General features: G+C 62.0%; 124 protein-coding genes and 1 tRNA gene (2 of these 125 running past the window's edge). 45 read left to right on the forward strand and 80 right to left on the reverse strand.

The window, feature by feature from the left end:
• Positions 1–406, forward strand: partial view of a phosphoglycerate dehydrogenase gene (gene serA / locus ABR989_RS00790; protein ID WP_428125104.1) — the end only. Its footprint begins 1,190 nt before the window's first position; 406 of the gene's 1,596 nt are visible here — the last part of the coding sequence; its start codon lies off the left edge, out of view; the stop codon is at positions 404–406.
• Between the two features lie 80 nt (positions 407–486).
• The gene (locus ABR989_RS00795; protein WP_428125105.1) at positions 487–1,782 is read left to right on the forward strand and encodes an adenylosuccinate synthase; all 1,296 of its coding nucleotides are present in this window, start codon (positions 487–489) and stop codon (positions 1,780–1,782) included.
• A gap of 59 nt (positions 1,783–1,841) precedes the next feature.
• Here the strand turns inward: ABR989_RS00795 and ABR989_RS00800 are convergent, their stop codons facing one another.
• The 5 genes from ABR989_RS00800 to ABR989_RS00820 form a co-directional block, all read right to left on the reverse strand.
• Positions 1,842–3,032 carry a serine hydrolase domain-containing protein gene (locus tag ABR989_RS00800; protein ID WP_428125106.1) on the reverse strand — a complete coding sequence of 397 codons (1,191 nt, stop codon included), beginning with the start codon at positions 3,030–3,032 and terminating at the stop codon, positions 1,842–1,844.
• Between the two features lie 61 nt (positions 3,033–3,093).
• On the reverse strand, positions 3,094–4,008 hold the full coding sequence (locus ABR989_RS00805; protein WP_428125108.1) for a polysaccharide deacetylase family protein: 915 nt from the start codon (positions 4,006–4,008) through the stop codon (positions 3,094–3,096).
• Between the two features lie 28 nt (positions 4,009–4,036).
• Complete coding sequence (locus ABR989_RS00810; protein WP_428125109.1) at positions 4,037–5,008, reverse strand: NAD-dependent epimerase/dehydratase family protein; 972 nt, start codon at positions 5,006–5,008, stop codon at positions 4,037–4,039.
• A 15-nt stretch (positions 5,009–5,023) separates the two neighbouring features.
• Positions 5,024–6,085: a formyltransferase gene (locus tag ABR989_RS00815; protein WP_428125111.1), complete on the reverse strand. Its 1,062-nt coding sequence runs from the start codon at positions 6,083–6,085 to the stop codon at positions 5,024–5,026.
• Complete coding sequence (locus ABR989_RS00820; RefSeq protein ID WP_428125112.1) at positions 6,027–6,995, reverse strand: glycosyltransferase; 969 nt, start codon at positions 6,993–6,995, stop codon at positions 6,027–6,029. Before ABR989_RS00820 ends, ABR989_RS00815 begins: the two co-directional genes overlap by 59 nt.
• 215 nt (positions 6,996–7,210) lie before the next feature.
• Here ABR989_RS00820 and ABR989_RS00825 point away from each other — a divergent pair, with 215 nt between their 5' ends.
• Positions 7,211–8,944 carry a glycosyltransferase family 39 protein gene (locus ABR989_RS00825; protein ID WP_428125113.1) on the forward strand — a complete coding sequence of 578 codons (1,734 nt, stop codon included), beginning with the start codon at positions 7,211–7,213 and terminating at the stop codon, positions 8,942–8,944.
• Between the two features lie 136 nt (positions 8,945–9,080).
• Positions 9,081–9,827, forward strand: coding sequence for a helix-turn-helix domain-containing protein (locus ABR989_RS00830; protein ID WP_428125114.1), 747 nt, complete (start codon positions 9,081–9,083; stop codon positions 9,825–9,827).
• A 6-nt stretch (positions 9,828–9,833) separates the two neighbouring features.
• Here the strand turns inward: ABR989_RS00830 and ABR989_RS00835 are convergent, their stop codons facing one another.
• Complete coding sequence (locus ABR989_RS00835; protein WP_428125115.1) at positions 9,834–10,502, reverse strand: hypothetical protein; 669 nt, start codon at positions 10,500–10,502, stop codon at positions 9,834–9,836.
• Entirely contained in the window at positions 10,503–10,997 is a 495-nt protein-coding gene (gene purE, locus ABR989_RS00840; RefSeq protein WP_428125116.1) for a 5-(carboxyamino)imidazole ribonucleotide mutase, read from the reverse strand.
• Positions 10,998–11,149: 152 nt separating this feature from the next.
• On the opposite strand from purE, the gene ABR989_RS00845 reads away from it, so the two are divergent.
• Positions 11,150–12,598, forward strand: coding sequence for a UDP-N-acetylmuramoyl-tripeptide--D-alanyl-D-alanine ligase (locus ABR989_RS00845; RefSeq protein ID WP_428125117.1), 1,449 nt, complete (start codon positions 11,150–11,152; stop codon positions 12,596–12,598).
• A 203-nt stretch (positions 12,599–12,801) separates the two neighbouring features.
• On the opposite strand, the gene ABR989_RS00850 is transcribed toward ABR989_RS00845, so the two are convergent.
• The 20 genes from ABR989_RS00850 to ABR989_RS00945 all read right to left on the reverse strand — a co-directional run bounded on the left by ABR989_RS00850 (position 12,802) and on the right by ABR989_RS00945 (position 29,478).
• Positions 12,802–15,165 carry a hypothetical protein gene (locus ABR989_RS00850; protein WP_428125118.1) on the reverse strand — a complete coding sequence of 788 codons (2,364 nt, stop codon included), beginning with the start codon at positions 15,163–15,165 and terminating at the stop codon, positions 12,802–12,804.
• Positions 15,166–15,201: 36 nt separating this feature from the next.
• On the reverse strand, positions 15,202–15,753 hold the full coding sequence (locus tag ABR989_RS00855; protein ID WP_428125119.1) for a gp53-like domain-containing protein: 552 nt from the start codon (positions 15,751–15,753) through the stop codon (positions 15,202–15,204).
• A gap of 8 nt (positions 15,754–15,761) precedes the next feature.
• Positions 15,762–16,226: a hypothetical protein gene (locus ABR989_RS00860; protein ID WP_428125120.1), complete on the reverse strand. Its 465-nt coding sequence runs from the start codon at positions 16,224–16,226 to the stop codon at positions 15,762–15,764.
• Position 16,227: 1 nt separating this feature from the next.
• Positions 16,228–17,091, reverse strand: coding sequence for a phage tail protein (locus ABR989_RS00865; protein WP_428125121.1), 864 nt, complete (start codon positions 17,089–17,091; stop codon positions 16,228–16,230).
• Entirely contained in the window at positions 17,091–18,260 is a 1,170-nt protein-coding gene (locus ABR989_RS00870; RefSeq protein ID WP_428125122.1) for a baseplate assembly protein, read from the reverse strand. The genes ABR989_RS00865 and ABR989_RS00870 overlap by 1 nt, the downstream gene beginning before the upstream one ends.
• Positions 18,261–18,296: 36 nt before the next feature.
• Positions 18,297–18,713, reverse strand: a complete 417-nt coding sequence (locus ABR989_RS00875; RefSeq protein ID WP_428125123.1) for a GPW/gp25 family protein — start codon at positions 18,711–18,713, stop codon at positions 18,297–18,299.
• A gap of 2 nt (positions 18,714–18,715) precedes the next feature.
• On the reverse strand, positions 18,716–19,408 hold the full coding sequence (locus tag ABR989_RS00880; protein WP_428125124.1) for a phage baseplate assembly protein V: 693 nt from the start codon (positions 19,406–19,408) through the stop codon (positions 18,716–18,718).
• Entirely contained in the window at positions 19,405–20,421 is a 1,017-nt protein-coding gene (locus ABR989_RS00885) for a phage late control D family protein (protein WP_428125125.1), read from the reverse strand. The genes ABR989_RS00880 and ABR989_RS00885 overlap by 4 nt, the downstream gene beginning before the upstream one ends.
• Entirely contained in the window at positions 20,421–20,663 is a 243-nt protein-coding gene (locus ABR989_RS00890) for a tail protein X (RefSeq protein ID WP_428125127.1), read from the reverse strand. Before ABR989_RS00890 ends, ABR989_RS00885 begins: the two co-directional genes overlap by 1 nt.
• Complete coding sequence (locus ABR989_RS00895; protein WP_428125128.1) at positions 20,660–21,247, reverse strand: phage tail protein; 588 nt, start codon at positions 21,245–21,247, stop codon at positions 20,660–20,662. The genes ABR989_RS00890 and ABR989_RS00895 overlap by 4 nt, the downstream gene beginning before the upstream one ends.
• A gap of 11 nt (positions 21,248–21,258) precedes the next feature.
• Positions 21,259–21,525 carry a hypothetical protein gene (locus tag ABR989_RS00900; RefSeq protein ID WP_428125129.1) on the reverse strand — a complete coding sequence of 89 codons (267 nt, stop codon included), beginning with the start codon at positions 21,523–21,525 and terminating at the stop codon, positions 21,259–21,261.
• Between the two features lie 878 nt (positions 21,526–22,403).
• Positions 22,404–22,685, reverse strand: coding sequence for an RNA recognition motif domain-containing protein (locus ABR989_RS00905; RefSeq protein ID WP_428125131.1), 282 nt, complete (start codon positions 22,683–22,685; stop codon positions 22,404–22,406).
• Positions 22,686–22,843: 158 nt separating this feature from the next.
• Positions 22,844–23,209: a hypothetical protein gene (locus ABR989_RS00910; RefSeq protein WP_428125133.1), complete on the reverse strand. Its 366-nt coding sequence runs from the start codon at positions 23,207–23,209 to the stop codon at positions 22,844–22,846.
• Positions 23,210–23,250: 41 nt separating this feature from the next.
• Positions 23,251–23,769: a phage major tail tube protein gene (locus ABR989_RS00915; protein ID WP_428125134.1), complete on the reverse strand. Its 519-nt coding sequence runs from the start codon at positions 23,767–23,769 to the stop codon at positions 23,251–23,253.
• A 25-nt stretch (positions 23,770–23,794) separates the two neighbouring features.
• On the reverse strand, positions 23,795–25,336 hold the full coding sequence (locus ABR989_RS00920; protein ID WP_428125135.1) for a phage tail sheath family protein: 1,542 nt from the start codon (positions 25,334–25,336) through the stop codon (positions 23,795–23,797).
• 45 nt (positions 25,337–25,381) lie between these two features.
• Positions 25,382–26,203, reverse strand: a complete 822-nt coding sequence (locus ABR989_RS00925; RefSeq protein WP_428125136.1) for a Gp37 family protein — start codon at positions 26,201–26,203, stop codon at positions 25,382–25,384.
• 1 nt (position 26,204) lies between these two features.
• Positions 26,205–26,708, reverse strand: a complete 504-nt coding sequence (locus ABR989_RS00930; protein ID WP_428125138.1) for a gp436 family protein — start codon at positions 26,706–26,708, stop codon at positions 26,205–26,207.
• A 102-nt stretch (positions 26,709–26,810) separates the two neighbouring features.
• Positions 26,811–27,755, reverse strand: coding sequence for a Mu-like prophage major head subunit gpT family protein (locus tag ABR989_RS00935; protein WP_428125139.1), 945 nt, complete (start codon positions 27,753–27,755; stop codon positions 26,811–26,813).
• Between the two features lie 41 nt (positions 27,756–27,796).
• Positions 27,797–28,279, reverse strand: a complete 483-nt coding sequence (locus tag ABR989_RS00940) for a hypothetical protein (RefSeq protein ID WP_428125140.1) — start codon at positions 28,277–28,279, stop codon at positions 27,797–27,799.
• 59 nt (positions 28,280–28,338) lie between these two features.
• Positions 28,339–29,478 carry a phage protease gene (locus ABR989_RS00945; RefSeq protein ID WP_428125142.1) on the reverse strand — a complete coding sequence of 380 codons (1,140 nt, stop codon included), beginning with the start codon at positions 29,476–29,478 and terminating at the stop codon, positions 28,339–28,341.
• Positions 29,479–29,648: 170 nt separating this feature from the next.
• Here ABR989_RS00945 and ABR989_RS00950 point away from each other — a divergent pair, with 170 nt between their 5' ends.
• Complete coding sequence (locus ABR989_RS00950; protein ID WP_428125143.1) at positions 29,649–30,461, forward strand: ABC transporter ATP-binding protein; 813 nt, start codon at positions 29,649–29,651, stop codon at positions 30,459–30,461.
• A 96-nt stretch (positions 30,462–30,557) separates the two neighbouring features.
• Here ABR989_RS00950 and ABR989_RS00955 read toward each other — a convergent pair whose 3' ends face one another.
• Together ABR989_RS00955 and ABR989_RS00960 are read right to left on the reverse strand one after the other, a co-directional pair.
• Positions 30,558–32,426 (reverse strand): choice-of-anchor D domain-containing protein, encoded by a 1,869-nt coding sequence (locus tag ABR989_RS00955; RefSeq protein WP_428125287.1) that lies wholly within the window; start codon positions 32,424–32,426, stop codon positions 30,558–30,560.
• Positions 32,427–32,586: 160 nt separating this feature from the next.
• The gene (locus tag ABR989_RS00960; protein ID WP_428125144.1) at positions 32,587–33,486 is read right to left on the reverse strand and encodes an NHL repeat-containing protein; all 900 of its coding nucleotides are present in this window, start codon (positions 33,484–33,486) and stop codon (positions 32,587–32,589) included.
• A gap of 285 nt (positions 33,487–33,771) precedes the next feature.
• On the opposite strand from ABR989_RS00960, the gene ABR989_RS00965 reads away from it, so the two are divergent.
• Together ABR989_RS00965 and ABR989_RS00970 are read left to right on the forward strand one after the other, a co-directional pair.
• Positions 33,772–33,900, forward strand: a complete 129-nt coding sequence (locus ABR989_RS00965; RefSeq protein ID WP_428125145.1) for a hypothetical protein — start codon at positions 33,772–33,774, stop codon at positions 33,898–33,900.
• 222 nt (positions 33,901–34,122) lie between these two features.
• Positions 34,123–34,326, forward strand: coding sequence for a hypothetical protein (locus ABR989_RS00970; RefSeq protein ID WP_428125146.1), 204 nt, complete (start codon positions 34,123–34,125; stop codon positions 34,324–34,326).
• A gap of 73 nt (positions 34,327–34,399) precedes the next feature.
• Here the strand turns inward: ABR989_RS00970 and ABR989_RS00975 are convergent, their stop codons facing one another.
• On the reverse strand, positions 34,400–35,011 hold the full coding sequence (locus ABR989_RS00975; protein ID WP_428125147.1) for a hypothetical protein: 612 nt from the start codon (positions 35,009–35,011) through the stop codon (positions 34,400–34,402).
• 153 nt (positions 35,012–35,164) lie between these two features.
• Between ABR989_RS00975 and ABR989_RS00980 the strand changes: the two genes are divergently transcribed.
• The 4 genes from ABR989_RS00980 (at position 35,165) to ABR989_RS00995 (ending at position 37,710) form a co-directional block, all read left to right on the forward strand.
• Positions 35,165–35,314: a hypothetical protein gene (locus tag ABR989_RS00980; protein WP_428125148.1), complete on the forward strand. Its 150-nt coding sequence runs from the start codon at positions 35,165–35,167 to the stop codon at positions 35,312–35,314.
• 267 nt (positions 35,315–35,581) lie between these two features.
• Positions 35,582–36,244: a hypothetical protein gene (locus ABR989_RS00985; protein ID WP_428125149.1), complete on the forward strand. Its 663-nt coding sequence runs from the start codon at positions 35,582–35,584 to the stop codon at positions 36,242–36,244.
• A gap of 27 nt (positions 36,245–36,271) precedes the next feature.
• The gene (locus tag ABR989_RS00990) at positions 36,272–36,793 is read left to right on the forward strand and encodes a hypothetical protein (RefSeq protein WP_428125151.1); all 522 of its coding nucleotides are present in this window, start codon (positions 36,272–36,274) and stop codon (positions 36,791–36,793) included.
• A 110-nt stretch (positions 36,794–36,903) separates the two neighbouring features.
• Complete coding sequence (locus ABR989_RS00995; RefSeq protein ID WP_428125152.1) at positions 36,904–37,710, forward strand: class I SAM-dependent methyltransferase; 807 nt, start codon at positions 36,904–36,906, stop codon at positions 37,708–37,710.
• A gap of 16 nt (positions 37,711–37,726) precedes the next feature.
• Here ABR989_RS00995 and ABR989_RS01000 read toward each other — a convergent pair whose 3' ends face one another.
• The 15 genes from ABR989_RS01000 to ABR989_RS01070 all read right to left on the reverse strand — a co-directional run bounded on the left by ABR989_RS01000 (position 37,727) and on the right by ABR989_RS01070 (position 46,384).
• Complete coding sequence (locus ABR989_RS01000) at positions 37,727–39,100, reverse strand: DUF935 domain-containing protein (RefSeq protein ID WP_428125153.1); 1,374 nt, start codon at positions 39,098–39,100, stop codon at positions 37,727–37,729.
• A gap of 174 nt (positions 39,101–39,274) precedes the next feature.
• Positions 39,275–40,798, reverse strand: coding sequence for a hypothetical protein (locus ABR989_RS01005; RefSeq protein ID WP_428125154.1), 1,524 nt, complete (start codon positions 40,796–40,798; stop codon positions 39,275–39,277).
• Between the two features lie 115 nt (positions 40,799–40,913).
• Positions 40,914–41,528 (reverse strand): phage protein Gp27 family protein, encoded by a 615-nt coding sequence (locus ABR989_RS01010; RefSeq protein WP_428125155.1) that lies wholly within the window; start codon positions 41,526–41,528, stop codon positions 40,914–40,916.
• A gap of 18 nt (positions 41,529–41,546) precedes the next feature.
• On the reverse strand, positions 41,547–41,858 hold the full coding sequence (locus tag ABR989_RS01015; protein ID WP_428125156.1) for a hypothetical protein: 312 nt from the start codon (positions 41,856–41,858) through the stop codon (positions 41,547–41,549).
• Positions 41,842–42,144, reverse strand: coding sequence for a hypothetical protein (locus ABR989_RS01020; RefSeq protein WP_428125158.1), 303 nt, complete (start codon positions 42,142–42,144; stop codon positions 41,842–41,844). Before ABR989_RS01020 ends, ABR989_RS01015 begins: the two co-directional genes overlap by 17 nt.
• Before the next feature lie 106 nt (positions 42,145–42,250).
• Positions 42,251–42,805: a hypothetical protein gene (locus tag ABR989_RS01025; RefSeq protein ID WP_428125159.1), complete on the reverse strand. Its 555-nt coding sequence runs from the start codon at positions 42,803–42,805 to the stop codon at positions 42,251–42,253.
• 12 nt (positions 42,806–42,817) lie between these two features.
• A complete protein-coding gene (locus tag ABR989_RS01030) occupies positions 42,818–43,069 on the reverse strand; it encodes a hypothetical protein (RefSeq protein WP_428125161.1) in 252 nt (83 codons plus the stop codon).
• 58 nt (positions 43,070–43,127) lie between these two features.
• Positions 43,128–43,574, reverse strand: a complete 447-nt coding sequence (locus ABR989_RS01035) for a hypothetical protein (protein WP_428125162.1) — start codon at positions 43,572–43,574, stop codon at positions 43,128–43,130.
• Between the two features lie 4 nt (positions 43,575–43,578).
• Positions 43,579–44,007: a hypothetical protein gene (locus ABR989_RS01040; RefSeq protein ID WP_428125163.1), complete on the reverse strand. Its 429-nt coding sequence runs from the start codon at positions 44,005–44,007 to the stop codon at positions 43,579–43,581.
• Between the two features lie 99 nt (positions 44,008–44,106).
• Positions 44,107–44,457, reverse strand: coding sequence for a hypothetical protein (locus ABR989_RS01045; protein ID WP_428125164.1), 351 nt, complete (start codon positions 44,455–44,457; stop codon positions 44,107–44,109).
• 16 nt (positions 44,458–44,473) lie between these two features.
• Positions 44,474–44,797 (reverse strand): hypothetical protein, encoded by a 324-nt coding sequence (locus ABR989_RS01050; protein WP_428125166.1) that lies wholly within the window; start codon positions 44,795–44,797, stop codon positions 44,474–44,476.
• A gap of 64 nt (positions 44,798–44,861) precedes the next feature.
• A complete protein-coding gene (locus ABR989_RS01055) occupies positions 44,862–45,128 on the reverse strand; it encodes a hypothetical protein (RefSeq protein WP_428125167.1) in 267 nt (88 codons plus the stop codon).
• 23 nt (positions 45,129–45,151) lie between these two features.
• On the reverse strand, positions 45,152–45,691 hold the full coding sequence (locus ABR989_RS01060) for a glycoside hydrolase family 108 protein (RefSeq protein WP_428125168.1): 540 nt from the start codon (positions 45,689–45,691) through the stop codon (positions 45,152–45,154).
• Positions 45,666–46,166 (reverse strand): helix-turn-helix domain-containing protein, encoded by a 501-nt coding sequence (locus ABR989_RS01065; RefSeq protein WP_428125169.1) that lies wholly within the window; start codon positions 46,164–46,166, stop codon positions 45,666–45,668. The genes ABR989_RS01060 and ABR989_RS01065 overlap by 26 nt, the downstream gene beginning before the upstream one ends.
• Positions 46,163–46,384 (reverse strand): hypothetical protein, encoded by a 222-nt coding sequence (locus ABR989_RS01070; protein WP_428125170.1) that lies wholly within the window; start codon positions 46,382–46,384, stop codon positions 46,163–46,165. Before ABR989_RS01070 ends, ABR989_RS01065 begins: the two co-directional genes overlap by 4 nt.
• Before the next feature lie 246 nt (positions 46,385–46,630).
• Between ABR989_RS01070 and ABR989_RS01075 the strand changes: the two genes are divergently transcribed.
• Positions 46,631–47,293 (forward strand): XRE family transcriptional regulator, encoded by a 663-nt coding sequence (locus tag ABR989_RS01075; protein ID WP_428125172.1) that lies wholly within the window; start codon positions 46,631–46,633, stop codon positions 47,291–47,293.
• Positions 47,294–47,416: 123 nt separating this feature from the next.
• Here ABR989_RS01075 and ABR989_RS01080 read toward each other — a convergent pair whose 3' ends face one another.
• The 3 genes from ABR989_RS01080 to ABR989_RS01090 all read right to left on the reverse strand — a co-directional run bounded on the left by ABR989_RS01080 (position 47,417) and on the right by ABR989_RS01090 (position 48,774).
• Entirely contained in the window at positions 47,417–47,845 is a 429-nt protein-coding gene (locus ABR989_RS01080; protein ID WP_428125173.1) for a helix-turn-helix domain-containing protein, read from the reverse strand.
• A 54-nt stretch (positions 47,846–47,899) separates the two neighbouring features.
• Positions 47,900–48,568 (reverse strand): YqgE/AlgH family protein, encoded by a 669-nt coding sequence (locus ABR989_RS01085; protein ID WP_428125175.1) that lies wholly within the window; start codon positions 48,566–48,568, stop codon positions 47,900–47,902.
• Positions 48,569–48,699: 131 nt separating this feature from the next.
• Positions 48,700–48,774: transfer RNA gene (locus ABR989_RS01090), tRNA-Gly, on the reverse strand.
• 168 nt (positions 48,775–48,942) lie between these two features.
• Here ABR989_RS01090 and ABR989_RS01095 point away from each other — a divergent pair.
• The 9 genes from ABR989_RS01095 (at position 48,943) to ABR989_RS01135 (ending at position 54,904) form a co-directional block, all read left to right on the forward strand.
• On the forward strand, positions 48,943–49,533 hold the full coding sequence (locus ABR989_RS01095; protein ID WP_428125177.1) for a hypothetical protein: 591 nt from the start codon (positions 48,943–48,945) through the stop codon (positions 49,531–49,533).
• An 8-nt stretch (positions 49,534–49,541) separates the two neighbouring features.
• Complete coding sequence (locus tag ABR989_RS01100; RefSeq protein WP_428125178.1) at positions 49,542–50,147, forward strand: DNA-3-methyladenine glycosylase; 606 nt, start codon at positions 49,542–49,544, stop codon at positions 50,145–50,147.
• 73 nt (positions 50,148–50,220) lie between these two features.
• Entirely contained in the window at positions 50,221–51,051 is an 831-nt protein-coding gene (locus ABR989_RS01105; RefSeq protein ID WP_428125179.1) for an SAM hydrolase/SAM-dependent halogenase family protein, read from the forward strand.
• Between the two features lie 2 nt (positions 51,052–51,053).
• Positions 51,054–52,136, forward strand: a complete 1,083-nt coding sequence (locus tag ABR989_RS01110) for a site-2 protease family protein (RefSeq protein WP_428125180.1) — start codon at positions 51,054–51,056, stop codon at positions 52,134–52,136.
• Between the two features lie 36 nt (positions 52,137–52,172).
• On the forward strand, positions 52,173–52,691 hold the full coding sequence (locus ABR989_RS01115; protein WP_428125182.1) for a deoxycytidylate deaminase: 519 nt from the start codon (positions 52,173–52,175) through the stop codon (positions 52,689–52,691).
• 50 nt (positions 52,692–52,741) lie between these two features.
• Complete coding sequence (locus ABR989_RS01120; protein WP_428125183.1) at positions 52,742–53,182, forward strand: HIT family protein; 441 nt, start codon at positions 52,742–52,744, stop codon at positions 53,180–53,182.
• A 28-nt stretch (positions 53,183–53,210) separates the two neighbouring features.
• Entirely contained in the window at positions 53,211–53,489 is a 279-nt protein-coding gene (locus ABR989_RS01125) for a hypothetical protein (protein ID WP_428125185.1), read from the forward strand.
• A 118-nt stretch (positions 53,490–53,607) separates the two neighbouring features.
• A complete protein-coding gene (locus ABR989_RS01130) occupies positions 53,608–54,003 on the forward strand; it encodes a thioesterase family protein (protein ID WP_428125187.1) in 396 nt (131 codons plus the stop codon).
• 19 nt (positions 54,004–54,022) lie between these two features.
• Positions 54,023–54,904, forward strand: coding sequence for an FAS1-like dehydratase domain-containing protein (locus ABR989_RS01135; RefSeq protein ID WP_428125189.1), 882 nt, complete (start codon positions 54,023–54,025; stop codon positions 54,902–54,904).
• Between the two features lie 262 nt (positions 54,905–55,166).
• On the opposite strand, the gene ABR989_RS01140 is transcribed toward ABR989_RS01135, so the two are convergent.
• The 10 genes from ABR989_RS01140 to ABR989_RS01185 all read right to left on the reverse strand — a co-directional run bounded on the left by ABR989_RS01140 (position 55,167) and on the right by ABR989_RS01185 (position 65,837).
• Positions 55,167–56,489, reverse strand: a complete 1,323-nt coding sequence (locus tag ABR989_RS01140; protein WP_428125190.1) for an aminopeptidase P N-terminal domain-containing protein — start codon at positions 56,487–56,489, stop codon at positions 55,167–55,169.
• Positions 56,490–56,620: 131 nt separating this feature from the next.
• Positions 56,621–57,463 (reverse strand): SMP-30/gluconolactonase/LRE family protein, encoded by an 843-nt coding sequence (locus ABR989_RS01145; protein WP_428125192.1) that lies wholly within the window; start codon positions 57,461–57,463, stop codon positions 56,621–56,623.
• Between the two features lie 15 nt (positions 57,464–57,478).
• Positions 57,479–58,723, reverse strand: coding sequence for a CaiB/BaiF CoA transferase family protein (locus tag ABR989_RS01150; RefSeq protein ID WP_428125193.1), 1,245 nt, complete (start codon positions 58,721–58,723; stop codon positions 57,479–57,481).
• A gap of 2 nt (positions 58,724–58,725) precedes the next feature.
• A complete protein-coding gene (locus tag ABR989_RS01155; RefSeq protein ID WP_428125194.1) occupies positions 58,726–59,931 on the reverse strand; it encodes a CaiB/BaiF CoA transferase family protein in 1,206 nt (401 codons plus the stop codon).
• 31 nt (positions 59,932–59,962) lie between these two features.
• The gene (locus ABR989_RS01160) at positions 59,963–60,235 is read right to left on the reverse strand and encodes a YciI family protein (RefSeq protein ID WP_428125196.1); all 273 of its coding nucleotides are present in this window, start codon (positions 60,233–60,235) and stop codon (positions 59,963–59,965) included.
• A gap of 330 nt (positions 60,236–60,565) precedes the next feature.
• Positions 60,566–61,105: a hypothetical protein gene (locus ABR989_RS01165; protein ID WP_428125197.1), complete on the reverse strand. Its 540-nt coding sequence runs from the start codon at positions 61,103–61,105 to the stop codon at positions 60,566–60,568.
• Positions 61,106–61,402: 297 nt separating this feature from the next.
• Positions 61,403–62,452, reverse strand: a complete 1,050-nt coding sequence (locus tag ABR989_RS01170; protein WP_428125198.1) for a 1,9-bis(guanidino)-5-aza-nonane synthase — start codon at positions 62,450–62,452, stop codon at positions 61,403–61,405.
• Positions 62,453–62,512: 60 nt separating this feature from the next.
• On the reverse strand, positions 62,513–63,301 hold the full coding sequence (locus ABR989_RS01175; RefSeq protein ID WP_428125200.1) for an energy-coupling factor transporter transmembrane component T family protein: 789 nt from the start codon (positions 63,299–63,301) through the stop codon (positions 62,513–62,515).
• The gene (locus ABR989_RS01180; RefSeq protein ID WP_428125201.1) at positions 63,301–65,019 is read right to left on the reverse strand and encodes an ABC transporter ATP-binding protein; all 1,719 of its coding nucleotides are present in this window, start codon (positions 65,017–65,019) and stop codon (positions 63,301–63,303) included. The genes ABR989_RS01175 and ABR989_RS01180 overlap by 1 nt, the downstream gene beginning before the upstream one ends.
• 32 nt (positions 65,020–65,051) lie before the next feature.
• A complete protein-coding gene (locus ABR989_RS01185) occupies positions 65,052–65,837 on the reverse strand; it encodes a QueT transporter family protein (protein WP_428125202.1) in 786 nt (261 codons plus the stop codon).
• Positions 65,838–65,890: 53 nt separating this feature from the next.
• On the opposite strand from ABR989_RS01185, the gene ABR989_RS01190 reads away from it, so the two are divergent.
• Positions 65,891–66,664, forward strand: coding sequence for a TatD family hydrolase (locus ABR989_RS01190; protein WP_428125204.1), 774 nt, complete (start codon positions 65,891–65,893; stop codon positions 66,662–66,664).
• Between the two features lie 82 nt (positions 66,665–66,746).
• Complete coding sequence (locus tag ABR989_RS01195) at positions 66,747–67,103, forward strand: FmdB family zinc ribbon protein (protein ID WP_428125205.1); 357 nt, start codon at positions 66,747–66,749, stop codon at positions 67,101–67,103.
• A gap of 76 nt (positions 67,104–67,179) precedes the next feature.
• Here the strand turns inward: ABR989_RS01195 and ispF are convergent, their stop codons facing one another.
• Positions 67,180–67,665, reverse strand: a complete 486-nt coding sequence (gene ispF / locus ABR989_RS01200) for a 2-C-methyl-D-erythritol 2,4-cyclodiphosphate synthase (protein WP_428125206.1) — start codon at positions 67,663–67,665, stop codon at positions 67,180–67,182.
• 125 nt (positions 67,666–67,790) lie between these two features.
• On the opposite strand from ispF, the gene ABR989_RS01205 reads away from it, so the two are divergent.
• Positions 67,791–68,081, forward strand: a complete 291-nt coding sequence (locus ABR989_RS01205) for a hypothetical protein (protein WP_428125208.1) — start codon at positions 67,791–67,793, stop codon at positions 68,079–68,081.
• Here ABR989_RS01205 and ABR989_RS01210 read toward each other — a convergent pair.
• Together ABR989_RS01210 and ABR989_RS01215 are read right to left on the reverse strand one after the other, a co-directional pair.
• On the reverse strand, positions 67,991–69,259 hold the full coding sequence (locus tag ABR989_RS01210) for a molybdopterin molybdotransferase MoeA (protein ID WP_428125209.1): 1,269 nt from the start codon (positions 69,257–69,259) through the stop codon (positions 67,991–67,993). The two genes, ABR989_RS01205 and ABR989_RS01210, sit on opposite strands and share 91 nt — an antisense overlap.
• A 126-nt stretch (positions 69,260–69,385) precedes the next feature.
• Positions 69,386–70,369: a lytic transglycosylase domain-containing protein gene (locus ABR989_RS01215; RefSeq protein WP_428125210.1), complete on the reverse strand. Its 984-nt coding sequence runs from the start codon at positions 70,367–70,369 to the stop codon at positions 69,386–69,388.
• Between the two features lie 248 nt (positions 70,370–70,617).
• On the opposite strand from ABR989_RS01215, the gene ABR989_RS01220 reads away from it, so the two are divergent.
• Positions 70,618–71,718 (forward strand): two-component system sensor histidine kinase NtrB, encoded by a 1,101-nt coding sequence (locus ABR989_RS01220; protein WP_428125212.1) that lies wholly within the window; start codon positions 70,618–70,620, stop codon positions 71,716–71,718.
• Positions 71,719–72,066: 348 nt separating this feature from the next.
• Entirely contained in the window at positions 72,067–72,552 is a 486-nt protein-coding gene (locus ABR989_RS01225; RefSeq protein WP_428125213.1) for a hypothetical protein, read from the forward strand.
• A gap of 388 nt (positions 72,553–72,940) precedes the next feature.
• Here ABR989_RS01225 and ABR989_RS01230 read toward each other — a convergent pair whose 3' ends face one another.
• Positions 72,941–73,156, reverse strand: coding sequence for a hypothetical protein (locus ABR989_RS01230; RefSeq protein ID WP_428125214.1), 216 nt, complete (start codon positions 73,154–73,156; stop codon positions 72,941–72,943).
• 22 nt (positions 73,157–73,178) lie between these two features.
• Between ABR989_RS01230 and ABR989_RS01235 the strand changes: the two genes are divergently transcribed.
• Together ABR989_RS01235 and thiE are read left to right on the forward strand one after the other, a co-directional pair.
• Entirely contained in the window at positions 73,179–74,702 is a 1,524-nt protein-coding gene (locus ABR989_RS01235) for a sigma-54-dependent transcriptional regulator (RefSeq protein WP_428125215.1), read from the forward strand.
• Positions 74,699–75,322, forward strand: coding sequence for a thiamine phosphate synthase (thiE, locus tag ABR989_RS01240; protein ID WP_428125216.1), 624 nt, complete (start codon positions 74,699–74,701; stop codon positions 75,320–75,322). Before ABR989_RS01235 ends, thiE begins: the two co-directional genes overlap by 4 nt.
• A 20-nt stretch (positions 75,323–75,342) precedes the next feature.
• On the opposite strand, the gene ABR989_RS01245 is transcribed toward thiE, so the two are convergent.
• The 4 genes from ABR989_RS01245 to thiD form a co-directional block, all read right to left on the reverse strand.
• A complete protein-coding gene (locus ABR989_RS01245) occupies positions 75,343–76,584 on the reverse strand; it encodes an MFS transporter (RefSeq protein ID WP_428125217.1) in 1,242 nt (413 codons plus the stop codon).
• Between the two features lie 94 nt (positions 76,585–76,678).
• Positions 76,679–77,365: an SH3 domain-containing protein gene (locus tag ABR989_RS01250; protein WP_428125218.1), complete on the reverse strand. Its 687-nt coding sequence runs from the start codon at positions 77,363–77,365 to the stop codon at positions 76,679–76,681.
• 37 nt (positions 77,366–77,402) lie between these two features.
• Positions 77,403–79,166, reverse strand: coding sequence for a radical SAM protein (locus tag ABR989_RS01255; RefSeq protein WP_428125219.1), 1,764 nt, complete (start codon positions 79,164–79,166; stop codon positions 77,403–77,405).
• Between the two features lie 80 nt (positions 79,167–79,246).
• Complete coding sequence (gene thiD / locus ABR989_RS01260; RefSeq protein ID WP_428125220.1) at positions 79,247–80,074, reverse strand: bifunctional hydroxymethylpyrimidine kinase/phosphomethylpyrimidine kinase; 828 nt, start codon at positions 80,072–80,074, stop codon at positions 79,247–79,249.
• A 129-nt stretch (positions 80,075–80,203) separates the two neighbouring features.
• Here thiD and ABR989_RS01265 point away from each other — a divergent pair, with 129 nt between their 5' ends.
• A complete protein-coding gene (locus ABR989_RS01265; protein ID WP_428125221.1) occupies positions 80,204–81,913 on the forward strand; it encodes a DUF6178 family protein in 1,710 nt (569 codons plus the stop codon).
• Here ABR989_RS01265 and ABR989_RS01270 read toward each other — a convergent pair.
• A complete protein-coding gene (locus tag ABR989_RS01270; RefSeq protein WP_428125222.1) occupies positions 81,910–82,752 on the reverse strand; it encodes a bifunctional nuclease family protein in 843 nt (280 codons plus the stop codon). The two genes, ABR989_RS01265 and ABR989_RS01270, sit on opposite strands and share 4 nt — an antisense overlap.
• Positions 82,753–82,815: 63 nt before the next feature.
• The gene (locus tag ABR989_RS01275) at positions 82,816–83,409 is read right to left on the reverse strand and encodes an SAM-dependent methyltransferase (RefSeq protein WP_428125223.1); all 594 of its coding nucleotides are present in this window, start codon (positions 83,407–83,409) and stop codon (positions 82,816–82,818) included.
• A gap of 59 nt (positions 83,410–83,468) precedes the next feature.
• Here ABR989_RS01275 and ABR989_RS01280 point away from each other — a divergent pair, with 59 nt between their 5' ends.
• Positions 83,469–85,700: an ATP-dependent helicase gene (locus tag ABR989_RS01280; protein WP_428125224.1), complete on the forward strand. Its 2,232-nt coding sequence runs from the start codon at positions 83,469–83,471 to the stop codon at positions 85,698–85,700.
• A gap of 64 nt (positions 85,701–85,764) precedes the next feature.
• The gene (locus ABR989_RS01285) at positions 85,765–86,850 is read left to right on the forward strand and encodes a L,D-transpeptidase family protein (protein WP_428125225.1); all 1,086 of its coding nucleotides are present in this window, start codon (positions 85,765–85,767) and stop codon (positions 86,848–86,850) included.
• Here the strand turns inward: ABR989_RS01285 and ABR989_RS01290 are convergent.
• Positions 86,847–88,517, reverse strand: a complete 1,671-nt coding sequence (locus tag ABR989_RS01290) for an ArnT family glycosyltransferase (RefSeq protein ID WP_428125226.1) — start codon at positions 88,515–88,517, stop codon at positions 86,847–86,849. The two genes, ABR989_RS01285 and ABR989_RS01290, sit on opposite strands and share 4 nt — an antisense overlap.
• Before the next feature lie 94 nt (positions 88,518–88,611).
• Between ABR989_RS01290 and ABR989_RS01295 the strand changes: the two genes are divergently transcribed.
• The 3 genes from ABR989_RS01295 (at position 88,612) to ABR989_RS01305 (ending at position 91,124) form a co-directional block, all read left to right on the forward strand.
• Positions 88,612–89,793: a DegT/DnrJ/EryC1/StrS family aminotransferase gene (locus ABR989_RS01295; protein ID WP_428125227.1), complete on the forward strand. Its 1,182-nt coding sequence runs from the start codon at positions 88,612–88,614 to the stop codon at positions 89,791–89,793.
• A gap of 15 nt (positions 89,794–89,808) precedes the next feature.
• Positions 89,809–90,750 carry a UDP-glucuronic acid decarboxylase family protein gene (locus ABR989_RS01300; RefSeq protein WP_428125229.1) on the forward strand — a complete coding sequence of 314 codons (942 nt, stop codon included), beginning with the start codon at positions 89,809–89,811 and terminating at the stop codon, positions 90,748–90,750.
• A 98-nt stretch (positions 90,751–90,848) separates the two neighbouring features.
• On the forward strand, positions 90,849–91,124 hold the full coding sequence (locus tag ABR989_RS01305; protein WP_428125230.1) for a hypothetical protein: 276 nt from the start codon (positions 90,849–90,851) through the stop codon (positions 91,122–91,124).
• 15 nt (positions 91,125–91,139) lie between these two features.
• Here ABR989_RS01305 and ABR989_RS01310 read toward each other — a convergent pair whose 3' ends face one another.
• Positions 91,140–92,282 carry an acyl-CoA dehydrogenase family protein gene (locus ABR989_RS01310; RefSeq protein WP_428125232.1) on the reverse strand — a complete coding sequence of 381 codons (1,143 nt, stop codon included), beginning with the start codon at positions 92,280–92,282 and terminating at the stop codon, positions 91,140–91,142.
• Positions 92,283–92,462: 180 nt separating this feature from the next.
• Between ABR989_RS01310 and ABR989_RS01315 the strand changes: the two genes are divergently transcribed.
• The 4 genes from ABR989_RS01315 to ABR989_RS01330 all read left to right on the forward strand — a co-directional run bounded on the left by ABR989_RS01315 (position 92,463) and on the right by ABR989_RS01330 (position 96,207).
• Positions 92,463–92,762: a putative quinol monooxygenase gene (locus ABR989_RS01315; protein WP_423947376.1), complete on the forward strand. Its 300-nt coding sequence runs from the start codon at positions 92,463–92,465 to the stop codon at positions 92,760–92,762.
• A gap of 74 nt (positions 92,763–92,836) precedes the next feature.
• Entirely contained in the window at positions 92,837–94,099 is a 1,263-nt protein-coding gene (locus ABR989_RS01320) for a DegT/DnrJ/EryC1/StrS family aminotransferase (RefSeq protein WP_428125233.1), read from the forward strand.
• A gap of 2 nt (positions 94,100–94,101) precedes the next feature.
• The gene (locus tag ABR989_RS01325; protein WP_428125234.1) at positions 94,102–95,481 is read left to right on the forward strand and encodes a neutral/alkaline non-lysosomal ceramidase N-terminal domain-containing protein; all 1,380 of its coding nucleotides are present in this window, start codon (positions 94,102–94,104) and stop codon (positions 95,479–95,481) included.
• 3 nt (positions 95,482–95,484) lie between these two features.
• Positions 95,485–96,207, forward strand: coding sequence for a rhodanese-like domain-containing protein (locus tag ABR989_RS01330; RefSeq protein ID WP_428125235.1), 723 nt, complete (start codon positions 95,485–95,487; stop codon positions 96,205–96,207).
• A gap of 45 nt (positions 96,208–96,252) precedes the next feature.
• Here the strand turns inward: ABR989_RS01330 and ABR989_RS01335 are convergent, their stop codons facing one another.
• Both ABR989_RS01335 and ABR989_RS01340 read right to left on the reverse strand, forming a co-directional pair.
• Positions 96,253–96,744 (reverse strand): GNAT family N-acetyltransferase, encoded by a 492-nt coding sequence (locus ABR989_RS01335; protein WP_428125237.1) that lies wholly within the window; start codon positions 96,742–96,744, stop codon positions 96,253–96,255.
• Between the two features lie 16 nt (positions 96,745–96,760).
• A complete protein-coding gene (locus tag ABR989_RS01340) occupies positions 96,761–96,997 on the reverse strand; it encodes a ferredoxin (protein WP_428125238.1) in 237 nt (78 codons plus the stop codon).
• Positions 96,998–97,128: 131 nt separating this feature from the next.
• Between ABR989_RS01340 and acpS the strand changes: the two genes are divergently transcribed.
• Positions 97,129–97,521 carry a holo-ACP synthase gene (gene acpS / locus ABR989_RS01345; RefSeq protein WP_428125239.1) on the forward strand — a complete coding sequence of 131 codons (393 nt, stop codon included), beginning with the start codon at positions 97,129–97,131 and terminating at the stop codon, positions 97,519–97,521.
• Positions 97,522–97,524: 3 nt separating this feature from the next.
• Here acpS and ABR989_RS01350 read toward each other — a convergent pair whose 3' ends face one another.
• The 5 genes from ABR989_RS01350 to ABR989_RS01370 are packed head-to-tail and all read right to left on the reverse strand — an operon-like array spanning position 97,525 to position 102,899.
• Positions 97,525–98,289, reverse strand: coding sequence for a hypothetical protein (locus ABR989_RS01350; RefSeq protein WP_428125240.1), 765 nt, complete (start codon positions 98,287–98,289; stop codon positions 97,525–97,527).
• A gap of 33 nt (positions 98,290–98,322) precedes the next feature.
• Positions 98,323–99,741, reverse strand: coding sequence for a DUF4340 domain-containing protein (locus ABR989_RS01355; RefSeq protein WP_428125241.1), 1,419 nt, complete (start codon positions 99,739–99,741; stop codon positions 98,323–98,325).
• Positions 99,742–99,769: 28 nt separating this feature from the next.
• Positions 99,770–101,329, reverse strand: a complete 1,560-nt coding sequence (locus ABR989_RS01360; RefSeq protein ID WP_428125243.1) for a GldG family protein — start codon at positions 101,327–101,329, stop codon at positions 99,770–99,772.
• A 13-nt stretch (positions 101,330–101,342) separates the two neighbouring features.
• Entirely contained in the window at positions 101,343–102,116 is a 774-nt protein-coding gene (locus tag ABR989_RS01365) for an ABC transporter permease subunit (protein WP_428125244.1), read from the reverse strand.
• Between the two features lie 15 nt (positions 102,117–102,131).
• The gene (locus ABR989_RS01370) at positions 102,132–102,899 is read right to left on the reverse strand and encodes an ABC transporter ATP-binding protein (protein ID WP_428125245.1); all 768 of its coding nucleotides are present in this window, start codon (positions 102,897–102,899) and stop codon (positions 102,132–102,134) included.
• A gap of 215 nt (positions 102,900–103,114) precedes the next feature.
• Here ABR989_RS01370 and polA point away from each other — a divergent pair, with 215 nt between their 5' ends.
• From polA to ABR989_RS01390, 4 genes are read left to right on the forward strand one after another with little or no spacing between them, the layout of a single operon-like run.
• Positions 103,115–105,715, forward strand: coding sequence for a DNA polymerase I (gene polA, locus ABR989_RS01375; protein WP_428125246.1), 2,601 nt, complete (start codon positions 103,115–103,117; stop codon positions 105,713–105,715).
• Positions 105,716–105,758: 43 nt separating this feature from the next.
• Positions 105,759–106,337, forward strand: a complete 579-nt coding sequence (locus tag ABR989_RS01380; RefSeq protein ID WP_428125247.1) for a sigma-70 family RNA polymerase sigma factor — start codon at positions 105,759–105,761, stop codon at positions 106,335–106,337.
• Positions 106,338–106,344: 7 nt separating this feature from the next.
• Positions 106,345–106,923 (forward strand): anti-sigma factor family protein, encoded by a 579-nt coding sequence (locus ABR989_RS01385; RefSeq protein ID WP_428125248.1) that lies wholly within the window; start codon positions 106,345–106,347, stop codon positions 106,921–106,923.
• 6 nt (positions 106,924–106,929) lie between these two features.
• Positions 106,930–107,448: a hypothetical protein gene (locus ABR989_RS01390; RefSeq protein WP_428125249.1), complete on the forward strand. Its 519-nt coding sequence runs from the start codon at positions 106,930–106,932 to the stop codon at positions 107,446–107,448.
• Between the two features lie 82 nt (positions 107,449–107,530).
• Here ABR989_RS01390 and ABR989_RS01395 read toward each other — a convergent pair whose 3' ends face one another.
• Both ABR989_RS01395 and ABR989_RS01400 read right to left on the reverse strand, forming a co-directional pair.
• Entirely contained in the window at positions 107,531–108,193 is a 663-nt protein-coding gene (locus ABR989_RS01395; protein WP_428125251.1) for an NUDIX hydrolase N-terminal domain-containing protein, read from the reverse strand.
• 2 nt (positions 108,194–108,195) lie between these two features.
• Positions 108,196–109,257, reverse strand: coding sequence for a phosphotransferase family protein (locus ABR989_RS01400; protein ID WP_428125252.1), 1,062 nt, complete (start codon positions 109,255–109,257; stop codon positions 108,196–108,198).
• Positions 109,258–109,388: 131 nt separating this feature from the next.
• Here ABR989_RS01400 and ABR989_RS01405 point away from each other — a divergent pair, with 131 nt between their 5' ends.
• Positions 109,389–110,300, forward strand: a complete 912-nt coding sequence (locus ABR989_RS01405; RefSeq protein WP_428125253.1) for a decaprenyl-phosphate phosphoribosyltransferase — start codon at positions 109,389–109,391, stop codon at positions 110,298–110,300.
• 21 nt (positions 110,301–110,321) lie between these two features.
• On the opposite strand, the gene ABR989_RS01410 is transcribed toward ABR989_RS01405, so the two are convergent.
• Positions 110,322–111,720 carry the 3' portion of an LPS-assembly protein LptD gene (locus ABR989_RS01410; RefSeq protein ID WP_428125255.1) on the reverse strand. It continues 1,202 nt past the right edge of the window, so 1,399 of the gene's 2,601 nt are visible here — the last part of the coding sequence; the start codon falls outside the window, past its right edge — the gene reads right to left on this strand; the stop codon is at positions 110,322–110,324.

Consider the following 111,720-nt stretch of genomic DNA (forward strand, 5'->3'; position numbering starts at 1 on the left):
CGAACGGGGAATCAGCATTATCGAAACGCGCTCCCGCGAAGTCACTGACTACATCAACACCTTGACGCTCACGGTTCGTACCGGCGCCGGCGAGCACGAAGTCTCTGGCGCCGTGCTCGGAAATCGCGTGCTGCGCCTGACCCGGATCGACGGCTACCGCGTCGAGGCGGTGCCCGAGGGTTACTTCCTCATGCTGCATAATCGGGACGTTCCCGGAGTGGTCGGCGCGGTGGGCACGATGCTCGGGCAGGCCGGAATAAATATCGGCGGACTGGAACTCGGCCGCGATCGCGTGGGAGGAACCGCGCTCAGCATTTTCGAGGTGGATGAACCCGTGCCGGGCGCCGTCCTCGACAGGCTCAAGACCCTGCCTGCAATTACAGCGGCGTCGCTGCTCAAGCTCTGAATTTATTTTGCGCGCGGGACATTTCAACCCGACAGGTGCGCGCGCAGGCCGGCGAAGTTGACGCCGGTCGGGGAAAAGACATGAAGACAGTTGCCGTGGTCGGCACGCAGTGGGGGGACGAGGGCAAGGGCAAAATCGTCGACATGCTCGCGGCGGACGCCGATGTGGTCGTCCGCTTCCAGGGCGGAAATAACGCAGCTCACACGCTGGTGGTCGGCGGGAAGAAATTTGTGCTGCGGCTGGTGCCCGCCGGCGCGCTCCATCCCGGCAAGGCTTGCGTAATCGGCAACGGCCTGGTCGTCAATCCGCTGGCATTGCTCGGCGAAATCGCAAACCTCAAGCGCAGCGGCCATCTCGCCGACGATAGTCTGCTCAAGCTCAGTTACGAAGCACACATGGTGATGCCGTATCATCTCGCGATCGATCGCGCTCGCGAGGCGCGCCTGGGCCAGCGCGCGATCGGTACGACCGGATTCGGAATCGGCCCGGCCTACGAAGACAAGATGGCTCGGGTGGGATTGCGCTTCGAAGATCTGCTCGATCTCAAATTTTTCACGGAGAAACTCCGCCGCAACATCATCGAGAAAAACGCCTACCTGAAAGCATTGCTCAAGACCGCCCCGATCAAGACCGACGAAACCATCGACGCGATGAAAAAGGCGCGCCGCCGGCTGCTTCCATATCTGTGCGACACCGGCGCGTTCGTGAGCGAGGCGATCGCTTCCGGCAAGCGCGTCCTGTTCGAGGGCGCCCACGGCACGATGCTCGACATCGATCATGGCACCTATCCGTACGTGAGCTCGTCGAATTGCGTCGCGAGCGCAGTCTTCAGCGGCACCGGCATCGGGCCGGGCAATCTCGAAGCAGTGCTCGGCATCAGCAAGGGATATACGACACGAGTCGGGGCGGGACCCTTTCCGAGCGAGTTCACCGGCTATCTCGCGGATTCGCTGCGCGAAGAAGGCGACGAGTTCGGCAGCGCCACCGGGCGTCCCAGGCGGATCGGGTGGTTCGACGCAGTGCTGGCCCGTTACACCGCTCGCGTCAACGGGCTATGGGCGCTCGCGCTTACCAAGCTCGACGTTTTGACCGGGATCGATCCAGTCAAAATCTGCGTCGGCTACATCGTCAAGGGGAAACGATACGACGACATGCCGCCGTCGCATCGGATGCTCATCGACGCCAAGCCGATCTTCGAAGAGATGCCGGGATGGAGCGAAAGCCCGGCGGGCACGCGCACGCTGGCCGAATTGCCCTCGAGCGTGCGCCGCTACGTCGAACGAATCAGCGCGCTGGTTGGTGTGCCAATTGCGATGATCGGCGTCGGCAAGGAGCGCGAAGCGACTATCGTGGTCCGCAACCCCTTCGCCGACTAGCTCGCCTTATTCATTCGCGTCAGACAAGGGCGCGCGTATCGAAGCTGTCTGCGTGCCCCCTACCTTGCGCAAACCGCCGCGAGGCTCGAGATCGCGACGCCGCGGCGTGCCAGCCGCAGATCATTGCGATCGAACCCGTTGGTTGTGTACCCGATCGAAATCCCCGTCGCCGGATCGGCCCATCCGATCTGCCCGCCCGCGCCTCCGTGTCCGAATGCCAGCGCCGAGTTGGTCTTGCCGAAGCCGCGATAGTTCGCGAGCCCGTCGCCTCCGGCTACGACAACTCCCAGCGCGCGGTTGCACTTGACGCCGAAAATCGGATCCTTGTAATCGCCCGAGCGCACGCGCAACGCGTCCTTGAGCGCTTCAGGCTTGATGATCGGCGCACCGTTGACGCCGCGATTATGCAGCAAGCCCTGGTAGAACAGCGCCAGGTCGCCCGCCGTCATAATTCCCCCACCGCCCGGCGTGCCAGCCTCCATCACATTGGGCCGGTTGAAGCCGAGGATCGCGTCTTCGGTAACTTCGGTTTCCGGCATCGCGGGCAGGCCGAGCTTCTTTCGCTCCTCGTCGGATAGCGCCTCTCCGACGTAGCAAAGCTGCGTAACCCGCTGATGATACTCGCGCGGCAATCCAACCCGCAGTTCCGGCAGTCCGAGCGGCGTTGCAATCCGCTCATGCACGAACTGACGGAAGTCCTTGCCCGTGCGGCGCTCGATTATCTCCGCAATTACCCAGAAGCCCGAGGTCGGATGGTATTCGAATTTGCTGCCCACCGGCCATTCCAGCCGCCACTTCGCGAATCGCTCGAGCCGCTTGCTCTTGTCCAGCCACTCGTTCTGCGGATACGGCGCGTTGGGAAATCCTCCCACGTGGAGCAGAACCTGCTCGACGGTCATCGTGTCCTTACCCTTGGCGCCAAACTCGGGGATGATCTCCGCCACGCGCTCGCCCGGATTCAGTTTGCCTTCGCCGATCAGAATCCACGACGCCGCCGACATGATCGCCTTGGTGCACGAGAAGATCGTGTAGAGCGTGTCGTTGGTGGCCGGCTTTTCACTTCCACCCTGGACTGCGCGTCCGACCGTGCGCATCGCGCCGATTTTCCCATTGCGGGCGATCGCGATTTGAGTCGATGGCAGTAACCCATCCTTGACTTCGCGTTCGGCACGATTGAAAAGGACTTCGACTTTTTCAGGATCGAGGCCGACTTCGCGTGGACTGTCAGCAAAATGACTTTGCGCCGGCATTGCGGGCACCCCTTCCGTTTGAATTCCAGTCTTCGGGATATAACACGCCAGCGCCGATTCGTCATTCGGAAGCGATCCGCGCCGGACCTTGCGACGATATCCACCCCGCCCTGCCGGGCAGCGTCGTCCGAATGACTTCGCATACCGGCAAATTCTTCCGATCCAGCCGCGCCGCGACCTCGCGCAGTTGCACGAACTCCGCGCCCCGCTCCTTCAGCGCGCGGACCAGGGCCGTGAAGCCCTCAAGCTGTCCCATCCCCTCGGTCTCGGCGTGAATCGTGTGCACGTTGAGCGCATCGGGCTTGCACAAGCTGAGATAGAAATCGCGCACCGCGCCGTCATCGGGCAGTTCTCGCCGTCCCATTACCTCGTCGAGGGTCGGCAAGGTGGTCGGGATCTCCGGTGTCGCGAGAACTCGCGCCTCGACGATGCAACGGTACGGCGCGCTGCCTCGCGTGTCGCTGCGATAGTCGAGCGCCATCGCGTCCAGCGCGACTAGCGCCGCATCATTAGTGCGCCATCCGGGCGCGGCGAAACTCCGCGGCGCTTCACCAAGAATCGCGCGGTATGCCTCAAACGCGTCGCCGAGTTCGTTGCGTACTCCGGGCTCGCCGATTTCATCGAGGTGATCCTGCCATCGCACGTGATCGTAGCCATGCACGCCGACCTCGAAGCCATGCGCCTTCAGGTCGCGGATAATTCCAGGGAACGACAGCGCGATCGGCCGCGACGGCAGCAGCGTCCCCGAGAGAATCGTACGCGCGCCGTACATAGAGACGGCTTTGGTGCGGAACATCTTCGACAGAAACCCGCGATTTCGAAACACCCGCAGGATTGCGCGCCCCGAATTGTCCGGGCCCATCGCGATATAAAAGGTCGCGGCGACGCCCTCGCTCTCGAGCATCGAGGCCAGTCGCGGTACTCCCAGTTCGAGGCCCTGATGGGTATCGACGTCGATCTTTAGTGCGACTTCCAAGTGTGGTGACTGCGTGGACGCGGCGCGCCTAAGAAGTCATCTCTTTGCGGAACCAGTCCATCGAGATTTTCACGCCATCGCGCAGGTTCACTTTCGGAGTGACCCGCAGCAACGTGCGCATTTTCGTATTGTCCGGCACGCGGCGAGGGATGTCCTCGTAGCTGCTGCCGTACACTTGCTCCTGCGTCACGAACTTGATCTTCGATTTCGTTTTCGTTGGCCCAAACAACTCGAGCATCAACCTGGCGAACTCGAGCACAGTCGTCTCGACATCGACGCCGATGTTAATCGCCTGTCCATTCGCGGCGGGATTCACCCCCGCCTGCACGGTTGCCTCGATCGCATCAGTTACGTACGTGAAGCATCGCGTCTGCAAGCCGTCGCCAACCACAGTCAAGTCCGCGCCGCGCAGCAGTTGGCCCATGAAGATCGTAAACAGCCGGCCCACGTCAAGCTTGTCCAGCCGCGGACCGTATACGTTGAAATAGCGCACTATCGTAACCGGCAGGCCGAGCTTGTGATACGCAAAACAGAAATGCTCGCCGACGGCCTTCGACGTCGAGTAGCACCAGCGATCGATACTGGTCGCCCCGAGCACGCGATCGTCGTCCTCGCGCCACGGCACCTTGGGGTTGCGGCCATACACCTCGGAGGTCGAGCTGAATACGAGCCGTTTGTTATGCTTGTAGGCGGCCTTCAGCACGTTCTGCGTGCCGTTTACGTTTACGTTGAGCGTTTCGTAGGGATCGGCGACGTAGTGTTCGACGCCGACGACGGCCGCGAGATGGTAAATAAGATCGACCTTCGAGACCAGGCTGTCGATCAACTCGAGGTTGAAGACTGAATCGTGCACGTAATGAAAGCTCGGATTGTCCAGTAGGTGACGTACCTTGGCGATCGAGCCGGTGTCGAGCACAAAGACCTCGTCGCCTCGCGCAATGAACGCATCCGAAAGATGCGATCCGAGAAATCCGGCGCCGCCGGTGATCAGAACCCGCATGTGACCTCCGCGAAACTAATCGAATAGAATAGTATCTTTGACGTGCCCGGCCTCGGAAAGAGCCTCGCGGGCAATGCCTTCGTCGCCACCCTCGAACTGCGCAATTTTCAGGATTACGCTGCCCTCGCCGGCCGCAATTTCAAGAGCGCCGTCCGCGGTTTCGCGCACGACCCGCCCCGGCTCCCCGAGGGATCCGTTTTCTGCGCCAATTTTCGCTTCCCATACCAGCAGCTTTCGCCCGCCGGCGAAACAGAACGCGCCGGGGTACGGATGCGTCACGGCCCGCACGAGATTGAAGATCCTTCGCGCCGGCCATCGCCAGTCTATCCGTCCGTCCTCCGGCTTTCTGCGCCCGAAGTAACTTCCCTTCGAGATCTCCATTTTTCGCCGCGGCGCGGCGCCCGCGACGATCTTTGGGTGCATCTCGGTTATCAGCTCGACGCCCAGCGGCACCAGCTTGCGGTATAACGTCAGCGCGGTGTCGCTGTCGTCGATCGCAACCGCACGCTGCCCGACGATATCTCCGGCGTCTGCCCGCGCAACCATTTGATGTAACGTGACGCCCGCCTCGCGTTCTCCGTTCACCAGCACCCAGTTCACCGGCGCACGACCCCGATATGCCGGCAGCAACGACCCATGCAGATTGAAGGCGCCCAGCGGCGCAACCCTGAGCACGCTCATGGGAATCAGATGGCGGTAGAAGAAAGAATAAATTACCGCCGGCTTCAATGCGCCGATCTTCATGGCCGACCCTGCCTCGACGCCGTCATCAGTGTGCACCGGGACGCCGTGCTGTGCGGCCAGTTCCGCACACGATCGCCACCAAATCTCTTCATGCGAATCGTCGCGATGAGTGAACAGTGCGGCAATCGGCGCGCCCATTTTCAGCAACGCCTCCATGCACGCGTAACCCATCTCATGGTACGCGAACAGCACGCAGACGGCGGATTTCACAGTCGCGCCAGATGCGACGCTCGAGACGTTGGACTCCACGGTTGATCGCTGGTCGGCTTCGCCGTTAGTTGCGGTCCGGCCCCGGCCCGACTTGGGAATCGACCGGCTTGCCTTCCCCTCCATGCACCGCTTGCACAATGTAAGTGGGGCGGTGGCGCACTTCTATATAGATACGCCCGGCGTATTCGCCGATAAGTCCGAGCGCCAGGAACATCATGCCGACGAAGAAGAACAGGATCGCGAACAGCGTCCACAGCGCGCCCTCTTCTTGCGGGCCGTAGATCAGCCGATGCGCAACAAGCACCATCGCCATCATTACGGCCAGCACCGAAATTCCTATCCCGGTCATGCTCAGCATCTGGATCGGAACCAGAGAAAATCCGGTGATCAGGTTGAGACTGAGTTTCGCCAGTCCAAAGAGATTGTACTTCGACTTGCCACCGGCGCGATCGTCGTGGCCGACCGGGATCTCCGCGACTCGCTTGGCGAACGTGTTGGCGAGGGCGGGAACGAACGCTGCCTTCTCGTCGCAATCGACCACGGTATCGACGATGTGCCGCCGGTACGCACGCAACATACATCCGTAATCATGCATCGGTACGCCGACAATCATCGACGTCAACCGGTTGTGCAGACGTGACGCGTACCGCCGATACGCCCGATCGTGACGTTCCTCGCGCCATCCGCCCACCACGTCGTTGCCTTCATCGATCGCCGCGATCAAGCGCGGAATTTCCTCCGGCGGATTTTGCAGGTCCGCGTCGAGCGTGACGACTATCTCGCCGCGCGATTGCCTGAAGCCCGCGAGGATCGCCGAATGCTGTCCGAAATTGCGCGCCAACTCCACGACCCGTACGCGGCCCTCTTCGGCCGCCGCAATTTCGCGAAGGATGCCGAGAGAATCGTCGCGCGATCCGTCATCGATAAAAACCGTCTCCCATGGACGGCCCAGACCCTCGAGAACCGGTTTGAGGCGCGACCAAAGCGACTCCAGGTTCGCGGATTCGTTGAACACCGGCACAACGACCGACACCAATCCGCTCGGTGCTCGCGATACGGCCGAAGTGCCTCGAATCGGTGATATTTTGCCCGGGGAGCTCAAGGAACGTGCGCGACCTGACCGCCGATCAATCCATGCGAAACCACCGTCGCGTAAAGTGATTGTTGCAGACAGCCTCGGGGAATTAAAGATAGCGCCGGCCCGGCCCGGTTGACCGCGCGCGATCGCCTCGCGAAACTGCATCGACGATGCTCGCCGCTCACCGATCTCTCCGTCTCGCCATCTACGCCCTGCTCGCGGCGATTCTCTATCTTCCCGGTCTCGGCAGGCCTGCGCTTTGGGAGCCCGACGAGGGCCGCTACGCCGAAATCGCGCGCGAGATGGTTATCTCGGGCGACTACGTCACGCCGCGTGACGACTTCGAGCTGTATTTCGAAAAACCTCCACTGGTCTATTGGGCCGAGGCGGCCGCAATTCAAATCTTCGGGGTCAATGAATTCGCGGTGCGATTGCCCGCTGCCATCTTCAGTATCGGCCAGGTCGTTGTCACAGCCGCATTGGCCGAGGTGATGCTCGGTGCTCCGGCGGGACTCTTCGCCGCACTCGTGCTCGCGCTGAGTCCGCTATTTTTCGGCTTTGCGCGATTCGCGACGCTCGATCCCGCGCTGGCGTTTTTTCTTGCCGCGGCGCTGGGCGCCTTTTACGCCGCGTCGCGTGACGATTCGTTCTCGCGGCCGTCGGCTCGCAGGTGGCTATTGATTTCCGCCGCGATGCTCGCGTTGGGCACCCTGGCCAAAGGCCCGATCGCATTGCTGCTGGGCGGCGCGATCACTCTGGCATGGATGGCAATTGAGCGGCGGCTGCGCCAGGTCGCGCAGATGCCGCTCGTCTGGTGCATCGTCATCTACGCGGCGATCGTCCTGCCGTGGTTCATCTTGATGGAGGTGCGAAATCCCGGGTTCCTGCGTTTCTTCTTCATCCACGAGCATCTCGAGCGCTACGTCGCGTCGAGCGAACACGGATGGGGTCCGTGGTTTTTCATTCCGATCGTTATAGGAGGAACGTGGCCCTGGATTTTCTTCGTCCCGCTTGGATGGTCCGAAATGCGCGCCGACGACGGCTTGCCCGAGAGCGCCAAGGAGACATCCGGCCGACGTGCGGCCGCGCGCTTCCTGGCCGTCTGGTTCGTCGTGATCTTCGTGTTTTTCTCGATCCCCCGCTCCAAGCTCGGCAGCTATATCCTGCCCGCGCTTGCGCCGCTGGCGATCGTTGCGGGATACGGCCTCGCGCGCATGCCCGCTCTCAACGCCGTGAGTCGCCGCCGTCTTCTCGCCGTCATTGCGATCGCGAACCTGGCGATCGCGGCGGTTCTTTTCGTATTTTTCGAACTCGTACTGGCGCCGATAAATCCCGAGCTTGGCGTCGACGGATTGCTGATTGGCGCCGTTCTGGCCGCCGGCGCGATTGCGATGTACTCGCTCGGGCGCGCAGCGTCGCGCGTTCCGTACGCGATCGGTGCGATCGCGCTGGCGATGCTCGCGGCGGTGCCGCTTGCCGCACGCGTGCGCGAAGACGCGTCGTCGATTTCCACCTATCGCGATTTGGCAAAAACTGTCCAGCCCTACCTTTCGGGAGACTGTACGCTTGCCTCATACCGCCATTACGTCCAATCGCTCCCGTTCTACACGCGCCGGCGCGAGGCCCGGGTCGAGTACCGGGGTGAGCTTTCGGAAGTTTCTCCCCCATCGCCCGGCGGGTCGCCGTTTCTTATCGGCTCCGACGCGCGCCTGCGCCAGGTCTGGTCGTCGGGCGCGTGCATGATTCTGATCGTGAACGATCGCGACCGCAATGCGCTTGCAGACTCGCTGAAGCCCGCGCCGGTCGTCATCGGATGCGAGGGAAAAAAGCTAGCGCTCTACAACGGCGCCGTCGCACCGCCGCCGGGCGCAGCCAATTGTCTCAAATCCGAAACGAAAAATTAGTAAATGCCAGGATCGAGGTACTTGGATTCGGACTCATTCGACTGTAGCTTTCTCGCTGTAGCTTTCTTGCGACCGTTTCCAGTGAAGGGTCACAATTTTAGCCGTAAACGATTTGCCCGGGAGAGACTGATCGCAGGTGGCTGACAAAAAATCCAAATCCAAACTTCAGGCTGCGGATTTCGGAGCCGACGGCGGCGAGCCGGAACCTTCGCTCGGCCACTTGATCACGGAAACCCGCGAACGCAAAGGCATGACTCGCGAGCAAGTCGCCGGCGAGACTCATTTGCCGGCGCATTACATCAAAATGATCGAGACCGACAGCTACGATCTGATTTCGGATCGGCTCTACCTCGTGCCATTTCTTCGCCGATACGCAACGTTCCTGGGTCTCGACGCCGAGGAAATTGCCTCGCGTTTCGTCACCGACGTTCAGCATACCGAGGCTAACGTGGTGCGAATCTCGCAAGAGATCACGATGGTTGCGAAGCGGCCGGCCGCCGCCAGCCGAATCGCCTTCGTCGTGCTGATCGCCGCGGTGCTCGTCTTGGTGGCAGACTTCGCGTGGCGCCGGTTTGTGGAGCATGAAGTTCCCACTCCGGCTCCAGTCGCCTCGCCGGCTGCGATGGCGCCCGCGCCGGTGACGACAGCGGCGGAGCCCAATGCCGAAGCGCCGAACGAAACTCCGCCGCCCGCGACAATCGTGAAGAATCCCGAAGGCGCCGCGCCACCTTCTTCAGCGGCCGCCGCCTCCTCTATCGCCGCGCCCGCGGCGCCACCGATTCGTACCGGCATCTCGAATCTTCCGCGCCCTGCGAGTCTGCCGCCTCCAGCTCACCGTCCTGCCCCGTCGCGGCCGCTCCCGCCTGCGGCGACCGATGAGTAACGGCCGCTAGTGCAGCACGGCGTTGGCGATCTCTTCCGCGACAAGCTCCTTGGCGCGTCGCGCGTCGTCGCCCGAGTGCACGACCGCGACCACCTTCAGCTCATCGGCTGCGCCCTCCAGCGACGCGCGTGCGACGATCACCGTGTCGTAAATCTGATTCTTCGGGATACGGTCATATGGCGTCGGCGCGTTGACGCCGTGCAACGCCTGCTGACTCGCCTGGTAGGCTTTGAACTGTTCGGTAGCCGTATCGTCGGGATACAACGACCGGCGGCGAGCCTCCTGTGCGAACGGATCGATCGGTTGATCGCCGCTGTCGCCCAGCGGCGGCGGATTCGCGCCGGCCGCCTTCAGCAATTCAACCATCGAGGGATCCCCCGGGAACATCTGATTCAATGACACTCCCGGTGCAAGCAGTTGCTGATTCACCGTCACGGTGAGCGTCACCGAATTTTCCGGATTGGACGCAAGACCATGGCGCGCCGCTCTCAGATCTTCGTTCAGCACGTTCTGCACAACGGGATCGGTGCAAACCGCAACCACGCCGGCGTTTGGGGGCGCCACCAGCTTGCCCGCCATCTTGATGTCGGCTGCCTGCGCAAATCCGCAAATAGCTACTACAATGGCTATCGTGGCGATCGCGCGTTGCCCTGCCTCACGCACTGGATTACTCACCTAGGGAATCTTCTGCTGCAACAATTCCTGCGCCCGCGCAGCCCGCCATTTTACCAGCCGTTCGCCGAGCTTCGCGTCGCCCAGCGCGATTATCTGCGCCGCAAGCAGACCCGCATTCGCCGCACCAGCTTTGCCAATCGCCATCGTCGCCACCGGCACCCCCTTGGGCATTTGCACGATCGACAGCAGCGAATCGATTCCATTGAGCGGCGTCGTCGGCATTGGCACACCAATGACCGGCAATATCGTCTTCGATGCGACCATTCCGGCAAGATGCGCCGCGCCGCCGGCGCCGGCGATTATCGCGCGCAGTCCGCGGCCGGCAGCATTGGCGGCATATTCCAAAGTAATGTCGGGCGTCCGATGCGCCGACATAATCCGAACTTCATGCGCCACTTTAAGTTCTTCCATAACCTCGGCCGCTGCCGACATATATTCCCAGTCGCTCTTGCTGCCCATGATCACGCCGACCATCGGTGCCTTGCTATCCGCCATCGTAGCTCCTCGTGCGTTCCTTTAATTGTGATTATCTCATGCTGGGGTGAGGGACGCAGCATTATTCGAATCTGAGGCTGATTCCAGCCCGCCGGCATGTCAAGTCGCAGCCGGTATGAGCGCCCTGGATAATTCGGCACAATATATTCGCGATGGCGACGCCGATTCCCAGCAATCAGTGCGCGTTCACGCTCGCCGAAGTTGTCGAGGCTACCGGTGGTACTCTCGTCCGCGCCACTTCGACCGTCCCGGTCGGCGACGGCGTTCGCGGCGTCAGCATAGATACACGCTCGATCGGGGCGGGAGCGATATTCGTCGCACTGCGTGGCGCGGCGTCCGACGGCCATGACTACCTGCCACAAGCCGCCGCGCGGGGCGCTGTAGCCGCGATCGTCGCGACCGGCCGCGGTTATCCTGCTCTCGATTGCATCGAGGTCGCCGATACCCTCGCGGCGCTGGGCCGGCTCGCGCGCCGCCATCTTGTGCGCACGCGCACGGCCCGCCCGCTTCCCCTGATCGCAATCGGCGGAGCAGTCGGTAAGACCACCACCAAAGAACTCACCGCCGCCGTCGTTCGCGCGCTGTTCGGATCCACGCTTTCAACCCCTGGTAATCTGAACAATCTGATCGGCGTGCCTATGACGATTTTCACGCTCACCGGCGAGCATCGAGCGGTCGTCCTCGAATGCGGCACCAACACACGCGGCGAGATTCCAAAACTGGCGCAAATCGTCGAGCCAGACGTCGCAATGGTACTCAACGTCGATCTCGAGCACAGCGAGGGTCTCGGCACGCTCGACGATATCGCCAACGAGGAAGCCGCGCTGTTCTCGACTGCCAAGCGCTATGCGGTCGCATCTGCCGACGAACCGATGGTCCTGGCGCGGATTCCGAAACATCTGAGGCGAATCACGTTTGGCAAGTCGCGCGACGCCCACGTGCGGCTCGTCAGTCGAAGCGCGGGCGTCCGCTCGCGCATCCGCGTCGAAATCGCTCGCGTCATGCTCGCGGCGGGAGTCGAACCTTTCGTCGAAACCGAAATCGCGCTCCTGGGCGAAGCCGCTGCTCTCAACTGCACCGCCGCGATCGCCGGTGTCGCCGCGATGCGCCCGCGGCCGCTTGAATCGCGCGAGCTTGCCGCGCTCGCCGATGCGCTCGCGCTCGTCAAGCCGGTCGCCGGTCGGCTCGCCAACACCTCGATTCACGGCATCTTTGTGATCGACGACACTTACAACTCGAACCCTCGCTCGATTCGGGCCGCGCTCGCGGCCGCGCGCGAGGTAGCCGATGGTCTCGGCGCCCGTCTCGTGATCGCGCTGGGCGATATGCTTGAGCTGGGCGAGATGTCGGCCGCCGCGCATCAGGAGGCGATTCGCGACGTGATGCTCTCGCATCCAGCCGCATTCGTCGCCGTCGGCCCTGAGATGAACTCCGCCTGCGCAGTCGTATCCCGCGATGCGGATTCCACCAAAGTACTCGCCGCGCCCGACAGTATCGCCGCGGCAGGAATAATTGCCGGATTGATCCGGCCCGGCGACGTGTTGCTGGTCAAGGGTTCGCGCGGGATCGCAATGGAACGTGTTCTCGAGAGGCTCGGTTGACGCTAAACAGTGCGTGGGCGGGAGCCTGGTTATTGCCCTATTGCCGTGATGTCGCAAGTTTTTGCTGTCATCGAGGCGTTTGCCGGGAGTGTAGCGCGGCGGATGGTTTGATCCGAATACGGCGAGTGATCTGATCCGAGCGGGGCGCCGTGTCAGCTCCCAGAAGCCTCAACGTATGAGGCTACCTAATGGATAACCGCTTGCTACGTCGGCGTGGCCGTGGGCGTCGCGGTATGCGTCGCGGTTGCCGTGCCCGTCGCAGTGGCTGTCGCGGTAGGGCTGGCGCTGGCAGTCGGCGTCGCAGTTATGGTCGGCGTCGGGCTGGCGGACGCGGTCGGCGTCGGGCATGGATAGCTCGGCCATGAGAACAGCGCGCCGCCCGCGCCGAAGCATCCATTCCCCGGCGATTGAGCCGCGATAGTCACGTTGCCGCTTGCCACGGTCACGTCGCCGGTCGAGTTGCGCGCCGGTGGGCCGTAGCTCGCAAAGGTCAGGCTGCCATCGTCGTTGGCGGTCCAGACGCCGCCGGCGTAACTGAAAAAACCGAGGTCCGCAGTCGTATCGTTCTTGACCAGGTACCAGAACTGCACGCCGTCATAGCCGCTGCCCCACGTGCACTGGACATAGTTGGTGCCATTCAGCGTGTTCGGCGCATTCGAGACGGTCGTGTCGCTGCTGACGAGGGTATTTCCGTCGCCGGTCACAATCCCGAAAACCGGGCCGCTGGCATCCACCGCCTGAACGGCGTATTTGATCGTCGCCGTGCCGGGCGTTCCGACAACCGTGCAGGTCGGCGGATACGGATTGGCGAGCGGCCCCACGTTGACCGCGCCCGTCGCGTTGATTCCGCCCTTGTTGAGAATGCCGCCGAGGCCGATACGCGCGTGCCCGTGCCGGCCCTGAGCCTCCTGCCCACCGCCCGGTCCGTATTTCCACTCCCCGCTCTGACCGCTGTTATTGAAAAGCGCGATGTCCGGCTCGCCCTGCGCCCCGGAGAAGCCGATGATGTTGGCCGCGGCCAATTCCAGCGGCCAGTAACCACTTCCGAGCGTCTGATACCAATTGGTCACGTTCCCGGAGCTGTCGGAAATGTCGCCTTGCGTGCCGATGATCTGGTTGAAGTACGCGCCCGATTGAAGCGCGATCACGTTGCTGCCGTAGCCCGGATAGACCACGTTGTAACTGCCTGAAATCGAGATGGGATTCGGAGTGCCTTCGATATCCACGTCGTCGAGTTCATCGACCTGCCCTGCCATCAGCACTCCAGTCCCGTCGGAGAACACCGTGCCGCCGACGATACTGTCCTGGTTGGCGCTGGCCGTGAAGTTGACCGCGTAGGTGATTCCTTTGAGCTGGCTGCTGAAGATGTGGTCGTAGTAAGCCGCCTTCACGTCCACGTCGCCGTTGCCAAAGATGCATCCGGTGTCGAATCCCGCGACCAGAATGTTGTACGCCTGCGACTGGTACATCTGACTCCAGTCGATCCCGACGCTGCCGGAAGTGTTGCTCCCGTTAATCGAGAAATTTTCAAAGGTGAGGTCGTAATTGCCGGCCGGGTTGCCCGCGGCGATGCACGTTCCCGATCCCGTGCAAGTGATATTCGTGGCAACCCAGCTCACGCCTGAAAGCGTTGCGCCCTGATAGGCCTGAATCTGATTCGTGCCAAGCGAATAGGTGCAGGGACCGAGCAGCAACTTGACCGTCTTGCTGGCGCTGCCGAGCGCGACGTTTTCATCGGCGGTCGTGAGCGTGCTGCCGGTGCATAGCCCTTGCGCGTCAACCGTGCCACCGTACGCAGGAAGGGCCGCGATTGCTGCCATTACCTGCTCAGCCCAGGTCGCACCTGAATAGTTCGCCGCGTAAAGAACGGCGTTGCTGACGCCGCTGGCCACGCCGGTAGCGCCGCCGGCCGGCATCCAGTTTGCTCCGTTCCAGGTGATCTGGCATTTCGTTGTGTATCCGCCGCCGGTGATAGCGGTTCCAACTACGCATGACTGCGCGTCCGTAATCGTGCAGGTCGTTCCCGTTGCTGGCGACCCGGGCAATGCTGAGAACACGATTGGCCCCCCGGGGCAGCCGCTGCCGCCACGCGACACAGGGAGATTCCCGGTCCATCCGATGGTCAGATGCGTGCCGCCGCTGCTCAGAGTGCCGGTCACGTTAGAATCATTAGTGACCGAGGACAGGCCGCCGCTATTTGCGACATTGCAGTTCCAGTCGCCGCCCATTCCTAATGCGACGGCGCCGCTCCCGCCCGATGAGCAGCTCGCATTCCCTTGACAGTTGGTGCAATAGAGCAAGCCTCCATTGATCGCTGGCGTCGCTGCAAGTTGTGCCGCGTTGACCGGAACAAGCGTCGGCGCGATCGGCTGGGCACCCGAAAATCGATCATTGATCGCTTCGCGGAACTGCAATCCCGCTCCCACGCCGGTGAAGTTAGGGATCGGCTGATAAGCTCCGGGCGGTGGCAGATTCTGCGCCAGCGCCTCCACACTCGCGACGAGCAGGATCATCGCGGCGAACGTCACACCTCGAAGCGTTCGTGAAATCTTCCGTTTCAAATCCATCACCATTCCACCAATCGGCGGCTTTCCTCGATAACCTCAGAATCCGATCGCGATCCAGTAGAAGCCATCGTTGAGGTCGTATGTCGTGTCGACACCGTCGTAATCGGACTTGAAGATCCCGCTCGCTTTTGCAAAGCTCACCGTCTCCATCACCAGTACCCCGCAAGCGTTGTCGTCTGCTCCATTCGAGAGTGAGGCCAAAGCCCAGACGCACTTATTCGGGAATGCGATCGGCCATGTAACTGTCCAGTCGGAATCCTTGCCGGTGCCGCTGTTCCATCCCCACTGGATGATGTACTGAATCAGCCCCTTATTGATGTCATTCACGGGGATTTTGATGTAGCCGTTCGGCGCCATCTTGCCCGTGAACAGCACCTGGAAGGCCTGCAACACGCCGATATTCGAGATATTTACGTCCTGGCGCTGTTTCAGAAACGCGGTGCGATTAGCCAGTTGCTGATGTGGCTGATTGGAGATACCTGTCCCGCTGAAACTCGCGCCGCTGGCAGCGCCTTCGACCGGATCGGTTGCTTGAATTTGATACACCTCATTGGAGGTGAATTCGGGGGCGTCGATTAGTGTAGCCATTGACTACCTCAGAAGGTAAGCGTCCACGTACCGCTGATACTCATTCCCGCGCCGAAGACTATTGGTGCTATCGTCTTGCGCGCGAGCATCGGAGTCGGCGCGGTCGTTCCGGGCAGTCCCGCGCTGGCATGATTGGCGAATATCGCCAGCTCCTGAATGGTTATCCCCTGCGCGCCGGTGTCCGCCGTCGTCAGCGACCAGTTGAAGGTCACGCTGCCGTTGCCGTCCTCGCTGTGACTGTCGAGCGCTTTGTAATATGCGGGGGCGGTCAGCGCGCTGTCGGTCACCGTCGGTGCGTTCGATCCCGAGCCGAATCCCACCGCCACCGCGAATTCGCCGGTTGTATCGCCTCCGAGCAGCGCTGCAAGGGCAGGTAGCCCGGCGTTCACGAAAAGATTGCGACCCTCGTATTTCCACACAATACGCCCTTGCTGGACAAGACGGATTCGCACGATTCCAATCGGTCTTCTCATTTTAACCTCCGTACAAAACGGCTGTGCCGTCGACGATCAGCGCCGAATCTGCAACCGCAGGTTCGTTGACGTCGTAAGTAATCCCGCTGTGCAGATAGTGAGCGTCGTAAACGGGGACAATCGGACCGTACGCATCAGTCAGCGGCGCGGTCCCGATCGCGAGCTTCAGCGCGTCGTCATTGGGCGCTGGCGCCGCGTCGATCTGGTACTGGGCAATTCCGCCGAGCGTCAAATTGTCTGACGGCGCCGGCCCCGCGTCGGAAATCGCCGGCGCCACAAACCATATCGAGTCCATCCACGCGCGCGCCGGTTTGAAGAAATTAACCGCTGCTGCTGCCGTGGATACCGCGCCACTTGAGACGCCCTGCCCGGCCACAAGGTTGATCATGACACGGAACACCGCCCATCCCTGACTCGACGGATACGCATCGCCGCCCCAGCTCGACTGTCCTTCGAGCAGAGTGACCTCCGTCCAGCCCAACGACGTCAGCGCCTGCTTGATCGCCCACGGCGTACCGCAGAATCGATGCAACGGGATAGCGCTCATGAGCAGTTCGCGTTCTGCCACCTCCGTCAGCATCTGCACCGAAACCAGGCCGCCGGATTCGATCAGATTGTCCACGTCGATCAGCAAATCAATGTTCGTAAGCGCATCGACCCCGAGCGACACCGGCGCGATTAATTGCCACAGCGGCGACAGGATGTCGAATTGCCACGCCAGAAACGGCAACGCGCTTTCCACCACCGAGTCGATTCGGTAGATCAGCAGCGTCGTGAGATCGAGCGCCGCGAGCCGCGCGATCAGCACCAGCAACGCCTGCGTGCGCGTATCGTTGATCGACGGCGCGGCCGAAAGCTCGGGCATCAGCTGTGCTCCGTGCTGAAGGCCGTCGTCAGCGAGATCATCGTACAGTTCGCCCACTGCCCGGCCGTAAGCGTGGTCAGCACCGGCGTCGTGAGCGTCACGCCATAGACCCCCGCGACAGACAGCGCCGCAATTATCTGGCTCGGCACGATGTCGCGCTGAATCTTGGCTGCCAGCTCAAGCGCCAGCTCCTGCACGGCGGCGGTCGCCGCGGCGATCGTCGCGGTCGGATCCGCATCCGAGTACAGCGTCACGGTCGCGTTGATCTGATAGTCCACCTCAGTCACCGCGAGCACGCTGACGGTGTCGGTCAGCGGACGCACAGTGTCGGCGTTCAGCACCGCGGCCACTTTCGCAAGCAGCGCGGAGTTCGCGACTCCCGCACTGTTTGGCGCCGCCGCCGGCTGTACTGTAATCGGTCCGGTCAGCACGTACGCGTTCACCGATCCGGGCGCCGGACTGACAATTTGCGCGTCGATGATCGACGGATCGGCGCCGATCGCAAAAAACCGGTACGCTCCGATCGGCCCCGCGACGCTGAACTGATTTGGCGCAGCCTGAATGCGCGTGCGCAGATGATCGTCCGTTTCAGGGGCGGATCCACCCGTGGTCGTGCTCGTATTGGTCACGCTCGCGATCAAGGCATTCGGATTGAGCTGGACGTTGACCTGCCCCGCCAGGTATCCATTCGCAGCCGCTCCTGGAGTTGTCGCCGTGGCAGCGACACTACCGGTAGTTGCGCTGGCCGCAATGGTGATCGTCGCGCTGGTCGCGAAAGCAAACTGCCCGTCGTTCGTGCCGGCCAGCGTTCCCGCGGCAATCGTGAACGGCACCGTCAGCGCGTTGGCCAACGTGAATTGGAGCGTCGTCACCGCGGGCTGCGATGCCAGTCGCGTGACGCTTAGCAGTTGACCGAGATAATCGAGCATCGGGAACGACGCGAAGGCGAGCAGATTCTGCTGGGCCGCATACTGGATCGCGTTGCGTACCAGCGATTCGCGGTACGCATACAGATTGATCAACAGCCGCTCGACCTGCGCCGGATAAAGCGTTCGGCCTGCGGCTGCCTCGAACTCGGCAATCATGTCGGCAAGGATTAGGTTTGGATCGAGCCCGTCGGCATCGTTGACAAACACCGGCGGCGGAAGCGATGGAATTCCCGCACTCATCAACTCATCCTTTCATCGCCGTCGGCGCGGCCCGGATTAGACCGTCGCTCCCGGGATTGTCACGGTCGTGGTCTGAACCGGCGCCGCAGTGACGCCCAGCCTGAGCTGCCAGTTGAGCGTCACGCCGAGATGCGCGCCCGACTGCGCGCTCCCGTCATTGACGGGTTGCGCCGTCACGGAAACAAGATTTACCCGCGGCTCCCACGTCGTGATCGCCGATGTCAGTTCGCTCACAATTGCGGGCAATGCCAGGTTGATCGGAAAATCGATGTACCGCCAGATATCCGCACCAAAAGTCGGCCGCAGCGGATCGCTTCCCTGTGGCGTCGTTACGATTATCCCCAGGCATTGCTCGACGTCGGCGATTCCCTGCACCACTTCGCCGATGGCTCCCAGAGCCAAAGACCAGTCGGCCGACGTGATATCCGCCAGTGTGATTGCGCCCGCCGGCATCGTCATCCCGCCAACACGTCGGTGCTTGCCGTCACGATCGTTCCCGTCGCCTCGCCCACTTGAACTCTATCGCCGAGCCGCGCGACACCAGCCAACTGGCCGGTTCCGAGCTGCACCTGTCCCGCCGCCCTGATGATGACGTTGCCGGTCGAGTCAATCTGCATCTGTGCACCGTTCGCCGTAACATTGAACGCCGCACCTTGGGGGAGGCTCACGGTCAGAATGTGCTCGGTGCCGTCGTATTTGATCTCGCCCTGGTCCTGAAACTTCAGATCGAGCAGATGCACCTGGGCGTTGTAGGTGATTTGCGTGGTATCCTGGAAAAGAAGATCGAGGAGGTGCGCGACGCGATCGTAATCGATGCTCGTGCCATCCCGGAACGCGAGATGAAACTTGTCGGCGCTATTCACCGGCGGCACGTCTGCGTCTGAATAAATCGCGCCCAGCACCGCGCCAGCCTCATCGCGCAGGTCCATCAGGCATACGACCTGTTCGCCGATGTCCGGAATCCAATACGCCTTGTCGTTCTGCGTCTTGGGAAAAACAACTGGCAGCCACCAGCTGATCACCTCGTCGTAATCCGGAAACACCACGCGCACCTTTGCGCGCGCCGTGTCCTGCTGCTGCACGATTCCGACCCGGAAAGTGGGATTCAGCGAGGCAAATCGCTCACGGTATTCGACTATGTCATTCATGCGCTGACCCGCCGCGCTGCAATCGACGTTGAGTATCCTGTCGCGCGCGCCAAATGATGCTGCGCCGTCTCGATTAGGTATGTTCCATCCAGCGCGCCCCATCCGCTGAGCTGTACATTGTTTCCGGCCACCAGCACCGTGGTTCCCGGTCCCTCCAGCGTTGCGTCCACGAACACCATGTTGTGCAGATGAAGTGCGGCTTCGGCCTTCACTAGCGCTTGCTGCGCGTTTTCACAGCGCGCGACGATCTTGAGCGTGTCTCCCGTCGGAGAAGACGGGTCCGCGGACACCGACTGAGTAATCAGTTGTTTCGTGTCGGGATCGAAGTATGAGAATTCCGCACCATCGTAGATTCGGCGTGTTCTGTTCCGAAATGAGAATCGAACCACATCTGATCGTGTAATCGCGACCACCGCAGGTACGGACTCGAGCACCGGTCGCGCGTAAAAGACCAACTGCCCTCCACGCACTGTAAAACCGAAGTTGTGCTCTCTCGCCAGCCGTTTCAGAAATTCCAGATCCGTCTGGCGGCGTTGAGTGACGCGGGCAAACACGACATCGCTCTCGGACTCGGATGACGCCGTCACCATTACCAGCCCGTACTTCCCTGCGATTAGCCCCGCTATTTCCACGATGCCCATGTTCTCGTACGCCACAGTATTCGCTGTGCGCATCGCCGGCGTGATGTATGCGGCAAGGCAGCGGAGTCTCATCACGTCGGGCGGTCCATCCAATTCCAGCTCGTCGATCTGAAATTCACCGCAATCCAGCAAAGCCTCGCCGCTATAGCCAATTTGCAGACTGACTATGTCGCCGAGAGCCGGATACCAGGGCCCTTGCCATAGCTTCGCGGAATCTTCGAGATCCACTTCAAGCTCGCCTGAAGCGCCATCGAGCCGATCGACATATCTGATCGCAAGAACCATTTGCGATACATCGGCGGTAATATTCACGCCCAAATAATTGAGTATCCATTGCGGCGAACGAACTGGATACGATGCCGTCGGAGCCATTACGCACTCGCCGTCCGAGACAATTTCCAGGGCGGCAAATCGGCCGTGACCACCACGCTCTTCTGCAGGATCGGCACGCCGATCGATATTCCGGCATCGAACACCGGCTCTATCGGTACATTCGGATTAGCCATTATGATCGGAGAATAGTCAGTTGGATCGCCATAGTATTGCCAGGCTAACAGATCCCAGCGTTCACCGGCCGTCGTAATGTGAAGTATGAACTGTCCGGACGGCGTCATCGCGCGGCGCTCCTCACGATAACCGCGGCGGGCACGTCGTCCGCTTCAAGATTGGGACCGCTTGTGCCTGTCGCAGACGGGATACTGAGCAACGCCGACACGCCTGGCGTGGATCCGTCCGAGCCACTGCCGGCGGTTCCGGTCGACGCCGTCGTGATTCCTAACGGAGAAAATGTCGCAACCGGCAGCGCGCTGGAAACAAGTTGCGGGTCAGCTATCCATTCCTTGAGTGCGAGTGCGACCCTGATTGTCAGCAATCCGCCGAGATCCGACATCTGCATCGATTTCACTTTAATCGATTCGATCACAAAGAGACCCAGGTACGTTCCGACGCCAAAGACCAGCGGCAGCGCCAGATGCTGCGCAGCCGTCGCGCGCAATAGCGCCAGCTGCACGGCAGGGTTCGTGAACGACGAGTGCCACATCAGGTCGAAATTCAGCCGCTCGAGATCGTCGCCGACCCATTGCAGCCGTGGCTTGCTTTCAATCACCCGCTGCTCGGCAAAATCGTACGCCCCTGCCGATTCGTAGCCTTCCGGAGAGCCAACCACCCCGAATTGAATGTCGCCCAATGCTGCGAACAACTAATCGCTCCTCAGAACTGCGCGCGCTCGCGCCGCGCCGATTCTCGTTTCAATTGATTGAACAGTTCCTCGCGATGCGCCCGCAGTGCGCCAATCGCATCACGCTCTACATTGCCGCCCGCTGCCGGCGCGTTGATCACGACCGTCGGCGACGAGTTGATAGTGATCCCCGTGCGCACGCTGCTGTTATTCGGACCACGAGAGTTGCCCGATGGTTCCGCGAACTCGCGCTGGGAGAGATTTGCGGGCGGCATCACCGCGCGGATCGATGAAGCCATGCGAGCGCTCGCGAGGAAGCCTGTCCCGGCGAACGCCTCTCGTTCTGCTTCGAGACTCTCTCGTGATCGACTCGAAACTCGCCCTGCATCTGATCTCGGCGATGATTCCGTATTCGCGACAACCATCGTCTGGGCAATTTCGCTCGCGCGGTGCGCCCGCTCGGCGAAATCGCTCGAGCTCTTCAATCCGGACCGTGTCGCGCGTCGGCCCGCAGTGGAAGTCGCCCAGGCTGCGCTTCCCCATTCAATTGAGCGTTCAACTCGCGACAGAGCATCCGCCGCGAGCGACAATTCCCGAATTTCCCGCGACAAGCGGCCGCCGGCATCGACCCTTGCAGTCGTGCGATGCCATGCATTCGCGTGACCGCCAGGCCTTCCTCGTGACTCTCCATCGATCGCGCCATCCGAGTCTTTCAGCCGCGCCATTGAAGCTGCCGCTTCGTTGCCCCTGATGCCGTCACGTACTCGCGCAGTCGCATTCAGCGCTCTGGCGCCCACGGCGAACGGCCGAATCAATTGCGCGGCGCTCGCAGTCTTTCTCCAACTGTCTCCTCCATTTCGACCTGGATTGTCGTCCAACCGGCTCTGAGAGCCGTCGCTACGAGTATCTCTGTTCGCGAAGGATTCTGCCTCCGGACGATGGTCGTATTTCAGAAGGGCAGCATGCGCGGGAAGTTGCCAGCGATGACCTGCGGCCATCGCGATGCCAGCAGTCGCCCGCGCGATCCGGATGCTCTCTCCTACGAAGCCGGCCATCCGGTCGAGATGGCTGAGCGCGCGCGCCGACTTCGCTCCGCTAATCTCCGCCGGCGTGTCGATTGTCCTGGATTGCCTTGCCATCTAATGATTCGCTCTGATGCCGCGATTGAAAGGTTCAACTAGGCTCGCGCGACGTTACGGTCGAATGGCCGGCGTTGAGAGGTCGCGGCCTCGACTCGCAACGGACGTCCTGCGAGTTCCTTGCCGTTCATCGCGCGCAGCGCGACCGCGGCGTCGTCCTCATTGGTCATCTCGACAAATCCGAACCCGCGCGAGCGCCCGTCGAAACGGTCGCGCACAATCTCGGCTCGTTCCACTCCGCCGATCCCGGCAAATGCCTCACGCAAATCGCCATCGCCTAACGAAAAACTCAGGTTCCCTACGAATAGTCTCACTCCCATCGTCTCACCGTCTCGCGTGATTAGTTACTCCACGCATTGCGCTATAGTCACTGTAATTACTACTCACGATTCGTCCCCTCCGCCGCGTTCGACGCGCATCCGCTCATAATCCGTCACCGCGTCGAGCCAATACGACAGCTCCGCAAAGTCCATCCCGCTCAGCTCCTGGACTGAGAATCCGGATTGAACGAGGCCTGCGAAGCTCGCTGCGGAGGGCAGTCGAAATTTTCGCCAATCACCTCGTCCTGCAGCGCCATCACGTCGCCAAGATCCATCTCGAGCACGTCCTCGTACACGATCTTGCGCCCGTCCACGCGCGTCAGCTCCGCGATTAGTGCAAATATCACCGCGCTCGCGTCGCTACCCGCCGCTGCCCGTTGGGCCCGCATCAGGTCCCGTCCATGACCTTTGCGCACCGCAGCGCGCGAGCCAGAAGGTAAATCGATGGCCCGAATATCTTCTTCCTCTCCCGTTTCCGCGCCACCGATACGTACTCCATTCACCGTAATTTCATCGCTCTTCATTAATCATCGCCCCTGTCTTCCAATTTCAATGCAATCCCGGGTCAGCCGCCGAGATTTGAACGGAAAGTACTCAGTTGATCGACGCCGCCGACTACGTAGATATTGGCGAATACGTCGTACAAGTATATTTGGACTCCCGCCACGTATAGCTCGCAGTGATAGATGCTTATCACCGACGTGGTTTCGACCATTTTATGCTGACGGAAAATGGGACTTCCGCCGTCCTTGAAAATTCCCGTCATCAGGTACACCACCGGGAGTTGCGCAGTTCGTCCCTGGCTGGTGTACTGCTCCAGATTTCCCCGTGCCTGGAAGGAATGTGTTTGGAACGGACTGGTTGACATCGTAAGCGTACTCGCGTCGAACGAGGTCCACTTGATTATCGATTCGAGTTTTTCCACGCCCGCCCACAGCTCAGCCGTTCCGGCCATCCCCAGGCCCTTGTAGTCAATCATCTTGTGCTTGGGATTGGCGATCTCGATCTCTTCGGCGCGGCCCAGCAGTCCGACGCCGTCGATATATATATTTGCGTTAGTCAGTGAGTTGATCTGGATGTTCATCCTGTTCCCCTGGGATCCGCGCGAGTTACGAGGTCGCTCCCGCCGCTGCAGTTATCGGGCTCGTCTGTCCGAGTTGCTGCAGCAACGTCACATCTATGAATGCCTCAAAGGTGATTCTTTCCGCGGGTGGCGGGGGCATTACGTCGATGTCAAAGACCAGTTGGCCGGCGGCGATCTGCGTGTATGGATTTTCCGCCGGGTCGAAGCTTGCCGCGCCGGCTACCAGCGCGCCGCGCTGGATGAGCGATCTGATGAACGCGTTCGCGCTGGCGAGGATCGCCGTGATCAGCGCGTTGGAAATCGGCTGGTCGATAAACTGGAGCATCGCGAGTTCCAGCGATTCCTCGATTACGTCCATGGTGCGCCGTACCGAGATAAAATTGTCCGGCGCGGTGGATGCCGGGTACTCGGCGCTCCGGTTGCCCCACACCCGAAGTCCGGTACCGAATGCGTTGAACACCGTCACGATTCCCGCCGCATTCAGATTGTTGGTGTCGGACGACGCGTCGAGAATAGACGCGTAGAGCTGAACGTCCGGCCCGAGCATTCCATCGACCGGCGTGTTGGATGGCGACCACCAGTAACCTTGCGCCAGGTCCTTGGCCGCGATCGCTCCAGCCACCCACTGTGAATATGGCCCTACCGAGTTCGCGTTGAATTGCGCCGTTACCGGCGTCCCTGAAGTGCTGAGCGTGACTCCCGTCGGCACGATTCCCGTGTCGTAGAACGTCTCTTGCGGATAGCAGAGGACTGTCCGGCTGCTCGACGTTGCAAAGGCATTGCCCACGACTCCGCGATTGGCGATCGCGGTCGCCACCGCAGTCGAAGGCGGCGAATCGACGAGCGCCATCGCGCGAATCTTGTTGGCCATGGCGTCGATTGCAGTCGCAACCGCGGCGTCCTGCGAGTAGCCCGGCGCAATCAATATCTTGGGAAAGAATCCCATCGTTCCGTAGGTCGTCTGAAATGCCTGCATCCCCGTATAAACGCCGCCCGTGAATTCCCCAATCACGTCAGCGTCCGCCACCTTCGACGGATCGGCGTAGTTGAATGCGATCAACACGCTGGCGCCCGCGGTAATATGTCCTCCCGATCCCGTTGGCACGATCGTAATCGCACCATTCACCGCATCGAGCGTATAGTCAGTGCCCGCGACATAGGTAGTACCGGCAGGATTACTAGTCACTACCACGCTCGATACGCCCATGTGGCCGAGGTTGATGGCTCCCTGCGCGTTGAAGGTGAATGCGGTCGCAGCTATCGCCGTGAAATGTCTGCCGGGATCGAACACGTTGACGACGATCGCCTGTCCCGCTCCTTGCTCCTGGATCGACACGAGCGCATACGGAATCGAGTACCCTTGAACTGTCGGTCCGAAGTTTGCAGCGTCGAGCGCTGACGAGACCAGCGCCGGCGTGTTGGGCGCTACCGCGACCGACGGCGATTCCACCGCCCACGATGGCGCCGTCCCGACCAGTCCAATCACCGCCGACTTGACGACCGTGACCGGGACCGGCCCGTTAGTCACTTCGATTACTTCAACTCCGTGCAAGAAACTCGCTGGCATGTGTCACCTGTTACTCAGTTGAATCGAATTACTATTTGTTCCGGCCTAATTAGTCGGCTCGCTCTGGCCCGTTGTCGCAATAACCTCTTCGCCGTATGTGTATGCGATCTGCACCGTGTCGCCGGCGGATATTGCGCCGCCCGGGATCGCCGTGACGATTCCGCTGGCGCGATCGACCGAGAAATCCGTGCCCTGGATCAGCGATCCGCCGCCGGGACCCGTGATGCTCACGGCAAACACGTTGACCTGGGGAAGCTGAACCTGTTGGTTCGAATTGAACGTGTACGCCGCCGCGCCGACCGTGATGGAAGTCTGTCCGCCTTCTTCCAGCGCGATGCCCTTGACGAAGAGCGGGAACCCGTCCGGCTGCGAGGCTTCGACTGCCACGGTGCTCAGTGCGAACGTCGATGCGTACGTCCACACGCCGCCCTGCTTGTCGCGCTTTACGAATTTTTCACGCACCGGGTACATTTGGCGGCAGCCCGGAATCCGATATCCGGTCAACGCTGTGCGGATGCCCTCGATGATCGCGTACGCGCCGGGACTCGGCCCCGACGGGTCTCCACCGACCGCCCATCCGAGGTCGCGCATCATTATCGCGATCTCGAACTCGAGTTTGCGTTCCTGAATTATCGCCGCGGTTTCGAGCAACTCGCCGTACTGCGCGCCCTTGTACATCACCAATGCCGCGCCCACGCGATGCGTCAGGCGCCAGGTCTCGGGCCGATCCGGATAGTGCGCGATTTCGATCGAGTTGATTTGCGAACGCAGTTGATTGACGATTGCGTCTTCGATCGTCGCGATATCGATCGCCGTCGGCGGCGTGAAGACCACGCCGTTCCACGGAGCGTCGAGCATGGCGCCCATCTCAGTAGCCCTTCAGATTGCCGCGCTTGAAAACGCGATCCGGCCCCTGCACGGTTTCCACCGCCCCTGCCGCCACCGGCGGTTCCTGGTTGTCGGCGGACAGACCGAGCGTGAGCTCGCCGGCCGCGACTTTCGTGAGCATCGCGACCGCGTCTTCATAACGCTTGCGCGCGTCTTCGAGGTCGTGCAGCGGTCGCAGTGATTGCAGCCGGTACATCGCGATGTCGGTTGTGAGACGGTTGAGAACGGCCGGGGGATCTGTCAGCGGCAGCGCGAAACGCCCTTCGATATATCCGTCGATTTCCGCGGAAGCGTCGGCAAGAGCTTGCGTGATCGGTGCTTCATTTACCGTGGTCGCCGTAGGATCTTCATTAGTCAGTTGAACAAGGTCTCGATTAGGGTATCGATTGATCACGTCTTGCGCGGTCGCGTAACTCACTGTCGTAACCTCATCGCATCGGAAGTCGTGATGCTCCTTGCGGGCCTCTCCGCGGGCGTCAGGCAACTGGCCTGCGCCCGCGGAGAGTGGGCACGCACTCCGGCGCCGCGGGCGGGAGGGGGACCCGCGGTACGCCGGCTCAGGGAAACTGGTTTCATCTCCGCGTCCTTACGCCAGGAACTCACTGACTATAAGGCTCGCGCTCTTGAGCCAGATGTTCGAGGTCGCGACGTTCGCACTCGCGCCGGCGCCGACCATGAACTCGGAGTTCAGCAACTGACGCGCGACTTCTTCGAGCGACGGCGGCACCAGCAGGTAGACGCCCTCGCGGCTCGACAGCGCGCCAAATGGCTGTCCCGCATCGGTTTTGAACGCTCTCATCGCGGCGCGCACCGCTCCGTAGTTGGTCGGATTGCTCAGGTCCGTGTTGCTGGCGTATGCCAACTGCCACAGCCCGACGCCGGTGTTGGCGCGCCCGTCCACGCCGTAGCGAAACTCGCGCCGGTTGAACACCGCCTCATCGGTGACGGTATTCATTCGCGTCACTGCGTATTCGCGCCGGAGCTGAAAGATGAATGGGCGGATCACCCGCGACGCATCGATCAGGTACCAGTACGCACCCGACCCGCTCGAGTTGATATTCGCCGCGGTGGTTCCGGTCTGTCCCATCAGGCCGACCGGATGGCTCGCCGAGAAAAACGGCACCCCGTCGAAGCCGACGACATCGCCTGGGTTCGCCACCGCGTCTTTGATCATCGCGAACAGCAGCATGTCCGGATGCACCTTGGTGTCCCATCCAAGCTGCTCGATGATCGGCTCGTACGCACCGTAGGTATCGTCCTCGATATCATTGCGATCGATCGCGACAGTATCTTCGAAGTTCCTATTGACTATTGTGTATTCATGCGTCTCGAGCGCCTGTATAACGCGATCGCCCAGCCACTCGCGGAACTTGGTAGTGCGGCCGAGCCATGGATAGGTAGTCTGGCGCGACGCCGAACGCACCACGCTCGTGACCTGTTCGTAGTATGACGGCGGCTTCTCGAATCCGCGCTGGAAGACGACGTCGAAGCCGGTGAACAATGCGGTCAGATTCGCTGCACTGATTTCCATCTAATTCTTCCTCGTCTTCGTTTTTCGGGTGAAGGTAGTCATCACGCCGCTCCGGTCGCCTGATGCCAGAAATCCACCCAGACCTGGCCGCTCGGATCGATCGCAACCACGGTCCCGGCCGCCGCGTATTGCTGCACGGCCGCGCCACTTGCGCGATCGGTCGCGGTGACGTTGTTGTCGTCGAGCGCAAAGCAGATGAGTCCGACCTGCGCCGCGCCAACCGATCCATCCGTCGCGTACAGGAACACTCCCTTGCGCGCCGTGATCGAAAGCGCGCCGGCGGCGCCTGGATTGTTAATCGCGTTCTGCCCCGGGATTCCGTTGCTCACGTATTCGGCGCGCCCAATGATCTTGAGCGGGTTCGCGACGGTCGTGGTCGCGGACGCCGGCACCGCATTGCCCGCCGCGTCCAGCGCGACGATCCCGCCCAGGTAGATGTTGGTATTCGCTTCGACCGGGTAAACGCGCATCCTGCCGCCGTCGGCCATCTCGGGCGTGTTTCGCGCATTGGTTAGAGCCGCCATCTTTTCACCCTTGTTGATGCGCGCCGGCGCGGCCGCTTCAGAGCCGCGCGAGGCGCAAGTTAGTCTTGGTTGCTTCGAAAATCGGCGCTGCGGATTTCCGCATTGCGGAGATCGGCGTCGGCGCGTTCGAGGCTCAGGAAGTCCGCGCGCCCGCGCTTGCGCCGGATAAACTCCGAATGCTTGAGGCCGAGTTGCGAGCAGATGGCAAGTTCCGTCGCGTTAAGCCCGCCCGCTCGCCTCTCCGCCGGCGGCTCTCCCGCCAGTCCCAGATTCTCGCCGACGATAGACGGCTGCTTGGCGGCGAACGCCTGAAATCCGCGCGTGTCCGCGGCGCAGTACGCAATCGCCCACTCGCGCTGCGCCGGCACGATTTTGCCCGCGCGAATCGCTTCTTCCACCGTATGCGCCGCGCGCTCGCGCGCGCGCTCGGCCTTGAGCGCGTTGAGCTCGGTAAGCGCCCGCTCGAACTCGGCGATCGCCACATAATGCGCCGGGTCCTGCGCGTGCGCGCCGGTGGTTGGCGACGCCGCATCTCTGGCCGCGCGCAGCTCGCGCACCTTTGCGACGACGTCCGCGACCGTCGCATCGCCATCGAGGTTCAGCAGCTCGCGTAACTCTTGAGTTGGAAATTCCATGCGTTCGTCCTTCGCGTCTGCGGCCGCCGTGCGCGACGCCGCGATCGCGGTCAGGTGAAGGTTTGGATTGTTGGTGAGACCGGCTCGCAACAGCCGGCTCACGCTGCCGTCTTTCGGATCGAACTGGAACACGGGCGAGACGTACCGGTACTCGCGCGCCACGATCGAATTCGCCGCCCGCGCCGTCCATTCCACACGCCCCCACACCGCGCCGCCACGCACCTCGAGTTCGCGGATCCATCCGGCCGCCGGAGCGGGCCGTCCTTCGGGCGCGCCGAAATCCGTGGCATGGTCGTAGTCAATCGGCAGGCCCGCATTCATCTGCAACGCGATTGTCGACTCGATTACCGCGGTCGGATCGTCAAGCCGAAATGGCCCGCGTCCGTCGCGCCCGTAAAACACCCCGGCCGGCAGCAGCTCGATCCATTCGGGCGCCGCCGCGACTTCTTCTCCCGGCGCTGGCGCAGAGGCGGGCGCACCGGCGGTATCGATCACGAACGAAGGAATCAGTTTGCCCGCCCGCGTCTCGCTCTCACCGCCGGTGCGTGTAATGAGGTCTTCCATCGAGGCGCATTGTGCATCGCGTTTCGAAATTGGATAAGGCTGAACTGTTCAGCCCTGAACTTTCGTGGCGATCGTGTAAATTATCTCTACTAATGGTAGATGCCCGCGCGTGTCGCCGATCCTGCTCGGCTCGCGTTCACCCGCGCCGGCCTGTTAAAAATTGCCCCACCATGAAGTCCGCTCCGGCCGTGATCGAGGTGACCGCGCTGCGCGTCGAGCGCGAGGCCGTCATCCTGGAATCCATCGATTGGCGCGTCGAACGCGGCGAGCATTGGGCGATTCTCGGCGCCAACGGCTCGGGCAAAACTTCCCTGCTCCGCGCGCTCACCGGATATCTGCCGCCGACCGCCGGGGAAATTCGCGTGCTCGGCGAGACTTACGGGCGCTTTGACTGGCGCGATCTGAGAACCCGGATCGGACTGGTCAGTTCAAGCGTGCATCAGATGATGGAAGACAACGACGGCGAAACGGCTCTCAAAGCCGTCGTCAGCGGACGCTACGCACAAATCGGCTACTGGGGCGCGATCCGCCCTGACGACCGCCGCGCCGCCACTGCAATCCTGCGCCGCATCGAGGCCCGCCAGCTCCGCGATCGCCCGTGGCGATTTCTATCCCAGGGCGAACGCCAGCGCGTCCTCATTGGCCGAGCCCTGATGGCCTCGCCGAGGCTCATGATCCTCGACGAGCCGTGCGCCGGACTCGACCCCGTCGCCCGCGAGCATTTCCTGCAGTTCATCCGCCGCCTCGCCCGCACCCGCGGCGCGCCCACGATGGTCCTCGTCACCCATCACGTCGAGGAGATCGTCCCGATGTTCTCGCACGTACTGGTGCTCAAGTCCGGTCGCGTGCTCGCCGCCGGACCTCGTGGGCGCGTGCTCACTTCCTCGACGCTGTCCAGCGCGTTCCAGGCGCCGGTGCGCCTCACTCGCGAGCGCGGCAGATACTCACTTTCGGTGCGCCCCCATCGCGGCATAGTAATCTGAAGACAGCCATCGCCAACTCGCCGATCGTCAAATCTAAAGCGGCGTGCCATTTGGCCCGCCGCTTCGTTGCGCGCGTTGTTAAATCCGGCCCGGCCTCTATTTCTTTACCTTCCGCGCTTTGCCGGTCCCGGACAAAGGGATTTTCTGTGGTTCTCCCGTTTCGTCGTCGTTGATGATCAACTCTCCGCTTTGCGCCGTGGTATCCGTTGGACTGAAGGTCACCGAAACTTTACAGCTCTTTCCCGGCGCCAACGATGTAATGCATTGGCTGGTGACCGCGAATGGCGCGGCGGCCGACTCACGGGTGATTATTACGGTAATCTTGGATTTCTTGGAGCTGTCGTTCTTGATCGTCACCGTCTTGGGTTTGCTGACCGAATTGACGATGGTGGATTTGCCAAACTTCACGGACTTGGGTGAAAACGCCAGCTCGGGGTCCACAGGCGTCGGCGTCGCGGATGGCGTCGGCGTCGCGGAAGGCGTGGGCGTCGCAGTTGCCGTCGCTGACACGGTTATCGTGGCCGTCGCCGTCGGCGAAGGGGTGCCGGTAGCGCTTGCAGTCGGCGTCGGTGTCGCTGTGGGCGTCGCGATTATCCCGTCATAGACCAACGACCGGTTGTTGCTCGTGTCCGCCACGTAAAGATCGATATTCGAATCGACCGCCACCGCGGCCGGCGAGCACAAGCTGTCCGCGCCAAGTCCGTTCAAATCGCCCGGAGCAATTCCCCGATTGCATCCCGAGGTCGTGAAATTGCCGCCGTCGCCCTGTCCGATCACCATCGCCGCCGCGGTATCCGAGCCGAATGGCGCATCGTACTCGAGTACGCGATCGTTGCTCACGTCGGCCACCCACAGGTTGCCGAGCACGTCGAGCATCAATCCTGCCGGCGCGCATAATGTCGATGCGCCCGGCGCCGACGACGCGCCTTGATTGCATCTCGACGCCGTGAAGTTGCCCGCCTGACCGAACACCCGCGTCGCATCTTGCGTGCCCGCCAGCGGCGCGTCGATTTCCATCACCCGGTTGTTGCTCGAGTCCGCAATAAACAGATTCCCCGACTGATCCAGCGCCACGCCGCCCGGATTGCACATCCCGTGATTGCTTGGCGGCGGATCCTGCCCCACGCCGTCCGCGCATAGCGTGTCGGAGAAATCAGACACCGCGCCCTGTCCGTAGGACCGATTCGCAAGCGCATCCGACGCGACCGGCGGATTGCCCGCTTTCGCGAACTCGAGCACGCGATTGTTCCCCGCGTCCGCTATATAGATGTTGCCCGCGCCATCGAGCGCCACTGCCGCCGGATTGCACAACGTCGTCGCACTCGCGCCGTCGAGATTGCAGTTCCTGGTCGTGAACGCCCCGCCCTGTCCGTAAACGAAATCCGCCACCCCGTCGCCCGCGCCCGGCTCGCCGCTGGCCGCGTTGAACGGCGTGTTGTACACCAGCACGCGATTGTTGCCCGAATCCGCCACGTACAGGTTTCCCTTTTGATCGACCGCCATGCGCGCCGGACCGCACAGACTGTCCGGGCCGAGTCCGGCCACGTCGCCTCCCGCCACGCCGTTATTGCACTTGTACGAGAAAAGGTCGGGCTGTCCAAAGGCTATGCCCGCCGGCTGCGCACTGACGTACGACGACACGTCATTCCATCCGAGCACGCGATTGTTCGTGCTGTCGGCGACATATAGATGCCGATGCGGCGGGTCCGACGACGCGTCCACTGCGATTCCGCCCGGCGCGTCCTCGCCTATCGCATCGACGTAGTTTGGCGCGTTGTGCGACCGATCGATCTGCCCGCCTGCGCCGTTGGCTACTTTGTTGCCCGGCGAACTGCCCTCATTGAACTCCAGCACCCGATTGTTCGCCTGGTCGGCAACGTAGAGATCGTTGACCGCATCGATCGCCAGCCCCATCGGGGATTGCAGCGACGCGGCGTTTGGATTCTGCGCCCCGGGTCCTATCATCAGGTTGAGCAGGTCCGCCGTGTCCAGCGGGACCGGCTGCGTGTACTCGTAAACCTGGTTATGAGTCTCCGATGAAACGTAAAAATTCCCGTTCGAATCGGCCGCGACCCCCGACGGATGCGCCAGGTTGTTTCCCTCGAAAACCAGGTCGGCAGTAGGATTATTGGTCTGCTTGTAGCCGAACGGGCCGTTGTATTCCAGCGCCCGATCGTTCTGCGTGTCGGCGACGTAGAGATTGTCGCCGCCATCGACCGCAATCCCAACCCCGAAAAACGGCGCCATGCACAGCGTCGTGAGAGTCGCGCCGCCGCCCTGGTTGCAGGCTCCGCTGACCAGGTTGGGCTGTCCAATCGCCACGTCCGCCGTCGCGTCGCCGAAATTCCCCGGCGGCCCGCTCACCTTGGTCATCGGAATCGGCGCGAAAAAACACCAGCGCGCGATTATTACTCACGTCGGCAACGAACAGATTGCCGTTCGCATCGACCGCCACGCCCTGCGGACTGCTTAGACTGTTGGCGCTCAGGCCGTTTTCATTCACCGCATTCGTGACAAAGCTCCCGGCCTGCCCGAATACCGCGAAAGCTGCGAAATCGTTCGTTTGATTTGTACTGGAAAGCGCCGCAAACGGATCTTCAAATACTAACACTCGGTTGTTCTGCGTATCGCCGACGTACACATTATGCGATACGTCAACCGCGACTCCGATCGGCTGGCACAAGCTCGTCGCACCCGGCGCTGGCGCATTCTGATTGCATCCCGATGAATTGAAATCAGGCTGCCCAATCACCAGGTCCGCCGCGCCACCGGATGCAAACGCCGGGATGCTCTTCCATCCCATCACGCGATTGTTCTGCGTGTCCGCCACCAGCACGTGGCCGGCAGAATGGTCGATCGCCACTCCCGCCGGCGCGTCCATTCCGATCGGATCGACAAAGTTCACCGCGGTCTTGATGAAATCGATTTGCCCCAGCACGCGGTCCGCGCTCACCGCGCCAACTCCCGCGCGCAAAACTCCGCGCATTGTCGCCAGCACGAGTGCGGCCGCAATAGCCGCCGTCAATACGATCCCGCCAGTCCGCAAACCAGGGCGCACGCGCTCTCCTTCCGACAGCCCTGACCTCCTCCTTCCGGCTATGCTTGCTGATAAGGATGCTAGACGGACGGCGGGGTTAGACTGCGCGTTAACTGCGCGTTAACCGCGTGTTGGAGCCGAGCATAGCGCCACTGCGTGCTTTGTCGAACACTATCAAAGTTCTCCAAAGCACCTATTTTTCACTCTTCCCGCCCGATCCCTCCCTCAACCGCGCCCCCACCGCAGCTGAGGGTGCAGATTTCAGGGGATCTAATGGGGCGAACACAGGTCAGGCATCACATCCCGACCTGGATCGACGGCAAGCATCCGATCGTGCACGACAAGGTGATAATCGTCGATGAGCGCAGGATAAACTATCGGGCGCGCCGACCCGTGAGCTGAACGTTCAGGGAAAGTGATTTAGCCGCCGCAGTGGTCGCTGAATCGCCCGTCGCTGCACCTCCTCACGGGGGGCCCGGGCGCCGGTCCATCGTAAATCCGCACCTCGGGATCGGCGGCAGCGGCGGCCTCAAGCCGCGCCTGGACCCCCGAACGGCATTGGGGCGGAACCATCTTGGCGTATCGCCCCTCGGCCTCTGTGAGCGCTTTAATCTTCGCTTCGTCTTGGATCACGCGGTTCAGTACGGTGAAGGCTTCTTCTGGCGTAGCGATGCTAAGAGCAGCGCGGTCACCATTGTGTATTCTAATGAGCATCTGCCGCGTGTGCCGCGCCTCGACGGCACGAGTGGCAATCTGACTGCACACAGAATCCCCTGCGCGCGCAACGCCCGCGAGCGCGCCAAGCACGACGATCAAGAACGCGATTAGGTATCGTCTCATTTCCCGGTTCTCCAAGGCTCGCCGGATGCCGGCGACCACGGCACAGCCCCTCGCGCATCACCTACTGAATCATAGCCAATACATCGTGCTCAAATTTCCCGTTTGGCCGACAAGCCCCGTGCTCCAAGGTCGCTTCGCCCCCACTGTTAAACATAATTGTTTCGTGAGGTGACGTGGGCGGAACCTGGCCGACGCGCGTTGTTGTGGAAATATTCAAAACATAGCGTGCGTTGACCGTCACCTTGGTCGAAGTCTCAGATAGATGCTCGAAGACGATATTCATCCTTCCGGCGAGTGTAACGGTTCGAGAATAGTTGGCGGGTAAAATTCCGCCCGATGGCCCGAGCCAATCTTGATGAGCCTTAGCTGCGGGGAAATCGATCTTCTCCGCACCATATTCCGAATGAATCGTTCCGCAGTCCACGTACTGCTCAGGATCTCCGTCATAACTGATGTTCAAGATTCCGGAATTCTTGTCGATATTGTTGATTGCGAAGAAACTCTTGCCGACCTGCGGAATGGCATGAGACCACACCTGCTCGAATGGCTGATTGATTACGACGGTATTCGCGTCCTTCGCAAGGGGCGGAGCGCTGGATGGTATGTTTTGCATCTGGCCGCACGCGCCTACCAGGACCAGCGCAAAAGCGATCAAGATCAGTTTCAAGGTCAAGCCCCTTTTATGAAAATAGTGTTTTCTCAAAGCTAGTTTAGGGATGGCAGGTACAACCTCTTACCGCATAGCTCGCGAGCAACAGTGCCGCGCAGACCGACAAGATCGACTTCATGATCCCCCGTTTTGAAATGGCCGAAATTTCCGTTTCGAGTGCCGATTCAGACTCGCACCGGCACCAGGCGGTTTGCAAACGCGAAGTTCGAGGCTCGGGGCTTTCCGCCCGAGGAAATAAACGTGGCCCGAACCGAGGCGGAAGAAGCGGCGCTCAGGAAGGAACCGGGATTCTTCGCTTCGCTCTAGAATGACACAAAGACGGAGCGGAAAAAATTCACGCGGAAAAGAGCGGACACCTCTGCCCTGACTCGTTCTAACAGGGACGAAGTCCCGCATCTTTTCTTCTAATACCGGGTGCAGGGGTCACCCCCTGCCGAAGGAAGTGTGAAACCCACCGCGGGTTTCACTACAATAAAGTTCTCTCCCCTCACGTTTTGTAACCGCCCCTTCAAGCCTGCTAATGTTCTCGTCGAAAACCGCCTAACCATCGGTACCGGAAAGGAGACCGCGACCATGACCATCAAAGAGCGAATCGGGTTTGTGACGCTGACTCTCTCCGCCGCGCTCGTCGGAGGAGCAGTGTCTGGCCATATCTTTGCCGCTCGCGCCGTTGACGCCGCCGCAGCCCCCAAGATGATGACCGCGCAGAAGTTCATGCTCGTCGACGCCAAGGGCAACACTCGCGGCGAGTTCAACGTCACCAGCAGAGGCGTCGCACAACTCGGCGTCTTCGATGGCACCGGTACCTTGCGCGCCGGGCTCGGCGTCGGCTCCGATGGGGCCCCGGCTCTCGGCATCTTCGGCCACGACGGCAAGCCGCGCATCGAAGTCGGACTCGCCAACAGCGTTGCCCGCATCGTGCTCTACAATCCGAACGCGCTGCCCCAAGCCACCCTCGCCGTTTCTGCCGACGGCCAGTCCGGTCTGGACCTCTTGGACTACACCGGCATTCCGCGCGCCTCGATCGTCGTGGCGACCAATGGCGCTCCCACGTTGCGCCTGGCCGATCAGCACCGCGCGCGCGTCGGCCTCGACGTGACGCCCGACGGGTTGCCCGGCCTCGCACTGCTTGGCGCCAACGGCAAGACACGCGCCTCGGTCACCCTTAACGCCGACGGCGCCGGCGCTTTTACGTTGTTCGACGCCAATGGAAACGCGAGCGGCTCCGTCCCCTGATTGACTCTTGACAGGGGGTGGCCCGCGATGGCCACCCCGCTTTTTCTCTCTATGCCCAAGGAACCAATGCGCCAACGCCCTTCTACTTTCGTCGCCGTCGTCTTCTTGATCGCCGCGTTTTCCGCCGCGCTCTTCGGATGCGGCTCGATCCAGCCCCAACCGCCGGCTCCCGAGCAACAGGCCGAGCAGATAGAACCGATGCTCTCGGCGGCCGGCTTCACGATGCTCCCCGCCGACACTCCCGAGCGCCAACAGCAGCTCGGATCGCTGCTTCCGCTCCAGGTTCAGTACTACATCGGCAAGACCGGCAACCTGCACTATTGGATGGCCGATCCCTACTATTGCAAATGTATGTACATCGGCACCGAGGAGGCTTATCAGAAGTACGAGAAGTTGAAACTTGACGAACAGTTCCAGGCAAAGGAGGGCGAGATTTCCCGCCAAAACCTCGAAGCCCAGCAGATGGAGGAAATGGACATGCAGGAAGAGATGTTCAATCCATACGGCATGGGCCTCGTCGGTCCGATGGGCCCTGCGATGTACTGGTGACGACCGCGAGCAGCGGCCCAACTGCCGCGCATCGTCAAATTAGTCGCGCGCCTTCGATCCGCGTCGGTGAAAAGTGAAAAAGTGAAAAGTGAAAAGTGAAAAAGTGAAAAATGCGCTTTGACGCTTTTCTCGAGCGATGCCGTGCGCAATGGCCCGAGTTCGACGACGCCGGCCGCCTCGCCCGCTCGACGCATCCCGCCGATCGCTCTCTCTCGCACATCCTCGGCGAGATTCCCGGCATGGCCACCGAGAACAAGCTGAGGCTCCTCAATTGCGCCGTCGCCTCTCTCGATCAGGGCGAAGTTTACGTCGAAGTGGGATGCTACAAAGGCGCCAGCCTCGTTGGCGCCGCGGCCTCCAACCCGCGCGCGCGCATCTTCGCATGCGACAATTTCTCGCAGTTCGACGGCGCCGCCGACGCTCTCCGCCGCACGCTGGACGCGCACACCGCGCCCGGCCAGGTCACCTTCCACGACATCGACTTCCGCGATTTCCTTGCCGCCGCGCCATGGCGTCCCGCGCGCATTGGCGCCTATTTCTACGACGGCGGCCATTCCTTTCGCGATCAATATGACGGCGTCGCACTCGCACTCGCCCAGCTCGCCGACGACGCCCTCGTCATCATCGACGACACCAACAAACGCGCCGCTCGCTCCGCCAACGGCCTCGTCGCGCGTGCCCTTCCCTCTTTCGAACTCGTCCTCGATTTGCGCACGCCCCGCAATCATTCTCCAACCTGGTGGAACGGCGTGCAGGTCTTTCGCTATCGCCGCCGGCCCGGCGACGACGCGATTCGATTCCCCGGCTCCGGCTTCGCCGTCCGCAAATTCATTTACGACGACATCCTGCTCGAGATGAAACATCGCCGCCGCGCGCTGCGCAAAACCATCAAGGACCGACTCCATCGCCGACAATAGCGGGGGCTGGCCCCTGCTACTGCTCCCCCCTCCCGCACGCCAACGCCCCCAGCACCGCCTCGCCATCGCTCGCCTCCGCGATCCCCAGTTTGTCCAGAATCGTCTTCTGTCCGACACGCAGCCCCCGATCCGCCAGCATCGCGACGATCTCCGCGAACACTTTGGCATCGCTGTCGTCGGGCAGCCCCAACTCGATCTTCGGATAGCGCACCTGCGGCCCCATGTTCAGCTCGACGATCGGCCGAACCAAATCGCGCGCGAGCGTCGCCGCCAATCGCCTCGCATCCGCATTCAGGATGTCGCGTCTGACGCCCTCGTGGACTTCAGCCGCCGCTCGCGATCCTCCTGAATCAGGCATCTCAGTAGTCAATGTCTGGCCGAGAACTGCTTTACTCACTTGCGCGTCCAGATACTCACAAAATTTCTGATACAACTCCGCGCTGCCGTTCTGATGCGCCTCGGTAAACTCTATTACCATCGACTCCGGCATTATCGCCGCCGCATCGGTGCCTATTCTCGACACGGCCCGCAGTAGTGCCTGCTTGTCCTGTTCCGACGCGCCCGGATGGTATTTGCCTACTCGAAGAGGCTGCCCGAATACCTCAGTGAACGTTACCCAGTCCTTTAGTACGTAGTTTTTGAACAGGTACGCCCACCCGGCGGCGCGCGCCAAGCCGCCTCGTATCGGCAGGCCGGCTTTCGCCTTTGCAAAATGAGTCACGAACTTGTAGGGCGCCAGCGGCGCCGTCATCGGCTGTATTCCGATTCCGGGACGCATCGACGCGTATATTCCGTCACCGCCAAAATGCGTCGGTAGTCGGGTCTGCGTTTCGCTATCGACCGGGATTACCTGGCCCTTTAGCGTACGCACCAGCATCTCTTCGCCCGAGATCCAGTCAAACGCGAACCAGCGCGGGTCGCGCCATTTCAACTGCGCTGGAAACCATTCTCGCCCAGAGGTATCCCAGATTATTTCAGTCGCTGAGAACCCCTTGCCCACCGCATCGAGCACGTCGAACAGCACGCTGTCGAGTTGGAGCGGTCCGTCGGCGATCATCTCGCGCACCATCGCCGCCGCGCGTTGATCCTCGGACCCGCTCGACGCCGCCCGCACCACCAGGTCCAGCTGCGCGACCGCATTCTTGCGCGTGCCGAGCACGGCCAGGTAATGCAGGTCCTTTTCCTCCATCTCCTCCGCCAGTTCGAGATACAGAAACGGATCTCCGAACTCGGCCTGCTGGAAAATTCCGACCAATCGTTCAGGGGTCAGTCCGATCGACGGATGCATCACGGAATATATATTTCGCACTCCCGCCATCGTCGGCGCCGCCTGCTCTTCGCGCAGCATCCCTGTATCAACTTCGCGTCCGTAAGCATCATAAAGTGTCATTGCTGCTCTCCTATCGCCTCAGTCAGATGTATGCTCTTTCGATGCGGCCTCGCCTATTTTCAAAAACCATTCGCCGCCGCATCGACGGCACGGTTCGGGAAGACGAATCAGCGCGAGTATAAACTCGTAACCGCATTCTTCGCATTTCCATCTCCAGTAGCTACTCATAGGTCTTCAGAACCCACGCACACGAGCGCCGGGGGGATCGTCTTCCGCCGGCGGTGCGCCGAATGGATCGATCCGGCGGTCGAAGTTGTCCCGCTTGCCGGGCACGGGCGCCGAAATGTACGCGAACTGCCCGGTGTCCGCGCGCGACGCGAAGAACGCCAGCGCCGCCGCCATCGCCGAGTCGCCATGCCGTCCCTTGCCGTCGGCCCCGGCGCGCCGCTCGGCGACCTTGGCCACGCCTTGCTCGAGGACGATCGCGCGATGGTCCGCGAGCACGTCCGCATCCTTGGGAATCTCGATCGTGCCGTCCTCGAACGCCGCCTTGTAGCGCGGCATATTTTCGCGGTACCACGACTCCGACAGCATCACCTGCACGATTCGCGCGCCGTAGCGCTGCGCCGCGGTCTCCGCCAGGTACTGTCCGTTGCCGCGCGCGTCCATCGCGCCCGTGGTGAATCGCGGCAGCCGGTCGGCGATATAGAAAAGCACCTGCTCCTGGTTTCGAAACGGGATATTGCGCAGCTCGACCACAAACGGCGTCCGCCGCGTCAGGTCATGTGCGATCTGCAGCGGCCAGATCACCGTCAAGTCGCCCGAACGCCCGAAGTCCTCGCCGAAAAAACTCGCCAGCGTCGGATCCAGCGCCGCGATTGCCGGCGCCAGGTTGTCCTCGCACCACGCCTGCGTCTCCGAGCAGCGCTCCGCCTCCGGGCGGCCCGAAAATTCCGCCGGCATTTCCCAGCGCAGTATCGGGATACCGGCCTTCATCCGCGCCTCGATCAACACCGAGCTCAGGTACGCGCCCGACGACGCGCGCGGGATGCAGAACAGTTCTTCGCCGACGTTATCGCCGTAGTAATCGACAATCTGCTGCCGCCACTCGCGCTGCTTTTCCTCGCTCCACTCGATTTCGCTCTGTTCGCAGATTTTTCTGTATAGTCCGTCGGCTAGTGCGTCGTCGAAAGTCGTGCGATGAAGTGAGTATGGACGCCGGCCCGCGCGAATCTCACTGATTAGTTCGTTGAAGGGATTGTCGGCGCCGTTGTGAGTTGAAATTATCCGCACCAGTCCGCCCCACATCGTAAACGCGAGCGCCGCCTTCAGGAGTCCCGGCAGGTCTTCATGGAACGCGGCCTCGTCTATAACCGCGCAGCCGTCCTTGCCGCGCAGATTCGACGGCCGCGACGATAGCGCCACGATTTTGTGCCCCGACGCGAAGCGGATTCGGTAGGCCAGGATGTCCGCACGCTCATCCGCGAGCACAACTTCCTCGACCGCCTCCGCCGCCCGATTGAAGCGCCGCGCCCATCGCGCGGCCGCCTCGACGAACTCGAGCGCCATGTCCTTGTTGTAGCCGATATACCATCCGTCGATTCCGGCGCGCCCGCCGGTGGCCGCAGCGAGTGCGCGATCGGCAGCCTCGGTCCAGGTAATACCTATTCGCCGCGACTTCTCGCTGACCTTGACTTGCGATTGATCGGCCAGCCATCGGCGCTGATATGGAAGTAGTATTGAGAGTGGTTCATTCATTAGCTAATCCGCAGGAGTGAGAGGCAGAAGGGCAACTTGCAAAATGGACCCTCACCCGCGCCGGAGGCGCGGCCTCTCGCGATATAGGGAAAGGCAATTCCTTCCCGGCTCACTGCTATATCTCCATCAAGACCGCTTTGATCTGATCCGCCGCATCCTTGCTCAGTCCCTTGGCGCGCGCCTCCTCGACCTTCTCGCCCACCGCCGCCACGCCCGCGCGCATCCGTTCGGCCCATCTCTGATGCTCGGATTCCGCCTTCACCAGCCCCGACACGCTGCGCGCCAGCGCCGTGATATTCACCGGCGCGATCGTTGCACCGGCACGCTTCCCATGCCCCGGTTTCTCGTTGGCGACCGACAGAACTTCGAAAAGCTGGGTCTGCACCAGCCTCAGCAGCGCGGTCTGCATCTGGGTGTCATCGTCCTTGAATTGCTCGCAAACGATTCGCGCCTGCTCCGTCGCCATCCGGACCGCATCGAGGCGGCGCTCGAAGCCCTGCCGATATTTGCGGATCGCGCAGTGAGAGATCTCGAACCCATTGTCGGCCAGCCATTTCTGCAATTGCAGCGAGCTGTGAACGCTGCCATCGCTGAGGATCGCGTCGAGCTGCTCCTTCAGATCGCTCGGCATCCGCATGATCTTCCACGACTTCGCTGGAACTTCCCCAAGCGGCACTCGTTTCGGCTTGCCGCCGGGCTCGCTTTTCTTGGCGGCCTTTTTTTTCTTCATCGCGGTGCTCAATCCTCCTCAGTACTTGCGCGGGCGCGCCACGCCCGCGGGAGCCGGGAAGTTGTACTCGACGACGTCGACGCCGCTGGCGGTGAGTTTCGCGAACCAGGTTTCCGCGCCCTCGCCTTCGAGTTCGAGCAAGCCCAAGTCGCGCAGATAGGCGAGCTCGCGGCGCACCGCGTTGAGCGACAGCGAGAGCTTGATGTCGGCGAGCACCCGCCAGATTATCTGCTCCGAAACCGCGATCGGACGTCCCGCGTCGATGACGCGCAGCACCCGCCATCGAGCTTCCTCGCGCCGCTTTTGTTCGAGATCAATTGCGTCCGGCATACAGCCTTTCCTTTACCTCTGCGATATCTTCGCGCATCTCTTCGCGCATCGCGTCCAGCTTCGCGTCCAGCGTACCGCTGAACCTGATCCAGTCCTCGCGCCGCACGTATTCCACCGGCAGAGACACCCGCAAATCAGTAAGCTGCTTTTCAAGCTCGTCAACGCGGCCGGAGTCGCGCTGATGCTGTTCGTCGCGCCGCTTCAGCAGCCATTGAATCGTGCTCGCATTCACCGCAACAAACGCGACGAAAGCAGCGGCCCATCCCGCGACGTTTCCCAACTCCAATCAGGCCGCTCCTTTTTTCAGTATCAAGCGGCAGGGGCCGACCCCTGCACCCAATGTCAAGAGCCGGCTCCGTTGTCGCCGAAGGAGGGTCTGAAACGTCCGAACCCTACTGATGCGCCACGCATTCATAGTCGGCGTTGCCAGCCACGAACTCCGCGATCCCGATGTAAGGCGCGGCGCGGCTCGGCGCGATCGACCGCGCGCCTTCGGGCCCGAGCCGCAGCCCGATCTCGTTGTAAGACAGGCACGCGAGCATCGAGCAGATCGGGCATCCCCTCACCTGCGGCATCTTTTCGGTGAACAGCGCCGTGTCGAAAACACAGTCGAGGCCCTGCTCGAGGATTTTGCCGTAGCCGTAATCCTCGGCGCTGTACAAACACGCCGCAGCCACGATTGCCCATCGCTGATAATCGACGAGCGTTTTGTTCGACCAGATTTCCCAGTAGTCAACCCCAAGGATCGAGTCGTGGAACGGGCGCGTCACGACGCGCGGCATCACAGCCTCGATCACGATGCCGTCGTTTTCGTTGGGGTCGGACAACGAAAGCGGTATCGGGCAGACTGCGATCGCGACGTGCGAGAACCGGCCGCCCGTCGCCTTCATTATATCCAGCGACAGTTGGTCGGTTCCGCGGACCAGTATGAGATCCCCCGGCTTCACGTCATCGCGCGGTTACGAGCTCGACGAAGCAGGCGCGGACGCCGGCGTCACTTCCGTATTCAGTGAGGACGCCGCTCCGCTCAACGTCGCCGCCTGATTGTTCAACTGCGTAACGACCGCTTCGACCGCAGGGTCATCCGCGTTGACACTGCCGTTTTGAAGATTCCCGATAAGAGTCGCCGCCGCATTCATCGCCGCCGTGGCGCCTGTCACCGCCGCCGCGATAGCCGCTTCTGCCGCTTGAAGGTCCTGAATTGCACTCATGATTTTTTTCACCACCTGTTTCTTTTGCCGAGCCGTTATTTTTGCGCGCTTCACTTCGCTACTTTCCGATGGATAGCGCGCTGGTGCCGGCGCCGGCGCGATGAAGCTCTATCCCCGACGCAACCATCTGGCGGATCGTGCTGACCGGGAGTTTCGTCGTGTCGAGACCCTCCTCTCCGATAGCCGCCATGGCCATCGACTGAATATCCATCCATGCGATGTCGGATTGCAGATTGTCGCCGGGATGGTCGGTCGCGTAGATCGCAACCGCCACGCCGATTTTCGCGCAGATGGTTTTGTAGATCCCGGCGCTGAAAGCCGGGATCGCTTTGGCGAGGTTGGACGCGACCGCGACCTCGACGCCGATCGCCGGCGGCACGACTTTGACCGTGCCGGCCGGCAACTTCGCCAGCAGCGCCTGAATCTCGGGCGTCAACGCGCTGATGATGATCGGCGCGGCTTTTTCGATGGCGTCCAGCGCCAATGTTCCTATTGCTGCTCCCATAGGACTAGCTAGCTCTCGCTGCTGCGGGCGCTCCTGATGGCGCAGTCACGGGCGGCGGCGCAACGCCGGTCGGGCAATTACCGAGAGTCACGGTCTGAGGCACGATGAGCTGATTGCTCGAATTGGTGTAGCCGTACACCTGGCACGAGAACTGATTGGTCTCGGTCTGGTAAGTGGTGCTGATGGACAGCGGCAGCGTGGGAGTCTTGCCATCGCAATACAGCACGAGGCCCGCGTAATCGACCTGCGCCTGCGCGTTGCAGAAATTGGTGGCTTCCATGCTGAGAGCGGCAGCACTCGGCACGATCGTATTCTTGCCGCTGATGATTTGTTTCGGTGTCGGCTGCAGCAGACCGCCGCCCTGCTGCGCGCATCCAGCGAGTATGAGCAGGCACGCGCACAAAATCAGTCTGGTGAATCTTTCAAAACGCATCTTAGTCTCTCCTCATTTTCGGCCGCGTGATTGCGGCGTGTTTCAGTGACTGTTTGCTTGGGTTGCCCCATTTTGCTGGCGCTGTCCTTTTCGCAACGGCTACGGCACATAGGTCACATGACTCGCCGCGGTGCTGAGCGGCGTCGAAAGCTGGCTCACTCCGGTATCGACCGGCGTCTCGATATTCATCGTCACGACGCCCGCACTGTCGCATCGTGCGACGATGCGATGCGGCGGCGAGATCAGCGGGATCGGGCTGGTCGAAACGTCAATCGCCATCGCGGTGCCCGGCGCGAGTTCGCCCGCCATCGGCTCGCGGCCGATCGCGCATTCGAGCGTGAACATCTTCTCGTTCACCTGCGAGCATCCTGTCGTTGCGGCAGCCGCGATCGCGAGCATGACGAGGCCGAGCGGTATACTCGCGGCGCCGATCGCTTTGCTTGCCATCATCAGAAGCTTCACTGACTCACTCACCAGCCGCGCGTTCGCGCGCCCGGTCATACGCGTCGCGGCAGTAGTCGCGATCGTCGTGAAGAATCTTGAACCGCTTCTGGCGAATCATGTCCTGGTCGAGCGTGAAGCACGCCGCCAATCCCGAGCGGAGCGGACAGGGCGATTGTTCCGCGTCGGGCAGTTGCGGCGGCGCGTCCAGCGGGGCGATTTTTTCAGTATTAAGAGCAGTGGAGCAGTCGCTCGCGGATTGCGGTGGCGACAATGCAGGCAGGTTGGGCGCGTCCATGTGGATCGTCGGCGCGCACGCCGCGAACAGGCAGGCAGAAATCAACGCCAACGCAGCACGACAACGTCGTGCGAGCGGGCGCACAACCAAAATGCCGCGCCGCCGCCGCAGCGGCCTAATTGCCGTGGTCGGCGTCAACGGCTTTGTCGCTTTTCCGTACATCTGCCTTTGCATCCTCGACGTCGGCCTCGGATCGATCGCTGACTGCGAGCGGCGCCGTCGCGGCGACTCGGCCGTAAACCGCCAGCGCGCCGGTCCCAATCGCGAGCATCGCCTCGGTGGAAACGTGGCCGGTCGTGAAAATTATCGAGAGCCCGGTCAGGATCGAGCCGAGCCCGCCCCAGAAACCTTTGCTTTTCCAGAATGCTTTTGTGACCGTCATTGTTCTAATACCGTTGACCCGCATCAGCGGGCGTACGCGCGATTCAGCCATCCCTTGATGAACTTGTTTTTTTCGTTGTTGTCGCGATGTGCCTGATCGGCTTTCGCCGCGACCAGCCGGTAATACGCCGCCAGCTCCGAGCGCAACGCCGCCATCAGCGCGGCCGGGTCGGCGCGCGCGGCTTCGGCCGCGGTGGCGGCCCCTATCACGCCGTCTTCGGTCACGGGCCGGCCGCACGCGCGCAGCGCACGCTGAAGGCATTCGATCGCATGGCCGGCACCCATGTTGACGGCGAGATCGAACGTCTTGGCCGCGGCCGCGGCGGGCAGCCGCGCAAATCCGAATCGCAACCACCATTCACGCCAGTAGATTTCCACCGCCGCGTCGCGGGTGAGGGTCGCGATGTTGAGTCCGGGATGCGATCGCGCTGAAATTCCGAACCTGGTGGCGCCGCCGGGGTCGGCCGGATTCGACGAATAGCCACCCTCGTTGGCGAGCACGCGTTTGACGGCTGTCAGAAATTCAGGGCTGTAGGTGTCAGGAACGCTGCTGGATGGGTCCACGTTTCAATCGCACGGCGATCGGCGCGGACGTTGGCGCGGGGGCGGCAGCCGGGGTTTCGGGAGCGCGATTGAGCGCGAGCACCTTGTACACGTATCGTTCCGTGCATCGGAGTTCGTGGGCGATGCGCGAGATGCTGACGTGGTCGGCACGCATCGCGACGATTCGCACGCGCCGGCGCGCATGAGTGCTGGTGACCGGAATCAACAGGCGATCGCCACCAAACACGCGCGCCATCGCCAGCGCCGCGGGCAGCCCAATCGAGCGCGTGACCAGGTCGCCGGGTGCGGGGGCTACCGGGATGTACAAGCGGCGGCCGCCAAAATCCGCGATCAGCTTGTCGGCGGCGTCGTCACCGATCGAATGACCGATCTGATCGTAGAGCGAGGTCCGCACGGCGGGCGCGAAAGGATTGAAACGCAGCGGCGGCGATGGGGCGCGGTTGAGCGCGGGCATCCGGCTGGGGACGGTGTTCATAAGCGGTACGCGAGGCGAAGATTGGAAGGAATCGAGCCGATTTTACGATCGCGGTCGTAAACCAGGCGCCAAGCGATCTCGCCGTCGTCCTGGGCACAGCTTTGGCACAGGCCGTGGTTGCGAATTGCGTCGGCGTGGGTGGTGGTCGCGTGACACCACAGGCAGGCAACGACGCGATTAGAAACGGCGGGACGAACGAGAGTGGTCGCGGGTTCCATAAATCCTCCGCGCGAGTTGGGGGGTATCGGACAGTGTGACGATGAATCCCGAACTAGGCTAAAAGTGTGTAGTCGGTAAAATCGATCAGTGGCTAGCCATGGGAAGTGAGGGGGCGAAGGCATGGCGCGGCGATAGCGGGAGCGCGAACGCGCTTTTGGGGGCGGAGGATTGGGCTTGAGTTGAGGGTGGTTTGCTTGTGGCAAGATCATGCGCTTTTATGAACTTTATTCCACATTAGGAGATTTATGTCAACAACAGTAGTTGACGCAGCATTCCGCTCGCGGCTGACGCAGGTGATCCATTCTTTCGGCTCGGTGGTCGCGCTGGCGACGGCGATCGGAGTTTCGGACAACGCGATCTACAAATGGTTACGGGGCCTGGGACACCCGAGCGTGGCAAACCTGGTGGCGCTGGCGCGAGCGGGGCGGGTGTCGGTCGAATGGCTGGCGACGGGAGCCGAGGCGGCGCAGAGTGCGCAGGCAATCACGCGCGCAGTTGAACACGGTGACTTCGTCTTCATGCCGCGCAACCGGATTCGATTTTCGAGCGGGCGCGACGGGATACTTCGCAGCGACCAGGTGGTGGATTCGATCGCGTTCCGCGCGGGCTGGGTCAAGCGGCGGCTCAACACGGAGTCGCGCGACTTGATCCTGATCGAGGTAGTCGGCGATTCGATGGCGCCGACGGTCGAGGATTCGGACTTGATACTCGCCGACCTCGCGGAACCGCGCTTCAGACAGGACGGGATCTATCTGTTGCGCCATGACGGCGGGCTTACGGTAAAGCGAATCCAGCGGCGTCCGGACGGAAAGTTTCTGGTGCGGAGCGACAATCCGAAATACGAAGCGATGGTAGTGCCTAATGTGAAAATCATCGGCCGGGTGATTTGGATTGGCGGCTGCGTGTGATCGGCGCGGGGGCGGGAGAAATTCCGGTCGCCGACAGGGACCTCTGCTGAGCGCCGCAATTGCCGTGTCGGGTGCGATGCGCGTGAGGCCGGCCGACGGCTTGCGAAAGACGATCTGAACTTCCTATCTGCCGACCGCGTGACGAACCGTATTGAGTATATAGATGAAGTCGCGCGGCGATCGCACGTCGCCGAGAAGCGCCACGCGCGACAGCATTTCCATCTCGTCGCCCGAGATGTTGTGGATGCGCCTGAGCTGCTCGTTCTTGTGAAAATCTTCCCAAGCCGACTTCGCGTTCGTCTCGGGCTCAGGGCTGAGGATAGCCTGCGCGCGCGGATTGGCGAGGAAAAATAGGTCCCGCCGATCGAGCCCGAGCACTTCGGCAAGCCGTGTCACGATTTTGTCCGACGGGTGGCGTTTGGCCGATTCGAGGTGGCCGATGTACGGAGTTGAAGTCTTGATGCGACGCGCGACCTCTTCCTGGGTCAGGTCGAGCTGTCGGCGGCGCTCACGAAGTACTTGACCGAAACTACGTTCCTTGGTCCGTGTCATCGATGGCGTCCCCTTGAGAAGTACTGCGCGGCGTGGGATCGACCGCGTTCCGAATCAATTGGGTGAGATTTGACGCTGCCAGTTTGTAGCATCGAAACGCCAATGAGGCAAATTCAGCGCTGGAGCCTGCCCTGCTTCGACTTCCTGAAGATCGCCGCCCTGCACCAAGGTGGACCATAAATCCTTTGGATCGCAGAAAACCAGGTCGGACTTGGCCGGGACCACGTACCACGCGCCCCGCATAACTTCGCTGTAGAGCTGATCGCGCAACCACTGAGCCTTTCCTAAAATGACGCGGAGATCGGCGATCCGCGGGTCCTTCAGGATCCCGACGATGGCGTCGTGGCCGGTCGCGACGTAAGTGTCGTCGAAAATTCGCGTCGCGGAGCCGGGCGCCGACGACGCGCGAAAGATCACCGACGCCTCGTCAGGTTCCACCGGTCCGCCCAGGTACATCGTTTCCTGCGTGCCCTTGAGCTGGCGCACTTGCGGGAACATATCCCGAACCCGCACTTTGGCCGGACTGTTTATTATGACGCCGGCAAGCAGCGGCGGCTCCGTGGACGGGAACATCAGGATTACGGCGTGCTGAAATGGCGCCTCGCGCAGATCGCGGGTGGCAACCAGAAAGGAAGGCGTCGTCAGGTCCGTGCTTTGTGCCTTTTGCGCCGTCGCCAAGATCGCAATCACCGCCGTGGATACGACCAGGAGGCCCGCTGCCACCTGTCCATGGAGCTTGCTGCTGAGTCCCCGCATACAGCAACTACATAGCCGCAACTCGAATCGATGTTCAACGGCGGTTGTCGCGACTTTCGCGGCTCGTTGCTAACTGCTCGGATTTACAAGAGAATGAATGGAGCGGGCGACCGGGGTCGAACCGGCGACGTCCAGCTTGGGAAGCTGGCATTCTACCACTGAATTACACCCGCTCTGATGCGAGTCTAGGTAGTGCCCTGCAGAGTGTCAATTGAATCCGCAGTGAACTCGTCGCGAACATCGCCCGCGAATACAAGCGCACTTCGCCATTGACTTCGATCCGCCCCATCGAGCAAAAACCCTCACGTATGGCTCCCCGCCTTCCAGCCAGCGCAGCGCGCGTGTCTCAACGTCCCCTGCATGGAGCCGTTCTTTCGCTCATCGCGGGATGCCTGACTTTCGCGTCTGCCGGATGCTTCCATTTCGCGGCCAAACCCGCTCCCCCGAATCCCGCGGCTGAGCAACAGATCGCGGCCTACGCCGAACAGCAGACTGCGCTTCGAAGAGACGCGAGCCTTCCCAAAGAAGAACTGGATGAGCATTGCGATCAACTTGCCATGGCCACCCCCGGTGTCGAAGAGCTTCGAAATAACCACGGCTCCATCGAGAGCCGCCAATGGACGCTCGTCGCAAATGGCTCTGCGTCGCGATGGGCTTTCGTAAGACCCAAGGATGCCCCCCCTGACGGCTGGGCGCCCAAGCCGGGGATCGGCAGGCTCGATTTCCAACCGCCCCTCGAGCCCGCTCTCACGGCGGGATCCAGTCACTTCCTCGCATACGCTCCGGTCGAGTCCCACAGCCCCGAGGACAGCCAGAAATCTGCCGCCGTGAGGGAATTTTTCGGCGCCGCGCAAGGCGACTTTACGTGGCGCGGACGAAAGTACAGCTACACTCTGACGTCCGGATTGCCTTGCTTTCCAATTCCACAGTAAAAGCCGCGATGACTGAATCGCGAAGGCTGCCGCGCGAATTTTACGCCCGCCCCGTCCTCCTCGTGGCGCGCGAATGCATCGGCAAAGTCCTCGTGCATCGCACTGCCGAGGGCGTGGCGGCCGGCCGAATCGTGGAGGCCGAGGCGTATCGCGGCCCGCTCGATCTTGCAGCGCATAGCGCGCGCGGTCTGACCAGGCGAACCGCCGCCATGTACGGGCCGCCGGGCTACGCATACGTATTTCTGCTCTACGGAATCAGTTGGGCGATGAACCTGGTGACTACCGCCGATGGCGAACCGCACGCAGTACTGATTAGGGCGATCGAGCCGATACGAGGCATCGATTTGATGGCGCGGCGGCGGCGCAAACCGCCGGATTCTCGTGAACTGACTAATGGCCCCGGCAAATTGACTAATGCACTGGCTATTACCGGCGCCGACTATGGGCGGGATTTGTGCGGCGGACGGCTCTATCTGGAACACTCCGAACTTCCGGCCGGGCGAATCGGCCGGTCGCCAAGGATCAACGTCGATTACGCCGGCCATTGGGCATCAAGGCGATGGCGATTTTATGAACGCGGCAACCGCTACGTCTCGGTCGCGCCACGCGACTAGCCGGCCGGAGCATTCTGGAACTCGACTCCGGGAAATTGCACAACGCCGCTGTTTCGCGGTCTACTATCCCGTGATGCCGACGCTCGCGCGAAGCCCTTTCCCGCTCGCAATCATAACCGACTTCGGCTATCGCGACCATTATGCCGGTGCGATGAAGGGCGTCATCGCGTCGATCGCTCCCGGTGCATCCGTGATCGACATCACTCACGGCATCCCCGCACAATCCATCGTGGCCGGAGCGATCGCTTTGCGCGAGAGCTGGCGCTACTTCCCTGCGCGTACGGTTTTCCTTGCGGTCGTCGATCCGGGGGTTGGCACCGCGCGCGCGCCGATTGCGATCGAGACTCGCGCCGGCGCACGCTTCGTCGGACCCGACAACGGCCTGCTTTGGCTCGCCGCGAACCAGGCCGGAATCAAGCGCATCGTGAAACTGACTTCGCCCCGCCATCGTCTTACCAACGTGAGCGCCACCTTCCATGGCCGCGACATCTTCGCGCCTGCCGCGGCGTATCTCTGGCGTGGCGCCTCGATTTCCGCGCTTGGGCCCGCAATCCGCTCGATCGTGCAGCTCGAACTGCCGCGTCCCGTGGATTGGGCGCGCGAGGTGCGCGGTGAAGTGATCTACGTGGACGGCTTCGGCAATCTGGTGAGCAATATCGATCGCCAGGCGGCCGAACAGTTCGGCTCTCGCTTTCGCCACAAATCCCTTTCGGTTAGGATCAAACGCGGCGCGGCAATGCGACTGCTTGATGCTTATGGCGACGCGCCCAAAGGTGTTCCTCTCGCAATATTCGGAAGCTTCGGCCTGCTCGAAGTCGCGGTTCGCGATGGCAACGCTGCCGCGCACTTCGCCGCGGGACCTGGCTCATCGGTGTCGCTGGTCGCGATCGCGGGACGCACTTAATCATGGATGAAATAGTCGCACACAAGGACGCTCCCACGGTCCTTACCGATATTCCGCGCTACACCGCTGCGGTGGAACCGGCCGCTCGCGCGCTCGAGGCTGCGCGAATCCCGCCGCTCAACGTCGCTCTGTTCTTGCTGACCCTGCTGACCACCACCACCGCCGGCGCTTACATGAATGGCGAGGAGGTCCCCTTCGCGCATCCGTTTCTCGCCGTTGCGGCGCTGCGCTCGGGACTCTCGTTCTCGATTCCCCTGATGATGATTCTGTTCGCGCATGAGATGGGACACTACCTGACCTCGCGCTACCACGGCGTCGATGCCTCTCTGCCCTACTTCATCCCGGCTCCGCCGTCGTTCTTCATCATCGGGACCTTCGGTGCATTCATCCGGATGCGAGCGCCTGCGCGCACTCGCCGCGTGATGTTCGACATCGGCGCCGCCGGCCCATGGGCGGGCGTAATGCTCGCGATACCCGCTGTCATCATCGGCCTGTATCTTTCCGACGTGACACCTTTGGACAAATCGGCTGGCGGTCTCGAGCTTGGCAATTCGCTCCTGTTCCTGGGTCTCTCGCGCCTGGTGCTGGGCGTCGATCCTTCGACAGTCAACGTGAATCTCAATCCGATCGCATTCGCAGGATGGCTCGGGCTGTTCGTCACCACGCTGAACCTGCTGCCGGTCGGACAGCTCGACGGCGGTCATGTGATCTACGCGTTGTTCCCGCGCCGTCATCGCACGATCTCGGTGCTGTTCGTTATCTCGTGCGTGCTGATGGTACTGGTGCCGCTCGCGCTCGGGCTGAGTTTCTGGGGCGGCTGGCTGCTGTGGGCGGTGCTGTCGGTCGCGCTCGGATTGGGACATCCGTCCACCATCGATCGCGACACCCCGCTGAACCCGCGCCGCGCTCTCGCGGCATGGCTTACCGTCGCGCTGTTCATCGTCACGTTCAGCCCGGTGCCTCTCGCCTTCGTGCAACCCGAGGCGCCTTTGCAGCCGCAGCAGGATGAACACTCTCAGGAAATAATCCATCACGCGCCGCACTACGACGAGATGCTTCGGCATCTCGGCCGCGTCCGAATCTGAGCGGCATTTGATCGATCTGGATCGAGGGGAACCGCATTGGGATTGACCGACGGCCCGAACAAACCGAATCCCGAGACCAGCTCCCGGCGTCCGAGCTGGGACAATTACTTCATGACGATCACGCGCGAGGTCGCCGAGCGTTCGACCTGCCTGCGCGCCAAGGTCGGCGCCGTAATCGTGCGCGACCGCAGCATCCTGGCGACCGGCTACAACGGCTCGCCGGCAGGATTGCCGCATTGCACCGAGGCCGGATGCCTCATCTACGAATCGCGCACGCCCGACGGAGAAATCGAGCAGAACTGCTATCGGACCATCCACGCCGAGATCAACGCGATCTCGCAAGCGGCTCGCAACGGCGCCGCGATTCGCGACGCCGACATCTACGTCACTCACACGCCCTGCATCCATTGTCTCAAGGTGCTGATCAACACCGGCGTGCGCACCGTGTATTACGCGCGCCCGTACAAGCTCCACACCATCGCCGAGATGCTTAAGCACGCCAGCATCAAGCTCGTCGAGGTCCCTGCCGAGAATCCCGCCCCAGGTGCCGCGTGACCTCGAGCAGCCTTGCCTCAACAACGAAACCCGGTTGCGGAATCTGCGCGATGATCGATCGGATCAAGGCCGGCAGCTTCCGCGATTTTATTGCGGAGCTGAAGAGCTGCTACGTGATCCTCGGCGATCAGCAGCTCTATCGCGGCTATTGCGTGCTGCTCGCAAAGATCCACGCGACCGAACTTTACCTCATGCCCGCCGACGCCTCCCGCCTGCTGTGCGACGAGATGCGCCTGGTCGCGGACGCCATCGCCGCGGTCGTCAAGCCGTGGAAGATGAACTACGAATGCCTGGGCAATTCGGAGCCGCACGTGCATTGGCATCTGTTGCCACGCTACGAAACCGACGAAATGCGGCGCGGACCAATCTGGCTGCGCCCCGAATCCGAACGAAAGGTAATCCTTGACGAAAATGACCGCCGCGCGCTTATCGGATCGATCCGCAGCCAGCTTGCCGCCCGCTTCCACGACGCGCGCATCCCGCCCGGCTAGGAATCCAGCGTCGCCGACGAAAACGAAATTGCCGCGCTCCGCTCTCGCACTCTCGTTCTTCGCGATCCTCATTTCAGGATGCAGGGCTCCGCTCCCCGACCCGACCAGTCCCGCCGCTCTGCTCTACGCCCGTCGATGCGACAATTGCCACAGGCCGTACAATCCCCATGGATTGACGGCGGCGATGTGGGACCTGAAGGTCAAGCTGATGGAACCGAAGATGCAAGCCGCCGGGATGCCGCCGCTGACTTCCGACGAGCGCGCGTCGATACTCGAATACCTCGAAGGCCACGCCGGCACCGAATAACCATACCGCGCGATTGTTCCCCTTCCCCCCGTGGTGCTAAATCCTCATCCACGTCGTCAAGAAACTCGACGCGATGGGCCTGCGACGCTAAATCGCTGGCGGCGAGGTGAGCAAGTCGGTGAAACCAATTCCAATCGGAACCAGCGGAAGTTACGCCAAGACCGTTGCGCCCACCGACCTCGCCAGTCATCTCGACGCGTCGCTCGCCGCCGTCATGTCCACGCCGGCGATGGCCGGGATGATGGAGCTTGCCGCGATGGATGCCATCCGGCCGTTTCTCGACGCGGGCGAAAGTTCGGTCGGCATGTCGATCGAAGTCAATCACAGCGCCGCGACTCCGCCCGGGCATCTGGCTCGCGCCGAAGCTGAAGTCACCAAAGTCGAAGGGCGCCGCCTCGAGTTTTCCGTGCGCGCCTTCGATGAAGTCGAACAAGTCGGCTCGGGGACGCATCGGCGCGCCGTAATCGACGCCGCCAAGTTCAACGATCGGATCAAAGCCAAGCAGAAAAATTAGCTGCGCGCAGGACACGACAATGACTACCGAACTTTTCGACCGCAACGAGGTTTACGTGGGCCGTGATTTCGGCGGCGTGACCATCGACATCACGCCCGATCTGGTCGCGACCTACATCGCCGGCACCGGCGACGACAATCCATGGTACCGCGGCAATTCTCCGCTCGGCGGCTCCATCGCTCCTGCGCTGATTCTCCACAGCGCGGTTTACTACACTCTGGGATGGTATCTGCCGAATATTTACGGCAATCTGCACGCGCGCCAGGAATGGGACGTGTTCGCGCCCGTGATGGTTGGCGAGCGGCTCACGACTCGCTCCGTCATCATCGACCGCTACATCAAGCGCGATCGCGAATACGTGGTGAACGAAGTGCTCGTCGGCAACGCATCGGGACAAATCGTATCGCGCAGCCGTACCCATCAGAGCTTCCTGCTCCCCGACCAGGCCAAACAGGGTTTCGTCGTCGATCGCGCGCGCGAAAAAGATTCGTCACGTTCATTCAAAATCGGCGAGCGCGGCGGCGATCCAATCGGCTCTCCGATGCGCGCAATCGCCGAAGACATGTGCATGGCCTTCTCGGGACCGGCGCGCAACTATCACAACGACAAGCAAAAGGCCGTCGAACTGGGATTCCCGGAAATTGTCGTGCAGGGCATGCTCTCGGTCTGCCTGGTGGCCGAAATGATGACGCGGCGTTTCGGCCTTGGCTTCCTGTACGGCGGCAAGATGGATCTGCGGCTCGTCAATGTGCTGTGGGGCAACGACGTCACCGGGCCGAAAGGATTGATCGTGGAACGACGGCCCGAGGGCCAACGCTCACGCGCCGAAGTCGAAGTGTGGTGCGACAAGGCCGACGGAACCAAAACCGTCGTCGGCAGCGCCAGCGCGATCGAACTGTAATGCCCGCCCGCTCGCGCGCTTGTTCAATCGTGAGCGCGAAGATATTTCTCGCCGCCGCCGTGGCGTCTCTGTTCGCCGCGGGATGCGCGAATCGGTGTGACTACGCGCAGACCAAATGCCGGTACCAATGCAATCGCAACTACCAGGTATGCGAACTACATGGTAACGACGAGTTCTATTGCCGGAATGAAATAGGCAATTGTTGGTCGGCTTGCGAGGCTGACCGCAGCAGTTGTCATTCGTGGCTGTGAGTATTGAATGACTACTGCGCCGCAGTGAGCGCTTCGACGTCCGCTATCGACTTCGGCGTCGCCGCGGTCATCACTTCGTGACCGGCTTGCGTCACCAGCACGTCGTCCTCGATTCGAATCCCCAGGCCGCGGAAACTTTCCGGAACCTCTTCGTCGTCGGGATAGATGTACAATCCCGGCTCGACCGTAAGCACCATCCCGGGCTCGAGCACTCGCGACGCGCCGTCCACCCGGTACAGCCCCACATCATGCACGTCCATGCCGAGCCAATGACCCGTGCGATGCATGTAATAGCGCCGATACGCGCCCGTCTCGATTATCTCCTCGGCCGATCCATGCAGGATTCCGAGCTGACGCATGCCGTCAACCAGCACGCGCAGAGCAACTTCGTGCGGATCGTCGAAATGCGCGCCCGGTTTGATTGCGTCGATCGCCTTGAGCTGCGCGTCGAGCACGATCTCGTACAGACTGCGCTGCAAGCCCGTGAAGCGCGCCCCAATCGGCGATGTGCGCGTGATATCCGCGGCATAAAAGTCGTACTCCGCACCCGCGTCGATCAGCAGCAACTCGCCCGTGTGCATCTCGCGATCGTTGTTGATGTAGTGCAACGTCGCCGCGTTGGGTCCCGACGCGACGATCGACGGATAGCTCGGACCCGTCGCTCCCTCCGAGCGAAACGCGTAATCGATCTCCGCCTCTATCTGCCATTCGCGCATCCCGCCGCGCGCCTTCACCATCGCGCGCTTGTGCGCGTCGGCCGAAATCGCCATCGCGCGCCGCATCGCCTCGAGCTCCGCCGGCTCCTTCTTCACCCGCGCCTCGTGAATAATGTCGCGCGGATCGATTATCGACGACGGCCCCACCCCGGTCCGCGGGCGCATCGTGTGCGCCCACCGAACCAGCTTCAGCACCCGCTCATCCATCTTCTCGTTCAGTCCGAGCGGGTAATGCACGCGTTCACTCTTTTCGAGGTAGCGCGGCAAAATCTTTTCAAGTTCGTCGATGACGTAGGCCTTGTCCGCCCCGTACTCAACGATCGCGCCCTCGACCCCCACGCGCCTGCCGGTCCACGTCTCGCGCTCCTTGTCGCGCGGACGCACGAACATCACGAACTCGCCGTCCGGATGCCCCGGCGAAAGCACCGCCACCGATTCCGGCTCCGCGAATCCTGTCAGGTAGTAGAAGTCGCTGTCTTGCCGATAAACGAACTCGACGTCGCCGGATCGAACCGCCACCGGCATGCTCGGCATGATCGCGGTTGCACCCGGCGAGATCGCCTCCATCATGCGCTTGCGCCGCGCGCGAAAATTGTCGCCGTTCCCGCTAAGCGCCATCGCAATTCATTACGCCACGCAGCCTCCCCTCACGCCAGCCCTCTATGCATCCTAGTACCTTGTTACCCTCGCCCGCTCAGTTGCGGGAGAGGGCACGGCGTCCGCGCCTGGGGTGAGGGTTCTGTGTGCGCTCACGGCAATCCCGCTCGCGGCACTTCCACTTGCGTAATTTCGATTCTTCCATTTCGGCTCGCGCGGCATTTGTCCGGATCGGAATTCGGCGCCGTCGCGACAAACAGCGTCCGCCCGTCGGCGCCGCCGAGCATGCATGCGAACGCGTCCGTCTCCACCTTGATCCGCTCGGCTACCTCGCCGCCCTGCTTCACCCGAATCACTTCCGACATCGTCGGACACGCCACCCAGATTGCATTCTCGGCGTCCAGGCAAATTCCGTCGGGCGGGCTGTTTCCCAGCTCGGCCCACACGCGCCGATTCGTCAGCGAGCCATCCGAGCCGATATCGAACGCCGTCAAGCGGGCGCCGAATGTCTCGCCGGCGATCAGCGTCTTTCCGTCCGGCGTGATCACCATCCCGTTGGGGAACATCAATTCCTCGGCCACGATGCGCGCGATGCCATCCGGCGCGACCATCACCAGCGTCGTCGAGCGCGGCTGCGCGTTGCCGTGCAGATCGAATCCAAAGTTGCCGACGTAGGCGCGCCCGCGCGCATCGACCACCATGTCGTTGCAATCAAACGGCGCCAGCTTGCTCAAATCGGCAACTGTCTTCAGCCCGTCGGGATCGAGGCGCATCAGCTTCCGATCCGTCATCGACACGACGAGCATCCGTCCCTCCGGCGACCATCCAAGTCCCGACGGCCGCGCCGGCACCTCGCAGATGACTTCGCGCTTGCCCGCCATATCGACCGCGAGCACCTGATGCGCGTGCATGTCCGAGAAAAACAATTTCCCGTCGCGCCATCGCGGCCCTTCGGGAAACGCAAGCCCACCTGTCAAAACTTTCAGCGTCCGCATTATGATTCTGAACCTCTAATCCAGCGCGCCCTTCGCCCGCATCGCTTCGACCTCTGCCGCGCTGTAGCCGAGCAATCCCGTCATCACCTCATTAGTATGCTGCCCCAGCACCGGCGCCGCCGTCTTCACTTCGCACGGCGTCCCGCTCATCCGCCACGGGATTCCGCAATGCTGCCGTACCCCGACTTTGGGATGTTCGCGATAGACGAAGTAGCCGCGCTGGTTGAGCTGCGGGTCCTCGGAAAGGTACTTGGCATCGGCGCAGGCTCCCGCCGCGACCCCGGCCGCTTGGATAGCCGTTACGACATCGGCGAGCTTGCGCTTCGCGGTCCACTCACTGACTATTGCTTCGAGCGCGTCTTCATTGCGCTTGCGCGCCGCAAGCGTGGCGAACCTGGAATCGTTGGCCAGTTCGGGTTTGCCTATCGCACGCGCCAGCCGCGCCCATTCGGCGTCGTCCGCGCATATGATCGACACCCATTGATCGACCGTTTGGTCGAGGATTTTCTCAGGCAGATCGAGGCACTTGAAATTCCCGTGCGGCGCCATCTGCGGATCGCGATTGCCAACTCGCTCCGGCTCGCGCCCGTTCATCGTGTACTCGAGAATCCCCTCCGCCAGCAGGTCGATCGCGCATTCCCACTGGCTCATGTCGATATATTGTCCCTCGCCGGTTTTCGCGCGATGGAACAGCGCACTTATGATCGCAAACGCGCCATGCACTCCAGCGTTGGGATCGGCGTAGCTGAAGCCGGCGTGCATCGGCGGAAATCCCTTATAGCCGGTCAGAGCAGACAGCCCCGACAACGGCACCTGCGCCGGCCCGTACGACACGTAATGGCTCTCCGGTCCGGTGTCGCCGTAACCCGACAGAGTAATCATGACGACATTCGGATTGACCTTCTTCACCGCCTCGTAGCCAAATCCCATATTGTCGAGCACGCCCGCCGCGAAGTTGTTGATCACCACGTCGCTCTGCTTGATGAGACGCCACGCCGCTTCCTTCGCCTCGGGATGCTTGAAATTCAACGACAGCGATTTCTTGCCCTGGTTGTATTGATTGAAGTAACCGGACTTGTCGATGCTGTCGAACACGGCGTCGGGCCACGGCGGCAGCATCCGCGTCACGCACGGCCGCGTTTTGGTCTCGATCCTGATCACTTCGGCGCCAAGATGAGCCAGTTGCAGGGTGCAGTATGGTCCCGCCCACACCCAGGTAAAATCGCAAACTCGAATTCCCGACAGAGGAGGCTTGGCCATCGCTAAATCACACCCTTGCGCTTGAGTTCGTCGAGCCGAGCTTGCGAAAGCCCGAGCTGTTTGCCGAATACTTCCGCATTATGCTGTCCCAGCGTCGGCGCTGGCCGCCGAATTGCCCATGGGGTGCGCGCGTACTTCAGCGGCGCGCCCGGATACTTGTGCGTACCGGCAACCGGCTGCGCGATTTCGACGAAAAATCCGCGCGCCTTGAGATGCTCCGAGTTGAGCAGATCGCCCATCGTCGACACCGGCGCAAACGGCACCCGTTTGGCCTGCGCCTTACGATACAAATCCTGCACGGTCTGCTGGCTGACCCATGGTTCAAGCAACACTTTGAGCGCGTCCCAGTTGACCGCGCGCACCAGCCGGTCCTTGAAGATCTCCTCTTCGGCCCATTCGGGATTGCCCATGATCTCCACGAAATTGCGCCACTGATGCTCCTCGATGCAGCACAGAAAGATATAGCCGTCCTTGCACTGCATCGCTGCGACGGGGGCCAGCGGCTTTTGCCCCCACCGCGTCGAGAGCATTTTCATATACGGCCAGTACTCAAACGTCATCTCGAGGATCGAGGCGATCGATTCCTGGATCGAGATCTCGACATGCTGCCCGGCGCCGTCGCGAAGCTGCGCGAACGCCGCCGCCACGGTGGCGGTCGCAGCATGCGCTCCGCCCTGGTATCCCGCCTGCTGTCCCGCGGTTTTCAGCGGTGGCAACGCCGGAAACTGCGGGGCGCCGTTGAGCACGCAGACACCGCCCGCGCACCAGATGGTCAAATCCTCGGCGCGGTAGTTGCGATACGGACCCGTCAGTCCGAACGGCAGGATCGACGTCATGATCAACTTCGGATTCGTGCGACGCATCCGCTCGTAGGTGAGCCCGACGCGATCCATCTCGGGCGGCGTGACGTTGTGAACCAGGATGTCGGCATCCGCCGCCAGCTTCTCCAGAATCTCGAAGCCGTCGGGCTGCGTGATGTCGAGTGTGACGCCGCGTTTGTTGGTGTTGAGATAGAGGAACAGTCCGCTCTTCTCGGGATTTGGGACATCGCCGGGAAACGGCCCGCGCGTGCGCGCGCGATCCCCGGCGCCGGGCCGCTCGATCTTGACGACCTCGGCGCCCATGTCCGCCAGCATCTTGCTGCAATACGGCGCCGACACCATCTCGCCCACTTCAACAATCTTTAAACTGCTTAACGCTCCCGCCATCGATACTCCATCTATACGAGATTGCTAAATTCTACTCCGGAAAAACCTGCCGGAACGGCTTCACCTCGACGCGTTCGAACACGCCGCCGGTCGTGTACGGATCGCTATTGGCAAACGCAATCGCTTCGGCCTCACTCTCCATATCCACGATGATAAGACTGCCGCTGCCGTCGGTGAATGGCCCCGCGATCTTCACCTTGCCGGCTCGATCCAGCGGCCGGAGATTGTCGAGATGAGCCGGCCTTACTCGCGGCCGGATGGCAGCGCCGCCGGGTCCGTCATGGCCGATAATCACGAACAGCATCGCATCGTCCTTCTGAAGAAATACGCCGGAATAAGCCCGTGATAATTAGCACGGCGCGGCTGCGCGGGCAAAATCAGCAGGGGTGACCCCTGCACCCAACATCAAAACAAAGATGGGGGCGGAGGCAGGAAAACAAAAGGGAGAACTTAATTGTATGCGAAACCCACCATGGGTTTCGCGCATCCTTGGGCAGGGGTAACCCCTGCCCCTTAGTATTAAGAAAATTGCGGTCTCAGTCTCATTCGAGGCCAAAACGGAGGGACCCAGCCACCTCACGAGCACCGCATTCCAGCGACATAGACATAATAGATATAATTTACAATCACCGTTTCAATTGTGCTCTGTCGTGGTAAAACTGACACTGGCGCACGCCAGGACTGGACCACTTGCCCACCCAGGTGTCTGCGGCGTTACGGTCAGGTAGAAATATCCCACCAATGCGGTCGGCAAATTGGCCGTAATTCCGTTGAATGGAAACACAGAGGAGCCACCATTGGGAACCAGAAGCCACTGCGTTTCGGTATGGTAGTCAGATTGCATCCAAAGGTCCATCTGCAAATACACCGGCTCAACGGTTAGATTGGCTATCACAAGGTCGCCGGTCACCGAGTAATTCCAAAGGTCCCCTTCGTACTCCTCAATGATGGACTCCACTCCGTTGTCATAGAAGGCGTCATCCCAGACGACCACCTGCGACTCGTTATTCGGGAGCGGGTAATTCGGACCCAAATCGTTCTCGTCTGCGTCATAGCAATCCCCGCTGTAGCCGCCTTGATTGGTAATCCAAGTGGGGGGAGTTTGCGCGCGCACGGGTGCGAAAGAGGCGCAAACTAAAAGCAGTGCGAGCAAGAATCTGGCTACCAATTTCATATTTCCTGATCCTTGTTTTATCGTAGCGTGCGTGCTTGATCAAACCTCCGGCGGAGTTCCCCAGGTTGTAAGCGACCACGCTGACACGTGCCGGCTTGCGGATGTGTGACTCAGCATGAAAACAACGCTCATGCTCGAATCTAAGCTCATCAGAGAAACTAATGGAGACCACATCGTGAATAACTCATTGAAAACCACCCCCTTCCTTCTTAGCATTGGGTAAAGGGGTCACCCCTGCAAACCCACGGTGGGGTTCACTTTCTTCAAAGGCTACACCTAGGTTCCTTCCATCCCTGCCTACACCCGATCCTTATCCAGCGACGAGTTCCACTTGCGCGACGTGCGGCCTTCCCATCCGCGCTTGTGATAAGCGTAGCCCACGATCAGCGGCACCGCGATCGTCGCCTCGCAATACACCATCTGCTCGTAAGTCGTATCGACCTTGCCCCAGCTGCTGGCCTCTTTGAGCGTGCTGCCCGAGAGCGCGCCATCGCGCACGTCGGCCACGGTGATCTGAACCGCGTACTTATGCATCGGCACGTCATGCCCCAGTACCTCGGCAGCGACCACGATATCCTGCGCGAAATTTTTCGGCACTCCGCCGCCAATCATGAACAGCCCGGTGGTTTCGTTCTTCACCTTGAGCCGCGTCAACTCGTAAAAATCCTTGGCGCTGTCGAGCGAAACCTTGGGTTTGCCGTGCCGCGCCGCCTGATGCGCCACCAGCCCGAAGCCGGCAGAGCAGTCGCTGAAGGCAGGGCAGAAAATCGGCACCTCCTCGCGATACGCCTCGAGCACGATACTGGCGCCGGTCTTCGCGCCCGTCTCGGCCAGGTACTTGCCCATCTCGGCGACGAATTCGCGCGACGAATACGGCCGCGGCTCGAGGCGGTCGGCGATTTTCTGGGTCGTCTCGTCGCACACGCGCAGTTCGTCTTCGTCTATAAGCGTGTCGTAGATACGATCGATATGCAGTCCGCGCAGCTTGTCGTCGTCGAGCCCGTACTTGAACCGGTCTTCGGCCATCCAATGCCTGAAACCGAGCGCCTCGAAGAAATCCTGATCGACGATGTTCGCGCCGGTGCTCACGATCGCATCGACCATGTGGTTGCGAATCATGTCGGCGAAGACGCGCTTGAGCCCGGCGCTGATGAGCGAACCCGCCAGGCACAGGATTATGCCGCAGTCGCGATCGCGCAGCATCCGATCGTAAATCGTCGCCGCGCGATGCAAGTCGCGGGCGCTGTACGCCATTTGCCCCATCGCCTCGACGATCGGCACCACGCTTTCGCGCGTGATATCGATGTGTTCGATCGGCCGTTTAAGAAATTCCGACTTGATGCTCATTGCTATGCCCCGTGATGTGCCGAATTCCTGGCCGATAGTACGCAACGGCCGGGTTGTACGTTACTTCAGCGGACCGATTCCGCCCAGCCCCGTCCAGTAGAGCATGAAGGATAGCGTACCGAGCGCGATCAAGAACGCGAACGCCAGGATATCCGCGACGGTCACCGGGTAATCGATAAACGTCGTCGGCTCGTGGCTGAATCCGAAACCGCGCGCTTCCAGAGCCATCGCCATGTTGTTGGCCTTGCGCAGCGCGCCCATAAAAACCGGAATCACCACCGGCACGTAGCGCCGCACGCGCTCCAGCGGCCCGCCCTGGTTGAAATCGTAGCCGCGCAGCCGCTGCGCATCGACGATCGTCACGGCAGAGTCGATAAACAGCGGCACCAGCCGAAATGACAGCGAGATCGCGAACCCCACGCGATACGGCACCCGCATTCGTTGTAGTCCGTAGGTGAACTCCTCGATCTTGGTGGTCGAAAGAAACAGCACCGATGCCGCCAGCAGCTCCGCGAGCTTGATGCCGCGCCCGATGCCGAATATCAGCGACAACCTGCTGACGTGAAAAATCGGCACGTTCACCAGCACCGCACCGCGCCGGTAGAAAACCATCCACGCAATCGTCGTGCTGAAAACCAGAATCGCGAAGAACCATCGCAGGCGGTAGAAGTTCGGCCACGAATCGGTAAGCTGCGCGATCCACAGCATGACCAATCCGACCGGCGCGAGCGCTAAAGGATTGTCCACCCAGTACACCGACCAGAACATGATGAAGAGCGCGAACACCTTGACCGTGGGATGCAGCCGATGAACAAACGTGCCGCGATCGATGTACAGATAAATCGGCATCAGGCGCGCCCCTTGACCCACGCGACGAATTCGTCGGTCGTCAGCGCCAGCGTCCCGAAGCGGCGGCTCAACTCGGTGATTTCCGGCGCCCGGAATGACGACGACCGCAGCAGTTCGTCCTGCATGAAAAACTCGCGCACGCCGCCGTCGAAAATCTTGGCGCCTTTGCGCAGCAGCACGACGCGCCGCGCATACTCCGCGACCAGCCACGGCGTATGGGTGATGATCACGATCGCGATTCCGGCGCGGTTGAGGTCCCGCACCAGCGCCATCATCCGAAGCTGCTCGCGATGGTCCAGGCCGGTGGTCGGTTCGTCGAGAATCAACATCCGCGGCCTGAGCACGAGCACGCTCGCAACCGCCAGCCGCTGGCGCTCGCCCTTGCTGAGCAGGAACGGGTCGCTCTGGCGCTCGTTCTGAAGGCCGACCGCCTCGAGCGCTTCGTCGCATCGACGCCGAATCTCGTCATCCGCCAAGCCGAAGTTGCGCGGGCCGAACGCGACTTCCTCCTGGACCGTGGCGGCGAAAATCTGATGGTCTGGATTCTGGAAAACGTACGCGACTTCGCGCGCCGTCTCGGCCGGCCGCATCTGCGCGCGGTCCTTGCCTTCGATTATCACGCGGCCCGTGGCCGGCTGGAGCAGACCGACGATTTGCTTGGCCAAAGTGGTTTTGCCGGAGCCGTTCTGCCCGACTATCGCGATGAAGTCGCCGGCTTCGACTCTGAGATCGATCGAATCGAGCACCCGCGGCCCGTCCGCATAGCTGAAGGTCACATCCTCGATTGCCATGAATGCGGAGCCGATCGAGGCGTTTTCGGCAATCGTCGGGTGTTCGGGTGCGCGGGAATCGGCGAGGTTGTCAACTAAAGTTGCGGTGAGATGCGGGTAGGCGCGCACGATCGCGTCGTAAGCATGCGCGACGCTTTCCGGTTGAGCGTCGATTCCGAGCAGTTTGAGCGCGTGGCCCAGTCCGGGCGGACGCACGCCGCATCCCATGAGCAGGTCGGTGCGCGCGAACACCTCGGAAGGCGGACCGTCGGCGGCGATTTCCCCCTCGCGCAATACCATTATCCGATCGGCGGCGCGCAGTTCCTCGGACTCATGCTCGATAACGATCAGGCTCAAGCCTTGCGCGCGCAGCTTGGCGATCAACTCGAAGACTTCCGCCCTGCCCTCGGGATCGAGATCGGTGGTCGGCTCGTCGAGCACGATAACCGACGGCCGCAACGCCAGCACCGACGCGATCGCAAGGCGCTGCTTCTCGCCGCCCGACAGCGACATCGGATCGCGATGGTCGAAGCCGCGCAGCCCAACGGCCTCCAGCGCGGGAATGATTCGCCTATCCATCTCGGCGCGGTCCATGCCGACCTGTTCCATCGCGAACGCGACTTCGTGCGCGACGTTGGTCGAAAACAATTGCGACTCGAAATCCTGAAAGACCATCCCCACTTTCGGCGCGACGTCGCAGACGCGAAGATGCTCAAGCGGCTCGCCTGCAATGCGGACCGTGCCGCGAAAATCGCCGTCCTCGAACTCCGGGATGATGCGATTAAGGCATTTCGCGAGCGTGGACTTGCCCGCTCCCGACGCGCCCATCACGCCGATCATCTCACCGGCGGACTGCACGAAGCTTACCGCTCGAAGCGCGGGACGCTCGGCGCCGTGATAGGTGAAGGTTACGCCCTGGACCGACACTGCGTGCTGATTAGGATTCACTGAAAAAACTGAAAATATTTGCCCGTCGATTTTCACATCATGAACAGGCCCGCGAACGCCAACAGGATAAACGGGCCGACGATTATCAAGACCGGCTTGTCGTACGGGGCGACAATCATCCACGCGGGCAGAAACTTCGGCGCCCAATACCCGGTCGAAAGCAAATTCCCAAAAATCCAGGCGCCGCCTTCGCCCGCTATCAGCAGCGCGAAACCGGAGGCTCGAATTCCCACCGGCTTCAGTTTCACCTCCGGCATCACGTCCGTGTAAAGCATCCGGCCCTTTTTGACCCGCGGATAGACCGCCGCGAGGATGAACGGCGAGAGCACGAGGGCAGACACCATATTGTTGAAGATGATCACGTTGCCGAGCATCGCGAACGGCCTGATGACGAGCACGTTGTCAGCCCATCCGACCAGGTCGGCGCACAGCACGCTCGCGGCCAGGCATGCGATGACATACTTGAGAATTCCAAGCGGCGAGCGGCTGATAGGACTTTGGCCGCGGCCGATCAATTCCCAGACTTTGTACGGAATCCACCCGTAGGCCAGGTTCGCGAAGAATCCGAAAATATCGCCCGGCGACACGCCGCCGAAAAAATCGCCAATCATGTTTCCGATCGCCGAACCCCAGGCGGCCGCGGGACCGAACAGGAACGAGCAGACAACTGGAATCGCGTTGGCGGGGCGAAGTTCGGTGACGCCGGGAATCAGCGGGACGACCTTGAACGGCACCAACACCGCTGCGTAGAGGGCCGCCGAGATCGCGCATAGCACGACCATCCGCGTGTTGCGCCACATCAGGCGAAGATCGCTCATCGCGGCACGCGCGATACGATGCGCGCGCGGCGCATGCCTGCTATACGAATGAAATGATCGACAGCCACGTTCATCTCGACGCTGACCAGTATCCCGACCCTTCCGGCGCAATCAAGCGGGCGCTGGATGCGGGAGTATCGGCGATGGTCGTGCCGGGGGTTGGGCCCGCGTCGAATCGCAGAGTGCTCGAACTAGCAAGGAAATATCCGGGTGTCATTTTCCCGGCATTAGGATTTCATCCCGAGCAGTTTGAACATAGCGAACATGACGCGCTCGAGGCGCTCGAAACGATCGCGCGTGAGCGCGACTCGATTTGCGCCGTCGGCGAAGTCGGACTGCCATGGTACGGCCCAGGCGCGGGAGATGCGGGCGTGCGGGACGCTGCGAAACTGATGCTCGCACGCTTTGCGAAAGCCGCCGCCGCGATGGATCTGGCGCTGATACTGCATGCGCCGCACCGATGCGCCGCCGAGGCGCTCGCGATAATTGGCGAGGCTGGAGTGACGCGCGCGGTCTTTCATTGGCATAAGTCCGACGAACAGACCACGCGCGCGATCATCAACGCCGGATACTTTATTTCGCTGACCCCCGAGGTCGCCTACCGGGAGCGCGATCGCGATCTCGCCCGGATGTTGCCTTCGAACAGGATACTTGCCGAGACCGACGGACCGTGGCCGTACGGCGGCCAGTTCGCGGGGCGGTTGACCGAACCAGCGATGATCAAGGATGTGGTCGCCGCGATTGCGCATCTGCGGTGCACTACGTTCGAGGAAATCGCCGGATTGACGACGGCCAACGCGCGCGCGCTGTTTCGAATCAGAGAGTAACCACCGTTTTTGCGCATTCACCGGGATCGAGGAATTAATTGTCCGTGAAATCTGCGTTGGCAGCAGATACAATACCGTCCCTATGCCGATCTACGAATATCGTTGCGAGAAGTGCCGCCGGACGACCAGCGTCCTGACCACGCGCGTCAGCGAAAAGGTTGACGCGGTTTGCGCGCATTGCGGCGGAAAGAAAATGCGCCGCCTGATGTCGCGATTCGCGATGCCGCGCAGCGAGGAATCGCGAATGGAGTCGCTCGCCGATCCGTCGAAGATGGGCGACATCGACGAGAACGATCCCAAGAGCGTCGCGCGGATGATGAAGCGGATGGGCAAGGAGATGGGCGACGAGTTCAACGGCCCGGAATTCGACGAAGCGGTCGAGGAATTGGAGAGCGGTGGTGATTTGGGCGATGACGGATCGGGCGAGGATGACCTGTAATTACCCTCCATTCATTAAGCTCTGGATTCTCGTCGATTTCAGGATCGTCGTTCGTTTGATGACCGCCTGCTTACCATTAGTCCGCTTCGAGCATCACAATCGCCGCCGCTGCCATCCCGTCGCCGCGGCCTAGCGCGCCGATTCCCTCGGGGCTCGACGCTTTCACGTTGACGCGCGATCGATCCGCGCCGAGTGCGGTGGCGAGCCGCTCGCGCATCGCATCGAGATACGGCTTCAGCTTCGGCGCTTCGGCGAAAATCGTCAGGTCGGCGTTGCCCAGCCGCCATCCGAGATCGAGCGCGAGCTTCCAGACGGCAGCCAGCAGCGCGATCGAGTCGGCGTCTTTGTAGCGCGGATCGCTGTCGGGAAAATGCCGGCCAAGGTCGCCCGCGCCGATCGCGCCGAGGATCGCGTTGGCGAGCGCATGCGCCGCGACGTCGGCGTCCGAATGGCCGCGGAGTCCCTTGTCGTGCTTGATTTCGACGCCGCCCAGCACGAGCCGGCGGCCCGCTTCGAGCCGATGAAAATCGAATCCGTTGCCTATGCGATAACGCGTCGCCATTGCTCTAACCCTCGCGCGGGGATGACTCCGACGAGCGCATCATTTGCACTGCGCCCGGCTGCGTTGACAATCGCTATTTCAGCCGCCAAGCTTTTCCCATCGCCCCGTCAGGAGGATCGCCCGCGATGCCCGCATTTGCCAAGAACCCTAAATTCATCATCGGCACGATCGTGGTCCTGTGGGTGGCGTTCGTCATTTACGCAAACTTTCAGATGGAGATGGTCACGTTTTACCTGCTGCCTTTCAACATACTGAAACTCCAGGTCAGGCTCTCGGCGGTGATAATCGGCGCCGCGATTTTCGGGGCCGTCGCGACGATGGTGATTCATTGGCTATGGCGGTCACCCTCGAAGAGTTCATCGGCCGCAACCGCGCCGCCGTCGCCGCCAGCCCCCAAGAGCAGCACGGTCGCCTGAGCGCCGGCCTTTAACAGAGTTTCGGTTGACGGGCCGACGAGCAAACCGTCAGCGCGCGAGAGCGAGCTTAAAATCCCCGAGCCCTGGCTGCCGGTGGGAGTTGCGAGCCAGCCTCGAGCGTCGCGCTCGATTTTAACTCGCACAAACTCGGTGACGTCCTTGCCGACCGTGATATCGACGGCGCATCGCGCTCGGATGCGCGGCAGACCGACGCGCCGCATCCCACTCATCTTGAGGATCGCGGGGCGCGCATACAGGTAGAAGCAGACCAGAGTGGAAACGGGATTGCCCGGCAGGCCGAATATCGGGCGGTAGCCGACGGCGCCGAATTTGAGCGGACGCCCCGGTCTTTGCGCGACGCCGTGAAAAAGCTGGCGCATCCCGAGTTCGTCGAGCGCACCTGCGACGTGATCGAACTGGCCCACCGAGACGCCGCCGGTCGATAGCACCACGTCGAAGGTCATGGCCTCGGCCAGCCGCTCGCGAATCTCGCGCGCGTCGTCGCGCGCCACTTTGAGGATGACGGCCTCGGCGCCGGCCTCGCGAATCGCGCCGGCAAGCGCGTACGCGCTCGAATTGACAACCTGCGCGCCGACCGGCGATTGATCGACGTCCACGAGTTCGTCGCCGGTAGCAACGATCGCGACGCGCGGGCGGCGAATGACTTCGACCATCGCGCGATTCACCGACGCCAGCATCCCAAGATCCGCCGGCTTAAGCGTCTTGCCCGCCGACATTACGAGATCGCCGAGACGCAAATCCTCGCCGCGCGGCCGGATGGAAGCGCCTTTCTCGACGGGGACGAGAAACTCGACCACAGCGCCGCTGCCGCGCGTCCGTTCGACCGGAACGATCGCGTCTGCGCCCTCGGCGATCGGCGCGCCGGTCATCGTGCGAGCCGCCTCGCCCGCGCTGACGCGGCGGGTCGGCATCTTGCCGGCGCCCACGGTCTCGACGACGGTCAGCTTGACGGGGCTGGCCTCCGACGCCTTGGCAAGATCGGCGGCGCGCACTGCGTAACCGTCCATCGCGGAGTTGTCGAAGCCGGGGATGTCGCGCGGCGAGCTGATATCCTGGGCGAGCACGCGGCGAGCCGCCTCGACGATTGGAATCCGCTCGACGCCGAGCGGAGCTACATTTTCGAGTACGATTTGCAGGGCCTGGTCGGCGCTAATCATGCGGAAAAAAGGATACGCCGCTTCGGGTCACGAATGAACCGGCGACCGGCCAATGCCGCTTTAGAGCAATGAACCGGCGACCGGCCAATGCCCGTCTGGAGCAAGGAGCGAACAGAGCCTGAAAAACTAGAATTCGACGTGCTCCGCGCTGGCGTGGGTATCCACGGGAACGCGGACGCTGTACGACTGCTCGTAGGGAGGAATGACGTCGCGCAGCAAGGCCGGGTTGAGCTCATGCAGGCGCTGGAGGGTCGTCCCGTGATTGAGGGCGACCCGGCTCAGAGGAGTGCCGCCGCGAACCGGCAGCATCTGATACGCCGGCGGATCGTCGAGCTTGACGGGGGTGATTCCGTAGCTATCGGCATGATGCGCGATATACGCGACGGCCATGAAACGTCCCAGCAGCCCACGGGTTCGCCGCGGCAGCCGGTTGCCGAACTTTTCGATGTTGGGGCCGCGCAACGACCAATAACGATCGATCGCCTTATCGCCGTTGTTCCACGCGACCAGCGTCATCGGCCAATCGTCACCGGCCTCGTCGTGCAAGGTCGCCAGATACTCAGCCGCCGCCCTGGTGGACATTACGGGGTCGCGGCGCTCATCGACGTAGCGGTCGATATGGAGGCCGAAGCGCTTGGCGGTGTCGTAATTGAACTGCCACGGACCCCTGCCGCGCTTGGAAAATTCGCTTTCAGCGAAAGCCAGGTACACCAAGTCGTCGGGAAGGCCATAGCTTCTCAGTACCCGGACCATATCAGGCAGGTAGGGGTGGCTGCGGTCGAAGGTATCCTGCAGATGGTCGGGAGAATTCAGAAAATCCGAGACATAGCGACGAACTGACCGATTAAGGAGAATCGGGAACGGCGGAACCGCCTCAGGCAGCGGAAGCACGTACGGCGACGCAATCGGCTGGGCGCCGGCTTCCGCAGGAGTCTCGAGTTCAAAACCGGTGCTTTGTCCGACCAGGCTCGGAGGTGGGGTGTACACCCCTGGCGGAGCCTCGGACCCGTCAAATTCGTCGGCGAGTGCACGAGTGGGTGCCCATCCAGCGACAATCAAGGCCACCATCAGGGCAACAAACACTCGATAGATAGACTTCGTTCTAATCATTCTCCCCCGACAAGATTGACCCCAACGGTACCGACCGATACGACCAAGATCAACCGATCGGCAGTGGACAAACTATTAAAAAGCCTAATCCTTGAGAAGCGGTTTTTTAATTATGCTTGGAAATGCTCACGAATCTTGGCGCTCAGACGCAGGAATATATTCGCCACGTCTAATGTTTAGCCGGTTAAGTCCGTTGTGTTACGGTTGATAACCGGAACGATTCTGATAGCGACTGACCGGGAGTAAATTTGAGTCTCTGGCACGACATTATCGATAGCCTGACCGATGCGATCATCGTGCTCTCGCCCGCGATGGAGCCCCAGGCAGTAAATCCTGCCGCTAAGACGATGCTCGGGGTTTCCCAGGTGAGCGCCGCGACAGTGGCCGACCTCATCCGCCAGAACGACTGGTTGGACCGCATGGTCAGTGCGTGCCTCGACAGCGGTCAGGACTTTGGAGACATGGAGACGGTTCTGACCGCGGGGCCTCGGGAACTGACGATTCGCGCCGAAGTATCCCCCCTGCTGAACGCCGAGGGACAACCCGGGGGGGTCATTATCCTGCTTCACGACCTGTCTCACGAAAAAGGCGCCGCCGAGGCAGGGACCACCGGCGACTTGAGCCTGCAACTTTCGCCGGCCGGTCTGGCCCATGAGGTCAGGAACCCGCTGACGGGCATCAAGGGTGCCGCCGAGCTGATGGCCGGGATGTTTCCCGATGACGGGCGCGCGCAGCAGTACTGCAGCGTGATTCTCGATGGGGTCAATCGGATCGCTTCGCTCGTCGAGCAGGTGCTGATGGTCAGCGGGCCGCAACGCCTGGAGCAGGAGCCGGTCAACATACACATGGTGCTGCACCAGGCGCTGAGGATGGCGGGGTTGTTCCCGCAGCCGCCCGACGGTGTCGTGGTGCTCCAGGATTTCGATCCCAGCCTGCCCGACGTGGTTGGCGACGCGGGCGCATTGGAACGAACGTTCCTGAATTTGATCAAGAACGCGGCGGAATCGATCGGTTCGTCGGGCACGATTCGACTGCATACGCGAATCGAACGGGAGTTCACGATGACGGCCGAGGGGCGGCGCCGCCAGTTCCTGCGGGTCGAGGTCAGCGACAGCGGCGCCGGCATCCCCGAGGATCAGCTCGCGCAACTGTTTACCCCGTTCTTCACCACCAAGCCTGCCGGAACCGGCCTGGGTCTCGTGCTATGCCATCGAATTATTGCGCTTCACGGCGGCAGGCTGTGGGCGCAGCGCGGGGGCGTCGAAGTCAAGGGCGCGGGCGCATCCAAGGATGGGATGACGTTCAAGGTGACGCTCCCAATCATGCCGCCGGAGAAACGCCCGCAATGAGAAATCGGCACCACATTGCTAAGGTGGTCGGGGGAATGTAACGGCATCGGTGCGACATCTCCCCGGCGCGCCATCTCTCCCGCGCGCCATCGGCGCGCGGTCAGGCAACTGAAAAAGTCGGGCAACTGAAAAAGGGTTTCCCAAATCGGGAAGCCCTCGCATCGTCTCGGATTTGCTCGCCTCCGACACAAAAAGACACTTTTTCTCCCGACGACGGCGCTGATCGTTTATGTCCGCCGTTTGTCGGTCGCGCAGCAGTTTGATAACTGAGGCAAATGGTCGAAGCGGAACTATACGAACCCGTAAGACTGTCAGAGCTCTGCGGAAGGACCAAAAGGAGTGGAGCTGATGGATGATGGACGCGAACCAAAAGAGCTAGTCGGGCTGGCAGGGGAATACGCAGCTGCGAGCGAGCTGTGTAGGAGAGGTTTGTACGCTCAACTTACCCTCGGTAACCGAAAGAAGGTGGACTTGCTCGTCGCATACCCCAACGGCAAATACGCCGCGGTCGAAGTCAAAGCCAAGCAGACCCAGGTCTGGCCGGGCGTTAAAGGACTGTCCCCGAAAGAGAAAAACAGATTCCTAGTGTTCGTTGATATTCAGCGAAAAAGCCCGACCGAAAGGCCCGATTTCTACGTTCTCAACTGTGAAGATTGGGGCAAGTGGGTACAAAAAAAACTCGCTGACCCACTGGGGCGGGGCAAGGTAACCATCGATGAAGACAATGTTCCCTATTGGAAGGGGAAGGGTGGGAAGGGGGATTACTACGGCACCAGCGTGAGCGCGGAGGAAGTCAAGGACTTTGCGGAGCGGTGGGAGAAGATCACGGGCTGACGCGACCTTTTGGGCACAATTTCGGGCACAGCGGAGACCGAGCGCGCCCTGCCGCGCGACATCTCGCCGTGACCGACGCGCATCGAGCGCCGAATCCTTTCCGAGCACCAGATAGCCGAACTGGCGACCTCGAAATCATCGCGAGGCCGCAGCGCTGCCAGCACTGTGTGCCCGCCGCAGCGGGCAAACACTGCGTGCCCGCCGCAGCGGGCCAACACTGCGCTGCCGTCGCGACGGCTGCCGTCGCAACGGCAAACACTGCGTACCCGCCGCAACGGCTGAACTGTTCAGCCTTACGCCGGATCGCTCGCCGTGCTACCCGATCACGTTATGGTCAACAGCCACGATGCTGCACGCTCGCGCTCGCCGCAAAAAGCCGCGCGAGGACTCACCATGGGGACAGCGACACACTCGCTTCCGGCAAAATATTTTTTTGACGGAACGAAACTATCCATAGAGCGTTGCCGTCCCAAAACCACAATGGATTGTGTATTTCCCCCTTTTCCTGCAAATCGACCGAGTCAAGATTGCGCCACCCCACTCGTAACAGCGGCGTAATGCTTAAATTTTGGGCGACTCTCAGGCCATTGGCGATAAGATCCAACTTACTGTTACCATTCTAGCTCATGAGCATGACAACCATGGGCGCAAGCGCATCGAACCAGAACTTCGCCGAACGTCTGAAGGATCCCGGCGTCGGCGCGGCGATTCTGATCGCCGACGACGATCCCGCAATTCGCCTCGTATTGCGCCATCGCCTCGAAGCCGACGGCCATCGCGTCGAAGAGGCTGTAGACAGCTCGGCCGCGCTTGCGGCGCTGCGCAGCAATCGATTCGACGTTGCATTGCTCGACATCATCATGCCGGGCACCGGCGGACTCGACGTATTGTCGGCGGCGCACGCCGAAGCCGTCCGCACGCTGATCATCGTGATCACCGCGGCGAGCACGATGAACAACGCCGTCGAGGCGATGAAGCGCGGCGCTCACGATTACCTGACCAAGCCGTTCGCCAATCTCGATCTGGTCGCGGCGGCCGTGAAGCGGGCGGTCGAAGTCGGCGCGCAGGCCGCGGATCTCAACCGCCTGAAAGACCAGGTGAATCGCCAGCTGGTCGGTGGCGAGATAATCGGCCGCAGCGCTGCGATGCAGGAGGTTTACAAGCTGATCGGGCGTGTCGTCACCAATGACGCGACCGTTTTGCTCAGCGGCGAGAGCGGCACCGGCAAGGAGCTGGTGGCGCGCGCGATTCATTTCAAATCGGCGCGCTGGCGCTCGCCGTTCGTCGCCGTCAACTGCTCCGCCATCCCGCACGGTCTGCTCGAGAGTGAACTGTTCGGACACGAACGCGGCTCATTCACCGGCGCGTCCGAGCGGCGCGCCGGCAAATTCGAGATGGCCGACAGCGGCACAATCTTCCTCGACGAAATCGGCGACCTGCCGGTCGAATTGCAGCCCAAGCTGCTGCGCGTGCTGCAGGAGCGGGAGTTCAACCGGGTCGGCAGCGCCGAGACGCTCAAGCTCAAGGCGCGCGTAATCGCCGCAACCAACCAGAACCTCGAGACCCTGGTTGCCGCGCGGAAATTCCGCGAGGACCTGTACTTTCGGCTGCGGGTGATTCCGATTCAGATGCCTGCGCTGCGCGAGCGGCGCGAGGATATTGCGGAGATGACCGATTATTTCGTCTCCAAGGCGGCCCAGGAGATGGGCGCGCGCGCCACCACCATCAGCCCCGAAGCGCGCGCCAAACTGGAGTCCGCCGATTGGCCGGGTAACGTGCGCGAACTCGAAAATGCCGTGATGCGCGCGGCGCTGCTCGCGCCGGGCACTACGATTCGCGCCGACGATATCGAGCTCACGCGCCCGGGCGGCGCGGGCGCTGGAGCAGCCGCGGCCGCCGACGGCGCCCCGCTCGGCGACATCATCTCGGGACGCATCGCAGGATGGTTCGATTCGCCCGGCGGCGAGGAACCGCGCGACCTCTACCATCGGCTGGTGGCCGAAATCGAGCGTCCGCTTGTCGAACTCGCGCTCAAGCGCGCCGGCGGCAATCAGGTGCGGGCGGCGCGGATGCTGGGGCTGAATCGCAACACGCTGCGCAAGAAGATCACCGACCACAAGATCGTACTGACCAAATTTCCGCCCGGATGACGCGGCTGCCCTCGCATTTTTACGCGATGATCGATCCGGCCGGCGGACACGAGCCGGTCTCGATGGCGGAGACTATCCTCGACGCCGGCGCGCGAATCATGCAGCTGCGGCTCAAGGATGCGCCCGGCCGCGAGTTCCTGGCCGCCGCACGCGCGATTGCCGAGCTGTGCCGGAAGCGCGGTGCGATTCTGATCGTCAACGACCGAGTCGATATAGCAATTCTCGCCGATGCGCACGGAGTGCATCTTGGGCAGGAGGATCTCCCACTCGAGGCGGCGCGGCGGATCGCCGGTCCCAACGAAAACAAAATAATTGGAATTTCGACCCACACCGTCGAGCAGGCGCGCGCGGCTGAAAATGGCGGCGCGGACTACATCGGATTCGGACCGATGTATTCCGGTGGACTGAAGAACATCGCCACGGGGATGGGCCTCGACAATCTTCGTGCGATACGCGCCGCCGTAAGGATTCCAATCGTCGCGATTGGCGGGATCACCGAAGCGCGGGTAGCGGAAACTCTCGCGGCCGGCGCAGACGCCGTGGCAATCATCACCGACGTAGTGAACGCGCCGGACATCGGCGCCAAAGTCCGCTCGATCCTCGCGCTCGCACGCGATTAGCACAAAGTTTTCCGAATCGGCTATGCCGTCTCGGGGAGGGGGGCGGGGGTCTGGCGGGCCTGCTCCGACTCGAGCGGTCGGCACGAATATGCTACCGCGGCGCCCAGGATGCACATCACGACGAACACTTCGAAGGCGGGCACATAGCTGCCGCTCAGATCGTAAATCTTTCCCGCGCCGACCGGGCCGACGAACGCGCCGATCGTGTTGAAGACGCCTGCGATACCGCCGATCGAGCCGAAGCGCTTGAGCCCGAGCGACTCCGCCACCAGCATCGGAATCAGCACCAACGGCGCGCCGAGCGACAGTCCGAAAATCAGCACGAACGGAATCAGCACGGCGGTTCGCGCCGCGCCGAATATCAAAATCATCCCGAAGCCAGCGGCAAGAAAGTTGAACGTCAGCGCGATTCTTGCGCTCACGCGATCGGCAAACAGACCCATCCCGAGCTTGCCGAAGGCCGCGAACACGAACCCCAGGCTCATCATGCCGGCCGCGAATGACGGCGTGTAGCCGAGTTCGGTGAGATAGGTGATCAGATGCAAAGTCGCGCCAGCCGCGACGGCGGCGAAAAAGAACTGCGCCGCGGAAATCATCCAGAACGAGCGCGCGCGGAACGCTTCGCGCAGCTCGAATCCCGGCAACGCGTCGCGGGCCTGCGCGACGCTGACGCCATCGGCCTGCGGCGGGCGGGTCCTGACGACGATGATTATCAACGGGACCACGATGACGAATATCGGAATCGCCAGCGCGACGTAGCCGGCGCGCCATCCGCCGCGCACGATCGCGAAGTTCCCAACCATCGTCATCGCAGCGCCGCCGAGCGAGGTGCCCGCAAACGCCAGGCCCATCGCAAGCCCGCGCCGCGCACCGAACCAGTTGGCGATCACAAGCGAGCACGGCAGCAACGTCGATGCGCCGATGCCGACGCCAAGCAGGACGTAGGCGCCGAACAGCGGACCGAATGAATCGACGCGGCTGGCGATGAGAAAAGCGACGCCGGTCATGATTGCGCCGGCAACCATCACGACCCGCGCCTCGACGCGATCGAGCAGCCATCCGACCAACGGAGCGCTAAGCCCTGCGGACAGCGGCAGCGCGGCGCCCTGGAGGGTGGAGAGTTGTGCGCGCTTCCATCCGAAATATTTCAGCAGATGCGGAAAGAACAGGCCGCCGGTGTTGTAGCCGGAGCCGAAAACGAACACCAGCGTAACGAAGAGGCTCGCGACGATGATCCAACCCTGTCGTTCTCGATCCGTCATCTAAGACTCCCCGAGTGGAGACTTATAGCGACACGACCGACGAGCGTCGAGCGCGAAAGACCCGATCGACGCGCGCCGGCGATGGCGTTGGCGACTATTCGAGCGCGGTAATCGGGATGAAGCCTTCCAGCCCGCTCTTCATCCGGATTTTCATGTAGTTCAGCGCGAGGCCGACGACGTGAACATTGCGGCCCCGGTGAACGTCGGCGAGTTTTTTGGCCCATCGATTCGGCTTTTCGAGCACACCGGCGTCGTGGGTGAGCACGAACAGCTTGTCGGCCGGCTTAACGAGTTCAACCGCCGACGGATCGATGTATCCGGTCTGTCCGGTCTTGAGCTTCACCTGCAGATAATAGTGAGTGGAACCAGTCACGATCACGAAATTGTCCTGCGACACCTGCGCGATATGCTTGCTGCTTTTCGCGGGCGCGGAATAGACCGGCACGCTCTGAAGCAATTTCAGCCGAGCCTGCGCGAATTCGACTTCCGGTTCGCGGACGCTGTTTTTACTTTTAATCGACGCGCGGTGCGAAGGGGGTTTTGGTGTCGGCGCGGGAAGGTAGGGCATCCCGGCTGCGGCGGGAGCCGACGGAGTCCCCGCCGAGGATGGAGGATTGACGGACGAGGGCGCGCCTTCGCCGCCGGCCGGGACAATCGAGGTCGCGGGAACGTCTTCCTCGCCGACTGGGGCCATGAAGGCCGGCGCCGACCACGCGAGCATCGCCACCGCCGCGGCCATCAGAGCCGTTATCCGCGCTGAACGCAAATCACGATGAACCATCTTCCTCTTCCTCCCCTCCTCGACTTGCGCATTTATTCTAGCAGGCTCCGCACACGGTGCATCGGACCACGTCGCACGGAGGACTCTGATGCTCATGATGCGCCTTTTTTCGTTCCGCAAGCAGAAACCATTTGTGAATGTGATGATCGATAAAGTCCCACGGCAGCAGCTCGTCGTGGGCGTAAGGACGGGTAACGAAGAAATCGGGGTCGGGCAAAGATGAAGCTTCACTGCCGCCCGCCTGGGCTTCGCGATGAATCTTCGACAACTCGTGCCAGATGGGTCCGGAACCTTCGCATCCCGCGGCTTCCAGCCGTTCGAGGATACCGCCGACGCGGCGATCGCCTCGCGAGACCATGGTCTGGAAATACGCCTCGCGCGGTGACTCGGCATCGAGCTCGACTTGCCCCAGGCTCGTGAGGCGCTGGCGCAGCATCGCGACCTTGCGCTTGATCGATCGCGCGTCCTGCATCGGATCCCATTGAAATGGCGTCCACGGCTTGGGCACAAATGGATTGAGCGACACGGTCACGGCGCCGATGCGGGTGCGGCGCGCGCGGGCGCGCTCGAGCACCTTGGCGACCAGCTCGGCAATCGCGAGCACGTCTTCGTCGCGCTCCTCGGGCAAGCCGATCATGAAGTAAAATTTCAGGTTGCCGACGCCCTCACCCAGCATCATATCGGCCGCGCCCAGAATCTCGGCCTCGGTAAGATTCTTGTTGATGACCTTGCGCATCCGCTCGCTGCCGGCCTCCGGCGCGACGGTCACGCTTTGATTTCCGCCGCGCGCCAACGCCGATGCGAGCGCGGGCGAAATGCAATCGGCCTTCAGCGACGAGGGCGACAGCCGTCCGCCGCGATCGGCGACGGCAGATGCGATGTCGGCGACGCCGGGAACGCTCGCCATCTCGGCGCCGACCAGGCCGATCACCTTGCGCTCGCCAAGACCGCGCCCGGCCTCGGCGATTAGAGTTTCAGGCGCGCGATAACGGATCGGCCGATACATGAAACCGGCCGCGCAAAAGCGGCATCCCCATTGGCATCCGCGGCTCGCCTCGACCAGGAACATGTCGCCGAAGACGGATTCCTCGGTGAGAATCAGCGACGAGGTGGGGAAGCGGTTGAGGTCGCGAATCAGGCGGCGATTAACCTGTGCAACCCCGGGGCCGCTGTAATTCACCGCGGCGAGGCGGCCGGCGTCGTCGTAAACGGGTGAGTAGAAGTCGGGCAGGTAGGCGCCCTGGACGGCTGCGAGTTCGCGCAGTTGATTCGGCGATCCGCGCGTCGCTTGCCATCGCTCGATGAACTCCGGGACCATCTCCTCGCCCTCGCCAATCAGAAACAGATCGATGAAATCGGCGATCGGTTCGGGATTGAGAAAAACGGCGGAGCCACCGGCGATGATCAGCGGAAAATTGCGGCCCGCGCGGTCGGCGCGACGAGCCGGGATCCCGGCCATCCGCAGCACGCTCAAGACATTGAGATAGTCAGTCTCGAAGGAAATCGAAAACGCGAGGATGTCGAAATCAGAGAGCGGACGGCCGCGCTCGAAAGAGACCAGGCGCTCGCCGCCGCTGCGCAACGTGTCACGCTCGTCGGCGTCGGGGATGAACGCGCGATCGGCGGCGACGGATGGATCGGATTCGAAGATGTGGAAAACGGCCTGAAAGCCGAGGTTGGCCATCCCGAGCCGGTAGATGTTGGGATAGATGACGCAGACCGAGATGTCGCCGCCGGGGTGGCGCTGGTAGAGCACTTTTTCGCGCGCGATGCGCTCGAGTGCACGCTTACGCGGGTACATTCGCTTTCGTTGCCACCGACATGATCATACAGGCTATCGCCGGGTGGATGGCGCCCTCAAGAGGAGGAGCGCAGGCGCCCTCAGATCGTTATGCGGTCGGGGCGCGTCATCGCGAAGTGATCGAGGATCGCGCGCCCCTTGCCCAATTTGAAGCTGTGCCTGAGCGCCGTGGTGACGTAGCGTTTCGCGCCGCGGACCGCATCCTCCAGGCTCATCCCGCGCGCCAGATACGCCGCGATCGCCGCCGAGAACGCGCATCCTGTGCCATGCGCGCCGCCGCCTGCTATTCGCGGGCCCTTGAGCTCGATGAAGCGGCGGCCGTCGTGAAACAAATCCGTCGCGGACGAATCGTCCTTGCGATGCCCGCCCTTGATGACGACCGCTCTTGCGCCGAGCTTGATGATCTTGATTGCGGCCTCGCGAATCGCCGCCTCGGAGTCGATTCGAATGCGCGCCAGCACTTCGGCCTCGGGAATATTAGGCGTGACGATGCGCGCGATGGGGATCAGGCGTTTTCGAATCGCGCGTTCCCCTTTTGGGCCGATCAGCAGCGCGCCGCTGCTCGACACGATCACGGGATCGACCACCGGCGCCGGCAATTTGAGGCGCTCGATCGCGCGCGCCACCGCCTTGACAATCGCCGCGCTGGCCAGCGCACCCGTCTTGACCGCGCGCGGCGCGCATTCCAGAGCAAGAGTATCGAGCTGCGCCTCGACCATCTCCGGCGATACGTTTTCGACGTCGGTAATTCGCGAGCTGTTCTGCGCGATCACCTCGGTGATGACCGAGTAGCCATACACGCCCAGCGCAGCGAAGGTTTTAACGTCGGCCTGGAGTCCGGCGCCGCCACCGGGGTCGCTGCCCGCGATAGTCAGTGCGACCGGATGTTTTGATTTGGGAGAGGCCAAGAATGGGCTCTGATAGGTTGTAAAAATCTTATCTAACGGCGCGGCCAGGCGAAAGATAGGCGCTTGGTTGATCCCTCGTGGAAGCGCGCGATACTTTGCCCTTGAGATGGAACTATTGGTCCGGGCGATATGGCGGTAAGAGGCGAATCGGAATTTCTCAACCTTCCCTTCCAGGAGAAGCTGGAGTTCCTGTACGGCCTTCCCGCGCGCCAGAAGCGCGACCTGATCCTCTCCGCGCCCGAGGCCGAGCGGCTGGTGCAATCGTTTTCACCCGAGACGCTTTTCTACACGCTCAAGGAAATCGGCAGCGCCGACGCCGGCGATCTGCTCAGCCTCGCGATGCCCGAGCAGGTCAAGTCGCTGTTCGATCTGGATTGCTGGAACCGCGATCGTCCCAACGTGCATCGCATGCGCGAGTGGATCGAGGCGATGGCCGACGGCGGACGGCGCAAACTGGCCGACGCGTTGATGGGGCTCGACCTTGAGATGATGTCGCTGTTGCTGCGCGGCTACATAAAAGTGCATCGAATCGAGGACGCGGCATCCTCGCCCGACGCGACTGCGAATCGCTTCGCGCAGTACGACGAAAATTATCTGATCGAGTTCATCCGCCACGACGCAATCTCGCAGCACATCTCGGACTTCATCGAAGAAGCGTTCGAGCGCGACTATAACTACTTCGCCGGGCTGATGGAGGAAATCTATTGGGGCGTCGAAGCCGAGCTCGTGGAAGAGGCCTACCAGTTCCGGCGCGCGCGCTTGAACGACCGGGGCTTTCCCGACTTCTTCGAGGCGCAGAGCGTGTTCGCGTACCTCAAGCCCGGGCAGTTTCTCAAGATTCGCGCGGAATATGAGCCGCCGAGCCGCGCCGATCTGCCCGACGATACCGAAGTGATCGCGCCCGAGATGGCGCCCGCGATGGCCGACGGCGATGCTTCGCTGTTCAACACCGCGCTAACCGCGGGATTCGCGGCGCAAGGCAAACGCCAGCTCCGCAGCGAGATGGCGATGGTCAGCAACCAGGTGCTGGTTGCGCGCGCGGTGGATTTCGGCGATCTGGAAGCGGTGCGCGTCGCGGTCGAGATGACGCATCATTACTTGAACCTGGCGCTCGAGCATCTGGCCGGCGGCGACCTGCAAAGCGCGATCGAGCATCTGCGCGATACGCCGCTGAAACTGCTCTTTCGCCTCGGCGTGAGCTTGACGATCGATCTCCGCGCCGGCGCCGAGGCTACGCTCAGGAAACTCGGCCTGTCGACCGTCAAGGTGCGCGAGATATCGTACCTCGACTCGCCCTACCGGGAGGCGCTGGCCGGCTTCATGGCGCGGCAGCCGCGATTCTACAGCGGCCTGGACGGCGGCGGCGGGGTCGCGATGCGCGATTTCAGCAGCATGCGCGATCTGCATCTGAGCTACGCGATTCTCGATCAAGTCGATTCGGCCGCCGAATTGTTCCGCGCGATGTTCGCGATCGATATCGCATCGCCGAACTTCCGCGCCCAGATGGCGGCCCGGGAAATTCGCCTAAGTCAACTCGTGCTGACCGGGCTCGCGCGGCTGGCGCTGGACAACCGCCTCGCGATCGATCCAATCGAAGGCAGCAGGCTGACCGCGATGCGCGCGGCGATCATGACCGGGCAGCCCGGGACGCTCAACAATGAGTTTCGCGCCAGGGTGCATCAGGCGCTGGCCGAGCGGCTGGACGACGCGGCACGACGGCGCACCGCCGACTTCCTGAATTCCTGCCTGAACCTGCTCGAAGAAGAGTTCGCCAACCTGGGCGGCGAACGGGAGATCGATCCGCGCTTTATCGAAAGCGTGCTGGTGCGCCAGGGCTAGGGTTTCGGCGCGTCTGCGGCGGGCGAACTTTCAAGCGTGACGGTGCGGTTCGAGCCGCCGCGATTCAGCGTCAACGTCACGGCGCCGCCGCTCTTGAGCTGCGCAGCTTGCCGGCTGAAATCGTCGAGCGCCCTGACCTCGCGATCTCCCACCTTCACTACGATATCGCCGCGCGCGACGCCCGCTTTCTTCGCCGACGAAGAGACCCCCGACACCAGCACGCCACGCCCGGCGCTCTGGCCGAAGTAGCTCGCCAGATCGGGAGTCAGTTGCTCCACGGTCAGTCCCAGCGCGCGCGCGATGGCGGGAATTTTCCCGCCGCCGCCGAGCCCCGGCGTGGGCGCCGACCCGAAGAGCTTGCTGTTCACGTAGATCGGCGCGTTCATGCCCATCGCCAACGCGATCGCGTCGCTGGGCCGGCTGTCGATCGAGTAGCGGCCGCCATCCATGGAGATTGTCGCGTAATAGATCTCGTCGCGCATATCCGCGATCACGATTCGATCGACGCGATTCCCGGTCTTCCCTATGATGGACCGAATCAAATCATGCGTGAACGGCCGTTCGGGCTTGATTCCGCGCAGCGCGAGCATAATTGCCTGCGCCTCGTTCTCGCCGATCATGATTGGCAATTCGCGCGACTCGGTCTCGTCGAGCAGGAGCACGTAATGCGAGCCCGTCTCGTGGTCAAAGCCGACGCGCGAGACCTGGACTTTGACGTCGTCGTGCGAAAGTCCGGCGGCGGTGGACGTGCTGGTGAATGGCGAACGGCCGCATGAGCAGGCCGCCACGACGGCTGCGATAAGCAGCAGGCATAGATGCCTTCCGCCTACAGCCTTCATGGTCAAACCTTACGCGCGTCGTGCACTCGATGACAAGCGCACCGCGCCGCCTTCTCCGCCTTCTCAACCCCGGAACTCGCGGGCCACGATGTACAGTTCCGAAGATCCCGGGCGGCTGGCTTTGGTGCGCGTCACTTCGACATTTCCGAAATGCCGCCTGAATGAATCGACGATGTCCTTGAATTGCGCGCCCATGAAGAGCTTCACGACCATCGCGCCACCCGGTCTCAGCATCGTTATCGCGAAGCCCAACGCGGAATCTATCAGCTCCCGGCAACGCGCCTCGTCGCGCGCGGCGATCCCGGTCAGTTTCGGCGCAAGGTCGCTCGTCACCAGATCGGCCCGTCCGCCAAGCTCGCTCTGCACCCGCGCGGCGACAGTTGGATCGAGGATGTCACCGACGATGGTGATCGCACCGGCTGGCGGATTCTTGACCTGCGCGAGATCGACTCCGACCACGCGTCCGCCCGCGCCCGCCGCCGCTACGAGGATCGCCAGCCATCCGCCGGGCGCGCATCCCAAATCGACGATTCGCGCATCCCTGGCGAGGAGCCGGTTGCGCGCAATTATTTCTTCAATCTTGAACGCCGCCCGCGACGGCAATCCCAGCGCACGCGCCTTGCGGTAAAATTTGTCGTGCGGTTCGTAAGTCGGCACAAATTCACCCGCCTCGACGCCCGCTCGCTTTGCCGCACGCGCTGGAGCCGCTATCCTGATTGGCTCCGCCCGGAAGTTTTGAAGCTGCGACGGTCACCGTGAAGCTCGACGATTTGAATCCTGAACAGCGCGCCGCTGTGCTTGCGCCCGGCGGCCCGATACTCATCATGGCCGGCGCCGGCTCGGGCAAGACCCGCGCGCTGACCTACCGTATCGCCCACATCCTGGCCGAGCGCAAGGCGTCGCCCGCCGAGGTGCTGGCGGTGACGTTCACCAACAAGGCCGCCAACGAGATGCGCGAGCGCGTCATATCGCTGCTCGGTGACGATAACTACGCGCGACAGCCGTGGGTCAGCACGTTTCATTCCGCGTGCGCGCGAATCCTGCGACACGAAGGCCACCTCCTGGGCTACGACCGCAATTTTTCGATCCTCGACGAAGCCGATTCGCTGACCACGATTCGCCGCGTGCTCGACGATGCCGCGCTGGCCGACTCGCCCCCGCTCGAACTTGCGCGCGCACGAATCGAGCAGGCCAAGAACGAGGCGATCACGCCCGACGAAATGCTTGCGAGCGCCAAGCCTGGGCGCGAGGCCTCGATCGCGCAGATTTACCGGCTCTACCAGGATCGGATGCGCGAGATGAACGCGATGGACTTCAGCGATTTGCAATTGCAGACCTGGCTGCTGTTCGAGCGCTTTCCTGAAATCCTCGAGAAATGGCGGCGGCGCGCGGCGCATCTGCTGGTCGATGAGTACCAGGACACCAATCGCGTCCAGTATTTGATCGTCAAGGCGCTCGCCGCTCGATCGGGAAATCTGTGCGTGGTCGGCGACGAGGATCAGTCCATCTACCGCTGGCGCGGCGCCGACATTCGCAACATCCTCGATTTCGAGCGCGACTACCCGGCCGCGCAAATTTTCAAGCTCGAGCAAAACTACCGCTCGACGAAAACCATCCTTGCCGCGGCGGGCGCCGTCATCCGCAACAACACCGAGCGCAAGGTCAAAAACCTGTGGACCGAAAACGGCGCCGGCGAGCCGGTCACCTACTTCACCGGCGTCACCGAGCGCGACGAAGCCGACTTTATAGCGCTGGAGACTGCGCGGCTGACCGGCGCGGGCGGATTCAGAGCTGCCGACGTCGTAGTTTTCTACCGCGTCAACGCCCAGTCGCGCGCGATCGAAGAGGCTCTCGTGCGCCGGCGAATCCCCTACTACATCGTCGGCGGCGTGCGCTTTTACGAGCAGCGCGACGTCAAGGATCTGCTTGCCTACCTGCGCGTGATCGCCAATCCAGCCGACGCCGTCAGCCTCGAACGAATGGTCGGCACGCCGCCGCGCGGAATTGGCGCGAAGTCCTTCGAGGCGATTGCCGAACTGGCCGCGCGCGAGCGCATCCCGGCGTTCGAGGCGATGGGCCGGCTCGAGTCTTACTCCAGGGTCGCGCTGCGAATCGCCAAGCAGGCTGGAATGCTCTATGCGTGGATGCACGATCTCAGCGCCCGTGCGCCGGATTTGAGCGTTCGTGGAATTGTCGAGGAAGTGGTGGCGCGCAGCGGTTTCGAGCCCTACCTCGATACGCTCGACGATGCGCCGGCACGCAGGCAAAATCTGGCCGAGATGCTCTCTGCGGCCGGCGCCTTCGACGCCGAAAAGTCCGGCGGCGGTTTGTCCGAGTTCCTCGAACGGGTCGCACTCGTCAGCGACACCGAGCAGATCGATTCCAGCGGCGGACGCGCGGCGCTGATGACGCTGCACACCTCCAAGGGCCTCGAATACCCAATCGTGTTCATGGCCGGGATGGAGGAAGGCCTGTTTCCGCATAGCCGCTCCGCCGACATCGACGAGGAAGTCGAGGAGGAGCGCCGTCTGTGCTACGTCGGCATGACGCGCGCGCGGCAGTTGCTGTATCTGACCAACACGCTCTCGCGCGAAATCTACGGCGTGCGCCAGGAGTCGCGTCAATCGCGATTCTTGCGCGAAGTCGATCCCGGCCTGATTCGCCGTATCGCACCCGCTCGCGAGACCTCGCCGATACGCCCGCTGTCGCCGCGCGAGCCCTACGTCGATTTCGCCGACAGCCAGCTACCGGACGACGAGCCGGAACTCGGCGGCGACAACGGAAGCCTTTCAATCGGCTCGCGCGTGATCCATCCGACCTTCGGACGCGGAATTGTTCGAAGGCGCGAGGGACGCGGCGATGGCGCCAAGGCGTGGGTTAATTTCGAGCGCGGCGGGATCAAGCTGCTGGTGCTGAAGTTCGCAAACCTGCGGTTGCTCGGAGACTGATCGGGCCGCTATCATTCCACTGAATGCGACCACACCGCCTGCATCCGAATCGTTCGCGCCGATTTTGGCCAACCCCGCCTGGGAGTTCATGAAGCGCTTCATTGATATCGCGATTCGATTCTTCCCCGCCCTGCTCCTGATCGCGTTGGTCGCGATCCCGGCTGCCAATGGCGCGTGGACCGAAGACGAATTCGAGCGTCGCCCGCTCTATGCCTACCCGCTTCCTCACGGCAAGGACGACATCATCGGCAATCTCATTACGTACGAAATCCAGAAGGGCGACACGCTGCTCGACGTCGGGCGATGGTTCGGCGTGACGGCCAAGGAAATTTCGAACGCAAATGGCGGAATCGACTGGTGGGGGCCCCCGGCCGGCAGGCAGATCATTCTGCCCGACGAGCACATCCTTCCCGATACGCCGCACGTAGGGATCGTGCTGAACATCCCCGAGATGCGGCTGTACTATTATTTTCCGTCGCCGATCGGACCGCTCCATCGCAAAGACAAGGACAAGGTAACGCCCGCCAAATTCGTCACGGGCAAGAAGCACTCTCCGGGCGGAGTCAGGCCGTCGGTGGTGTACACGTTTCCGGTCGGGCTGGGACGTTTCGATTGGAAAACGCCGGTCGGAGATTTTACGGTCCGCGGCAAGACCCGCAATCCGACCTGGGTGGTGCCCGACGACATCTACGAGGAACATCTCGAGCGTGACGGCGAAGCCGAGCATGTTGTCTCCGGCGACGATCCCGACAATCCTCTCGGCCATTACCGCATCGAACTGACTATCCCCCAGTACGCCCTGCATGGCACCAACGTGCCGTGGGGCGTCGGCATGGAAGTCAGCCACGGATGCATCCGGCTGTATCCCGAGGACATCGAGCGCCTCTTCAACAAGGTGAAAATCGGCACGCCCGGGATGTTCGTCTATCAGCCCGTGAAGTTTGGATGGCGCGGCGACTCACTCTACGTCGAGGTCCACGACGATCTCTACGGCCGTTACGCCGGCCTGTGGGCGTACGCGCACAAGGAAGCCGATCGGCTGGGAATTACCGACCAGGTCGATATGCAGAAGCTCGAAAAAGCTGTCGAACAGAAAACCGGTGTCCCGACCTATGTGATGCCGGGACCCGCGCCCGGCGGCGCCAGTTAGTTGCGCGGCGGCGGGGCGGCTGGCGGCTCATTGGGCGGATTGCTGCCGTTGCCAGCCGCGACCTGCTTTTTCACCAAGTAAAAGTAGCGATGGCCCAGGCCGAACGGTCCCGGCCACTTAAGCCGCCGCACGACGTCGGTGCCGGCGATAGGCTCGCTCGCGATCGTGTATTCATCCACTTTCTCCGACGTAATCATCGGGATTCCAGCTTCGAACTTCATCGTTTCAATCCCATGCTTGGGATAGCGATAGAGATCTTCGCCGTTGAGCGCGTAACCGGCGTCGATCGCCGAGCGCGGAACTCGTTCGCGCTCCAGTTCGTTGCGCGTTGCGAGTATTACCGCCATTCCACGTTGATAGGCATACGTCCCGCCGAGCGACATCAGGCCCATCGCGAGTGTCATCGCGAATCCTGCCGCCTTGACCATCCTGCTTCGAGGCAGCGGCGCAAGTGCAAGCACGATTGCGCCGGCCGGGACCATCACCAGGTAGTAGCGGTCGTTGTAAAACCACAGCGGTATGGTCGCCGCCCAATAAATTATCGCCGCTATCACAATCGCGGCAGCCGTCCGTGAAAGAGTTCTGAAGATTTCCGCGAACGCGGCGATAAGTCCGGCCGCGCCAAAACTTGCCAGCGTCAGGAACGCATATTGCCAGTTTCCGTCCCATGAAAAACGACTCGAACCCCCGCGCAGTATCAGCGCGTTGCGCCACCCGCCGAAGCAACTGCACTCCGGCGTCACGGGCAACCGATTGTCCATCCACATCAGGATCAGCGCGGCTGCGAAAATTCCAGCGCCGCCCATCACCACCCGGCGCCATCGCGGCGTCGTCAACTGTAGAAGCGCAAGCGGCGAAAGCACCATGCCCAGGTAAAGGGCAGGACCGAGCACGCCCGCGCGGAGGTAGTTCGCCAGCGGAACGCGGAAAATGTAGGCGAAGTGATGTTCGTCAATCTGCAGGGCCCATGGCTTCGGACCCAGCACCGTCAGCCAGACCCACAGCCCCGTGCAAACCGCCAGCGCCACTGCGAACGGCGCCATCATCTTGATCCACCGCGCGCGATCCAAACGACGCGTTGCCGGCCACCCCGCGCCGTAAAGCAGCATCGCGCCCACGCACCCGGCTATCGCCATCGCACCGAACGGCCGAATCATGAAAGCGATCACCGCCAGCGCCGCCGCTATCCACAGCCACAAATCCTCGCGCCGACCTTCGGCCCTGGCGAACGCCAGATGCGCTGCGACCAGCATCGTCAGGAACGGAATCTCGGTCATGAACGAAAAACTCAGGAAGGTGAAACAAGGATTGCAGATCAGCAGCCCCGTCGCCGCCAGCGCCTGCCATCGCGACGCCCCGCATTTGATCGCGAGCGCATGGAACATCACTCCGCACAGCACCGCCAGCGTCACTACCGAGATTTCCAGCGACACCGAGTTCGCGCCGGACACGCGCGACCAAGCCGCGCCGTAGATCACCTGCGCTATCGGCATCGCCTGCGTGAAGCCGGCAAACCTGATCTCGCCGGTGCGCAGAAAACGCCGCACGGCAGAGTCGTACAACCAGCTATCCACCACCGGCGCGTCGGTGAGCGGATGCAATATCGCCAGCGCGAACACGTACCATCCGACCACCACCGCTGCCGCGGCCCATCCTGCGCGCCTCATCGACTTCCGCCTTGCTCCGCTTTTGACCTATCCCTTATACTCCGAAGCTAACTCAACCAACGGGATTGCGCTGATTTCAACGGAAGCATACACGATGCGAGAAGTAGCATTTTATCGTCCGTCTATCGGACCCGACGAGGAGCGCGAGGTGCTCGAGGCGCTGCGCTCCGGATGGATCACCACCGGCCCCAAGGCCAAGCGCTTCGAGCAGGAGTTCGCGGGCTACGTCGGCGCGAAACACGCGCTGGCCGTTGCGCATTGCACCGGCGCGCTTCATCTTTCGCTATGGGCGCTCGGCATCGGCCCTGGCGACGAAGTTATCACGACGCCGTTTACCTTCACCGCGACCGCCGAGGTTCTCGGCTACCTCGGCGCGCGTCCGGTATTCGTTGACGTCGATCCCGGCACCTTCAACATCAACCCGGCCCGCATCGAGGAGGCGCTCGAGAGTGGCGCCAACAAACGGGTCCGCGCGATCCTGCCCGTGCACTTCGGCGGCCAGGCTTGCGACATGGATTGGATCCTCAAAATCGCGCGCAACTACAATTTGAAAATTGTCGAGGATGCCGCGCACGCGGCCGGCTCCGCGCGCCACATGGACGGGCGCGGGATGACGAAGATCGGCACCATCGCCGACCTCACCTGTTTCAGTTTCTACGCGACCAAGAATTTCACCACCGCCGAGGGCGGCATGATCACCACCGCCGACGACGCGCTGGCCGAAAAAATCGCCGTCGCCAGCCTGCACGGAATGGACAAGAACGCGTGGAAGCGCTACGACAAGAGCGGCTCGTGGTACTACGAAATCCACGACATGGGTTTCAAATACAACCTGTCTGACGTGCACGCCGCCATCGGATTGGCCCAGATCAAGCGCGCGGACGGCTTCATGCGCCGCCGTGGCGAGATCGCGCGCGCCTACAACGAGGCGTTTCGCGCCGACGACGCTCTCCAGGCCGCCTACTCCGAGCCGGGGATCGAGCACGCCTGGCATCTCTACGTGCTGCGCATCCGGCCCGAGCGCCTCAAGCTCGGCCGCAACCAGTTCATCGAGATACTGCGCGAGCGCGGCGTGGGATGCTCCGTGCACTGCATCCCGCTGCACACGATGGACTACTATCAGCGCTCCTACGGCTACCGCAACGGCGATTTTCCGGTCGCCGAAGAGATCTTCAGCCGCTGCCTGTCGCTTCCCATCTACGCCTCGATGACCGACGAAGATGTCGCCTACGTAATCGAAACCGTTCTCGCGATCGCCCGCGAAAACCGCCGCTGACCCTGGAGAACAACCGTGCGAGCACTGGTAACCGGCGGCGCGGGATTCCTCGGCTCTCATCTATGCGAGCGCTTGCTCAAAGACGGCCACGAGGTCATCTGCCTCGACAACTTCTTCAGCGGCAAGCGCGCCAACATCATGCACCTGCTCGGCGATCGGAATTTCGAATTTATCCGCCATGACGTCGTCGAGCCCATCCTGCTCGAGGTCGATCGCATCTTCAGCCTCGCCTGCCCTGCCTCGCCCGTGCACTACCAGTACAACCCGGTCAAGACCATCAAGACCAGCGTGATGGGCACCATCAACATGCTCGGCCTTGCCAAGCGCGTGCACGCGCGCATCCTGCTCACCTCGACCAGCGAGGTTTACGGCGATCCCGAGGAGCATCCGCAAACCGAGTCGTACTGGGGCCACGTCAACCCGATCGGCGTGCGCTCCTGCTATGACGAGGGCAAGCGCGTCGCCGAATGCCTCATGATGGACTATCACCGGCAGAACAACGTCGACACCCGCATCGTGCGGATCTTCAACACTTACGGTCCGCGGATGGCGATCAACGACGGCCGCGTGGTTTCCAACTTCTGCGTGGCCGCACTGCGCGGCGAGAACCTCGAGATCTACGGCGACGGCGCTTCGACCCGCTCGTTCGCCTACGTTGACGACATCATCGACGCGCTCGTGCGCATGATGAATCAGGAGTCGCACATCGGCCCGGTGAACATCGGCAACCCCGACGAATTCACAATCGCGGAACTGGCCAAGCTCGCCATCGAACTCTCGGACAGCTCCTCGAAAGTCGTCTTCAAGCCGCGCCGTGCCGACGATCCCGTCCGCCGCAAACCAGATATCGAGCTCGCGAAAAAGCTCCTCGGCTGGCAGCCGCATACCGCACTTCGGCCCGGCCTCGAAAAAACAATCCATCACTTCCGCGAAGTCCTGGGCCTCCCGCGCAAATAACGCTTGCCGCTCTCGCGCGCGCGCCACGCCGCTTGCGATTCGTGCAATCCGGCGACAAGATAATTTTAAGTCCCGTCTGCGCGAACCAGCGCCGCACCATGAATAGAAGGATTTCGCGAGCCGCGTTACCCCTGCTTTTGTCGATCGCGATCGCCTCATGCTCGGCGGCGCCGCCGGCTCCTCCTGCGCCTGCACCGGCCGTGTATGTGCCGCCATCTGATGTGCCGCCGCCTGACGAATGGAATCTATTTCCCGATCCGACCACCGGCCAGGTTGACGTGTACCACGAGGGTGAATACGTCGGCGCGATCACCGGCAGCGAGCCCGCCGGCCAGGACCCGCCGATCCCGCATCCCGTCGTGCCCGCGAATTGACCCCGCGCGCCGCGCTCACTCCTTGAGCAGGTTGCGCGCGATCACGACGCGCTGGATCTGCGACGTGCCCTCGTAGATCTGCAGCAACTTCGCGTCGCGCATCAGCTTCTCCACCGGATAATCCTTCATGTAGCCGTAGCCGCCGAAAATCTGCACGGCGTCGGTCGTGATCCGCATCGTCGCATCGGCGCTGAATGCCTTCGCGTAGGCCGAAATCGTGTTGGCGCCCTGGCCGCGATCGACCAGCCACGCCGCCTTGTACGTCAGCAGCCGCATCGCTTCGATTTCGATCGCCATGTCGGCCATCATGAACTGAATCGCCTGAAAGTTTGCGATCGGCTGCCCGAACGCGCTCCGTTGCTTCGAGTACTTGAGGCATTCGTCGAGCGCGCGCTGCGCAATCCCAATCGCGATCGCGCCAATCTCGGGCCGGCTGTGATCGAACGTCGCCATCGCGTACTTGAAACCCTCGCCCTCGCGTCCGACGAGCGCGCTGGCGGGTATTCGCACGTCCTCGTAAAAAATTTCGCCGGTGTCGGCTGCGCGTTGCCCGAGTTTCCCGTGCATCCGATTGCGCGTGATTCCCGGCACGCTCGACGGAAACACGAAGCACGAGATGCCCTTGTGCTTGAGCCGCTTGTCCGACGTCGCAAACGTGACGTACCAGTCCGCGCCCGATCCGTTCGAGATGAAATGCTTGGTGCCGTTGATGATGAACTCGTCGCCCTCGCGCCGGTACGCCGTACTCATCGCGGCAACATCCGATCCCGCGCCCGGCTCGGTGATCGCGAACGCGCAAAACGTCAGCTTCTTCACCAACTGCCCCAGGTAGGTCCGCTTCTGCTCATCGTTGCCCGCGATTAGAATCGGCAGCGTCGCGAGGTCGTTGGCGCCCACCGCGTTCGAGATTCCCGAGCATCCGTAGTTCAGCTCCTCGACGATCAGGCACGTGTCGAGCACGCCGAGTCCCGGTCCGCCCAGCTCCTTCGGCACTCCAAAGTTCATCAGCCCCGCCGCGAACGCTTTCTCGCACACGTCCACCGGAAAAATTTCCTTCTCGTCGTATTCGCGCGCGCGCGGAATTATTTCCTGTTCGGCAAACCTGTGCGCCAGCTCTTTCAGTTCGCGTTGTTCGTCGGTCAAATCGAAACCAAGCATATTATTATTCTCCACGATCCCGGCTGTGATCGATCGTCGCGTCGCCGCAATTGGCTTTTAACCGTTAACCGACCGCGCGCTGCAAGGAAAGAGCCGCCGCGCCGCGCTTCGATTCGCCTTGAAATTCCGCGCGCGTCCGAATACGACGGTAGTTGAATTGATCTTTCAAGGAGACCCACGATGCCGATTACTGTGATTGCAAAACTTAAAGTGAAGCCCGGCAGCGAAGCCGCGTTCGAAGCCGCAGGAAAGGAAATGATCGCGACGGTGAAAACTTCCGAGCCCGGCACCCTCGCCTATGTCCTCCACAAGAACACCAAGGACCCGACCGAATTCACCTACTACGAGGTTTACCAGGATCAGGCTGCGCTCGATTCCCACGGCAAGACCGACCACATGAGGGCATTCGGCGGAAAAATCGGCGGCCTGCTCGCCGGACGTCCCGAGATTGCGGTGCTCGAAGAAGTCGCGCGCAAGTAGCGTCACGGCCGCCCGGCGCAGCGAGGCGCCTGAGGTGCGGATATTTTGGTACTTAAAGTAATCGTTTAACTTCGATGCCATCCACTCTTGCAATCCTGGGCGGCCAGCCCCTTCGCACCCGCCCCTTCCCGACGTGGCCGGTCTTCGACGCCCGCGAGCGTGAGCAGCTCGACGACGTCCTCAACTCGTCCAACTGGGGCGGCTTCCCCAGCCCCAATCGCAAGGCCGCCGAGTTCGCCGCCGCATTCGCCGCGTATCAGGGCGCCCGCTTCGCCATTCCTACCACTTCCGGCACCAGCGCGCTCGAAGTCGCGCTCAAGGCGCTCGGCATCGGCGCCGGCGATGAGGTCATCGTTCCCGCACTCACCTTCGCCGCGACCCCCTATGCTGCCGTCGCATGCATGGCGCGTCCGATCTTCGCCGACGTCAGCGCCGCCAACGCATGCATCGATCCGGATTCCGTCACGCGGCTGATCACGCGCCGCACCAAGGCGATCATCCCCGTCCACTACGGCGCGTCGCTCGCCGATCTCGACGCACTTGCGGAAATTTCGCGCGCGCATTCCATTCCGCTCGTCGAGGATTGCGCCCACGTCCCGGGTGCTCGATGGCGCGAGCGCGGCGTCGGCACTCATGGCGCTCTCGGATGCTTTAGTTTTCAGTCCACCAAGCCGATGACCGCGGGCGAAGGTGGAATGATCACGACCGACGACCCCGACCTCGAGCAACGATGCCAGTCGCTCATCAATTGCGGGCGTCGCCGCCCCGGCGACACTTTCGAGGGTCCGTTGATGGGCGCGAACTACCGGATGACGGAATGGCAATGCGGAATTCTGCTCGCGCAACTCGCGCGCCTTCCCGAACAGATCGAACGCAAGAGCCGCGCTGCCGCCCGCCTGCGCGAAGGACTCGGCGCAATCAGGGGGATTAGCCCCATCGCGCGCGATCCACGCGTCACGCGCGAAGTCATCTACGCGTTCGTTTTTCTCGTCTATGAATCCGCGCTCGGCCTGTCGCGCAACCGATTCGTCCGCGCGATGCGCGCCGAGGGCATTCCATGCGGCGTCGGCAACGACCCCGTTTATCGGTCCGCACTCTTTCCGCGCGAGTCTGCCGCCTATCGAAAAGCGTGCGAACTTGCAGGCGCTTCCAACCTCGAGAGGACCTCGATCGATTGTCCGGTCGCCGAACGCCTTTTCGAGTACGCGATGGCCGCGATACCGCACGAATGCCTGCTCGGCGACGACCGCGACGTTGACGACATCGTCGCCGCAGCCGCAAAAGTGGCTTCCAGAGCGGCCGAGCTCGCCGCAGCCAATCTCGACAAATCGAGCTAGCTATGCGTCCCCTCCACGCCGGCGCCGCGCGAGTAAAGCTCGACCCGCCGGTCGGTCTCGCGATGATCGGCTACGGCAACCGCGTCGGCCCTGCGACCGGCGTGCACGACGACCTCGCCGCGAATGCGCTCGTGCTCGAGGACGGCGGCGCGAAAGTCGCCATCGCCGGCGTTGACGTGCTGGCGATCGGGATTCGCATCGCCGACGACATCCGCGAGCGCGTCGCCGCCGACACCGGCATCCCCGCCGATTCGATCCTGATTTGCGCCACTCACACCCATTCCGCGCCCGCCTTCAACATCTTCGCGACTCCGCGCGCCGCGGCAATTCCCGCCGCCGGCCGCGACCTCGGATGGGAGCGCGCGCTGCCCGGAAAGATCGCATCCGCCATCATTCAGGCGCACGAACGTCTCGAGCCCGCGATGCTCCGCGCTGCCTCTGCCCGATTCACGTTCGGAATCAATCGCCGCCTGATGCGTCCGGACCGGCAAATTCAGCTTGCCGCCAACCGCTCCGGGCCGGCTGACGCCGAAGTCATAGCCCTCGGCGCGTACCGCCCGGATGGAAGTCCAGTCGCGTTCCTCATGAACTATCCGTGCCACGGTGTCGTGCTGTGTGAGGACAACCTGCTCTACTCGCGCGACTGGCCCGGCTTTGCGATGGACGAAATCGAAAGCGCGGCCGGCTCCGGCGCCGGCCCGCGCCCAATATCGATTTTCCTCCAGGGCGCGACCGGCAACATCGATCCGCGCAGCCGCGGCAATTTCGATGTCGCCGAAAAATACGGCCGCGCGATGGGTCGCGGCGCGTTCGACGCGCTCGAGCACGCGCCCCCGATCGGCTACGCCGGGATCGGTGAGGTAAAGATCGCCGCCCGCAAAATCCCGCTTCGCCTCAAGCTCAAGGATCTCGGCGCCGACCTCGCCATCGCGCGCGATTGCGCCGCCCAGACCCAGGCCTCGCTCGACAACCATCGCGGCGGCGACGGCTATCAGTTGAAACGCCTGCGCGACCATCATGCACAATCGCTTTCGGCGCTGAGCGCTCTGGAAGCCCTCGAGGAGCAAAATCGCCGCGACCGCCGCGTTGATATGGCGCGCCGCGAGCTTGCCACCGCGCTGACCGTCATCACCATCGGGAATCTCGCCATCGTCGGGGTCCCGGGCGAACTTTTCGTCGAGCTCGGCCTCGCGATAAAGGCAAATCCGTACTTCGATCAAACTTTTGTGGTCGGCTACTGCAACGACCTGATCGGATATATTCCCACCCGTGCCGCGTACGCCGAGGGCGGTTATGAAGTCGATACCGCGCGGATCGCCGCCGGTAGCGGCGAGACGATCGTCGATACTGCCCTCTCCGCTCTCGCCGCGATGCGCGCGTAACTCGTGCGCGAGATTCGGCATCGCGAGCTTGCCCGGATGCGCGCGTCCGACGGCGTGCAAATCGTTGACGTGCTTCCGTCGCACGAGTTCACCGCCGCGCACATTCGCGGCGCCGTTCACATTCCGCTCCGCTGCATCATCCGCGACGCGACCCCGTCTTTGCACCGCACGCGCCCGGTCGTCGTCTATTGCCGCGATTCCTTGTGCGACCTTGGCGCGCGAGCCGCGGCGCAGCTCGAGATGCTGGGATTCACCGACGTCCGCCACTACTTCCGCGGCAAGGCCGATTGGATCGTCCGCGGATTGCCCACCGATCCCCCGGCCCCGCTCTCAGAGCGGATGCGCGCGCTTCCCTATTTCATCAACAATCTCGCGCCCGGCTTGCGCTCATTTTGGATTCGCTGTTCGGACCGCGTGCGCGTCGGCGAGTTTATGCGCGACGACCTCCTCCGCCTCGGCCCTGAAGACTCCGCCTCGCCGGCCTCGCCCGATTCGCCGACGCCGCGCGCCGTCGTGCTCAGTCCCGAAGGAGTCCTGCTCGGCGCGATCGAACAATCCGAGTCCGCGCCGCGCGCGCTCGCTGCGATGAATCCCGCTCCGCAAACGATTCGCCCCGACATGACGCCGCGACTCGCTGCGAAACTGATGGCTTCGAATCCGTACCTGATTGTGACGACCGCGATGGGAAAATACCTCGGCCGCTACCTCGCGTCTCAAGCTCAGTAGTCCCTCTCCCGTTCCTCCTGACTCGGGTGCAGGGGCCTGCCGCTGCTATCTCTCGATCACTCCATCGCCCGAAATATCCAGATGGTACGCGACCTCGTGCGCAAGCTCCTCGGGCCGCGCGCGATAGTACTCGACCTGCGGCACGCCGGGGATCGCGGCGATCACGTCGGCGACGGCCACCGTCGCGAAACCGTGCCGCCGGAAGAAACCGCCCGCATCGGTGCTGAACAGGTACAGATGACGCGCGCCGCGCGTGTGCGCAGCCTTGCGTGCCGCCGCGATCAACGCGCCGCCAATTCCACGCCGGCGCATCGATTCATTCACGTACAGCGAACGTATCAGCGCCGCGTCGATCTTCGACTCGACGCCGATCGCTCCGACCGCTTCATCGCCGACATACGCAAAGATGTAACACGCGGCCGGCCATTCGATTCCGTCCGTCATCATGCCGGCTCGCGCGAGCATTTCGCGCACGCGCGCGAGGTCGCGCGTCTGCTCGATTACGAGTTCGCCTGCGCGACGCCTGCGTATGGCCATGGCGCGATCCGTAAGGCTACTTCTTCGGCGGCGGAAAAAGCTGCACGCCGGCGTCTTCGTCCACCACCGTGATCGCTTTGACCGGACACGAACGCGCCGCCGAAATAATTATCGAGTCGCCGGCGCCCGATGCGTTGACGACTTCGGACTTGCCGTCCGCGCCGAGTTGAAACACGGCGGGCGCCGTTTCCACGCAGTCGCCGCTGCCGATGCAACGGGTCTTGTTCACTGTGATCGAAAAAAACTTCGCCATCGCTGCCTCCGCGTTGTGGATGAAGAATAGAATCCGCACTCGGCGCGTCGCAAGTATTCCACTGCTTCAATCACCCGGTCGTGCGCGCTCGCAATTGAATCCGCCCGCGGCGCGGCTGATACTCATTCGCGATGGGGCAAATCGCCGGCACCGGAATCGACGTTATCGAGGTCGAACGGATCGAGCGCGCGCTCACGCGGCCCGCCACCGGCGAGCGTTTTCGCGCCCGCGTCTTCACGGCAGCCGAGGTCAGGTACTGCGAGTCGCGCGGGCGTCCCCGCTACCAGAGCTACGCCGCGCGCTTCGCCGCCAAGGAAGCGACGATGAAAGCGCTCGGCACGGGATGGAACCGCAACGTCGGATGGAGTGAGATCGAAGTCGTGCGCGAGCGCGGCAAAGCGCCGACCATCGCGCTATCGGGCAAGGCGGCGGCGTTCGCGCAAACAAAACAGATCGCGCGCTTTCATCTGAGCATCACGCATACCGGCGCCCAGGCCATCGCCCACGTCATCGCCGAAACCTGACGCCTATGGCCCAAAGGTCAATATATAAGCGAAATATCCCTGGAGTTGATTTTGCCCATCGAAAGCGGGACCAGCCGAGAGAAGTATGTGGTGAAGGCCGCTAAGGTCCCAGATCAACCCGAGATTGATACCCGTTGCATGTGGACCGCCGACCTCTTCCTCGATGCCGTGAAAGATCTCTATGCCCGGCGTCAGGTTTGGCAGAACCTGACGCTGTATGACCAACCCGGTGAAATACCAGTTGTGGTTTTGCGGCCCGGGATTGATCCAATAACCGCCTCCTCCATACGCGGTCCACTTGCCCATGCTCTTCTGGAGCCATATCGGCAGGAACATCTGCAGGTACCCGCTGCCAAGATTCCGGCTGTGGGAGCCGGTCGGCAGTTCCAGCATCGGATACGTACCGATCTGTGGCATCCAGTCGCCCTCTTGAACGAAGCGGAACTTCGTCCCGAGCTCGGTATCGCTGTAGCCGTAGCTGGTGGCGCCCTTGTTGGGCGCGTAGAGGGCCAGCGGTGCGATCACGTGGACTTGGAGGTTTTGAAGCGGCCCATAATTCACTTCCAGGTGCGGCGCCGTGCTTGTCCAGGCATCCGGCTGTTTGGTGAATAGCGATGCCACGTAGACCTCCCAGTGCTGATATTCGACGGGTTCGGGGTCGTCCGTGATATATGGAGGTCCCGCCGATGCAATCACTGGAAAGCTCAGGATAAAGAGGACAGCCGCTAACCAGGGGATGGCCGCTGCGCCGCGGAGACCAGCCTTCATCCTCCGAACCAGCGCCCGAAACCTGACGCCCGGCTACTTCGCCGGCGACGGCGCCGCCTCGGGCGCCTTTGCCATGTACAGCGGCGCAGGCTTGTTGAGTTGCGCGAAACTGAAATCGCTCAGCGAGAATACAGCTTTGCTCGCGCTTGAAGATGCGTAGTACTCCGTCCGCGGTCCGGCCGGTTCGCCGGGAATTGGCGGGGTCGTTGGCTTGACGCTGATCTTCGCGAGCTTGACCGCGCCGAGCTCCTTGCCGTCCTTGCCGACCAGCGTGATTTCAGCCGCGGGATTGTCCAGCCCGAACGGCTGAGCGCTCGGCATCGGATCGGCGACGATCGACGTGCCCTTCAGATCGCGCAACTGATTGAGCATCCGCTCCACGACCGGAATATCGCCCTCCGACGTCTTGCCCCCCACCATCACGTCCCACTTCCCGCCCGCCGCGCGCTTGAGCGTGAAGTCGCCGTCGCTGTTTTTGACTTTGACCGTCACAACCGCCTCGGGATCGACTTTCAGAATTGTTCGATCGCGAAAATCCAGCGCCGACTTGTCCAGGCTGCTCATCACGTACTCGGCCACGACGTAAACCGGCGCGCGCTCTCCGCGGCGCACGTAAATTCCGCTCTTCCCCTGCTCGCTCTGTTTGAAGCCGAACAGCATCGATTGCTGCTCGCCGTTCTTGAGCACCACCGTCGCCGTCAGATGCGGTTTTTCGAGCCCGTATTGCGTGACGTTGCCGGGCGCATCGGCGATAAAGTCGGACGCCTTCGCGTTGACCAGCGTGCTCAGCGCCATCCGGACCGCCATGTCGTCGGCCGCGTACGGCGCGGGCTTGACGATTTTCCACTGGTCGCCGTCGCGATCGATTTCCACCGTCGGTCCGTTGTCCCGCACGATGATCAGCTTCTGAACGTCGTCGATTTTGAATGCCATCAAGTCGCGGACGCGCAAATCGTTGACCGTCTTGTTCATCCCGGCCGAGAACACGGCTTCGGTCAGCAGCACCGCCGGACTGTCGGCGAGCCGGACATAAGCGTTGAACCCAATCGGCGTCGATTTCCCCACTTCGATTGCGGGCAACGTTTTCTTGTCGAAGGTCGTGACCGTGACGGTCGTGGTCGGAGGCTTAAGCCCGAATGGCACGAGGTCCGCCGGCTTCTCGTCCGCCGTGCGGACCACGGCGCAGTCGGCGATTGCGCGCGCCAGGTTGTTGGCCTGCGTCTGGTCGGCGTCGGCTCCGATAGGCTTCACGAGCCGCCACGGCTTGCCCTTGTCGCGCCCGAGCACGATGTCCCGGTCCGAATAGCGCAGTTCAATTTTCGCGATATCGTCCTGCTTGACGGCGAGCAGTTTGCGCTGCGCCTCCGGCGAGGAATAATGGCCGACGATAAAGGCGTAGCCGCCGACAGCCCCAAACAGGATCAGAACGATAATGGTGTTGCGCAGCCGCATCGGACTTGAGTCGGATTAGGGGGGCGCCTCAGTTGCGCCGTTCCCACCACACAACGATCCCCGCAATCAGCAGCATCTCGGGCAGGAACAGCACCGCAAACGCAAACACTATGGAGAACTGCCCGGTGGTCAGACGAAAGCGCGACGCGCGGATAGAACGCGGCCTGATCGAGATCGAATTTTCCTCGCCGGTCAGCCAGTCGGCGCTATTGATGAAAAAATCGGGGTTGAAGGACGTCGCATATTGATTTTCGGCAACCTCGGTGCTGCCGTACACCACCATGCGCGCATCGCCCTTGCCCCAGCCGAGTCGCTCCAGGTTGCCGTCCACCGCCATCACCACCGTGATCGGTCCGCGCGTGTCCTTGGCTGTCAGTTCGGCCTTCTGCTGCCGGAACAGCAGGTCGAGATCGACCTCCGCCCACGACGTATCGCTGGTGTTCGCAATCGGGGTGACGGTCAGTCCCGGCTTCAAATCGGGTTCGGCGGTAAGCGATCGCGACATCGGAAATTCGGTGCGCTGCTTGAAACCCTTAGTAATCGGATGCTCGCCGTAGGTCTGCACCAGCGGATTGAGGCCGAGCGCGGGACTTTGGAACAGCCTCATCACCTGGTCCACCACGATATCGTTGCCGACCTTGACGCCCCAATCGCCCGCCAGCTTAACCAGTGCCGCTTCGTCAATTGGATTGTCCGGGCGCTGCGGCCGGTACATCGCGATCATGCGCCCGCCATGCTTCAGATAGTCATTCAACGAATCGATCTCGTGCCGGCCGAGCGGCTTGATCGGTCCCGCGACCACGACCAGGTTGGCGTCGTCGGGCACCTTGGGCAATTGCGCGAGCTCGAGCTTGCGAACCTCGTAGCCTTCGCCTTCCAAATCTTTCTTGATGGTGCCGTAGCCCGACTGGGTTTCGGCATCGTCGGGATCGGCCTCGCCGTGCCCGTCGAGGAACTCGACTACCTTCTTGCTGCTCCTGGTCGCGCGAATGATCGCGTTAGTCAGCGCTTCCTCGTTGAGCTCGGTGACGTTGGTGCCTTCGCCATTGTCGCCGCCGTACTGCATATGCGTGGTGCCCATCACCGACACTTTGAAACGCTCGGCGAGTTCGGGATGCTTGTCGGGATCGACCAGCTCGTAGGTGAGCTTGGGAGAGTAATACGCAAACGTCTCGTAGAGTTCGCGCGCGGTAGGATTCTCGCCGCCCTGAAAGAAGCCGTAGAACTTGAGCGGCTTCTGCAAACCCTTCACCACGTTCACCGACTGGCTCGAAAGACTGAATACCTTCTCGGCCGTCAGGTCCAGCCGCGTATGATGGAGCGTTGAGATATAGTTAATCGCGAACAGCAGCCCGATGTAGGCGGCCGAGTAGATGACGGCGTTGGCGCCGTAACGCGCCGAGCGCCCGGTCGTGATCGATGAAAGCTCGGAGCGGCTCGAAGTGATCCACAGGACTATCGCGAAGATGCCGCAGATCAGGTTGACCCACACGAACAGCCGAAAGCCGCTCGAAATGAAATAGTCAACCAGCCCGAATGAGAGCAGAACCAGGCCGAGAATCCCGTAAAGCGCCGCTGATCGCCGCATCCGCCCCTCTACCTTACCGCCAGCGCGCCGACTCGACCGAGCGTTGGGTCAAGAACAGCGCCACGAAGATTAGACTCAGGAAATAAACGATGTCGCGCGTATCGATGATGCCGGTGACCATCTGTGCGAAATGCTCCGGCAGCGAGAGATAGCGCACCAGGTCCGCAAGTGACCCTCCACCTGCCTGCGCCGGCCACGATATGACGAACAGCAGCAGCAGCAGGCCGAAGCAACTGATCGCCGCGATGATCTGATTCTGGGTGAGCGAGCTGGTGAACAATCCTATCGCAACAAACGAGACCGCCAGGAACGCCAGTCCGAGATAGCCGGAGAACATCACGCCGACCTCGGGATTGCCGAAGGCTACGAGGATCAGCGGAAACATCCCGGCCAGCCCTATCATAATCAGCATAAAAGCCGCCGCCGCGATGAACTTTCCCGCGACGATCTCGCCGGTCCGGATCGGAGCTGTCAACAAAAGTTCGTACGTGCCGGTTCGCTTCTCCTCGGCAAAGCTTCGCATCGTGATCGCCGGCACCAGGATGACGAGCACGATCGCCAGGTTGTGCAGCATCGGCTCGATTACCCGCTCGTTGAGATTCAAGCGCTGCAACACCTCGGGATTTTGCATCGCGGAGTAGGCGGTCAGCGTCACTTCGAAGTAGCGCAGCAGCGCGAAGAAAAAGAATCCGCCCAGCAGGAGAAACACCGTCATCACGACGTAGGCGACCGGCTGCAGGAAATAGCCCGCGAGCTCCTTGCCCGCGATTGTAAGAGAATTTTTCATTCGAGCGGCACGGGTCTAGGTATGCCCCGCTCCAACCTCCTCCAGCGTTTCCTCGGCACTCGCGGCGTCGTCGTGACGCTCCTTGGTGATCGCGTTCAGGAAAATATCTTCGAGCGAGGTCCCGGCCGGGAGTTTCTTCAAGTATTCCTCGAGCACCACCTGGCCGTCGGCGATGATCACGACCTTGTCGCAGATCTGCGAGACCTCGGGCAGGATGTGCGTCGAGAGCACGACCGTTCTGTTCCCCGCGAGATGGTGAATCAGACCGCGAATTTCGTGAATCTGCCGCGGATCGAGACCGATCGTCGGTTCGTCGAGTACCAGCACGGGCGGATCGTGAATCAACGCCTGCGCCAGGCCGACGCGCTGGCGATAGCCCTTGGACAATTGGCCGCAAATCCGATGCGGCATGTCGGCGAGGCCGCATACTTCGAGCACGTGCTCGAGCGCCGACTCGATCTTCGCGCGCGGGACGCCGCGGAGTTTCGCGACAAACCTGAGATAGGCTTCGACCCGCATGTCGGGATACAGCGGCGGACTCTCGGGCAGGTATCCGATTTTCCGGCGCGCTTCGAGCGATTGCGAAAAGATATCGAGTCCGTCTATCAGCACGGTGCCCGCAGTCGCCGGCATATAGCCCGTGATGATGCGCATCGTGGTGGTCTTGCCGGCGCCGTTGGGGCCGAGAAAGCCGAGGATGGAACCGTTCTCGGCTTTGAACGATACGTCTTTTACCGCGACAAAGTTGCCGTAGGCTTTAGTTAGGTTTTTAACCTCAATCATTCAGATCGTCCGATTCGACAGCCGCCGGGACGCCGTGGCCGGTTCAGCTTCAATTGACGAAGCGGCCTGCCCGGCAATTCAATCAACAACAGAGCAACCGACTAATTAAACACACCACGCCAAACTGTCAATACAACGATCCGAGGTCGGGCAATATTTTCGATTTGCCTTCGCGGCGCTTTTGCTTTGAGAACCGTATCGGATAGTTTCGACTGATGGCCGCGGAACGCAAGCAACTCATTCTCGTCGACGGCTCCGGCTACATCTTCCGCGCTTTCTTCGCGCTGCCGCCGATGAATACGTCGCGCGGGATGCCGACCCAGGCGGTTTACGGCTTCATCCGGATGATTCTGAAGCTGTTGAAGGACGTGCGCCCGTCGCATATCGCGATCGTCTTCGACTCGCCGAAAAAAACTTTTCGCGACGACCTGTTCGCCGACTACAAGGCCAACCGCGCCGAGGCGCCGAATGATCTTATCGTGCAGATTCCCTATATCCACCGCGCGGTCGAGGCGTTTCGGATCAAGTCGCTGATGCTCGATGGATACGAGGCCGACGACGTGATCGGCACGCTCGCCAAGCGCGCGGCGCACGAGCATTTCATCGTCACGATCATCACGGCCGACAAGGACTTCATGCAGCTGGTCGGCCCGCACGTCACTCTGTGGGATACGATCGCGACCCGTGAAAAGCGAATCGGAGCGCGCGAGGTCAGGGAGCGCTTCGGCGTCGAGCCGGCGGCGCTGGTCGATATCCAGGCGCTTACGGGAGATACGATCGATAATATCAAAGGCGTGCCGGGGGTCGGCGAGAAAACGGCCGCTGCGCTGGTTCAGAAGTTCGGCGGGGTTAAAGAAATCTACGAGAACCTGGACCGTATCGAGGAGAGCGGGATTCGCGGGGCGAAAAAAATCGCGGGCCTGCTCGGCGAGCATCGCGCGGCGGTGGACCTGGCGCGACGATTGGTTCGCATCGACACCGATGTGCCGCTGAGCGTCGCGCCCGACGAATTCGCGTGGCGGGGTGTGGACGAGCGCGCGGCTGCGGAACTGCTGCGCGAGTTGGAGTTCCATTCGATCCTGCGCGAGATATCGCCGTCGCAAGTGGAACTTCCAGGTCTGGAATCGACCGCGAAGCCTGCCCCCGCCGTCACCGGGAAAGATCTCGCCGACGCGCTCAAAACTCTTGCCGGCGCGCCGCGCATCGCGTTTGACCTCGCCATCGCCGAGGCCGGTCAGGACCGCCTGCAGCTCGCAAGCGCCAACCAAACAATCGTCGTCGAACATGACGGGATTGCGAGCGCAGCGCCGATTCTCGGCTCCGAGCGCCCGCCCAAATCGTGCCACGATCTGAAGACTCAAATCGGAGCGTTCGCCCGCCACGGAATTACGCTCAAAGGCGTCGATTTCGACACGATGCTGGCGGGCTTTCTGATCAATTCGGGAAAGCCGGAGCCGTCGCTGGCCGATCTGTATCACGAGTACCTGGCTCCGCTTGGCGCCGGCGCTACACCGGGCACGAATGCGGAGCTGGTGAGAAATCTTCGCGAAGCGCTGGCGGCGCGGCTGGAAGCCGACGGGCTCACTTCGCTGTTCGACGACATCGAGATGCCGACCGCGCCTTTGCTGGCGGCGATGGAAGCTGAAGGAATCGGCATCGACGGCGATGCGCTCAAGATCATCTCGAAGGAATTTGCCGGGCAACTGAATCGGCTGGAACGCGAGTGCTACGAGCTGGCCGGCCGCGAGTTCAATCTCAACTCGCCCACGCAGCTGCGCGAGCTGCTGTTCAACGAGCTGAAACTTTCGGCCAAGGGTCTGAAAAAAACCAAGAGCGGATTTTCGACCGACGCCGACACGCTCCAAAAGCTCGCGGCGGTGCATCCCATGCCGCGCAAGCTGATCGAATACCGCACGATTTCGAAATTGAAGTCCACCTACGCCGACGCGCTGTCCGAGGTGATCCGCTCGGGCACCGGGCGAATTCACACGACCTGGCATCAGGCGCTGGTCGCGACCGGACGCGTCAGCTCGAGCGATCCGAATCTGCAAAACATCCCGACCCGCAGCACGGAAGGCCGCCGGATTCGCCGGGCGTTCGTGCCGAAGCCGGGATGCATCTTCGTGTCAGCCGACTATTCCCAGATCGATCTGCGCGTGCTGGCTCATCTGTCAGGCGACCAGACATTGGTGGACGCATTCAACACCGGCGAGGACATCCACGTGCGGACCGCGACCGAGGTACTGGGAGTCACGCCGGACAAAGTCAACGCCGAAGCGCGGCGGCTGGCCAAGGTGATAAACTTCGGGATCATTTACGGGATGGGGCCGCAGCGGCTGGCGGGCGAGCTCGGGATTGCGCTGGCTGACGCCTCGGACTACATCAAGCGCTACTTCGAGCGGCTGCCGGGCGTGCGTGCGTGGCTCGATGAGACGGTTCGCAACGCGCGCACGACGGGCTACGTAACGACGATGTACGGGCGGCGCCGTTATCTGCCCGAGCTCAACGCCCAGCCGGGCGGGGCCCGGGCGCAAGCAGAGCGAATCGCCATTAACACACCCATCCAGGGCACGGCGGCAGACCTGATAAAACTCGCTATGATACGGCTGGATGGGGTCCTTCGAGAGCGCGGGCTGGGTACGCGGATGATTTTGCAGGTGCATGACGAACTACTGCTGGAAGCGCCAAAAGACGAGTGGCGAGAGGCGGCCATGCTGGCAAAACGCGAAATGGAGGGGGTGGCCGAACTCAAAGTTCCGCTGAAGGTGGAGCTGAAATCCGGACCAAACTGGGCTGAGATGAGCGGCGCCGCATGAAAAATCCGCTGAATTTAGTCGCCCGCACCTGCGTCTACTCAAGTTGAGAACACCAGGTCGCCAGGACGGTGATGAAGCCGAGCTAATCGATCGCTCCCGCAAGGGCGATTCCGAGGCGTTTGGCGTTTTGGTGGAACGTTATCAGCGCCGCGTGGTCGGAGTCGCGCTGGCAGTAGTGCACAATCAGGATGACGCGATTGAACTGGCGCAAGAGACATTTATTCGCGCCTATGAAAACCTTTCCAAATTCGAATCGCGATCGAGCTTTTCAACCTGGCTCTATCGAATCGCCGCCAACCTCGCAATCGATTTCTGGCGCCGCGAGGGGCGCCACGTGGTCCTTCATGGAGAAGACGCCGATAACGAAATCAGCCGGTTGCCGACCAGCCAGGGAGACTCATTCAAGGAAGTCAGCCGTAGTGAACTCTCGGCGCGCCTAAAGCAAGCGCTGGAGGAGTTGACGCCGGAACATCGTGCAGTGATACTTTTACGCGAAGTCGAGGGAATGTCGTACGACGAAATCAGCGACGTTTTGCAGTGTCCAAGAGGAACGGTCATGAGCAGGTTGCACTATGCTCGAACCCATCTGCGCAACATCTTGAAGGACGTGGCCGGGAGCTGAGCGGCATATGGCTGAATGCGGTGAAATAGGCATGATGCTCGGCGCGTTCGAGGACTCCGAACTCGAGCCCAACGAGATGCAGGAGGTTGCGTTTCATCTGGCGCGATGCGAATCCTGCACCGGCATCCTCGCCGATTACTCGACCCTCGGACGAGACCTCAGATCGATTACGGCAGAGCCGTCGCTGGCTGGATTTTCGAGCGCGGTAATCGCTCGCGTCGATCGCCTGCCACAGCCGGTGCTGACGAGAATCGCGCGCTACTTGAGGCGCCAGGCGGATTCTGTCGGTTCCGGCTTCGCGTGGGGCGGCGCGGCAGCGGCGATCGCCGTCCTGACGATAATTCTGATGACGCCATATGCCGAGCAGTTCGCCAATCGAGGGCCGCACTCGACCACCTCGATCGCCGGGCACGAAGCCGCCACGGCCGTAAATCAAGTGGCGGAAGCGACGGCCAGCGAGCCTACAATGGCGGATAATGATTCTCATGCCGACATCTCGCGGCTCGAGTCGGAAAACCATTCGGTTGCAGTCTGGAGCGAGCCTCGCAGGGACACGACAGTCATTTGGTTGCCGGATCAGCCTTAGGTCGCCATGACGCTGCGCCCAGGTAGCCTCACCTTCCTCATCATCGCGATCGCGGCCTTCGGTACGCCGGGTCTCGCGCACGCTCAGGCGGGACCGAAGCGGGTGACCGTTTATATCGACTCGGTTATGGCCGCAGATACCAACGAGGGAACCGATCCGCGGCTGGCGCCGATGGGCAAGAAGCTGCAGGGTTTGTTCGGCTTTTCGACTTACAGCCTGATCGGTCACAACGAGGGGCAGACCGATTGCGGCAAGATGATCGCGTTCACGTTGCCGGGCGGCAAAATTCTCCACGTGCAGCCGCGCGCCATCGACGGCGATATGATCGCGATGGAGATCGTGCTGTTCGACGGAACGCGCCCGATGATGACCACCGACCTCAAGCTCAAGAACAATGGGACGTTGATCGTCGGCGGCCCGCGCTACGAGCAGGGGATGATGATCATCTCGATTGGCGCGAGCACCGGCGGATCGCATCCGATGCGGGCTCAGGTGGGCGCCCCGGCCCAGGCAAATACCCGCTAGCAGCAGGGGTGACCCCTGGCCGTGGCGACGGCGGCGCAGTATTAAGCCGTTGGCAGGCGCGGCCACTACCGCGGGCGCGCGATCACAGCGGATCGAAATACGCCGCGACGCGGCCGTCGAAGTGGAACTCGCGCGCCAGCCCAATCCACTTGCGATCGATCCCGTGCATCGGCTCCGGCAGACGGTCGAGCGGGAAGAAACCGGCGGCAACCGCCTCGAGCGGATTTGGCTTGAGCTCACCACCGACGATTCGACAATAGAAAAGCATCGAGTAGATATGCCGGGCGGGTGAGCCGTACTTCTTGCTGTCGATTACTGCGATCAAGCGCTCGGGCTCGACGATAAGCCCGGTTTCCTCGCGTGCTTCTTTCGCCGCGTTCTCGGCGGGCGATACGCCGACATCGCAGAACCCGGTGGGATACCACCATTTGCCGGTCGGCCGCTGAATCAACAGAATTTCGTCGCGCTCGTTGAATGCGATCACGCCGCATCCCGACGCCGCCGTGACATATCCTTCGTAGCCGGCGATCACCTGCTCGCGCCATCGCCGGCGCAACGCTTCGGCATCTTCGTCGTTCGCGCCGGCAAGGACCGCATGCATTCTGGCCGCCTCTTTGAGCAATTCCTCGTAGCGTTCGGAGTCGAAGCCGTCGGGCTTGAAGGCAAGTCCGGTTCGCGCGATCGCTGTTATACGTTCTATGAAGCGCGCCAGTTCGGCGAGCAGATCAGAATGGGGCGTTGGCATCGCTAGCGACTCGGCGCGGAGCCGCACACCGACCAGGCCGCGTCGGCAAGCGCGGGTACCAGCTCCTTCATGCCGGCGAACAGGGGATCGTCGGCCTGTCCGCGCACCAATCGGGCGTAGCTGCCCTCCATGATGATCGCAAGCTTGAACAGCGCGAACGCCTGATAGAAAGGAAAATCGCGCATCGCGCGCCCGGTGCGGCGTTCGTATCGATCGATCATCTCGCGCCGCGTCAGCCATCCTTCGGCGGCGCCCATGCTGGCGATCACGCCACCCGATGCGCGGTCGGTTGGGTCGGGCCAGTAGGTCAGCATCCAGCCGAAATCCGCCAGCGGATCGCCAATTGTGGACATCTCCCAATCGAGCACGGCGATCGCGCGGGCGCTGTCGGGGTCGAACATCACGTTGTCGAGCTTGTAATCCCCATGGACAATCGTGGGCGCCGGCGACTCGGGGATTCGCGCGCGCAGCCAATCCTTGACGTTTTCCATCACGGGCAGCGGGCGGGTGTGCGGAATCGTGCGTTCGAGCTGATCGGACCATCGCTTGAGTTGGCGTTCGAGGTAGCCGTCAGGCCGTCCGAAACCCTCAAGACCGACCGCGCGCCAATCGACTTCCTGCAGTGCGACGAGCACATCCACCATCTGCTCGCTGACCCGGCGGCGAAGCTCGGGCGTTTGCGCGAAATGCCGGTTGTCGGCTCGCACTACCTCGCCGCGCACGTACTCCATCAGGTAAAACGGCGCGCCGATATATGACGGATCGTCGCACGCAGCGTATACGCGCGGCACCGGCACCGGAGTGTCCTGGAGAGCCTTGAGCACGCGATATTCGCGCATCACGTCGTGCGCGGTCGGGAGCAGCGGTCCACGCGGCGGGCGGCGCAGCGCCCAGCAATGGCCATCGAAATGAATCAGGTGAACCTCGTTGGAATGGCCGAACGAGATATTTTCGGACCGAAGCGCACCGGTGCCGCCGAGCTTGCGCTCGTCGAGGAACCGCTTCAAGCCGGCGAGATCCACCGTGGCCGACGGTCCGGTTTTTTCCTGCGTCGAAGTGCTCATCGAGCCGTACTGTCTTCGCAAACGCAGCTCGCGGTCAAGTGAAATTGACGTGGCTGTCCCGAGTGGGCTGCCGCCCCCTCCGCGACCGCCGGCTTGCGACGGCAAAGCGCAGACCTGTACAAAGAGATGCAATGAACGCGGCGCCAAAGTTGAACGACAGCCAGAGCACCGGCCAGTTGGCCGCGATGATCCGCCTGGCGCGGCCCCATCAATGGCTCAAGAACGCGCTGGTATTGGCGGCGTTGGTATTCGGCCAGCGTCTGTTCGTTTTCCACGATGTCGTGCTTGCGCTGATCGCATTCGTCGCGTTCTGCGCGCTTTCGAGCGCTGGTTACGTTCTCAATGACATCACCGACCGCGACGCGGATCGACTGAATCCCGAAAAATGCGACCGCCCGCTGGCGCACGGCGATATCACGGTTGCCGCAGCAAGCAGGGTGGCGCTGTCGCTGGCAGCGATTGCGGCGGTGTTGAGCATCGTATTGGGCCCGGCGTTCGTGGGGATCGCCGTGCTGTACGTCGCGCTTCAGCTTGGCTATTCGCTGTGGGCCAAGCATCAGGTGATCGTCGACGTGCTCGCGGTCGCGGCGGGTTTCGTGCTGCGCGCATTCGCCGGCGGCGTCGCAATCCACGTCGAGGTATCGCCGTGGCTGGTCTTCATCACGTTCGTGTTGGCGCTGTTCCTGGTGCTGGCGCGCAGACGCCACGAACTGATTGCGCTGGGCGACGACGCCGTCGCGCATCGCAGCGCGCTCTCGCAATACAGCGTCCGGCTGGTCGATCAGATGATCTCAATCGTCGCCGGCGCGGCTCTCGTCAGCTACATGATTTACACCGCGTCTGCCGAGGTCGAAGCGAGGCTCGGAACCCGGCATCTCTATCTGACGGTGCCATTCGTCGCATTCGGAATCCTGCGCTATCTGTACCTGATCGATGAGCGCAACGAAGGCGGCGACCCCGCCATCGCGCTGCTCAGCGATCGGCCGCTTATGCTCGCGGTCGCGCTGTGGATCCTCACCGATGTCGCGTTGTTGTACTTCTAGGACTGCCGGGCGCGCGCGGTCTCAATAATTTGGCAGAACTCCGGTCGGCGAGCCAACCAGGCCCAGCTGCTGAAACGGATTGGTTCCAAATGGCTTTTGCCCATACGAGCCCAAACCGCCAAGCGTCAACTGGAACTGGAACTGTAGCTCATTGGGATTGTACGAATTGGTGATTCCGAGGTCCACCGCCCAGCAATCGCACGGCGATTTCAGCCGCACGCCATATTCGGTATACAGCATTTGATTCGACGCGATATCGTAGTTGGGCGCAAAGTAAACGCCCATGAAATCGAATAACTCTGTGTACGCGGCGCCCGATATGAACTCCGCGGCGTTCTTGTTCGTCCCGGGGATGACCGTGTCGCGCCGATTGGCGTAGTTGTATCCCAACTCGAGGAACGAGCCTTGCAGCGCCTTGCCCATATAGATTTTCGACCCGGCGGTCGACCACGGCGGCTGATAAGTCACCGCCGCATCGGCAAGCGTGACCCCGGAATGGGCTCGCGGACTGTAGTCGACCTGCGAACTGAACGTTGCAACCTGGCTCGCGTAGATGTGCAGCAGCGCCTCGACGTCCGACATGCCCGACCCATCGGCCACTTGGTGCCCAATGTCGTAAGCCTGCTGTATCGTCAACGAGCCAATCTGCGAGGAATGCTCGCCGTCTCGGACGATATTTCCGGCGTGCGGCACCAACGAATCCGGGCCGATGGGTTCTTCGCGCAGCGGCCCAGCGGCCGAATCGGCATCGGATAATTCCTCGGTCGGAGTCGCGTCGGTTGTCGTCTCCTCCGGAAGCACTCCCCTGGCCTTGGCGAACAGGCGCGTGGTGACCCCATAACTGAAGAGGCTGCGCGAGTTCAGACGATCGAACGAATCGAACAAGGGCATATTGCCCTGGTAGATGTTCGGCACATAGTAATAGTTGGCAAACGGTTCGATCGTATTTTTGAGCTTCTCGACCGACCTCCATTCGAAGTCGTAAACGCGATCAAGGACCGTCGAGATTCCGGCTGTTGCATATGGGACGATTCGCGCGCTTGTTCCTGCGGCGCTGAAAGGGCTCAGCGCAACACAATTATTAAAAATCAGCTCAACACCGCCACCGTTAGCGCAAGTGGGATGGGGATACTTGGGTGCGGTTCCCACTGGAATGATCTGCATGTTGTTTCCGGCGGTGTCATAGAACGCGGCTTGGGAACCCACTTCCCCGTAACCATAGACGTAGTCGCCCCATCGCCACGGCAGCGTAACGCGAGGATTGGCGTCCAGGCGCAGCCCATCGATCCCTTGGTCCCGGTAGAAGTTGACCGCCTCCGCATCGTAATCCGAGAACATAAGGTTGCTGAATAGTTCCTGGCGCCCGCTCACCGTCAGATCGGGCAGCCGCTGCAACGCGAATTGTTGCGGCTGAATCAGA

The organism is Binatus soli (SeqCode), assembly GCF_050015535.1.
In the GTDB taxonomy this organism is placed as follows: Bacteria; Desulfobacterota; Binatia; order Binatales; family Binataceae; genus Binatus; species Binatus soli.

What these genes read in the sequence shown, in the direction of transcription:
- ABR989_RS01065 (WP_428125169.1), bottom strand. Translation starts at nt 46,166, where the DNA reads ATGAACACCGTCCCCAGCCGGATGCCCGCGCTCAACCGCGCCCCATCG.
- ABR989_RS01160 (WP_428125196.1), bottom strand. Translation starts at nt 60,235, where the DNA reads ATGCTGTTCGTGATTATCGGCCATGACGGACCCGGCGGCGCTGCCATC.
- ABR989_RS00810 (WP_428125109.1), bottom strand. Translation starts at nt 5,008, where the DNA reads ATGCGGGTTCTGATCACCGGCGGCGCCGGATTTCTCGGATCGCATCTT.
- ABR989_RS01100 (WP_428125178.1), top strand. Translation starts at nt 49,542, where the DNA reads ATGACTGAATCGCGAAGGCTGCCGCGCGAATTTTACGCCCGCCCCGTC.
- polA (WP_428125246.1), top strand. Translation starts at nt 103,115, where the DNA reads ATGGCCGCGGAACGCAAGCAACTCATTCTCGTCGACGGCTCCGGCTAC.
- ABR989_RS01215 (WP_428125210.1), bottom strand. Translation starts at nt 70,369, where the DNA reads ATGATTAGAACGAAGTCTATCTATCGAGTGTTTGTTGCCCTGATGGTG.
- ABR989_RS01140 (WP_428125190.1), bottom strand. Translation starts at nt 56,489, where the DNA reads ATGGCGCTTAGCGGGAACGGCGACAATTTTCGCGCGCGGCGCAAGCGC.
- ABR989_RS01270 (WP_428125222.1), bottom strand. Translation starts at nt 82,752, where the DNA reads ATGAAGGCTGTAGGCGGAAGGCATCTATGCCTGCTGCTTATCGCAGCC.
- ABR989_RS01210 (WP_428125209.1), bottom strand. Translation starts at nt 69,259, where the DNA reads ATGATTAGCGCCGACCAGGCCCTGCAAATCGTACTCGAAAATGTAGCT.
- acpS (WP_428125239.1), top strand. Translation starts at nt 97,129, where the DNA reads ATGGGGCAAATCGCCGGCACCGGAATCGACGTTATCGAGGTCGAACGG.
- ABR989_RS01295 (WP_428125227.1), top strand. Translation starts at nt 88,612, where the DNA reads ATGCGAGAAGTAGCATTTTATCGTCCGTCTATCGGACCCGACGAGGAG.
- ABR989_RS00890 (WP_428125127.1), bottom strand. Translation starts at nt 20,663, where the DNA reads ATGACGCCGTCCGGACAGTTCATACTTCACATTACGACGGCCGGTGAA.
- ABR989_RS00855 (WP_428125119.1), bottom strand. Translation starts at nt 15,753, where the DNA reads ATGGCTACACTAATCGACGCCCCCGAATTCACCTCCAATGAGGTGTAT.
- ABR989_RS00875 (WP_428125123.1), bottom strand. Translation starts at nt 18,713, where the DNA reads ATGCCGGCGGGCGCAATCACACTGGCGGATATCACGTCGGCCGACTGG.
- ABR989_RS00865 (WP_428125121.1), bottom strand. Translation starts at nt 17,091, where the DNA reads ATGCCCGAGCTTTCGGCCGCGCCGTCGATCAACGATACGCGCACGCAG.
- ABR989_RS00955 (WP_428125287.1), bottom strand. Translation starts at nt 32,426, where the DNA reads ATGATAGGACCCGGGGCGCAGAATCCAAACGCCGCGTCGCTGCAATCC.
- ABR989_RS01185 (WP_428125202.1), bottom strand. Translation starts at nt 65,837, where the DNA reads ATGAGCGATCTTCGCCTGATGTGGCGCAACACGCGGATGGTCGTGCTA.
- ABR989_RS01045 (WP_428125164.1), bottom strand. Translation starts at nt 44,457, where the DNA reads ATGATGGCAAGCAAAGCGATCGGCGCCGCGAGTATACCGCTCGGCCTC.
- ABR989_RS01385 (WP_428125248.1), top strand. Translation starts at nt 106,345, where the DNA reads ATGGCTGAATGCGGTGAAATAGGCATGATGCTCGGCGCGTTCGAGGAC.
- ABR989_RS01310 (WP_428125232.1), bottom strand. Translation starts at nt 92,282, where the DNA reads ATGCTTGGTTTCGATTTGACCGACGAACAACGCGAACTGAAAGAGCTG.
- ABR989_RS00920 (WP_428125135.1), bottom strand. Translation starts at nt 25,336, where the DNA reads ATGCCAGCGAGTTTCTTGCACGGAGTTGAAGTAATCGAAGTGACTAAC.
- ABR989_RS01235 (WP_428125215.1), top strand. Translation starts at nt 73,179, where the DNA reads ATGAGCATGACAACCATGGGCGCAAGCGCATCGAACCAGAACTTCGCC.
- ABR989_RS00870 (WP_428125122.1), bottom strand. Translation starts at nt 18,260, where the DNA reads ATGAGTGCGGGAATTCCATCGCTTCCGCCGCCGGTGTTTGTCAACGAT.
- ABR989_RS01080 (WP_428125173.1), bottom strand. Translation starts at nt 47,845, where the DNA reads ATGACACGGACCAAGGAACGTAGTTTCGGTCAAGTACTTCGTGAGCGC.
- ABR989_RS01110 (WP_428125180.1), top strand. Translation starts at nt 51,054, where the DNA reads ATGGATGAAATAGTCGCACACAAGGACGCTCCCACGGTCCTTACCGAT.
- ABR989_RS00945 (WP_428125142.1), bottom strand. Translation starts at nt 29,478, where the DNA reads ATGGAAGACCTCATTACACGCACCGGCGGTGAGAGCGAGACGCGGGCG.
- ABR989_RS00905 (WP_428125131.1), bottom strand. Translation starts at nt 22,685, where the DNA reads ATGGGAGTGAGACTATTCGTAGGGAACCTGAGTTTTTCGTTAGGCGAT.
- ABR989_RS01120 (WP_428125183.1), top strand. Translation starts at nt 52,742, where the DNA reads ATGATCGATCGGATCAAGGCCGGCAGCTTCCGCGATTTTATTGCGGAG.
- ABR989_RS01030 (WP_428125161.1), bottom strand. Translation starts at nt 43,069, where the DNA reads ATGAGTGCAATTCAGGACCTTCAAGCGGCAGAAGCGGCTATCGCGGCG.
- ABR989_RS01010 (WP_428125155.1), bottom strand. Translation starts at nt 41,528, where the DNA reads ATGAAGAAAAAAAAGGCCGCCAAGAAAAGCGAGCCCGGCGGCAAGCCG.
- ABR989_RS00965 (WP_428125145.1), top strand. Translation starts at nt 33,772, where the DNA reads ATGGGGCGAACACAGGTCAGGCATCACATCCCGACCTGGATCGACGGC.
- ABR989_RS00845 (WP_428125117.1), top strand. Translation starts at nt 11,150, where the DNA reads ATGGCGACGCCGATTCCCAGCAATCAGTGCGCGTTCACGCTCGCCGAA.
- ABR989_RS01395 (WP_428125251.1), bottom strand. Translation starts at nt 108,193, where the DNA reads ATGCCAACGCCCCATTCTGATCTGCTCGCCGAACTGGCGCGCTTCATA.
- ABR989_RS01165 (WP_428125197.1), bottom strand. Translation starts at nt 61,105, where the DNA reads ATGAAATTGGTAGCCAGATTCTTGCTCGCACTGCTTTTAGTTTGCGCC.
- ABR989_RS01075 (WP_428125172.1), top strand. Translation starts at nt 46,631, where the DNA reads ATGTCAACAACAGTAGTTGACGCAGCATTCCGCTCGCGGCTGACGCAG.
- ABR989_RS00860 (WP_428125120.1), bottom strand. Translation starts at nt 16,226, where the DNA reads ATGAGAAGACCGATTGGAATCGTGCGAATCCGTCTTGTCCAGCAAGGG.
- ABR989_RS01325 (WP_428125234.1), top strand. Translation starts at nt 94,102, where the DNA reads ATGCGTCCCCTCCACGCCGGCGCCGCGCGAGTAAAGCTCGACCCGCCG.
- ABR989_RS00940 (WP_428125140.1), bottom strand. Translation starts at nt 28,279, where the DNA reads ATGGCGGCTCTAACCAATGCGCGAAACACGCCCGAGATGGCCGACGGC.
- ABR989_RS01355 (WP_428125241.1), bottom strand. Translation starts at nt 99,741, where the DNA reads ATGCGGCTGCGCAACACCATTATCGTTCTGATCCTGTTTGGGGCTGTC.
- ABR989_RS01290 (WP_428125226.1), bottom strand. Translation starts at nt 88,517, where the DNA reads ATGAGGCGCGCAGGATGGGCCGCGGCAGCGGTGGTGGTCGGATGGTAC.
- ABR989_RS01365 (WP_428125244.1), bottom strand. Translation starts at nt 102,116, where the DNA reads ATGAAAAATTCTCTTACAATCGCGGGCAAGGAGCTCGCGGGCTATTTC.
- ABR989_RS01400 (WP_428125252.1), bottom strand. Translation starts at nt 109,257, where the DNA reads ATGAGCACTTCGACGCAGGAAAAAACCGGACCGTCGGCCACGGTGGAT.
- ABR989_RS01305 (WP_428125230.1), top strand. Translation starts at nt 90,849, where the DNA reads ATGAATAGAAGGATTTCGCGAGCCGCGTTACCCCTGCTTTTGTCGATC.
- ABR989_RS01245 (WP_428125217.1), bottom strand. Translation starts at nt 76,584, where the DNA reads ATGACGGATCGAGAACGACAGGGTTGGATCATCGTCGCGAGCCTCTTC.
- ABR989_RS00935 (WP_428125139.1), bottom strand. Translation starts at nt 27,755, where the DNA reads ATGGAAATCAGTGCAGCGAATCTGACCGCATTGTTCACCGGCTTCGAC.
- ABR989_RS00910 (WP_428125133.1), bottom strand. Translation starts at nt 23,209, where the DNA reads ATGAAGAGCGATGAAATTACGGTGAATGGAGTACGTATCGGTGGCGCG.
- ABR989_RS01035 (WP_428125162.1), bottom strand. Translation starts at nt 43,574, where the DNA reads ATGGGAGCAGCAATAGGAACATTGGCGCTGGACGCCATCGAAAAAGCC.
- ABR989_RS01350 (WP_428125240.1), bottom strand. Translation starts at nt 98,289, where the DNA reads ATGAAGGCTGGTCTCCGCGGCGCAGCGGCCATCCCCTGGTTAGCGGCT.
- ABR989_RS00815 (WP_428125111.1), bottom strand. Translation starts at nt 6,085, where the DNA reads ATGGAGGGGAAGGCAAGCCGGTCGATTCCCAAGTCGGGCCGGGGCCGG.
- ABR989_RS01145 (WP_428125192.1), bottom strand. Translation starts at nt 57,463, where the DNA reads ATGCGGACGCTGAAAGTTTTGACAGGTGGGCTTGCGTTTCCCGAAGGG.
- ABR989_RS00990 (WP_428125151.1), top strand. Translation starts at nt 36,272, where the DNA reads ATGGCCACCCCGCTTTTTCTCTCTATGCCCAAGGAACCAATGCGCCAA.
- ABR989_RS01000 (WP_428125153.1), bottom strand. Translation starts at nt 39,100, where the DNA reads ATGACACTTTATGATGCTTACGGACGCGAAGTTGATACAGGGATGCTG.
- ABR989_RS01070 (WP_428125170.1), bottom strand. Translation starts at nt 46,384, where the DNA reads ATGGAACCCGCGACCACTCTCGTTCGTCCCGCCGTTTCTAATCGCGTC.
- ABR989_RS00850 (WP_428125118.1), bottom strand. Translation starts at nt 15,165, where the DNA reads ATGGATTTGAAACGGAAGATTTCACGAACGCTTCGAGGTGTGACGTTC.
- ABR989_RS01040 (WP_428125163.1), bottom strand. Translation starts at nt 44,007, where the DNA reads ATGCGTTTTGAAAGATTCACCAGACTGATTTTGTGCGCGTGCCTGCTC.
- purE (WP_428125116.1), bottom strand. Translation starts at nt 10,997, where the DNA reads ATGGCGGATAGCAAGGCACCGATGGTCGGCGTGATCATGGGCAGCAAG.
- ABR989_RS00995 (WP_428125152.1), top strand. Translation starts at nt 36,904, where the DNA reads ATGCGCTTTGACGCTTTTCTCGAGCGATGCCGTGCGCAATGGCCCGAG.
- ABR989_RS01195 (WP_428125205.1), top strand. Translation starts at nt 66,747, where the DNA reads ATGCCGATCTACGAATATCGTTGCGAGAAGTGCCGCCGGACGACCAGC.
- ABR989_RS01015 (WP_428125156.1), bottom strand. Translation starts at nt 41,858, where the DNA reads ATGCCGGACGCAATTGATCTCGAACAAAAGCGGCGCGAGGAAGCTCGA.
- ABR989_RS01320 (WP_428125233.1), top strand. Translation starts at nt 92,837, where the DNA reads ATGCCATCCACTCTTGCAATCCTGGGCGGCCAGCCCCTTCGCACCCGC.
- ispF (WP_428125206.1), bottom strand. Translation starts at nt 67,665, where the DNA reads ATGGCGACGCGTTATCGCATAGGCAACGGATTCGATTTTCATCGGCTC.
- ABR989_RS00825 (WP_428125113.1), top strand. Translation starts at nt 7,211, where the DNA reads ATGCTCGCCGCTCACCGATCTCTCCGTCTCGCCATCTACGCCCTGCTC.
- ABR989_RS01005 (WP_428125154.1), bottom strand. Translation starts at nt 40,798, where the DNA reads ATGAATGAACCACTCTCAATACTACTTCCATATCAGCGCCGATGGCTG.
- ABR989_RS01335 (WP_428125237.1), bottom strand. Translation starts at nt 96,744, where the DNA reads ATGGCCATACGCAGGCGTCGCGCAGGCGAACTCGTAATCGAGCAGACG.
- ABR989_RS00985 (WP_428125149.1), top strand. Translation starts at nt 35,582, where the DNA reads ATGACCATCAAAGAGCGAATCGGGTTTGTGACGCTGACTCTCTCCGCC.
- ABR989_RS00900 (WP_428125129.1), bottom strand. Translation starts at nt 21,525, where the DNA reads ATGGCTTCATCGATCCGCGCGGTGATGCCGCCCGCAAATCTCTCCCAG.
- ABR989_RS01190 (WP_428125204.1), top strand. Translation starts at nt 65,891, where the DNA reads ATGATCGACAGCCACGTTCATCTCGACGCTGACCAGTATCCCGACCCT.
- ABR989_RS01175 (WP_428125200.1), bottom strand. Translation starts at nt 63,301, where the DNA reads ATGCCGATTTATCTGTACATCGATCGCGGCACGTTTGTTCATCGGCTG.
- ABR989_RS00915 (WP_428125134.1), bottom strand. Translation starts at nt 23,769, where the DNA reads ATGAACATCCAGATCAACTCACTGACTAACGCAAATATATATATCGAC.
- ABR989_RS01360 (WP_428125243.1), bottom strand. Translation starts at nt 101,329, where the DNA reads ATGCGGCGATCAGCGGCGCTTTACGGGATTCTCGGCCTGGTTCTGCTC.
- ABR989_RS01405 (WP_428125253.1), top strand. Translation starts at nt 109,389, where the DNA reads ATGAACGCGGCGCCAAAGTTGAACGACAGCCAGAGCACCGGCCAGTTG.
- ABR989_RS01370 (WP_428125245.1), bottom strand. Translation starts at nt 102,899, where the DNA reads ATGATTGAGGTTAAAAACCTAACTAAAGCCTACGGCAACTTTGTCGCG.
- ABR989_RS01315 (WP_423947376.1), top strand. Translation starts at nt 92,463, where the DNA reads ATGCCGATTACTGTGATTGCAAAACTTAAAGTGAAGCCCGGCAGCGAA.
- ABR989_RS01250 (WP_428125218.1), bottom strand. Translation starts at nt 77,365, where the DNA reads ATGGTTCATCGTGATTTGCGTTCAGCGCGGATAACGGCTCTGATGGCC.
- ABR989_RS01105 (WP_428125179.1), top strand. Translation starts at nt 50,221, where the DNA reads ATGCCGACGCTCGCGCGAAGCCCTTTCCCGCTCGCAATCATAACCGAC.
- ABR989_RS00800 (WP_428125106.1), bottom strand. Translation starts at nt 3,032, where the DNA reads ATGCCGGCGCAAAGTCATTTTGCTGACAGTCCACGCGAAGTCGGCCTC.
- ABR989_RS01205 (WP_428125208.1), top strand. Translation starts at nt 67,791, where the DNA reads ATGCCCGCATTTGCCAAGAACCCTAAATTCATCATCGGCACGATCGTG.
- ABR989_RS00885 (WP_428125125.1), bottom strand. Translation starts at nt 20,421, where the DNA reads ATGGCTCCGACGGCATCGTATCCAGTTCGTTCGCCGCAATGGATACTC.
- ABR989_RS00880 (WP_428125124.1), bottom strand. Translation starts at nt 19,408, where the DNA reads ATGAATGACATAGTCGAATACCGTGAGCGATTTGCCTCGCTGAATCCC.
- ABR989_RS01170 (WP_428125198.1), bottom strand. Translation starts at nt 62,452, where the DNA reads ATGAGCATCAAGTCGGAATTTCTTAAACGGCCGATCGAACACATCGAT.
- ABR989_RS00950 (WP_428125143.1), top strand. Translation starts at nt 29,649, where the DNA reads ATGAAGTCCGCTCCGGCCGTGATCGAGGTGACCGCGCTGCGCGTCGAG.
- ABR989_RS01265 (WP_428125221.1), top strand. Translation starts at nt 80,204, where the DNA reads ATGGCGGTAAGAGGCGAATCGGAATTTCTCAACCTTCCCTTCCAGGAG.
- thiE (WP_428125216.1), top strand. Translation starts at nt 74,699, where the DNA reads ATGACGCGGCTGCCCTCGCATTTTTACGCGATGATCGATCCGGCCGGC.
- ABR989_RS01135 (WP_428125189.1), top strand. Translation starts at nt 54,023, where the DNA reads ATGACTACCGAACTTTTCGACCGCAACGAGGTTTACGTGGGCCGTGAT.
- ABR989_RS01340 (WP_428125238.1), bottom strand. Translation starts at nt 96,997, where the DNA reads ATGGCGAAGTTTTTTTCGATCACAGTGAACAAGACCCGTTGCATCGGC.
- ABR989_RS01225 (WP_428125213.1), top strand. Translation starts at nt 72,067, where the DNA reads ATGGATGATGGACGCGAACCAAAAGAGCTAGTCGGGCTGGCAGGGGAA.
- ABR989_RS01150 (WP_428125193.1), bottom strand. Translation starts at nt 58,723, where the DNA reads ATGGCCAAGCCTCCTCTGTCGGGAATTCGAGTTTGCGATTTTACCTGG.
- ABR989_RS00795 (WP_428125105.1), top strand. Translation starts at nt 487, where the DNA reads ATGAAGACAGTTGCCGTGGTCGGCACGCAGTGGGGGGACGAGGGCAAG.
- ABR989_RS01055 (WP_428125167.1), bottom strand. Translation starts at nt 45,128, where the DNA reads ATGACGGTCACAAAAGCATTCTGGAAAAGCAAAGGTTTCTGGGGCGGG.
- ABR989_RS00925 (WP_428125136.1), bottom strand. Translation starts at nt 26,203, where the DNA reads ATGGGCGCCATGCTCGACGCTCCGTGGAACGGCGTGGTCTTCACGCCG.
- ABR989_RS01255 (WP_428125219.1), bottom strand. Translation starts at nt 79,166, where the DNA reads ATGTACCCGCGTAAGCGTGCACTCGAGCGCATCGCGCGCGAAAAAGTG.
- ABR989_RS01155 (WP_428125194.1), bottom strand. Translation starts at nt 59,931, where the DNA reads ATGGCGGGAGCGTTAAGCAGTTTAAAGATTGTTGAAGTGGGCGAGATG.
- ABR989_RS01390 (WP_428125249.1), top strand. Translation starts at nt 106,930, where the DNA reads ATGACGCTGCGCCCAGGTAGCCTCACCTTCCTCATCATCGCGATCGCG.